Origin of the sequence: Domibacillus sp. DTU_2020_1001157_1_SI_ALB_TIR_016 (genome assembly GCF_032341995.1) — a bacterium.
GTDB lineage: Bacteria > Bacillota > Bacilli > Bacillales > Domibacillaceae > Domibacillus > Domibacillus indicus_A.
Window position 1 is genome coordinate 1153431 of the sequence record NZ_CP135438.1, and the last position, 115343, is coordinate 1268773.

The 115343-nt window shown below is 42.2% G+C and carries 95 protein-coding genes, 4 rRNA genes and 2 pseudogenes (1 of these 101 only partly in view); 73 read left to right on the plus strand and 28 right to left on the minus strand.

Translation table 11 applies throughout. The features are described from left to right. The first annotated feature begins 12 nt into the window (after positions 1-12). From RRU94_RS05450 to RRU94_RS05480, 7 genes are all read left to right on the plus strand, one after another. Positions 13-957 carry a carbohydrate ABC transporter permease gene (locus RRU94_RS05450; RefSeq protein WP_315690788.1) on the plus strand — a complete coding sequence of 315 codons (945 nt, stop codon included), beginning with the start codon at positions 13-15 and terminating at the stop codon, positions 955-957. After that, positions 957-1781, plus strand: coding sequence for a carbohydrate ABC transporter permease (locus RRU94_RS05455; protein WP_315690789.1), 825 nt, complete (start codon positions 957-959; stop codon positions 1779-1781). The genes RRU94_RS05450 and RRU94_RS05455 overlap by 1 nt, the downstream gene beginning before the upstream one ends. A gap of 20 nt (positions 1782-1801) precedes the next feature. Beyond that, positions 1802-3808, plus strand: a complete 2007-nt coding sequence (locus tag RRU94_RS05460) for a beta-galactosidase (RefSeq protein ID WP_315690790.1) — start codon at positions 1802-1804, stop codon at positions 3806-3808. A 15-nt stretch (positions 3809-3823) separates the two neighbouring features. After that, a complete protein-coding gene (locus RRU94_RS05465) occupies positions 3824-5146 on the plus strand; it encodes a glycoside hydrolase family 30 protein (protein ID WP_315690791.1) in 1323 nt (440 codons plus the stop codon). A 297-nt stretch (positions 5147-5443) separates the two neighbouring features. Further along, a complete protein-coding gene (locus RRU94_RS05470; protein ID WP_315690792.1) occupies positions 5444-7075 on the plus strand; it encodes a spore germination protein in 1632 nt (543 codons plus the stop codon). Then, positions 7065-8273, plus strand: coding sequence for a Ger(x)C family spore germination protein (locus RRU94_RS05475; protein WP_315690793.1), 1209 nt, complete (start codon positions 7065-7067; stop codon positions 8271-8273). Before RRU94_RS05470 ends, RRU94_RS05475 begins: the two co-directional genes overlap by 11 nt. Positions 8274-8311: 38 nt before the next feature. Continuing rightward, positions 8312-9412, plus strand: coding sequence for a GerAB/ArcD/ProY family transporter (locus RRU94_RS05480; RefSeq protein WP_315690794.1), 1101 nt, complete (start codon positions 8312-8314; stop codon positions 9410-9412). 14 nt (positions 9413-9426) lie between these two features. On the opposite strand, the gene RRU94_RS05485 is transcribed toward RRU94_RS05480, so the two are convergent. Beyond that, positions 9427-9642 (minus strand): YczF family membrane protein, encoded by a 216-nt coding sequence (locus RRU94_RS05485; RefSeq protein ID WP_315690795.1) that lies wholly within the window; start codon positions 9640-9642, stop codon positions 9427-9429. 374 nt (positions 9643-10016) lie between these two features. Between RRU94_RS05485 and RRU94_RS05490 the strand changes: the two genes are divergently transcribed. The 5 genes from RRU94_RS05490 to RRU94_RS05510 all read left to right on the plus strand — a co-directional run bounded on the left by RRU94_RS05490 (position 10017) and on the right by RRU94_RS05510 (position 17070). Next, positions 10017-12557, plus strand: coding sequence for a DEAD/DEAH box helicase (locus RRU94_RS05490; RefSeq protein ID WP_315690796.1), 2541 nt, complete (start codon positions 10017-10019; stop codon positions 12555-12557). Between the two features lie 423 nt (positions 12558-12980). Then, positions 12981-13991 carry a TRAP transporter substrate-binding protein gene (locus RRU94_RS05495; RefSeq protein WP_315690797.1) on the plus strand — a complete coding sequence of 337 codons (1011 nt, stop codon included), beginning with the start codon at positions 12981-12983 and terminating at the stop codon, positions 13989-13991. A gap of 115 nt (positions 13992-14106) precedes the next feature. Next, complete coding sequence (locus RRU94_RS05500) at positions 14107-14670, plus strand: TRAP transporter small permease (protein WP_315690798.1); 564 nt, start codon at positions 14107-14109, stop codon at positions 14668-14670. Continuing rightward, positions 14667-15944, plus strand: coding sequence for a TRAP transporter large permease subunit (locus tag RRU94_RS05505; protein ID WP_315690799.1), 1278 nt, complete (start codon positions 14667-14669; stop codon positions 15942-15944). Before RRU94_RS05500 ends, RRU94_RS05505 begins: the two co-directional genes overlap by 4 nt. A 103-nt stretch (positions 15945-16047) precedes the next feature. Further along, positions 16048-17070 carry a LacI family DNA-binding transcriptional regulator gene (locus RRU94_RS05510; protein WP_315690800.1) on the plus strand — a complete coding sequence of 341 codons (1023 nt, stop codon included), beginning with the start codon at positions 16048-16050 and terminating at the stop codon, positions 17068-17070. 222 nt (positions 17071-17292) lie between these two features. Here RRU94_RS05510 and RRU94_RS05515 read toward each other — a convergent pair whose 3' ends face one another. Further along, positions 17293-18582: an RNA-guided endonuclease TnpB family protein gene (locus RRU94_RS05515; protein ID WP_315690801.1), complete on the minus strand. Its 1290-nt coding sequence runs from the start codon at positions 18580-18582 to the stop codon at positions 17293-17295. Between the two features lie 774 nt (positions 18583-19356). Here RRU94_RS05515 and RRU94_RS05520 point away from each other — a divergent pair. The 3 genes from RRU94_RS05520 to RRU94_RS05530 all read left to right on the plus strand — a co-directional run bounded on the left by RRU94_RS05520 (position 19357) and on the right by RRU94_RS05530 (position 22931). Further along, positions 19357-20676 (plus strand): MFS transporter, encoded by a 1320-nt coding sequence (locus RRU94_RS05520; RefSeq protein ID WP_315690802.1) that lies wholly within the window; start codon positions 19357-19359, stop codon positions 20674-20676. 92 nt (positions 20677-20768) lie between these two features. Then, complete coding sequence (locus tag RRU94_RS05525; protein WP_315690803.1) at positions 20769-21977, plus strand: CaiB/BaiF CoA transferase family protein; 1209 nt, start codon at positions 20769-20771, stop codon at positions 21975-21977. A 3-nt stretch (positions 21978-21980) separates the two neighbouring features. Beyond that, positions 21981-22931 carry a hydroxymethylglutaryl-CoA lyase gene (locus RRU94_RS05530; RefSeq protein ID WP_315690804.1) on the plus strand — a complete coding sequence of 317 codons (951 nt, stop codon included), beginning with the start codon at positions 21981-21983 and terminating at the stop codon, positions 22929-22931. A gap of 137 nt (positions 22932-23068) precedes the next feature. Here RRU94_RS05530 and RRU94_RS05535 read toward each other — a convergent pair whose 3' ends face one another. Further along, positions 23069-24415 carry a hypothetical protein gene (locus RRU94_RS05535; RefSeq protein WP_315690805.1) on the minus strand — a complete coding sequence of 449 codons (1347 nt, stop codon included), beginning with the start codon at positions 24413-24415 and terminating at the stop codon, positions 23069-23071. Between the two features lie 246 nt (positions 24416-24661). Between RRU94_RS05535 and RRU94_RS05540 the strand changes: the two genes are divergently transcribed. The 11 genes from RRU94_RS05540 (at position 24662) to RRU94_RS05590 (ending at position 40057) form a co-directional block, all read left to right on the plus strand. Next, positions 24662-26131 (plus strand): aldehyde dehydrogenase family protein, encoded by a 1470-nt coding sequence (locus RRU94_RS05540; RefSeq protein ID WP_410492924.1) that lies wholly within the window; start codon positions 24662-24664, stop codon positions 26129-26131. A gap of 4 nt (positions 26132-26135) precedes the next feature. After that, a complete protein-coding gene (locus RRU94_RS05545; protein ID WP_315690806.1) occupies positions 26136-27182 on the plus strand; it encodes a zinc-dependent alcohol dehydrogenase in 1047 nt (348 codons plus the stop codon). After that, a complete protein-coding gene (locus RRU94_RS05550) occupies positions 27179-28939 on the plus strand; it encodes a thiamine pyrophosphate-binding protein (protein WP_315690807.1) in 1761 nt (586 codons plus the stop codon). Before RRU94_RS05545 ends, RRU94_RS05550 begins: the two co-directional genes overlap by 4 nt. A gap of 36 nt (positions 28940-28975) precedes the next feature. After that, positions 28976-29827, plus strand: coding sequence for a sugar phosphate isomerase/epimerase family protein (locus RRU94_RS05555; protein WP_315690808.1), 852 nt, complete (start codon positions 28976-28978; stop codon positions 29825-29827). 489 nt (positions 29828-30316) lie between these two features. Then, on the plus strand, positions 30317-32134 hold the full coding sequence (locus RRU94_RS05560) for a CE1 family esterase (RefSeq protein ID WP_315690809.1): 1818 nt from the start codon (positions 30317-30319) through the stop codon (positions 32132-32134). Between the two features lie 211 nt (positions 32135-32345). Continuing rightward, a complete protein-coding gene (locus RRU94_RS05565; RefSeq protein ID WP_315690810.1) occupies positions 32346-34451 on the plus strand; it encodes an S-layer homology domain-containing protein in 2106 nt (701 codons plus the stop codon). Positions 34452-34722: 271 nt separating this feature from the next. Continuing rightward, positions 34723-35286 (plus strand): DUF4334 domain-containing protein, encoded by a 564-nt coding sequence (locus RRU94_RS05570; RefSeq protein WP_315690811.1) that lies wholly within the window; start codon positions 34723-34725, stop codon positions 35284-35286. Positions 35287-35754: 468 nt separating this feature from the next. Next, the gene (locus tag RRU94_RS05575) at positions 35755-37140 is read left to right on the plus strand and encodes an alkaline phosphatase (protein WP_315690812.1); all 1386 of its coding nucleotides are present in this window, start codon (positions 35755-35757) and stop codon (positions 37138-37140) included. Positions 37141-37224: 84 nt separating this feature from the next. Continuing rightward, positions 37225-37893 carry a DUF4352 domain-containing protein gene (locus RRU94_RS05580; RefSeq protein WP_315690813.1) on the plus strand — a complete coding sequence of 223 codons (669 nt, stop codon included), beginning with the start codon at positions 37225-37227 and terminating at the stop codon, positions 37891-37893. Positions 37894-38265: 372 nt separating this feature from the next. Beyond that, complete coding sequence (locus RRU94_RS05585; protein ID WP_315690814.1) at positions 38266-39429, plus strand: iron-containing alcohol dehydrogenase; 1164 nt, start codon at positions 38266-38268, stop codon at positions 39427-39429. Between the two features lie 211 nt (positions 39430-39640). Further along, positions 39641-40057, plus strand: a complete 417-nt coding sequence (locus RRU94_RS05590) for a hypothetical protein (RefSeq protein ID WP_315690815.1) — start codon at positions 39641-39643, stop codon at positions 40055-40057. A 134-nt stretch (positions 40058-40191) separates the two neighbouring features. On the opposite strand, the gene fabI is transcribed toward RRU94_RS05590, so the two are convergent. Beyond that, a complete protein-coding gene (gene fabI / locus RRU94_RS05595; protein ID WP_315690816.1) occupies positions 40192-40971 on the minus strand; it encodes an enoyl-ACP reductase FabI in 780 nt (259 codons plus the stop codon). Between the two features lie 251 nt (positions 40972-41222). Then, a complete protein-coding gene (locus tag RRU94_RS05600; RefSeq protein ID WP_315690817.1) occupies positions 41223-42071 on the minus strand; it encodes a LysR family transcriptional regulator in 849 nt (282 codons plus the stop codon). A 34-nt stretch (positions 42072-42105) separates the two neighbouring features. Between RRU94_RS05600 and RRU94_RS05605 the strand changes: the two genes are divergently transcribed. The 7 genes from RRU94_RS05605 to RRU94_RS05635 all read left to right on the plus strand — a co-directional run bounded on the left by RRU94_RS05605 (position 42106) and on the right by RRU94_RS05635 (position 46850). Then, a complete protein-coding gene (locus RRU94_RS05605; protein ID WP_315690818.1) occupies positions 42106-42456 on the plus strand; it encodes a DMT family transporter in 351 nt (116 codons plus the stop codon). Then, positions 42456-42767 (plus strand): DMT family transporter, encoded by a 312-nt coding sequence (locus tag RRU94_RS05610; RefSeq protein ID WP_315690819.1) that lies wholly within the window; start codon positions 42456-42458, stop codon positions 42765-42767. The genes RRU94_RS05605 and RRU94_RS05610 overlap by 1 nt, the downstream gene beginning before the upstream one ends. A 184-nt stretch (positions 42768-42951) precedes the next feature. Next, on the plus strand, positions 42952-43293 hold the full coding sequence (locus RRU94_RS05615; RefSeq protein ID WP_315690820.1) for a hypothetical protein: 342 nt from the start codon (positions 42952-42954) through the stop codon (positions 43291-43293). A 220-nt stretch (positions 43294-43513) separates the two neighbouring features. Further along, complete coding sequence (locus tag RRU94_RS05620) at positions 43514-43939, plus strand: MaoC family dehydratase (protein WP_315690821.1); 426 nt, start codon at positions 43514-43516, stop codon at positions 43937-43939. Positions 43940-44291: 352 nt separating this feature from the next. Further along, on the plus strand, positions 44292-45734 hold the full coding sequence (locus RRU94_RS05625; RefSeq protein WP_315690822.1) for a MocR-like pyridoxine biosynthesis transcription factor PdxR: 1443 nt from the start codon (positions 44292-44294) through the stop codon (positions 45732-45734). 144 nt (positions 45735-45878) lie between these two features. Next, positions 45879-46328: a YfmQ family protein gene (locus tag RRU94_RS05630; RefSeq protein WP_315690823.1), complete on the plus strand. Its 450-nt coding sequence runs from the start codon at positions 45879-45881 to the stop codon at positions 46326-46328. Between the two features lie 198 nt (positions 46329-46526). Next, entirely contained in the window at positions 46527-46850 is a 324-nt protein-coding gene (locus RRU94_RS05635) for a 2Fe-2S iron-sulfur cluster-binding protein (protein ID WP_242235882.1), read from the plus strand. Positions 46851-47024: 174 nt separating this feature from the next. Here RRU94_RS05635 and RRU94_RS05640 read toward each other — a convergent pair whose 3' ends face one another. Beyond that, the gene (locus RRU94_RS05640; RefSeq protein WP_315690824.1) at positions 47025-47636 is read right to left on the minus strand and encodes a LysE family translocator; all 612 of its coding nucleotides are present in this window, start codon (positions 47634-47636) and stop codon (positions 47025-47027) included. Between the two features lie 118 nt (positions 47637-47754). Here RRU94_RS05640 and RRU94_RS05645 point away from each other — a divergent pair, with 118 nt between their 5' ends. Next, entirely contained in the window at positions 47755-48300 is a 546-nt protein-coding gene (locus RRU94_RS05645) for a helix-turn-helix domain-containing protein (protein WP_315690825.1), read from the plus strand. A 70-nt stretch (positions 48301-48370) separates the two neighbouring features. Here the strand turns inward: RRU94_RS05645 and RRU94_RS05650 are convergent, their stop codons facing one another. After that, positions 48371-49258 (minus strand): SDR family oxidoreductase, encoded by an 888-nt coding sequence (locus RRU94_RS05650; RefSeq protein WP_315690826.1) that lies wholly within the window; start codon positions 49256-49258, stop codon positions 48371-48373. A 397-nt stretch (positions 49259-49655) separates the two neighbouring features. Here RRU94_RS05650 and RRU94_RS05655 point away from each other — a divergent pair, with 397 nt between their 5' ends. The 3 genes from RRU94_RS05655 to RRU94_RS05665 all read left to right on the plus strand — a co-directional run bounded on the left by RRU94_RS05655 (position 49656) and on the right by RRU94_RS05665 (position 52238). Beyond that, on the plus strand, positions 49656-50339 hold the full coding sequence (locus tag RRU94_RS05655) for a GntR family transcriptional regulator (RefSeq protein WP_410492971.1): 684 nt from the start codon (positions 49656-49658) through the stop codon (positions 50337-50339). 111 nt (positions 50340-50450) lie between these two features. Next, entirely contained in the window at positions 50451-51476 is a 1026-nt protein-coding gene (locus RRU94_RS05660; RefSeq protein WP_315690828.1) for a zinc-dependent alcohol dehydrogenase, read from the plus strand. A gap of 12 nt (positions 51477-51488) precedes the next feature. Then, positions 51489-52238, plus strand: a complete 750-nt coding sequence (locus RRU94_RS05665; RefSeq protein ID WP_315690829.1) for an SDR family oxidoreductase — start codon at positions 51489-51491, stop codon at positions 52236-52238. Between the two features lie 142 nt (positions 52239-52380). Here the strand turns inward: RRU94_RS05665 and RRU94_RS05670 are convergent. From RRU94_RS05670 to RRU94_RS05675, 3 genes and pseudogenes are all read right to left on the minus strand, one after another. Continuing rightward, positions 52381-52793: pseudogene (locus RRU94_RS05670) on the minus strand (DMT family transporter). Next, the gene (locus RRU94_RS25655) at positions 52703-53215 is read right to left on the minus strand and encodes a DMT family transporter (protein ID WP_410492925.1); all 513 of its coding nucleotides are present in this window, start codon (positions 53213-53215) and stop codon (positions 52703-52705) included. Before RRU94_RS25655 ends, RRU94_RS05670 begins: the two are co-directional and overlap by 91 nt. 36 nt (positions 53216-53251) lie before the next feature. Beyond that, positions 53252-54034, minus strand: a complete 783-nt coding sequence (locus RRU94_RS05675) for a PhzF family phenazine biosynthesis protein (protein WP_315690831.1) — start codon at positions 54032-54034, stop codon at positions 53252-53254. Positions 54035-54334: 300 nt separating this feature from the next. Between RRU94_RS05675 and nikA the strand changes: the two genes are divergently transcribed. From nikA to sstT, 7 genes are all read left to right on the plus strand, one after another. Beyond that, the gene (nikA, locus tag RRU94_RS05680; RefSeq protein ID WP_315690832.1) at positions 54335-55933 is read left to right on the plus strand and encodes a nickel ABC transporter substrate-binding protein; all 1599 of its coding nucleotides are present in this window, start codon (positions 54335-54337) and stop codon (positions 55931-55933) included. A gap of 5 nt (positions 55934-55938) precedes the next feature. Beyond that, positions 55939-56880, plus strand: coding sequence for an ABC transporter permease (locus tag RRU94_RS05685; RefSeq protein ID WP_315690833.1), 942 nt, complete (start codon positions 55939-55941; stop codon positions 56878-56880). Next, complete coding sequence (locus RRU94_RS05690; RefSeq protein WP_315690834.1) at positions 56877-57686, plus strand: ABC transporter permease; 810 nt, start codon at positions 56877-56879, stop codon at positions 57684-57686. Before RRU94_RS05685 ends, RRU94_RS05690 begins: the two co-directional genes overlap by 4 nt. 15 nt (positions 57687-57701) lie before the next feature. Beyond that, complete coding sequence (locus RRU94_RS05695) at positions 57702-58565, plus strand: ABC transporter ATP-binding protein (protein ID WP_315690835.1); 864 nt, start codon at positions 57702-57704, stop codon at positions 58563-58565. A 2-nt stretch (positions 58566-58567) separates the two neighbouring features. Beyond that, entirely contained in the window at positions 58568-59386 is an 819-nt protein-coding gene (locus RRU94_RS05700) for an ABC transporter ATP-binding protein (RefSeq protein ID WP_315690836.1), read from the plus strand. Next, a complete protein-coding gene (gene cntE / locus RRU94_RS05705; RefSeq protein WP_315690837.1) occupies positions 59383-60573 on the plus strand; it encodes a staphylopine family metallophore export MFS transporter CntE in 1191 nt (396 codons plus the stop codon). The genes RRU94_RS05700 and cntE overlap by 4 nt, the downstream gene beginning before the upstream one ends. A gap of 312 nt (positions 60574-60885) precedes the next feature. Continuing rightward, positions 60886-62124 (plus strand): serine/threonine transporter SstT, encoded by a 1239-nt coding sequence (sstT, locus tag RRU94_RS05710; RefSeq protein ID WP_315690838.1) that lies wholly within the window; start codon positions 60886-60888, stop codon positions 62122-62124. Positions 62125-63010: 886 nt separating this feature from the next. Here the strand turns inward: sstT and RRU94_RS05715 are convergent. After that, positions 63011-63256 carry a hypothetical protein gene (locus RRU94_RS05715; RefSeq protein WP_315690839.1) on the minus strand — a complete coding sequence of 82 codons (246 nt, stop codon included), beginning with the start codon at positions 63254-63256 and terminating at the stop codon, positions 63011-63013. A gap of 409 nt (positions 63257-63665) precedes the next feature. Here RRU94_RS05715 and RRU94_RS05720 point away from each other — a divergent pair, with 409 nt between their 5' ends. Further along, positions 63666-65168, plus strand: a complete 1503-nt coding sequence (locus RRU94_RS05720; protein WP_315690840.1) for a malate:quinone oxidoreductase — start codon at positions 63666-63668, stop codon at positions 65166-65168. 573 nt (positions 65169-65741) lie between these two features. After that, on the plus strand, positions 65742-66821 hold the full coding sequence (locus RRU94_RS05725) for an RNA-guided endonuclease InsQ/TnpB family protein (protein WP_315690841.1): 1080 nt from the start codon (positions 65742-65744) through the stop codon (positions 66819-66821). 479 nt (positions 66822-67300) lie between these two features. Here the strand turns inward: RRU94_RS05725 and RRU94_RS05730 are convergent, their stop codons facing one another. Further along, entirely contained in the window at positions 67301-67666 is a 366-nt protein-coding gene (locus RRU94_RS05730; protein WP_315690842.1) for a hypothetical protein, read from the minus strand. 428 nt (positions 67667-68094) lie between these two features. Here RRU94_RS05730 and RRU94_RS05735 point away from each other — a divergent pair, with 428 nt between their 5' ends. The 4 genes from RRU94_RS05735 to RRU94_RS05750 all read left to right on the plus strand — a co-directional run bounded on the left by RRU94_RS05735 (position 68095) and on the right by RRU94_RS05750 (position 74233). Continuing rightward, on the plus strand, positions 68095-69504 hold the full coding sequence (locus RRU94_RS05735) for a glycoside hydrolase family 1 protein (protein ID WP_315690843.1): 1410 nt from the start codon (positions 68095-68097) through the stop codon (positions 69502-69504). An 86-nt stretch (positions 69505-69590) separates the two neighbouring features. Further along, positions 69591-70298 (plus strand): GntR family transcriptional regulator, encoded by a 708-nt coding sequence (locus tag RRU94_RS05740; RefSeq protein ID WP_315690844.1) that lies wholly within the window; start codon positions 69591-69593, stop codon positions 70296-70298. A 270-nt stretch (positions 70299-70568) separates the two neighbouring features. Then, positions 70569-70817, plus strand: a complete 249-nt coding sequence (locus RRU94_RS05745) for a hypothetical protein (RefSeq protein ID WP_315690845.1) — start codon at positions 70569-70571, stop codon at positions 70815-70817. Between the two features lie 896 nt (positions 70818-71713). Next, positions 71714-74233: a lipocalin-like domain-containing protein gene (locus RRU94_RS05750; RefSeq protein ID WP_410492972.1), complete on the plus strand. Its 2520-nt coding sequence runs from the start codon at positions 71714-71716 to the stop codon at positions 74231-74233. An 860-nt stretch (positions 74234-75093) separates the two neighbouring features. Here the strand turns inward: RRU94_RS05750 and RRU94_RS05755 are convergent. Then, the gene (locus RRU94_RS05755) at positions 75094-75234 is read right to left on the minus strand and encodes a hypothetical protein (RefSeq protein WP_315690847.1); all 141 of its coding nucleotides are present in this window, start codon (positions 75232-75234) and stop codon (positions 75094-75096) included. 565 nt (positions 75235-75799) lie between these two features. Then, complete coding sequence (locus RRU94_RS05760) at positions 75800-76510, minus strand: GntR family transcriptional regulator (RefSeq protein ID WP_315690848.1); 711 nt, start codon at positions 76508-76510, stop codon at positions 75800-75802. Positions 76511-76699: 189 nt separating this feature from the next. Between RRU94_RS05760 and RRU94_RS05765 the strand changes: the two genes are divergently transcribed. From RRU94_RS05765 to RRU94_RS05775, 3 genes are read left to right on the plus strand one after another with little or no spacing between them, the layout of a single operon-like run. Then, on the plus strand, positions 76700-78604 hold the full coding sequence (locus RRU94_RS05765) for a beta-glucoside-specific PTS transporter subunit IIABC (RefSeq protein WP_315690849.1): 1905 nt from the start codon (positions 76700-76702) through the stop codon (positions 78602-78604). Positions 78605-78616: 12 nt separating this feature from the next. Then, a complete protein-coding gene (bglA, locus tag RRU94_RS05770) occupies positions 78617-80080 on the plus strand; it encodes a 6-phospho-beta-glucosidase BglA (RefSeq protein ID WP_315690850.1) in 1464 nt (487 codons plus the stop codon). Positions 80081-80102: 22 nt separating this feature from the next. After that, a complete protein-coding gene (locus RRU94_RS05775) occupies positions 80103-80357 on the plus strand; it encodes a SemiSWEET transporter (protein ID WP_251271812.1) in 255 nt (84 codons plus the stop codon). Between the two features lie 84 nt (positions 80358-80441). Here RRU94_RS05775 and RRU94_RS05780 read toward each other — a convergent pair whose 3' ends face one another. Beyond that, a complete protein-coding gene (locus tag RRU94_RS05780; protein WP_315690851.1) occupies positions 80442-81659 on the minus strand; it encodes an MFS transporter in 1218 nt (405 codons plus the stop codon). 426 nt (positions 81660-82085) lie between these two features. On the opposite strand from RRU94_RS05780, the gene RRU94_RS05785 reads away from it, so the two are divergent. Continuing rightward, positions 82086-82328: a glutaredoxin family protein gene (locus RRU94_RS05785; RefSeq protein WP_315690852.1), complete on the plus strand. Its 243-nt coding sequence runs from the start codon at positions 82086-82088 to the stop codon at positions 82326-82328. Positions 82329-82474: 146 nt separating this feature from the next. On the opposite strand, the gene RRU94_RS05790 is transcribed toward RRU94_RS05785, so the two are convergent. Together RRU94_RS05790 and RRU94_RS05795 are read right to left on the minus strand one after the other, a co-directional pair. Then, entirely contained in the window at positions 82475-83374 is a 900-nt protein-coding gene (locus RRU94_RS05790) for an SDR family NAD(P)-dependent oxidoreductase (RefSeq protein ID WP_315690853.1), read from the minus strand. A gap of 144 nt (positions 83375-83518) precedes the next feature. Then, on the minus strand, positions 83519-84394 hold the full coding sequence (locus RRU94_RS05795; RefSeq protein ID WP_315690854.1) for a YitT family protein: 876 nt from the start codon (positions 84392-84394) through the stop codon (positions 83519-83521). Positions 84395-84727: 333 nt separating this feature from the next. On the opposite strand from RRU94_RS05795, the gene RRU94_RS05800 reads away from it, so the two are divergent. Together RRU94_RS05800 and yyaC are read left to right on the plus strand one after the other, a co-directional pair. Then, positions 84728-85249 (plus strand): YcxB family protein, encoded by a 522-nt coding sequence (locus RRU94_RS05800; RefSeq protein WP_315690855.1) that lies wholly within the window; start codon positions 84728-84730, stop codon positions 85247-85249. A 264-nt stretch (positions 85250-85513) separates the two neighbouring features. Beyond that, positions 85514-86086 (plus strand): spore protease YyaC, encoded by a 573-nt coding sequence (gene yyaC / locus RRU94_RS05805; protein ID WP_315690856.1) that lies wholly within the window; start codon positions 85514-85516, stop codon positions 86084-86086. A 38-nt stretch (positions 86087-86124) separates the two neighbouring features. On the opposite strand, the gene RRU94_RS05810 is transcribed toward yyaC, so the two are convergent. Beyond that, the gene (locus RRU94_RS05810; RefSeq protein ID WP_315691951.1) at positions 86125-87441 is read right to left on the minus strand and encodes a CitMHS family transporter; all 1317 of its coding nucleotides are present in this window, start codon (positions 87439-87441) and stop codon (positions 86125-86127) included. 175 nt (positions 87442-87616) lie between these two features. Further along, positions 87617-88480 (minus strand): LysR family transcriptional regulator, encoded by an 864-nt coding sequence (locus RRU94_RS05815; RefSeq protein ID WP_315690857.1) that lies wholly within the window; start codon positions 88478-88480, stop codon positions 87617-87619. A 124-nt stretch (positions 88481-88604) separates the two neighbouring features. Between RRU94_RS05815 and RRU94_RS05820 the strand changes: the two genes are divergently transcribed. The 3 genes from RRU94_RS05820 (at position 88605) to RRU94_RS05830 (ending at position 90340) form a co-directional block, all read left to right on the plus strand. Further along, positions 88605-89732, plus strand: coding sequence for a 2-methylaconitate cis-trans isomerase PrpF family protein (locus tag RRU94_RS05820; protein WP_410492926.1), 1128 nt, complete (start codon positions 88605-88607; stop codon positions 89730-89732). Positions 89733-89823: 91 nt separating this feature from the next. After that, positions 89824-89973, plus strand: a complete 150-nt coding sequence (locus RRU94_RS05825) for a hypothetical protein (RefSeq protein WP_315690859.1) — start codon at positions 89824-89826, stop codon at positions 89971-89973. A gap of 118 nt (positions 89974-90091) precedes the next feature. Then, positions 90092-90340 carry an HPr family phosphocarrier protein gene (locus RRU94_RS05830; protein ID WP_315690860.1) on the plus strand — a complete coding sequence of 83 codons (249 nt, stop codon included), beginning with the start codon at positions 90092-90094 and terminating at the stop codon, positions 90338-90340. A gap of 105 nt (positions 90341-90445) precedes the next feature. On the opposite strand, the gene RRU94_RS05835 is transcribed toward RRU94_RS05830, so the two are convergent. Together RRU94_RS05835 and RRU94_RS05840 are read right to left on the minus strand one after the other, a co-directional pair. Next, entirely contained in the window at positions 90446-91645 is a 1200-nt protein-coding gene (locus RRU94_RS05835) for an MFS transporter (protein WP_315690861.1), read from the minus strand. A 365-nt stretch (positions 91646-92010) separates the two neighbouring features. Continuing rightward, the gene (locus RRU94_RS05840) at positions 92011-92697 is read right to left on the minus strand and encodes a DUF421 domain-containing protein (RefSeq protein ID WP_315690862.1); all 687 of its coding nucleotides are present in this window, start codon (positions 92695-92697) and stop codon (positions 92011-92013) included. A gap of 392 nt (positions 92698-93089) precedes the next feature. On the opposite strand from RRU94_RS05840, the gene RRU94_RS05845 reads away from it, so the two are divergent. From RRU94_RS05845 to RRU94_RS05870, 6 genes are all read left to right on the plus strand, one after another. After that, entirely contained in the window at positions 93090-94031 is a 942-nt protein-coding gene (locus RRU94_RS05845) for a magnesium transporter CorA family protein (RefSeq protein ID WP_315690863.1), read from the plus strand. Positions 94032-94367: 336 nt separating this feature from the next. Then, positions 94368-95732 carry an MATE family efflux transporter gene (locus tag RRU94_RS05850; RefSeq protein WP_315690864.1) on the plus strand — a complete coding sequence of 455 codons (1365 nt, stop codon included), beginning with the start codon at positions 94368-94370 and terminating at the stop codon, positions 95730-95732. 680 nt (positions 95733-96412) lie between these two features. Continuing rightward, positions 96413-97965, plus strand: a 16S ribosomal RNA gene (locus tag RRU94_RS05855). 171 nt (positions 97966-98136) lie between these two features. After that, positions 98137-101068: ribosomal RNA gene (locus RRU94_RS05860) — 23S ribosomal RNA — on the plus strand. 74 nt (positions 101069-101142) lie between these two features. Then, a 5S ribosomal RNA gene (gene rrf / locus RRU94_RS05865) occupies positions 101143-101258 on the plus strand. Together the 16S, 23S and 5S rRNA genes form the textbook arrangement of a ribosomal RNA operon. A 348-nt stretch (positions 101259-101606) precedes the next feature. Then, positions 101607-101870 (plus strand): DUF1292 domain-containing protein, encoded by a 264-nt coding sequence (locus RRU94_RS05870; protein WP_251274785.1) that lies wholly within the window; start codon positions 101607-101609, stop codon positions 101868-101870. A gap of 342 nt (positions 101871-102212) precedes the next feature. Here the strand turns inward: RRU94_RS05870 and RRU94_RS05875 are convergent, their stop codons facing one another. Next, positions 102213-103550, minus strand: a complete 1338-nt coding sequence (locus RRU94_RS05875; protein ID WP_315690865.1) for an MCP four helix bundle domain-containing protein — start codon at positions 103548-103550, stop codon at positions 102213-102215. A gap of 104 nt (positions 103551-103654) precedes the next feature. On the opposite strand from RRU94_RS05875, the pseudogene RRU94_RS05880 reads away from it, so the two are divergent. The 3 genes and pseudogenes from RRU94_RS05880 to RRU94_RS05890 form a co-directional block, all read left to right on the plus strand. Continuing rightward, positions 103655-104091 (plus strand): annotated as a pseudogene (locus RRU94_RS05880) (orotidine 5'-phosphate decarboxylase / HUMPS family protein); the annotation flags it as partial. Continuing rightward, positions 104091-104447, plus strand: coding sequence for an SIS domain-containing protein (locus RRU94_RS05885; RefSeq protein ID WP_315690866.1), 357 nt, complete (start codon positions 104091-104093; stop codon positions 104445-104447). The pseudogene RRU94_RS05880 and the gene RRU94_RS05885, both read left to right, overlap by 1 nt. A 53-nt stretch (positions 104448-104500) precedes the next feature. Beyond that, positions 104501-105187, plus strand: a complete 687-nt coding sequence (locus RRU94_RS05890) for an LbetaH domain-containing protein (RefSeq protein WP_315690867.1) — start codon at positions 104501-104503, stop codon at positions 105185-105187. A gap of 580 nt (positions 105188-105767) precedes the next feature. Here the strand turns inward: RRU94_RS05890 and RRU94_RS05895 are convergent. Then, positions 105768-106592: a protein-glutamine gamma-glutamyltransferase gene (locus tag RRU94_RS05895; RefSeq protein WP_315690868.1), complete on the minus strand. Its 825-nt coding sequence runs from the start codon at positions 106590-106592 to the stop codon at positions 105768-105770. Positions 106593-107019: 427 nt separating this feature from the next. Next, the gene (locus tag RRU94_RS05900) at positions 107020-107940 is read right to left on the minus strand and encodes a S66 peptidase family protein (RefSeq protein ID WP_315690869.1); all 921 of its coding nucleotides are present in this window, start codon (positions 107938-107940) and stop codon (positions 107020-107022) included. Positions 107941-108313: 373 nt separating this feature from the next. On the opposite strand from RRU94_RS05900, the gene RRU94_RS05905 reads away from it, so the two are divergent. Further along, positions 108314-109096, plus strand: coding sequence for an SDR family NAD(P)-dependent oxidoreductase (locus RRU94_RS05905; RefSeq protein ID WP_315690870.1), 783 nt, complete (start codon positions 108314-108316; stop codon positions 109094-109096). Between the two features lie 274 nt (positions 109097-109370). On the opposite strand, the gene RRU94_RS05910 is transcribed toward RRU94_RS05905, so the two are convergent. Further along, positions 109371-110399 carry a zinc-binding alcohol dehydrogenase family protein gene (locus RRU94_RS05910; RefSeq protein ID WP_315690871.1) on the minus strand — a complete coding sequence of 343 codons (1029 nt, stop codon included), beginning with the start codon at positions 110397-110399 and terminating at the stop codon, positions 109371-109373. Between the two features lie 188 nt (positions 110400-110587). Here RRU94_RS05910 and RRU94_RS05915 point away from each other — a divergent pair, with 188 nt between their 5' ends. The 4 genes from RRU94_RS05915 to RRU94_RS05930 all read left to right on the plus strand — a co-directional run bounded on the left by RRU94_RS05915 (position 110588) and on the right by RRU94_RS05930 (position 113623). Continuing rightward, positions 110588-111421, plus strand: a complete 834-nt coding sequence (locus RRU94_RS05915; RefSeq protein WP_315690872.1) for an SPL family radical SAM protein — start codon at positions 110588-110590, stop codon at positions 111419-111421. Between the two features lie 153 nt (positions 111422-111574). Beyond that, positions 111575-111690 (plus strand): 5S ribosomal RNA (gene rrf / locus RRU94_RS05920). A gap of 567 nt (positions 111691-112257) precedes the next feature. Further along, positions 112258-113052, plus strand: a complete 795-nt coding sequence (locus RRU94_RS05925) for an SDR family NAD(P)-dependent oxidoreductase (protein ID WP_315690873.1) — start codon at positions 112258-112260, stop codon at positions 113050-113052. Positions 113053-113329: 277 nt separating this feature from the next. Beyond that, positions 113330-113623 (plus strand): MerR family transcriptional regulator, encoded by a 294-nt coding sequence (locus tag RRU94_RS05930; RefSeq protein WP_315690874.1) that lies wholly within the window; start codon positions 113330-113332, stop codon positions 113621-113623. A gap of 152 nt (positions 113624-113775) precedes the next feature. On the opposite strand, the gene hxlB is transcribed toward RRU94_RS05930, so the two are convergent. From hxlB to RRU94_RS05945, 3 genes are all read right to left on the minus strand, one after another. Then, positions 113776-114333 carry a 6-phospho-3-hexuloisomerase gene (gene hxlB, locus RRU94_RS05935; protein WP_315690875.1) on the minus strand — a complete coding sequence of 186 codons (558 nt, stop codon included), beginning with the start codon at positions 114331-114333 and terminating at the stop codon, positions 113776-113778. Between the two features lie 2 nt (positions 114334-114335). Continuing rightward, positions 114336-114977, minus strand: coding sequence for a 3-hexulose-6-phosphate synthase (gene hxlA / locus RRU94_RS05940; RefSeq protein WP_315690876.1), 642 nt, complete (start codon positions 114975-114977; stop codon positions 114336-114338). A gap of 148 nt (positions 114978-115125) precedes the next feature. Further along, positions 115126-115343: the 3' portion of a winged helix-turn-helix transcriptional regulator gene (locus RRU94_RS05945; protein ID WP_315690877.1), read on the minus strand. It continues 157 nt past the right edge of the window; 218 of the gene's 375 nt are visible here — the last part of the coding sequence; the start codon falls outside the window, past its right edge; it ends in the stop codon at positions 115126-115128.

Genomic DNA, 115343 nt, shown 5'->3' on the forward strand with positions numbered 1-115343 from the left:
GACTGAACGGGCATGACGGTTAAAGCCATCAATGACAAAAAAGAAAACTCAGTCAGCGCACACAGAAAAGAAAAAAGATTAAGAACGAAAAGCAGTCATTTAAGCCTGATTTTATTTGTTCTTCCTGCCTTTGTTTTTTACTTCGTTTTCTTATTTATTCCAATGGTTGGTGCGGGTGTTTACAGTTTCACAGATTGGAATGGCTTAAATCCTTCTTATAATTTTGTCTGGTTTGATAACTATATTGAAGCTTTTAAAGACGATGAAGCGTTTCGTCATTCTTTTTTCTTTACTCTGAAATACACCATTGTCGTTTTCTTTATTCAAAATATCATCGCACTGTTACTGGCATTGCTAATTGAGTCAAGAGTAAGATCAAAAGGGTTTTTCCGGACCATTTTCTTTATGCCAAATATGCTCAGCTTAATTATCAGTTCGTTTATGTTTTCTTTTATTTTTTCAAATGTATTTCCAGAGCTTTCTCAAAAAGCTGTTTTTTCCTTTCTTGATCAGGCCTGGATTGGAGATCCGGACGTTTCCTTTTATTCCATTGTGATCGTGTCGCTCTGGCAGGGAATTGGCTACATGATGATCATTTATATGGCAGCACTGCAGGGAGTACCGAAACAGCTGAAGGAAGCAGCGATGATTGATGGAGCCAACGTATTTCAGCGGCTGCGCCACGTTGTTCTGCCGATGATTATGCATGCGATTACGATTTGCTCGTTCTTGACGCTGAATGGTGCCTTTAAAGTGTTTGACGTTGTTTATGCGTTAACGCAAGGAGGACCGGGAACATCCACGCAGGTGATGGCGCTGAACATTTACCAGGAAGCTTTTTCAAACAACTTCCGTTTTGGCTATGCCAATTCAAAAGCAATGATTTTGTTCCTCGTTGTTCTTGTCATCACCATTATTCAAGTCAGTATTTCAAAACGCAAGGAGGTTGAAGCGTAATGAAAGAAAACAAAGCGGCTTCATGGTCAGTGAATACCGTATTGATTCTTTTCGCAGTCGTCTCGTTTTTTCCGATTTATATGTCTGTGATTAATTCTTTTAAATCACAGGCGGAAATTTTCACATCAGTTCTGGCCCTTCCTAAAGAATTCACTTTTGATAATTATATTGGTGTTTTTAAAGAGCTCAACCTGCTCGACAGTGCAGTGAATACCCTCATTGTAACGGTAATCGGCCTTGCCGGAATTGTGATCTGCGGCTCTCTTGCCGGCTATAAGCTGGCCCGCACATCAGGAAAGTTCAGCAATTTTATCTTTATGCTGTTTATTGCTTCTATGCTCGTTCCGTTTCATTCGATTATGATCACGCTCAGCCAAATCGCAAAAGGAGTGGGTGCGCAGGGGTCGTTAATCGGTCTTGGCTTAATCTACATCGGTCTTGGAGTAAATATGGCTGTGTTTCTTTACCACGGATTTGTTAAAGCCATTCCAAAAGAGCTGGAAGAGGCGGCTAAAATCGATGGCTGCAATGATTTTCAAATTTTCACGAAGATTATTTTTCCGCTTTTAAAACCGATTACAGCAACGATTCTCGTATTAAATGTTCTCTGGCTCTGGAATGACTTCCTGCTGCCGCTGATTATGCTGACAGATGTAAACAACTACACGTTAATGCTGTCAATCAATATGCTATTCGGCCAATACGCAGCAGACTGGCCGAAAATTCTAGCGTCGCTTGTGCTGACAGCACTTCCGGTGATTATCTTTTATGCCATCTTCCAGAAATACATCCTGGAAGGTATTGCAGATGGAGCCATTAAATAATGAAAAGTGAGGAAGCGTAGATGGAAAAGCTGCTTTACGGTGTTGCTTATTATGATGAATATATGCCCTATGAACGGCTCCAGACAGACATTCAAATGATGAAAGAAGCCGGCATTAACGTGGTACGTATTGCGGAATCTACCTGGAGCACACATGAACCGCAGAATGGTGTTTTCGACTTTACATCCGTGAACCGTGTCTTAGATGCGATGCTTCAAGCGGAAATCAGCGTGATTGTCGGGACACCGACTTATGCGGTACCAACGTGGATGGTAAAAGAGCATCCGGAGGTGCTGGCGGAAACAAAACAGGGACCCGGAAAATACGGGGCCCGCCAAATTATGGACATTACGAGTCCCATCTACTTATTTTATGCGGAACGGATCATCCGCAAGCTGATGGAGCAGGTAAGCGGCCATCCGGCTGTGATTGGCTATCAAATTGATAATGAAACAAAGCATTATGACACGAGCGGCCCGAATGTACAGCTGCAGTTTATCAAATATTTAAAAGAAAAATTCAAAACGACAGAAGCGCTCAACAAAGAATTTGGGCTGGCTTATTGGAGCAACAAAGTGAATGCATGGGAGGATATGCCGTCTGTTGTCGGAACCATTAATGGAAGCCTGGGCGGGGAATTCTCAAAATTTCAGCGGGGACTTGTCGACCAATTTTTGGCGTGGCAGGTCGACATCGTAAAAGAATATCGAAAGCCAAACCAGTTTATTACCCAGAATTTTGACTTTGAATGGCGGGGCTATTCGTTTGGGGTGCAGCCAAATGTAAACCACTTTACCGCTTCAGAGCCATTCGACATAACAGGCGTTGATATTTACCATCCTACACAGGATGATTTAACCGGTATTGAAATTTCATTCGGCGGGGACGTAGCCCGCTCTACCAAGCAGCAAAACTATTTGGTTTTAGAAACAGAAGCACAGGCTTTTTCTCATTGGACGCCGTACCCGAATCAGCTGCGCCTGCAGGCGTTCAGCCACCTTGCATCCGGTGCGAATATGGTTGCTTACTGGCACTGGCACTCTATCCATAACTCGTTTGAAACGTACTGGAAAGGGCTGCTCAGCCATGATCTGAAGCCGAACCCGGTGTACAACGAAGCGAAAACCATCGGAGCCGATTTCGAGCGCTTGTCTCCAAAACTGGTGAATTTGAAAAAGAATAATAAAGTTGCGATTCTTGTCAGCAATGAATCACTGACAGGCATGCAGTGGTTTCCGTTTCACCATGAAACAGAGCTGCGTTATAACGACATTGTCCGGCTGATGTACGACGCGTTATATAACTTAAATGTAGAATGCGATATTATCCACCCGGAAACCGGCCGTCTTGAAGACTATTCACTGATTCTTGTTCCATGTCTATATGTGGCGCCGGATGAACTGCTGGAACGGTTAAACACGTATGTAGAAAATGGCGGCCACGCCGTCTTTACGTTTAAATCCGGCTTTACAAATGAACATCTGCAGGTCCGCACCACCATGCAGCCTGGCTTAATTGAAAAAGCCTGCGGTGTTCAGTATCAAATGTTTGTGAAACCGAAAAACGTGAAGCTGGCTGATCATGCCTATGAAGTTGAACCGGAGCAAAATAACGTGCACACATGGATGGAGCTTTTAGTTCCTGTCACAGCGGAAACCTTAGCCCGCTATAACCACCCAGCTTGGGGCAGTTACGCGGCGATTACCGGAAACGAGTATGGAAAAGGTTATGCAACCTATATCGGGTGTATGGTCTCCACTGAAGTAATGTCCGGTATTTTACAACAGTCGTTAAAACGGGCAGGGCTCTGGGGAGTTGAACAGGCGTATTCATTCCCGCTCATTATCAAAAGCGGAACCAACCAAGACGGCAGGCAGATTAAATATGTATTTAACTATTCCTGGGAGCCTCAAACGCTGTCGTCTCCGTATGGGAATGCGGTGGAACTGCAATCAGGCCGTTCTGTTCACACAGGACAGGAGATATTGATAGAGCCATGGTCATTTCTATTATTGGAAATTGAATAAAGGAGCTAAGACGGCATGCAGAACATAAAGTGGATATCTACGACACGCGAACAATACTGGCAGGAAAAGCAGCCGGAGCAAGGTGTGGAAGCTGCGGTTAATTTAACAGTGACCGATGAAGCTAAACGTGTTATCGAAGGATTCGGCGGCTGCTTTAATGAACTAGGCTACCACGCCCTTGGGCAGCTGGAAGAAAGCGAGCAGCACAAAGTATACGATGCGCTTTTCTCACCGGAAGGCGACTGCCGCTTCACGATTTGCCGGCTTCCAATTGGTGCGAGTGACTATGCGCTTCAATGGTACAGCCACAATGAAACAGAAAACGACTTCGAGATGGAACACTTCAGCATTGAACGGGACAGCCGCTTTTTAATTCCTTATATTAAAGAAGCATTAAAGCGAAACCCGGATTTGCAGCTGTTTGCTTCCCCGTGGAGCCCGCCGACGTGGATGAAGTTTCCGAAAGCTTATAATTACGGCACTATCCGCTGGGAGCCTGAGATTTTAAAGGCATATGCGCTTTATTTTGTAAAATTTGTGCAGGCTTATGCCGAAGAAGGCATTACGATTCATCAAGTTCACGTCCAGAATGAAGTCGTAGCCGACCAGAAATTTCCGTCCTGTGTCTGGACCGGGGAACAGCTGCGTGAATTTATTCGGGATTATTTAGGCCCAGCTTTTAAAGAGCATGGCCTTCAAACGGAAATTTGGCTGGGAACAATTAATGGCATTGTAGAAGATTTATTTACGAAATCCGCTTCTGATTATGATGCCATTGCCGCCCCGACGTTAAGTGATCCGGAAGCGGCCCACTATGTTGCGGGAGTCGGCTACCAGTGGGCGGGCAAATACGCCCTCCAGCAAACTGTCCAAAGCTATCCGGAAAAGCGGTATATGCAGACCGAGAATGAGTGCGGGGATGGAAAAAACACATGGGAGTATGCCCAGTACGTATTTAACTTGTACCGGCATTACTTTGTAAACGGCGTGAATGCTTATGTTTATTGGAATATGGTATTAGAGCCGGAAGGGAAAAGTACGTGGGGGTGGAAGCAAAACGCGATGATCACGGCTCAGGTGACGGAACAAAAAGCCCTTTTTAATCCCGAATATTATGTGATGAAGCATTTTTCGCATTTTATCGAACCAGGTGCCCGCCGCCTTGAAACGACGGGTCCGTGGACAGGAACAACGGTTGCTTTTCAGAATCCTGATGGAACAAAAGTGGTTGTTCTTCAAAACCCGTTTAATGAAGAACGAGAAACACAGATCAGTATTGATGGTGCCGCATACACATTTTTGCTGGAAGCAGAATCTTTTCATACGATTTCCTGGTGAAACATGTTAATTATGTGAAAGGGAATCCAGTAATTTACGGTAAGCGTCATAGAAGCAGAAAGTCATGATGAACTGAGAAATAAAAAACTCGCAGCTTGTAAACAATCAGCCGGATTTGAAAACAATAAAATGTCAATGATTCATCCATGAAAGGGAAACACCACTCATCAGGTGTTTCCTTTTTTGTTTGTATCTCTATCTGGGAGGTTCCTTGGATTAAAAGCTGGCAAAATTGGCATACTGTTGATATATGTGAAAGCTCTCTCATATAAGGGCAAAGCAGGAGTGAAGTTAGAAATGAAAAAATTATGGAACAAGCTTGGAAAAAAAGAGAAAAAACCTATTGAATACACTGAAGAGACTGAATCGGATGCAAATCATCAGAAACTTGAAACCAATCTTGAAGCAAATATTAAAAACATTCAAGAGACTCTTGGCTACAGTGCTGATATCGTCGTCCGCACATTTAAAATAGGAAGCAGTTCTGGGCAGAATGCTGCCGTTATTTTTATCAATGGATTAGTGGATAAAGAACACGTGGGCAACTTCATTATCGATAAAGTCATGGATGATCACAGGGAATTAAACAGTTCGTCAGCCGGCACGTTATTTACAGGGATGAAAGAACAAATGATCACTGTGGCGGAAGTCGGGGAAACACAAGAGTGGAACAAAACCATCCAGGCTCTTGTGTCAGGGAAGACCATTCTCTTACTCGATGGATGGGACCAGGCGATGATCTGTCCTTTAAAAGGCGGGGCAACAAGAGCCATTTCGGAACCTTCTTCCGAGCAGTCGATTCGCGGACCACAGGAGAGTTTTATTGAATCCCTTCATACAAACGTTGCAATGGTTCGCCGGAGAATTAAAAGTGCTCATTTGCGGGTTGAATCGGTAAAGATCGGTGAAATTACCGAAACAGAAGTCACGATTATGTACGTTAAAGGGATTGCGAATGAAAAAATTTTAACCGAGCTCAAAGAGCGCCTTCGAAAAGTTGAAGTCGATGAATTGATCGGCTCTAATACCATTGAAGAGTGGATCCGGGATGGTCCAAGATCTGTATGGCCGACTATTTACAACACGCAGCGGCCGGATGTAGTGATGGGGGAGCTAATGGAAGGACGTATTGCAGTTTTTGTTGACGGAACGCCCAACACGTTAATTTTGCCGGCAACATTTATTGAGTTTTTTCAGTCGGCGGAAGATTATTATATGCATTGGAGCATAGCCAGTTTTTTAAGGATGCTGCGGCTAGTGGGTATTTCAAGTACGCTGCTTTTTCCTTCTTTTTATATTGCTTTCTTGTCTTTTCATCCAGACCTTATTCCCACACCTTTATTGATCAGCCTGGCAGCTCAGCGGCAGGAAGTTCCGTTTCCGCTTTTTATTGAAGTGCTGCTGCTGGAATTAACCTTTGAATTTCTGCGGGAAGCAGGACTGCGAATGCCGAAACAGGTGGGACAGGCCGTATCGATTGTAGGGGCTCTTGTGCTAGGGGAGGCGGCTGTATCAGCAGGAATTGTTTCAAGTGCCACGGTGATTATTGTAGCAGCAACAGCCATCGCCAGTTTTACAATGTCAAACCACTCCATGATAGATGCTGTACGGATCCTTCGCTTCGGCATGATTATCTTAGCCTCTTCTTTAGGGCTTTATGGAATTGGGCTTGGTCTCATTATTCTCATTGCACATACGAGCAGCCTGCGCTCATTTGGCGTTCCCTATTTAACACCATTCGCTCCGCTTATTTTTACTGATTTAAAAGATACACTTATTCGTGTGTCAAAACCGTTTATGTCTACGCGCCCAAGGCTAATCGCACAGAAAAAAGTATCTAAAGTGGGAAATACGGACACTCTTGGACCAGCACCAAGGGATCGTCAAACCCAGGAAAATCATTCGCAGAGGGATCCCAATGAATATTAAGCCACTTACCTTTGTTTTTATCCTTGTTTCTGCCGTGCTGCTGTCAGGCTGCTGGGGACGTATGGAAGTGCAACAATTAGATATTGTCAGTGCAATCGGCGTGGATAGAGGGAGCGATGACGAGAAAAACGCTTATCGTGTCACGGTCCAGGTAATAAATGAAGGACAAGTAGCCGGCACGGCGGCGAAAAGCGGGGCATCAGGAGAAATGCCTGTTGTTGCTTATTCAGCTGAAGGAAGCACGATTTTAGATGCCCTTCGCAAAATAGAGAAGAAGTCACCGCACGAGCTTTTTCTGGCACATATTCGATCGATGGTGATAGGGGAAGAGTTAGCAAGAACCGATGGGATTCAGGGACTGTTTGACAGTCTTGACCGTACGCCTTATTTCCGTGGAGAGTTTCCCGTTTTATTTGTTAAAGACAACACGGCAGAAGAAGCCCTCCATGTTACAACGCCTTTAGAGGAGCTGCCAGCAGACCGCATTATCAGCGGGGTGGAAACCCTTGAACGTCAGCAGGGGGATTACGATATGCTGAACGCAGATCAAGTCGTTAAACAAATTGAATGGGGCGGAGGCATGTTAGTCAGTCTTCAGGTTGTCGGCAGCCCGGAAGAGGGAAACAAAATGTCAAATATTGAGAGAATATCTCCGGAAACAAAGCTGGAAATGGGGGGATTAGGCATTTTTAAAGATGGCAAACTGCAGGGGTGGATGAATGATGAGCTTTCCCGGGGCGTGTCATGGATCAATAATGATTTGAAACAAACAATCGTCCATCTCGATTGTGAAGGGAAAAAAGGCGGTATCACTGTTAAAATAGATCGCTCCAGAACGAAAGTAAACGCCAAGATCCAAAATGATAAACGAGTCATTGAACTTTCGGTCAGAGCAGAAGGGTCGTTTGACGAAGTACAATGCCCCATTGATCTCACAAAACACAAAACATTTACTGATTTTGAAAAGCAGTTGGATCAGGAGATCGAGCGGGAAATCAACAAGACCGTAGCGTACGCAAAAAATAAAAAGAATGACGTCTTCCGATTTGGTGAAGCCATCAACCATAAAGATCCAAAAATGTGGAGAAAGATAAAAGAAAAATGGCAGGATGAAGGTTTTCCTGAAACAGAGGTTAGCGTAGAAGTTAAAACATCTATTCGTCGTTCAGGACTGCGAACAAATTCCTACTTAGAATAAGGAAAAGATCTTAGCAAAAGGAGGGGGAGCTTTTTTCAATGGAAAAAGCGAAAATAAGCAGCATTCAATTTTTTCTCTTACTCTTTATGTTCGAGCTGGGGACAGCTGTTGTCGTATCACAGGGAGCAGAAGCAAAAAAGGATTCCTGGCTCTCTATTTTGTTAGGATTAAGCACAGGGATAATTTTATTTCTTGTTTATTATAGGCTATTTCGCTATCACCCCTCCTTGCCGCTTACTGCCTATGCCAGAAAAATATTTGGCACATATATCGGATGGATTGTCGGATTAATGTATACCGTCTTTTTTTTGTATATTTCCGCCAGAAATGTGCGCGAATTCAGTGAAGTATTGATTACAGCAACAATGCCGGAGATTCCTTTGCTTGTGGTGATCATTTTATTTGTGCTGACTATGTGTTATGTGCTTTATCTTGGAATTGAAGTATTTGCAAGAACAGCTGAAATATTGGGGATTTTTTTGATTCTTGTGGGAATCATAGGAAATCTTTTTGTTTATTTAACCGGCACCGTGGACCTTAATAACTTAAAGCCTGTATTAGAATATGGCTGGAAGCCTGTACTGGAGACGACTTTTTATCCTCCGCTGGTTGTGGTTTTTCCATTTGGAGAAGCGTTCGTTTTTGCTATGCTGTTTCCATATTTAAATCGTGTAAAGGCAGTGAAAAAAGTCGGAATCGCTTCATTAATCGTCAGCGGCCTTATTTTAAGTTATATGGCTGCTTTAAATATCGCTGTTTTAGGAGTCAGCGAAGTGGAAAGATCTCCTTTTCCTTTACTGGCTACAGTAGGAAAGATCAACTTTTTGGAATTTATCCAGCGCTTAGATGCCCTTGTCGTGATGACGTTACTCATTACCGTTTTTTTAAAAGCGGGTATTTATTTATATGCTTCTGTCATAGGAATGGTTGATCTGTTTCGCTTAAAAAACCATCAGCAAATGATTTTGCCGGCAGGTCTTATTCTGGTTTTTCTTTCTGTAGCCATTGCAGAGGATTTTGCTGAACATTCAGAAGAAGGCTTTACAACCTTTATATCGTATTTCTCCGCTCCGCTCCTTATTATTTTGCCTTTTGTGATGCTGATCATTGCTTTTATCCGCCACCGTTTTACTAAATAACGGAACTAATGTTGCTATTTTTGCTGGTTCTTTTTGGTTATGATTTGATGTCCAATCGTTATAGATAAAAATAGAAGAACCACTAGGTATTCACTGACATCCATCACAAAAAACGGATGGAGTAAATGCATCCATGCTTCGGAAAAGGTAAAGCCCAATAGGATATCCAAAATGACACAGAATGCAGAAGCCGTAATAGTGATAAATAAAAAAACGCCTGTAACTTTCATTGTTTTCTCCCTAAACTGTTCTTTTTTTCTAAATGAAGGAATCAATTAGCCGCAGCGATTTGACTGCCCGCTTTCGATCACCACAGTCATTGGTTTTTTAAGTCGTATACATATACTATTTGTCCGTAAGCATTTTTTATTCCGTTCTTAAAAATCATAAAAACGTTGCCGTCCATACATAAGGTTTATCATGCCTGTAGAGCAAGGAATTTTCTTTACACACCCTTTCCATCTTAACGAAGCATTTTACCGCATTCTCACTGGTTCCTGTTATTTAAAGAAGCATGAACCAGGAGAAACAGGAAAAGCTAAAGAAGGAAAGGGCTGGTATGGTATGATGAACAAGAGAGAGACAGGAAAGGAAGCTGATTGTCGTGGCTGCGGAACTGCAGGGCATCGAGAAACATCATCAAAAAGCAATCGAAAGCACAAAAAAACAAATACACACCAATATTTTAGAATTCATAGAAAACAATGAAACCCCTACACTCGACGAATACCTTCAAAAACGGGCTTTGTTTTTGGGTAAAGTGTGGTCAGATATATGGAAGCAGCGGCTCGTTAGTTCATACAGCCGTTCTGAGAAAATGGAGTATCTCCGTTCGATGGGCATTGAGGTGGACGAGTTATCACTGAACCAGTTGAAGAAATCTTTTTACCAGGTGCTGGCTCATTTTGAACCGTTTGATGCGGCGGAGTGGGTACGGGACGAGTACGAGGAAACATGGGCATTGATTACCCAGAACATGCAAAGCAGCAAGAAAAAGCAAAAGCAAAAACAGATGAAACGAAGCTGGAACAAACAATTTCTTCTTCCGGCTGTAAGCCGCCTCTTAGAAGAAAAGTATTTGTACTTTTACTTATATGTCCGAAAGTATGCAGGGAAAAGGCTGGAGCAGCATTTAAACAGCGGTGTCCGCTTCACAGAAGATGAAAGCGGCACACTGCATAAAGCGGGAACCTTTCATCCGGAATACTATTCCATGGTTGCTTCTTTTTTAACAGAATTTACTGGAAGGACAGCACCCGGATATCCTGATTTTGATGACTGGACGCACGAAACCTATTGGGATGCTTATTATGAACTGATTTTATCTTATGTAACGAAAGACTTTAAACAGGTTATTTTTGCGGAGCTGCCGAAAGAACTTGGAACCCTGTATGAGCAGCAAACGGGAGAAGAGTGGTCATACGGTGTGTTTCAAAAAAGCAAAGACATTAACTTTCTTTTAGAAGATTGTGCAGAATCGTTTTTCCGGGAGTGGGAAGAAGATGTAGTGGATTCCGTTCTCGCTACACCGCAGACATCGGAAGAAATCAATGAAGCATGGAAGCAGTTTGAACAGAAAAGACGGGAAGAAAAAGAGCGGGCCGAGCGGGAAAAAGCAGAACGAAAAAATCGGATTGCCTACATTTTTGGCGAAGAGTATGAACCGGCCCGAAAGGTAAATACCCGCTATATTCTTCATTTTGGCGACACCAATACCGGAAAAACCTACACAGCGCTGGAGCGGCTTAAAGCGTGCCCATCGGGTCTTTACCTGGCACCGCTCCGCCTGTTGGCGCTCGAGGTATATGAAAAACTAAATAAAGACGGGATCCCATGTGATTTAAAAACGGGGGAAGAAGAAAAACGGACAGAAGGAGCTGCACATGCCTCCAGCACAGTTGAAATGTTTCAAGAAAACCGTCATTATGACATTGTCGTCATTGATGAAGCGCAAATGATTGCTGATAAAGAGAGGGGCTTCTCCTGGTTCCGCAGTATTACCAAAGCAAATGCCCGGGAAGTTCATATTATCGGCAGTCCCAATGTAAAAGAGCTGATTCTTGGCCTGCTGGGAGAAGAAGCGGATGTAGAAGTGCGGGAATACAAGCGTGAACTGCCATTATTAGTACGGAAAAAATCATTCCGCCTGAAGGACGTTCAAAAAGGAGATGCCCTGGTTGCGTTTTCGAGAAAACGGGTGCTTGAGATCGCGGGGAATCTGGAAGGAGACGGACACAAGGTCAGTGTCATTTACGGAAACATGCCGCCAGAATCCCGGCAGCGTCAAATGGAGAATTTTAATGCTGGCGCTACGCACATTTTAGTCGCTACAGATGCGATTGGCATGGGCTTGAACCTTCCGATCAAACGAATTATTTTAATGAGCAGCCAAAAATTTGATGGGAAAAGACGCCGGGAACTGACTACGCAGGAAGTAAAGCAAATTGCCGGCCGGGCCGGGCGCAAAGGATTATATGAACAAGGGGAAGTTGTGTTTATGGAAAATCCAAAGCGCATGAAACGGCTGCTCGAAGGAAAAGATGTGCCGATCCAGGTGTTCACGGTGGCGCCAACCCGCAGTGTATTGGAACGGTTCAAGCGTTATTATAAAGATTTAGGCCTTTTCTTCGAATTATGGAAAGAATTCCAAAATCCAAAAGGTACAAAAAAAGCCTCACTTGCCCAGGAAGAATATTTGTACAGCCTGGTGAGAGGAACAGCGATCGAGCAGCGGTTCAGCATGGAGGATTTATATAGCTACCTGCAAATTCCTTTTTCCGCTTATGAAGACATTTTAGCGGATCAATGGAAGCGGGTGCTCATGTCCTTAGTAAACCGGACTGACATGCCGGACCCGTTTGTTCAAAAAGAAACATTAGAAGAACTGGAGCTTTCCTATAAATCAGTAGAGCTGCATTTAATGTTTTTATACCGGTTAAATAAGCCGACTGAGGCGTATTACTGGGAACGGGTCAAAAAAGAAATTGCCGATGATATTCATTACTGGCTGAGCCACAACATCAAAGCGGTCGTGAAAAAATGCCGGCAATGCGGCAGAAAATTGGATTGGGATTACCCGTACAGCATCTGCCAGGCGTGTTATGAGCGGGGGCAGCCTTTTCAAAAATACAGAAATCGCCGCTGATTTTAGAAAAGTATTTGAAAAAGGCCGAGTTTCCGCTCGGCCTTTTTCTTTGCGTACAATTGTGAATAATAGGAAACGATCAGATAAGCAGCGAAAGGAAAGCAGAAATAAGCACAGAAAGTAAACGATAAAGATATAGTACAGCCTAAATTTAATTAGCTGAAATACAAATATATTGTGTATAGAAAAAGACAACCCACTAGTAAAAGAAATAATGGAAAATAATCTTGCAATTTTCAGAATACTAAGTTAAAATCAGAAAAAATAGCGCTTTCATAAAGGAGCTACCTTAAAAAGAAGCAAAGACTTTGTCTAGCGTTTAATTAGATCGATCTAAAATTTTTTGGTTTACTTTTAGATCGATCTAAAAAAAACTTCTCTTGAAAGCGCTGTCTTGACTGATTAAAATAAGGGGGTTTGGAAATGAAGAAATGCGTGATCTGGTTAGTTGCAGCAGTAATGATGATTTTAGCAGGATGTTCTGGCGCAAGCAGCAGTGGTAGTGGTGAATCAGCAGAAGTTAAAACAATGAAAATGGCAGTGGCTACATCAAAAGACCGCTCTTTAACAAAAGGCCTTGATAAGTTTAAAGAAATTGTGGAAAAAGAATCGAATGGATCTATTAAAGTTCAAGTGTTCCCAGACGGGCAGCTTGGGGGCGACCGGGCGGTATTTGAAGGTTTAAAAATGAATTCTATTCAAGGTACGACCATGTCATCAGGACCTATCGCTTCTTTTGTAAAAGAATTTGAAGTGCTTGATTTCCCATATTTGTTTAAAGATGAAGAAACAGCCTACAGAGTGCTTGATGGTGAAATCGGAACTGAGTTGTTAAAAAAGCTTGATAGCCAAGGAATCGTTGGATTGAATTACTGGGAAAATGGATTCAGGCAGTTAACGAATAATAAGCATGAAGTTAAATCCCTTGAAGATGTGAAAGGCCTTAAAATTAGAACACTGGAAAATGAACTTCATGTTGATTTATGGAAATCACTTGGCGCAAACCCATCTCCAATGCCTTATACAGAATTGTTTACGGCACTTGAACAGGGAGTCGTAGACGGACAGGAAAATCCTGCGGGTAATATCACAACAGGGAATTTTTATGAAGTACAAAAATATGTAACAAAAACAGATCATATTTACAATGCCAGCGTTTTTATGATCAGTGATAAATTTATGCAGACACTGTCTGATGAAGAAAAAGAAATTGTTACGAAGGCATCTGAGGAAGCAAGAGACTATCAGCGTGAACTGAATCAAAAAGAAAGCGAAGAAGCCTTTGCAGCTCTTGAAAAAGAAGGAATGAAAGTAACGGAGCTCTCTGAAGAAGCACGGAAAGGTTTTGAAGATAAAGCAAAAGAGATCTACAGCAAATACACAGAAAAAGTCGGCAAAGAGCTCGTTGACGAAATTATGAACGAAGTTAAATAAAGTATGTTAAAGAAAGCTAAGGAACGGTCCCTTAGCTTTCTTTCTCCAAAAAGCAGAAAATAAAGAAATGATTTTCTTTGTTTGAGTTTGTTTTACACAGGAAGGAGGAGAATGCATGAAAAAAATAGAGAGGTTTTTAGAGAACTCGTTAAACGTGGTTATGGCATCCGCCCTAGCGGTAATGGTTGTTCTTGTCTTTGGCAATGTGGTTCTTCGTTATCTTTTTAATTCAGGAATTACCTGGTCAGAAGAGATGTCGCGCTATCTCTTTATCTGGCTGACGTTTCTCGGAGCAATTGGCGCTTTTAAAAACAAAGATCATTTAGGTGTAGATATGCTGATTAAAAGGCTTCCTGCGAAGATGAAGAAAGTAGTTCTTATCATCAGTGAATTGCTTATGGTATTTGTCCTTATCCTTATCTTTGATGGAAGCTGGAAGATGACAATGCTTAATTTGGGCAGTACAGCGCCAGCTACTGGCATGCCGATGGCGATAGTATACGGTACAGGGATCATTGTAAGTTTTTCTATGGCTGTAATATGCATTTTTAATTTATACCGAATTTTCTTTAACAAAATGACGGAAGAAGAAATGACGAAAACCAGCGAATCGGAAGAGCTGATCGTATTGTACGATGAAGAAGATCATTTGTTTAGAAAGGAGGAGAAGCAAGGATGACGATCGGTGTATTTGTTGGCTCTCTGCTTGGAGCTATGGCCCTGGGCATGCCTATCGCATTTGCTCTTCTCGTTAGCAGTGTGATCCTAATGTATTTCCTCGGCATTTTTGATAGCCAGATTATTGCGCAAAACTTAATCAGCGGAGCAGACAGCTTCCCTCTTTTGGCGATTCCGTTTTTTATGCTGGCAGGAGAATTAATGAACCAGGGCGGCTTATCGCGCCGTATTGTTGAAATGGCCATGACGATGGTCGGCCACATCAAAGGCGGCCTCGGATATGTAGCGATTATCGCGGCACTATTGTTTGCGAGTATTTCCGGCTCTGCTGTAGCGGATACAGCCGCTTTGGGTGCAGTTTTAATCCCGATGATGAACAAAGCCGGTTATAATGTGAACCGTTCCAGCGGATTGATTGCAACGGGCGGAATTATTGCACCGGTCCTTCCGCCGAGTATCGGCTTTATTATCTTTGGCGTCGCGAGCGGCGTATCTATTACACAGCTCTTTATGGCAGGGATTGTGCCAGGCTTGTTGATGGCTCTCGGCCTGGTCATTACATGGTCGATTGTTGCCCGCAAGGATAATGTGGCCGTCCAGCCGCGTGCTTCTGCAAAAGAAATGCTTACTTCTCTTCGTCATGGTATCTGGGCTCTTTTCCTTCCAATTATTATTATTGTAGGATTAAAATTCGGGATCTTTACGCCGACAGAAGCAGCTGTTGTAGCGGCGGTTTACGCATTATTTGTAGGCATAGTCGTATACCGTGAATTGAAATTAAAGGATTTATACCATGTATTGGTGCAGTCGGCAAAAATGACGAGCGTGGTTATGTTTCTTGTTGCTGCCGCACTTGTTTCATCCTGGCTGATTACTGTGGCAAATCTGCCTGCTATGGTTATTGATATGCTGGGGCCTTTTTTGGACAAGCCGTTACTATTGTTAGTCATGATTAATTTGCTTGTTATTCTTGTCGGGACAGCTATGGATATGACTCCGACAATCTTGATCCTCACGCCAGTTTTAATGCCGCTTGTTGAAGCAGCTGGCATTGATCCTGTTTACTTTGGGGTTTTGTTTATTTTGAATAACGCCATTGGACTGCTGACACCGCCGGTTGGAACGGTATTAAATGTCATGTGCGGTGTCAGCAAAATCAGCCTCGAAGACTTGATGAAGGGCATATGGCCTTTCCTCCTGGTAGAAGTGATCATCTTAATTTTGCTCATTCTATTCCCTTCACTGGTTCTTGTACCGCTTGAATGGTTTTCATAATGGAAATGACTTTCACCCGCTTTTAAACTTGGCGGGTGATTTTTATTGGTTGGATTAAAAGTGTCCGATATAATAGTAGATATAGTAGAGAAACGGACAGGTGATGAGAATGAAAAAAAGCGGGCGGGTAACGCTGCAGCAGGTGGCGGACCATGCAGGAGTTTCACGAGCAACTGCCTCGTTAATTGTGCGGAACAGTCCGAGCATTTCAGAAGCAACCAGGAAAAAGGTGCTGGCTTCAATGGAGGAGCTCGGCTATGTTTATGATCGAATTGCCGCTAATCTGCGGTCGCAAAGCTCTTCAACGATTGGCGTCGTTGTGACAGACTTCGCCAACCCGTATTATTCAGAATTTTTAACAGGTGTGCATCACCAGCTTGAAAAAGAAGGGTATACCGTCTTTCTGGCAACGACGTTCGATTCAGATACAAAGCAGGACAACTTGCTGTCAACGATGTTAGAGCATAGGGTAGGCGGTGTTATCTTATGTCCTGTGTCTGATAACTCGCCGGCATCCATTGGCAAAATTCTTCAGTTAGATGTTCCGATCGTAACAGCTGTTCGTGAAATTCCTGATCTGCATTGCGATTATGTTGGAATTAATTATAAAAAAGGAGTAGAGATGGCCATTGATCATTTAATTGAAAACGGTCACACCCGAATTGCCTTTTTAGGAGGAATTTCTGATTCATCTGCCTGGAAAAAAAGATTTGAAGGCTACGCAGCGGCCCATAAAAAAGCGGGACTGGCTATTGATGAATCACTTATTTTTCAAAGCCCCGTCACGCGGGAAGGCGGCGCACGAACACTGGATACAAGCTTAAAGCACGAAGCCCCGCCAACAGCTGTTTTCTGCTTTAATGATCTTGTTGCCTTTGGTGTAATGCAGCGGATGAGAGAATTAAATCTTCAGCCTGGCAGGGATTTATCGGTTGTTGGCTTTGATAATGTATTAGAAGCGGAAACCTTTTATCCATCCCTTACAACTGTTGAAGCATTTCCGAAGCATATTGGTATGAACGCGGCAGATTTACTTCATAAACGGATCAAAGACCACGTGCGTGATCAAGAGCGAATCATACTAGAACCTGAGTTATTTGTGCGCGCATCTTCTGGAAAAAAATAAGTTCAACACTAAAAGAGAAATTTGGCAATGAAGGGCACCCCAGTTGTTTAACATATTCTAACAACAGGGGTGTTTTGATGAGTGAACCTCTCCACCTAAATCAAAGATTTTGATGGAGCATCCCTTATCTTGAATACGGTACAACATCAGCGGGTTAAGCTTCCTTCGGAAGCCCGAGTGCATGATGGAGACTAATGAACGAAGACAAGGTCTGGGATGTCCTTATTGCCAGCTCAGGAACTTTTGCCTGAAGTGACAACCATTTCGTTTCCGAAATGGTTTTTTGAAAAGCCCGAATGAAATAACGGGCCCGATATTATAAGAAGCGGACAAATCCGCATGATAGACTTTGCCTGTTGAAAACACGGCAAGGTCTTTTTTCCGGTTCCGTTCCACTTTTCCAGAGCCATCAAATGCCAAGGCGCTGGTGTTTCGCGGATTGATCCGGAATATACGCATGCCCTGGCAGTGCGCCATTTCTTCCACTTTGTTCTGGATGCCTATTTTTCGCCATCCGTGAAGCTTGAAACGAAGTTTCCTGGCTCCATAAAATCCTTTTGGGATTTTTATTTTGCCCAGATATTCGAATACGATGACGTCACAGCCATGCTTTGCTGCAAATTTTATAATTTCCTGGCTTGTGTGGCGGATAATATGCTGCTGATACCCATTGATCTGCCGCCAAAAATTAGGCGCCTGAATATGGCCGCTTGCCCGCTGGGCTTTCCGCAGTTTGTTCGTTAACGTCTGCCGCCGGTCTTTTTCTTTAGGCTGGTCAATAAATGTCCGGCCTAAGACAGTGCCTGTTGCATCGATAACTGAACAAACCGCAGAGTTCGTCAGTCCAAGGTCCACCGCACACACTTTTTGCTTTTGAATAGGTGTTTTTGTTAAAGTAATTTTACTTTCATAGCTGATGGAAAGAAAGAATTTCTTTCCCCGCTTAATCAGCTTAGGATTGTTCTCTTTCCACTCCCAAACACCGCGTTTGTAGTGGTCCTGCTCTTTAAATTCGATATCTGCCCATACCCAGTCATTCTGGTGGAATACCTTAATTTGTGCAGTCGTATCAGATGTTCTATTGAACATGTTTCCGCGATAAAAAACAGGAAATTCTTTATGTTCCGCCTGCAGCCGCGGAGGCTGTTTTTTAAACTTTTTCCCTTCGGAAAGAGCATACTTCTGCTCTTCTTCCCAGTTTTGATAGTTAGAGCGGAAGCTCCTTACTTTGCCAAAAGCAGAAGCAATGGCACTTCTGCGGAAATAGGAAGGAAACTTGTAAAAACGTTCGTTAAATTCTTTGTATTTTGGAAGAGGGTTTGATTTGGTTGCGTGAATCAGTTTTTCTACTGCCGGTACAATCGATTTGGTTGTCAGGCCGTCGGTATGATCAAACTCTTTGTCGATAACCCCGATGATGAAGGACAGAGCGTCATTGTAAAGATCCAGCGTAGCATTGAAGATTTCCGTCTGGTTTGTAATTTTGTGCAGCAGCGACTTCGCAACTTTCATCACCAAACCCTCCTTTCCATTTTTTAGTCCTTATAATAGGTTGATCGTATCAAAATGGAAATCAATTGTAAAACGAAAAGAGAATAAGTATGAGTGATGATAAGTAAGAAACGGTAATTGGTCCAATGAAAAAATATATAGAAGAATAAAGAATAGGCGAAGAATTAAGACCTTAGCGCCTAACCCCCACTAAATCGGAGATTTTGAAGGGGAATGCGGCGCTAATTTTTGTTCAAATTATAGGTTAAGAATAACTTGGTGTATTAAAACTTAAAAAGATCGTTGTAATCTTCAAACAATTAAGATAGAATACAATTAAAGCGCTTACTTAACTTGCTCTGTCTTTTTTAAAAACAGGGTAATGTCGCTCAATTATTAGATCGATCTAGTAACTTAATTAGATCGATCTAACAAAACTAACAAATGATTACTTTGTATTTCTCATGATAAGGAGGCTTCTAGAAAGAAATGAGTAAAGGTTTAAGTGACATATCATGTTTCTAAAAAGGATCTCGGTAGGTATTCCTACTGTAAGAAAGGGAGGAGGACGGTTTTTCTTTTAGGTTCTGTTTAAATTTACATACGACCGATTATTTACAGTTTTTCCGAGCCGGAGGCTGCTCTTTACACATTTTGGGGTTAGAATTTCATTTTCTGTAGCTGAAGGATTGTCAAAAGAAGAGAATCCTTGGCTGTACGAGCAGGTTATTGAAAAAATAATGGTTTTACAAGTAATCCAAAGTTGTAAGCGTTTAATTTTTTGGAGGTGTAACAATGAGTTATCCATTGAAACATAGTACATTGCCGGAACCTCTTCATAAGAAGAAACCGACCCGTGCCCGTTTCATCATGTTGACACTGCTGTTTTTTGGCACCGCTATTAATTATTTGGACCGCACCAACATGGCAGTAGCTGCTTCTGCTATTCAGGATGATCTTGGACTCGATGCGGCCATGCTCGGGCTCATTTTATCTGCCTTCGGCTGGACGTATGCTTTTATGCAAATACCGGGCGGCTGGCTGATTGACCGATTTGGACCAAGGCTGGTGTATGGGGTATCCCTAATTCTATTTTCGCTTTTTACACTTTTTCAAGGGTTCGCTAAAAATTTTGGGACGTTGTTTGGGCTGAGGCTCGGTCTTGGGTTTTCTGAATCACCGGCTTTTCCGGCCAACAGCCGGGTGGTAGCTGCCTGGTTCCCTCAGCGTGAACGAGCGCTTGCCACAGGTGTTTATACAGCAGGGGAATATGTTGGGCTTGCAGTAGCCACGCCATTTCTATTCTGGCTGCTGTCTTCATTTGGCTGGCAGTCTATTTTTTTAGTAACTGGGGTGATCGGTATTCTATTTGCGGCGGTTTGGTTTGCATTTTACCGGGAACCAAAAGACAGCAAGTATGTGAATGAGGAAGAACTAGCGTATATTCGGGACGGCGGCGGCCTGGCGGATCAGGTGCCAGAGAGGCAGAAAATTACCTGGTCAAAAGCACGGCACCTATTTAAATACCGACAATTTTGGGGCATTTACATAGGACAGTTTGCCGTTACATCGACTCTTTACTTTTTTCTGACCTGGTTTCCAAGCTATCTGGTACAGGAAAAAGGGATCACGCTATTAAAAGCAGGATTTGTAGGGTCGGTTCCATATATAGCGGCCGGAATTGGGGTTCTCGTTGGCGGCTACTGGTCGGACTGGATGGTAAAGAAAGGTGTATCTGTCAGCAAAGCACGTAAAACACCGGTTATTCTCGGCCTGCTTGGCGCTTGCACAATTATAGCAGCAAATTATACAACTTCTATTGGTTTGGTTATTGCGGTTATGTCGTTTGCTTTTTTTGCCCAGGGAATGTCCGCCATTACATGGACACTTGTTTCCGATATTGCCCCTAAAGAGCTCGTTGGATTAGCAGGTGGGGTCTTTAACCTCGCTGGTAACTTATCAGCGATAGTTACACCGATTGTCATTGGAATGATTGTCAGTCAAACAGGTTCCTTTAACGGCGCTATTGTTTTTGTTGGTGTAGTTGCATTAATTGGGGCCCTCACCTATATCTTTGTAGTTGGAGAAGTAAAGCGAATTGAAATTGAAGAGTAAGACTATAAAAAGGTTGTGCTGCAGATCCGGCATTTGATCAAAGTTGGCCTGCTGCACAGACGAGAAAATGTCATTAAAGGAGAGAGGTTAATATGTCACGGAAAAATTTCGGCCCATTAACGGGTGTACAGATTTTAGATATTTCTACGATGATCGCTGCGCCGTTTGGTGCTACACTGCTGGCAGATTTGGGAGCAGAAGTAACAAAAGTCGAACTGCCGAATAAAGGAGATACTCTTCGTACCGTCGGACCATGGAAAGATGGTGAACCGCTGCGCTGGCCGGGTCTTGCCCGCAATAAAAAGTCCATTACCCTTAATATTCATTCAGAAGAAGGAACGGCCATTTTCCTGAAATTAATTAAAGATATCGACATACTCATTGAAAACTTCCGGCCAGGAACGCTTGAAAAATGGGGTCTTGGATATGACGTTTTGAAAGCGGTTAACCCGAACCTGGTCATGGTGCGTGTTTCGGGTTATGGCCAGACCGGCCCGTATCGTGAAAAAGCTGGATTTGGAACACCAGGTACGGCGTTCAGCGGACATACGTATTTACAGGGCTATCCAGACCGCCCGCCGGTCAGTCCATCCTATTCTTTGCTTGACTACATTACCGGCATTTATGTGGCGTTTGCAGCTGTGAGTGCTCTTTACCACCGGGATACACATGAAGAAGCACAAGGCCAGGTTGTAGAAATGGGATTGTACGAATCGATTTTCCGTATGCTTGAGTTTTTAATCGCCGAGTATGATCAAAACGACAAAGTGCGTGGCAGAAGCCCAGGCCTTGCCGGTCATTCAAGCCCAGCCGGAACATACGAAACGAAAGATGGCAAATACGTCGTGCTCGTCTGCAGTACCGATTCTACTTTTGACCGCCTGGCAGCGGCAATGGAACGTACAGATATGCTGGAGGATGAGCGGTACTATACAAATGCGGTTCGTCTGCAGAATGATGAAGAAGTACAAGACATTGTGCGTGAATTTATTAAAGGGTTTACACAAAAAGAACTTCAGGAAAAGCTCGACAACTTTGGGGTACCGGTGAGTCCTATTTTAAGTATTGAAGATATTTTTAATGACCCGCACTACGCAGCCCGCCAAAACATTGTAGAAGTAGAGCATCCGCGTCTTGGCAAAGTAAAAGTTCCAAATGTTGTACCAAACTTTTCTGATACACCAGGTGCCATCCGCTACCGGGCACCGGAACTTGGTGAGCATAATGAAGAAATATTAGTCGGGAAATTAGGATTGTCTGAAGCCGAAATGGCTGACTTAAAAGCGAAAGGAGTTATTTAATTGATGACTGATTTACAGATCCCTTCTAAAGCCGTAATTTGTGAGGTAGCGCCGCGTGATGGATTTCAGGCAGAACACGACTGGATACCGACAGAGACTAAAATAGAGATTATTCGAAAACTGGCCCGCACAGGTATACAGTCAATGGAAATTACTTCATTTGTTCATCCAAAAGCCATTCCTCAATTGAAAGATGCAGAAGAAGTTGTCACACGCACACAGGATTTAACCAATATTAAATTCCGGGCACTCGTCCCAAATGCAAGAGGAGCGCAGCGTGCCATTGACGTGGGAATTAAAAAATTAAAACTCATGCTGTCTGCAACAGATTCTCATAGTCTTTCAAATGCAAATGCGACAGTAGAAGAAGCCCAGAATGCGTTAGAACCTATTATTGCATTAGCGGAGAAACATGGAGTCACAGTGGGAGGCTCCATTTCAGTGGCCTTTGGCTGCCCGTATGAAGGAATTGTTCCTGTCGATCGCCTGGCGGTTATATTAGATCGATATACTAAAATGGGAATTCATGAGGTATCGCTGGCCGATACAACAGGTATGGCTAATCCACGTCAAGTCTACAGTTATCTTGGCCGATTAACAGAACAGTTTCCTGCGATGACGTTTTCAATGCATCTTCATAATACGCGCGGCATGGCTTTTGCCAATGCGGTTGCCGCTTTGCAGCAGGGTGTAATTCATTTTGATAGTTCAATTGCGGGGTTAGGCGGCTGCCCGTATGCTCCTGGAGCATCAGGAAACATTGCCTCTGAGGATCTTGTACACGGATTTGAGGAAATGGGCATTGAAACAGGGATTGACTTAGCAAAAATGATTGATGCAGCAAAAGAAGTCCAGCAGCTGCTTGGAAAAACAGACAGCAGCAGTTATATGCTTCAAGCAGGTCCTTGTTCGATGCTTAGTCCAAAACCAGAAGGACAGGTAAAGCTGGGATAAGTCTTTTATCGGTTCTGCCTCTTCTAAACAAGACAGAAAAGCGATTCCATCCGGAATCGCTTTTTTAATGAATATAAAGAATTGGAAAAGCACGGTGTTCCTTTCATTCAGCTCCCAACACTCAACTTTTCTATGTGTCAAAGAAGCAGCCCTATTGTATAAGCAATGAAAATACTGACACTCATATAAAGTAACGCAAACGGGAGGTTCCACCGTACAATTTTAAATGGATTGATACGCAAAAGGTCCGACAGGATAGAAACCGATAAATTAAAAGGACTGTACATCACAGTTGCCAGGCTGCAGGTAATCAGCACAATGGTAAGTGAAATAGATGATGCATCGGGCAAGGAAGGCTTCAGCAGCTCTCCTAAAAGGGTAATGGAAACAAGCGGGTGAAAGCCGACAAGCGACGTCACGAAAAAGTACAGGCCAATCAAAACATAAAAAAACAGTGTTTGATGAGAAACGCTGTAAAACATATCTTGTAAAAAAGACAGCGTGTGAGATTCAGAAAGCATATTCACAAATAAACCTGCGCTTAAAAACATAAAAAAGTAATTGGAAAGGCCTCTTGTACGTTCTTTCCAGTGCGGTATGGTGATTTTAAGATACCGTCTTTGCTTTTTAATTAAACAAGCCCATAATAATGAAATAGGAATAATTACGATCACAACAGAAAGCAGGTAGCCAGTTTGAAAGTAATGCTGAAATATGGAAGCTAAGCAGACAAAAAGCAAAAGCATGCCGCCCATTTGAAGCAGCTTCCGTGTGACATTTGATTTTTTCTGCAAAGAATCCGCGATATGTAAGCCAAATGTACGATACTTAAAAAAAGAAATCGTGTAATCAGCGGCGGTAAAAAGAAGAACGAGCATTAACATAACCAGAACAATTTCAATGTATGTTTTTCCCGTGATATCGAGTGATGTAATCACCATAACCTCCATCGGGCTCCACGATAAACAAAGGGCATAGCCGCGAAGAAGACTTTGAGAAAGAAAAGCTTGTGCTTTTTCTCTTGGAAACTGTTTTAAGGTATGATGAAGCGTGTTTTTTAGCAACGGAATCGTGGCAACATTTAAAAACAAGCCAAGCACATGGGATACAAGAAAACTGCGCCGATATAACTTCTCAAATCCTTGGACATTCCGGCGAAGCAGAATGTTTAGATTCGTGTCATAATGTCCGGTTCGAATAATAGAATTTAAAAAAGGCAGTACAAGAAAAAGGGCCATTACACCGAGCATTGAATCAAAATATAAAAAAAAGTGATACCAGGGAAGATCCTGCATAATAAAAAGTACAGATCCAATGAGAAAAAACAGGAGCCCGGAGTAGAAATACAGCCCTTTTGCCCGAAATGCAGCTGTCAGCAGTGTTAAAAAGGCTGCAATTCCTACAATGTAATGGAGAAAAGCAGCATCAAAAAAAACAGACAAAATGTAAAGGATAATCAAGGATGTATAAAGGAGTAAAACCATACTATACCTTCTTTCTAGATCGATCTACTCTATAAACCTAACAAAATTATTCGTTTTCGTCCATGCATTAAAAATTTAATAAAAATTGTATAAAAAGTATTGCATAAAACGTTAAGCTGTTATAAGATGGTGTTAACGCTTACATGGAAGCGATGTTATTAGGTCGATTATTAGATCGATCTAAAAAAAGGCTTTCTATTAGATCGATCTAATAACATGAAAAATTTATAAAAGCAGGTGATCCGTATGGCAGAATTGAAAAACCAACAAACGGCCCTTATGACAGAACTTAAAAGAGCTCAGCCGTTTGTAAATGGTGAGTGGCTGGAAGGAAATCGGGAAGTCATAGAAGTAAAAAGCCCATATTCTGGAGAGGTTATTGGGCATCAAGTACTTGCAACAATGGAAGATACAGAACAAGCACTACAAGCTGCATTTGAAGCCAAAAAAGAAATTGCGGCCATCCCGGCACATAAACGGGCTCGTATTTTAAAGAAAGCCGCTTTTCTTCTAGAGGAGCGAAAAGCAGAGTTTGCAACATTAATTTCATTAGAACTTGGCAAACCACTGAAAAACACGCTGGATGAAGTATCCCGCTCTATTGAAACACTGGAGCTGTCAGGAGAAGAAGCCAAACGGCTGCATGGGCAGAGCATGCCGGGAGATGCTTCAGAACGTGGAGAACAAGCAATCGCTGTGACTTTTCGTGTTCCGGTAGGCGTAATTGCCGCGATTACTCCTTTTAATGCTCCATTAAACCTTGTTTGTCATAAAGTAGGCCCGGCGTTTGCTGCAGGAAACAGTACAATTTTAAAGCCGGCGCCTCAAACTTCTTTAATTGCAAGCGCTTTATTGAAACTTTTACATGAAGCCGGTCTTCCATTAAATGCAGTAAACATGATTCTCGGCGGAGTGGAAAGCGGGCAGGCCATTGTAAAAGATGATCGTGTGAACATTATTTCGTTTACGGGAGGTACGGTAGCCAGCCGCAATATTTGCTCAATTGCCGGAATGAAAAAAGTACTGTTAGAACTCGGTGGTAATGCGGCGACAATCATTCATGATGACGCTGATTTGAAGCGGGCAGCAGCCATGTGTGCGCGTACTGGGTTCAGTAACTCGGGGCAGAGCTGTATCTCTGTTCAGCGTATTTATGTGCATCAATCAGTCGTTCCCCAGTTTAAGGAGCTTTTGAAACACGAAGTAGAAAAGCTGAAAGTAGGCGATCCTCTTGACCCATCAACTGATGTGGGCACGTTAGTCAATGAGCAGGCAGCTGACCGTATCGTTAATTGGATCGATCTAGCTGTGAAAGATGGAGCTGAAGTTGTCTCAGGAGGCAAACAGAACGGTGCCAGTGTTCAGCCAACGATTTTGCTAAATCCTCCTAAAACAACGAATGTTGTCTGCCAGGAGGTATTTGGCCCAATCGTCAGCATTCTTCCCTATGAAAGAATCGAAGAAGCCATCTCAGAAGCGAACGATTCAGATTTCGGTCTTCAAGCAGGTATTTTCACAAATCAGCTCGACCTGGCTTATAAAGCGGCACATGAACTGGCTGTTGGGGGAGTTGTGATTAATGGAACTTCCAATTTCCGTCTGGATCACTGGCCGTACGGGGGCGTGAAAAACAGCGGTATCGGACGTGAGGGCCCGCGTTTCGCTGTTGAAGACATGACAGAATCAAAAATGATTGTGCTTCAGCTTCCGGTGTGAGCCTATGAGTATTTTAGAGCGTAAACTCAATGAACGTACAGCGGTGAATAAAATGCGCAGTCTCCATATATCAGGCCCTGGGGAGATTTCTTTACAAGAAAGCAGTGCCCCAGCACCGAAGCAGGATGAAGTAAAACTCAAATTAATTTACGGCGGCATCTGCGGATCGGATATTGGCGTGTACAAAGGAAAAATTGCTCATGCCTCTTATCCGCTTACCCCAGGGCATGAACTGCTCGGAATGGTGATTGAAACGGGAGAAAAAGTGGATATTCCAATCGGTACACGCGTTGTGGTACAGCCAAACTCCTATTGTGGTGAGTGTGAACAGTGCCAAAAGAGCAAAACCAATCTTTGTGCTTTTAAAAAATCTCTTGGCGTCAACACAGACGGCGGTTTTGCAGAAGAATTTACGGTGCCTGCTAAATATATTCTTCCTGTCCCGGATGAATTATCGGATGAGCGGGCTGTGTTAATTGAGCCTTTTGCGGTGGTCATTCACGCTTTTAAGCGGGCGAACATTACAAAAGGCGCCTCTGTCGCAGTCATTGGCTGTGGAACAGAAGGACAGCTTGCGATTGCGCTTGCTGCTCATCTCGGAGCGGACATTACAGCTATTGATATCAATAAAGAAAAATTAAAAAAGGTTTCTGTGTACGGTGATATTCAGACGTTTGTTCCAGCTGCTGTGCCAGAAAAGATGAAATTTGATGTTGTGATTGAGGCGGCAGGTGTCAGACAGGCAGTTGAGCAGGCTGTAGATATTGTAAAACCGGGCGGTGAAGTTGTTTTAATTGGCTTAACAGATGAAGCCACACTGCCGATCCTGAAAATCGTCCGCAATGAAATTTCTATTCATGGAAGCATCATTTACAACTTTCCGGCTGATTTCTCGGAAAGTGCAGAATACTTGAAGCTGCCGGAATTCACAATTGATCCTATTATTGCGGATATCATTCCGCTTAAAGAATATGAGCGTGCATACGAAGCGGCTGTGTCAGGGCAATACGCCAAAATTATTTTGAACTTTAAGGAGGGCTTTCATCAATGAAAGAACTGATTTCTCGTCAACTCGTTAAATATTTAGAAGACCGCGGTGTAGAACATATTTTTGGACTGTGCGGGCACACCAATATTGCTGTTTTAACAGAGCTAGAAAAAAGTTCAATTAAATTTGTTAACGTACGCCATGAACAAGTAGCTTCCCATGCCGCAGACGGATATGCACGCGCGAAAAAGCAGACATCTGTTGTATTAAGCCATGTGGGGCCGGGCATGACCAATGCCGCAACCGGGGTGGCGAATGCAGCAATGGATTGTATTCCAATGGTTGTCATTGCGGGCGATGTGCCAAGCCATTACTACGGTAAACACCCGCATCAGGAGATAAACCTTCATGCGGATGCGACACAGTATGAAATTTACCGTCCTTTTGTAAAACGCGCATGGCGTGTAGACAGCCCGCATCTGCTGCCGGAAATTTTAGAGAAAGCATTCCAGCTGGCTGAGACAGGCACGCCAGGACCGGTACTTGTATCTGTTCCAATGGATATTTTTTCAAAAGAAATTGACACAGAGCTGTTTGAAAAACAAAAACACCATACGAAGGCACTTCAAAAACCGTCTATCGATGAAGACACAGCAGAAACGATTATTAATGCTCTTCTTGATGCGAAAAACCCGGTTGTTTACGCGGGCGGCGGCGTGCTGCTTGCAGATGCAGCAGAAGAATTGGCTGAGTTTGTCAATCACTTTGATTTTCCGGTAGCGCATTCACTAATGGGCAAAGGGGCGGTAGCTGACGATAACCCACTTGTGCTTGGCATGACTGGCTTCTGGGGCACCGAGTTTATCAACAATAAATGTAAAGAAGCGGATTATATGTTAGCTCTTGGCACTCGTTTTGCCGAAGCGGACAGCAGCTCATGGGAAGACGAGTATACCTTTCATTTTCCGCCGACCAAACTAATTCAAATCGATATTGAAGCAAGCGAAATTGGCCGCAACTATCCAGTCGAGATGGGTGCAGTGGCAGATTTAAAACAAGCATTAACAGTGTTGAACCGAGTAGCAAAGAAAATAGCGCCAGAAGGCCGCCGAAATGAAGCGCTGAAGGCTGAGATCGCCGCGAATAAGCAAGCGTTTAAAGAGAGCAATGAAGAGTTTATTAAAGATAACAGCTTTCCAATGCAGCCTCAGCGGATTTTAGCAGAAGTGCGCGAAGTGCTGCCACGTGACGCCTTTATCACAACAGATGTTGGCTGGAATAAAAACGGCGTCGGCCAGCAGTTTGATATTTTAGAACCAGGCACCATTTTTACTCCGGGCGGTTTTGCGACGATGGGCTTTGGCGCTCCAGCTGCACTGGGTGTTAAAGTCGCTCATCCTGACCGTGTAGTTGTGTCTCTTGTGGGTGACGGCGGTTTTGGACAAAACCCAGCGCTTCTTGCCACAGCAGCAGAAGAAAATATACCGGTTATCTGGGTGATTATGAACAATTTTGCCTTTGGTACGATTGCCGGTCTTCAAAAAGCCCACTATGGTACCACACTGGGCACATTATTCGAAAAAGATGGCCAGCCGTATTCACCAGATTTTGCGGCAATTGCCCGCGCATATGGCATAGAAGGCGTGAAAATTGAAAAAGCAGAGGAGTTTAAGCCAGCTCTTGAGGCTGCGATTGCAGCCAACAAACCAGTTGTCATTGATGTGGCTATGCTGAATAATCCAGTGCCAACCGCAGGGCATTGGAACATCATGGATATTTACTCACCGGGCAAAACCGTTCACCACGTGGCGACAAACTAAGCTATATTTACAAAATGTACGATTGGAGGAAGAAAGATGGCTCCACAATTTTCTCTTGCCTACCTGACTGTACTTGGCTGTCTGCCGCCTGAGATGACGTATATTGCTTCAAGAACCGGTTACGATTTTGTCAGCTTTAGACCTATTCACATGGGAGTGCCTGGAGAGCCTGCAGTTTCTTTAACGGAAAGCAAATTGCTGTTAAGAGAAACGAAGAAAGCGATGGCTGAGACGGGAATGAAGCTCCTTGATATCGAACTTGCAAGAATTTGCGATGGAACAGAGCCGAAAAGCTATCTTCCTGCAATGGAAGTAGCAGCTGAGCTCGGCGGACGCCATGTACTTAGCAGCATTTGGACAGATGATAGATCTTTTGCAGTCGAACGCTTCGCAGAGTTGTGTGAACTTGCAGACTCGTTTGGGCTTACTGTCGAACTAGAATTTGTGCCGATTGCCAGCGTATCGACGCTGGCAGGAGCCGTAGATATATTAAAAGCGGCCAAACAAAAAAATGCCGGACTGATGATTGATGTTCATCATTTTCATCGCTCAAAAGAAAAAGTAGAGGATTTGGATCACCTGCCGCGGGATTGGTTCCGGTTTCTTCACTTATGTGATGCCCCGGCGGCTATCCCAAAATCCCAGGAAGAAATGACCCGCATTCTTCGAGAAGAACGTTCGTATGTAGGAGAAGGGGGAATTGAGGTGGCAGCTATTATAAACCGGCTGCCGGCCATGCCCTATTCGATCGAATTGCCTCATACCAAACGATTAAAAGAAATGGGATACGAAAAATTTGCGCAGCAGTGTTTAAAAGCAGCAAAATCCTATTTTTCAAAGCATCAATTGGCTGGATATCAAGTTGAAAAAACCAAAAAAATTAATTGATTTTCTAAAAGGTCAGGAAACTATATGTAAATAGCAAAAACTCCAGTCCTGAAATGCTGGCTTGTTTTACAAGCCAGCATTTCAGGCTTAAGTTAAGTAAGGAAAATATTAAAAAACGGATAGCGTTATGTAATAGACAGATGAAGTGAAGAGTAAGCCGTGAAAGAATACTCATCATTTGCAAAACGTGACTTAAGTGCTTTCAAGAAAAATTATTTAAAATTGAGCTTCTTTGATCTCGGTTTTCTTCTCTAAAGGAACAGAATGTGCACAAAAAGCAGCTGATTATTATTCGACGATAATTATGTAAGCGATTACAAAAGAGATATTTAACTTAGTAGATATTTTTATAAGTAATAAGCTTCTTAGAAAGTAACTTCTTTTATATATTAGTTAACCTTTTAAGGGGGGTGAGTTATATGTAAGGGGTTAAAGGCCGAATAACTATTCAAAAGTTTTTGTGTAATCATTATGAGGGAGGGGAACGGAATGAAAAAACAAACGTATATTGTATCTATTGCTGTGTCACTGATGACGTTGAGTAATATTATTCCAGTTTCAGCAGGAGTAAATGATATAAATTACTCAAAAGGGATAGATACACTACAAAAAGCGGATGACAATCAACAAATAAAAACAAAAGCAAGCCTGGAAGCTATCTCCTTAGATAATATGGAAAAACCTTCGATAGATATTACACTAGGCAACAAATTGCCACTGACAGGCTATTTCACTCGTAATGTTACTGTTGGGAACGAAACCCGTACGGTCAAAGTTTATATCGCTCCGGATACGACAGTGCGTGATTACTTCACGGTTCTCACTGTTCCAGAAGGTATGACTACAGAAGAGTTTCTTAAGAACAGCGGTTGGCTTGATATCGCTAATGAAAAATCGGAAGGGCTATTCATTTTGGAGCCCGGCGACAATGGCTGGGGTACGGTTGAAGAAGAACGTGCCTATATGGAGCAAGCCTTCAAATTGCTAAGGGATACTAAGTATTACAACACATTTGGGCTATTTTACTTGGCGGGTTATGGTGAAGGCGGTACTGCCCTCCAGGCTTGGGCCATGGAGAATCCTCTGTCTGTGATTAGCTCGGTCTTTGTTGAAACGAGAGATCTTGATGCGAATTTTATTGCAGGGACGGGCGCAAAGACATTTTCCGAAAATAATGGGATCTCTTATAGTGAGGTTCCTGTGCCAACTTGGTTTGTGAACAATGACCTGAATTCTGTGAAAAACCTGGTTGAGTATTGGAAGGCAGCTAATGACGTTACCGCAGTCAGCACTAAATCACCGAGCGGTCTAGTGGGCAGTACTGTCTTTATGCAGGACAAAGATTCCGAAAGTATCGTGACCTCCTATAGCGATGTCCTCTCTAAAGTGGCCGTTCTCGAAAAAGGAGACAGGGGCATTTACATGAAAGGGTTCACTAAGAAAATGTATGATTTTCTCTCCTACTATACACGTTATGATAATACAACTGTCAACGGCAACGTCCTTGGTGTAAGGCCTGACTACGAAGCAATGGGCGTCGAAGTGAAGAAAATGGTTCTAGACGGCTACACTCGAGAGTATTTAGTGTACACGCCTGACTCCGCGCCGAAAAAAGATATTCCTGTTGTCTTTGCCCTTGCAGGAAACACACAAACAGCCCGCGTATTTTTTGATGCCAGCCATTGGTGGGAAGCAGCCGATAAATATGGTTTTATGCTTGTTGTGCCAAGCGAACAGTACAGTTCGTCCACTGAGGTAACCTGGAACGTCAATTATGATCCTGCTAAACAAGACGACTTTGTATTTCTTGAAGAAGTCGTTAAACAAATTGATGAAGATTATAATATCGACCCGGGAAGACGTTATCTCACTGGTCAATCTTTAGGTTCGATGTTTTCCAACTATGCAACTACAGTGCTGCCAGAATACTTCGCTGCCATCGGTACAACTTCGGGACCATTGCTGCGGCCGGCCGAAGGGAAAATAGATAAAATGCCAGCTTACCTGCTATTTGGTGAGCACGACTTATGGAGTTGGGATCATACTGAGGATGGTCCAACAAAAAATACGGTAGAATACTGGCTTAGCAGAAACGGTCTAGGCACAATTGATGATGCCGTGGTAACGCAAAAGGATAGATATACCACTTACACTTGGTACGATGAAAACGATATTCCAATGTACAAATACACCCAGACCGAAGGCAGGGCTCATAACTTCATCGTATCTGAAGTATGGGAATTATGGGAAGAATGGTTCTCACACTGGAAAATGGATACAGAAGGAACACGTCATTACACTAATTAACTTAAGAAACCAGTAACAAGCCCTTAATTAAAGGATGTCATTTTTAGATACTCAGATGATCAGATTATTATTACGGGTCCTTGATGTAAAAGAAGATATTTACTTAGGAGAGAGGCTGCTATGAAACAAAGATCACTTTTTAACTGAAAGATGGAGCTCGGGATGGGCGCATAGAAAAATGTTTCTGAAAAGAAAACAGGAGGGGAAAGTGATGTTAAATAGGATGAAAAGTATTAAGGTTTTCCTAGCATTATTAATAGTCAGTATGCTGCTGCCAAGTTCTCCTTATGCATTTACTGAGAACGGTGACAAGATTACTCAAAGCAACAGTGGCATCACTAAGGCGGAATTTATCGGAAAGATTTCCGGCCATTTTGCCTGGCCTCACCCAAGTGATTACAATGATATTTGGAAAGCTCCCCTTAAACAATTCAACGACGTAAAAACGACAGACAAGTATGGCAAGGAAATAGAGGCCGCTTACGAGGAAGGCATTATAAACGCAGACAAATCAGGTAATTTTAATCCTCAAAGCGAGATTTCACGGCAGGATGCTGCCGTTACCTTTGTGAAAGCATTTAAAATACCAGAATCGACTAAGGCAGCACCGTTCTCTGACTATGAAGAGATAAGACCAGATGCTAAAGGAAGCATTAATGCATTAGTAGAGCTCGGCTATATGTCTGGAAAAACCCCTAATTCATTTAATCCTGATGAGCCCATCAAGAAATCAGAAGTAGATAAGATTTTCAAAAAAATAACCAGCACAATGGTCACACCTGTGCAGGCATTACCGAAGCAAAACTCTGTAGCCCCTCGGCGCTATATCAAGCTGTACACGCCTACCCCGGGTGCTACAATCTACTATACAACGGACGGCACGACACCGACCACTTCCAGTGAAGTGTATACAGTAGAATCAAAAGGCCATATTAATGAGATGTTGAGAGACAACCAATTACCTCAACGGACAGTAGTCTACAAGGCTATGGCGGTTAAGGATGGAATGGTAACGAGCCCGGTCCAGACCTTCACCTGGCATCTCTATCGTCCAGTGGTTGCTGATTTTCAGCACACTCTTATTAAGGAGAAGACCAGCACTAGCCCTGCAGTATATCAACTCTACAATGATTCAGAATCGGTTCGTCCAATGGCTTGGTACGTCGAAGGGCAGGAAAAGGGTATCTTGTTTGATGTCTTGCAGACTAAGGCCGATGTTAAAAACCTGAAAGAATATATCGATAAAAATATCGCCAAGAAACCTTATTCTGTAGTGGTTGGTCACGCACATGGGGATCATATGGCACAGGCGCCAAACTTCGTTGACGACCACGACCTCTATGTCAACGAACGAGGATGGGCTGCAATTGGAGTCCAAGTCTTAAATGATCCGGAAGATCAGGCCAAGGTGAAAAATATTGATGAGGGAGATATCATAGATCTGGGCGGCGTTAAACTCCACACATATGCATTGCCAGGACATGACCACAGCGATATTATCCTCCAGAATAAGAAAAATGGCCTTGTATTTGCGTCCGATATCTATGGCTGCACCCGGGCGGGTTCAGCAGATAACGTAAATGTATCAGGAGTTCGGACAGACCTTTTTCTATCGCTTACCCAGCAAACCTATTCTAATTTAAAGAAAGACGGCGGTAAGATTACTCAGATTTTTACGGGCCATGACGAGTTGCCACTTAACGCTACTCATCTTGGACTCTATGAAACAGCCTTGCAGCAGGTAATTGATAAAGGTGAAGCAGGCACCTCTCCAACCTTGCGTGGAAATAATGATGCTCCGAACAGCCGAACAACCATTATCGGTGACATGTGGAAGGATGGAACCAATTGGATTGCCATAAAGCTTCCTGGAATAAAAGGCGACAACACAGAATATCTGACATCAGCTCCAATTAACTACAATGGCAAGGATGGGTTCATGAAGTACTCTGTACTCTCAAACATTGAAATTGAAGGAGGAGAACTTGTCGGAAAGACGGTCCAATTTGCGCCTGACTCTAAGCCTTTTTCTTGGGCTGGAAGCACAATCTCTGTGAAAAACTCATTGCCGAACAAGTTTGATCCGTGGTCCTATAATTACACAATCAAAGTGCCTAAGACGAATAAAAACATCACACTTATTCCTACAACTATGTCTACAAAGGTCAAGTCGATCACGATAAATGGGAAAAAAGCAGAATATCGTTCAGAGAACCGTATTTCTGTGTCTGACGGCAAGGTAATTACCATTAAAATTGTGGCACCGGACAAAGTCACAACGAGTACGTATACTTTTACCGTGGAAATCAAACAGTGAATGGTGTCATAGCATGACTGTTGTGCATTTGAAAAATGTTTTTATCCAGATTAAATGCCGGCTGTGCTGCAGAAAAATAAGATTACTCGTACAGTATCTTGCAGGCGTGCTGTAGGTAATGATAGCCCTGGCAAAAACATAGAAACTACCGCTGAACCAAGAAAAGTATCCTAAAAGACTGAGTTTCCGCTCGGTCTTTTTCTTTGCGCAAAAAGGGTATAATGAAACGAACGGAGGAAAGAAAAGGGAGAAGAAGTGAGGAGGCTGATGAATGAATCCCCGCACAAAGCTGGAAAAGTTTCTTGCAGAAGGGCCCATATCGCAGACGGAAGCCTTTCAATTTTTTGACCAATTGGAAAGTATCGATCTTTCTTTTATGATCGGATTATGGAAGGGCAGGGAGTTTAGGACGAACCACCCGATGAATGGACTGCTTGAATCTGTGAACTGGTTTGGCAAGGAATTTATCGACTCCGAAACGGTCCATCCGCTCGTTTTTCAAAAAAATAATGGTGTATTGTATAAGATCAACCCGGGTTTTATCCCTTTGTCCCTGCCATTTGACAAAATTCCTAGATCTCTGGTTAAGCCATTGTTTTCAGCTGTATCACCTTTTATCGCAACCGAAAAAGACAAAGCGAGAATGCGTATGATGGAGTATAGAGGCGTCTTAAGTGCCACAATGATTTATGATCAGCATGGCATGTATGACATGTTTAGAAAAGTGGATGACCATACTGTGCTGGGTGTTATGGATCTGAAAGGCGGAAAAGAGGAATCCGGGTACTTTTTTGTGCTTGAAAGAGTAATGAAAGGTAAAGTTGGTCTAAGTTAATAAGAATTTGGGCACTCAGCTTCTGGAAAATAACAGTCGGACCATTATTGATTTCGTATAGGGTGCTAATGGCTAAACCCGTATACAAGGGACAGCCATATCATTGCTGGTTGTCCTCTTTTATGGTTGAAGAACATTTACATTATTATATAGATTTCTTTTTACCCGGTAACGTGAGCGTAAAGCGAATCAGATTAGCGTATATCGCAAGATTAATAATGCGTAAATTTATTTTTTATATACCTATTTCTTTTTAATAGGTGTAAATATAAATGAAGATCATGTTTTTTATGGAGATTAAACACTATTTTTGATGAATAAAGTATATAAAAATGAAATAAAAGGTAGTGAATAAACAATATTTACATTATATTAATATATTTTTACCTTTACTCAATAACGCCTTAATAATCTACCTTTATAGTATTGCTTGTAACAAAGATAAATACTATTTTGGAGGTTATTCCATTGTTTAAAAAGAAATTAAGCAAAAAGCTTATTCCAGTTTGTGTGTTGTCCACATTGGCATTGGGCAGCTTTGCTGGAACGCTTCCAGATAAAGATACACAAGCTGCAGAACAAAATAACAACGCCAAAATTAAAAACGTCATCTTCTTAATTGGAGACGGCATGGGTGTATCGTATACATCCGCTTACCGTTATTTAAAAGATGATCCGGCTACAAAAGGAATTGTTGAACAAACGGAATTTGACCCATATCTTGTTGGACAGCAAATGACGTACCCAGAAGACCCAGAGCAAAACGTAACTGACTCTGCTTCAGCCGCTACGGCTATGTCTGCGGGTGTAAAAACATATAATGCAGCCATCGGGGTAGACAATGACAAGTCTGAAGTAAAAACAGTTCTTGAAACAGCGAAAGAAAAAGGAAAAGCAACAGGACTTGTCGCGACTTCTGAAATTACTCACGCTACACCAGCATCATTCGGTGCCCACGATGAAAACCGTAAGAATATGAATGCGATCGCGGATGACTATTACAAAGAGCTTGTTAACGGCGAGCATAAAATCGATGTTCTGTTAGGCGGAGGCCAGTCAAACTTTGTACGTAAAGACGTTGATTTAACAAAAGCTTTCCAAAAAGACGGCTACAGCTATGTAACGAACAAAGAAGAGATGCTAAACAATAAGGACGAGCAGGTTCTTGGTTTATTTGCTCAAGGCGGTCTTCCAAAAATGATCGACCGTACAGAAGACATTCCTTCTCTTCAAGAAATGACTTCATCAGCTATTGACCGTTTAAACAAAGATAAAGATGGATTTTTCTTAATGGTAGAAGGAAGCCAGGTAGACTGGGCAGGACATGACAATGATATCGTTGGCGCGATGAGTGAGATGGCTGACTTTGAAAAAGCCGCAAAAGCCGCAATCGACTTTGCGAAAAAAGACAAGCATACCCTTGTTGTCGTTACAGCGGATCACTCTACAGGCGGATATTCAATCGGTGCTGACGGCGTATACAACTGGTTTGGCGAGCCGATTAAAGCAGCAAAACGCACACCTGACTTTATGGCAGATAAAATTGCAAAAGGTGCAAATGTGGAAGAAACGTTAAAAGCGAATATTGATCAAAACCTTTTAGCTCTAACGGCAGAAGAAATTCAATCGGTTGAAAAAGCAGCAGCTTCCAAAAACGTAACAGAAATCGATAATGCGATTGAAGAAATCTTTAATGAGCGTTCCCATACAGGCTGGACAACAGGCGGCCACACAGGGGAAGATGTTCCAGTTTATGCTTATGGACCTTACAAAGAGCGCTTTGCCGGACAAATTGAAAATACGGACCAGGCAAAAATCATTTTTGATCTTTTAGGCGAAACAGAAAATAAATAAAAGCACGCATTAGTAAAAGCCCCGCTGTTCTTATGACAGACAGCGGGCTCTTTTATGAAGCTGAAGATATAGGGGAGGATTCTTTTGAAAAAGTTATCGTATCTAGGGCTGGTTTTGATGCTTCTTGCAGGCTGTTCAGCAGGTGCGGAAACAGAAGACTCAGCTTCTAAAGAACAGGCAGAAACAAAAACAGCTGATCAGACAGAAACAGCAGATTTGGCCGTCAATGAAGATGTTTATGTTCCAAGTGCACAGATAACGGATGACATTAACTTAGTAAAGGTCGGCGAGACGGTAACGGATGCAAAAGGAGAATTGACACTCAAAGCATATAAAAAAGTAAATAAAACCGTACAAGTGGGCCCGGTTAATATGGTTATTAAAGATGTGAAAGTGGTCCATTTCGTTCCGGATTACAGCATGATTGACTTTTTCCATGGTTATACACACGACGAAGAATTTGATTTCGTTAAAGTCTCCGTTGAAGTAAGCAACACATCTAATGAGGCGGTGCAGTTTACACCGGTCGCTTTTATCCAGACAAGCAAAGGTGAGCATAAAACGTGGGAAGACGATATTTATCTTGAAGAGTTAACAGGAGACCTGCAAGAAAACGACATTAAAAAAGGCAACATGGGCTTTATTCTTGAAGATGGAAATGACATCACTTCTGTCGACATTTCAACAAGTGACGCCGTTCACGGTAATGGAGATGTTATTGAAAAAGCCAAAAAAATAACTGTCAACTTTTAAAGAATATAATTTGTAATATAAAGAACGACAGCGTAGAATGAGACAAATCAGAACACTTTCAAGTTGAAAAACGGGTATGTCATTACCTGGGAAACAACTTGGAGGTGTTTTTTTATATAGCAGTTTAAAAGATTGATGGGACAATAACAGAAAAGCGAACTCTACCAGTTTGGCCAGCCAGCGGGAAAGCAGTTTGTTTAATAAAAAAGACAAAAAGCCAATTGGATATATACCACTACTTGAAAAATGAAAAATAAAATCACCCTGCTGCGTGCAGAACGGGAAAAGGGTCCCTCTACTTTTTACCAATTTGATGATACGATAAAAATGCTTGTTTGAAGGAAATCATTCACATTAGGGGAGGATACGTAAATGCAGGATTTTGTATTTCAAAACGCTACAAAAGTTATTTTTGGAAAAGGGCAGGAACAAGCTGTAGGAACAGAAGCTGCTGCGTACGGCAAAAAACTGCTTTTGCACTACGGTGGGGGAAGCATTAAAGAAAGCGGTTTATACGATAGGGTTGTGCAGTCCGTGCGGGAGCAGGGAATCGAGATTATTGAACTAGGCGGCGTACAGCCCAATCCGAGAGTAAGCCTTGTACGGGAAGGTATTTCACTATGCAGGGAGCACAATATTGATTTTATTCTGGCCGTAGGCGGGGGAAGCGTCATTGATTCTGCAAAGGCGATTGCTGCTGGGGTGAAATATGAGGGAGATGTATGGGATTTCTTCACGGGGAAAAGTGCTGTTACAGACTGCCTGCCGCTTGGTGTCGTTCTTACCATTCCGGCTGCGGGAAGCGAAACAAGTAACGGTACGGTTATTACGGCGGAGGACGGCTGGTATAAAAGAGCGACGGGCCATCCTTCAATGAGACCGAGATTTGCCATTTTAAACCCTGAACTTACATATACGTTGCCGGCTTATCAAACTGCCTGCGGTATAACGGATATGATGGCCCACATACTGGAAAGATATTTTACGAATGAGAAGAATGTGGAACTGACAGACCGGCTTTGTGAAGCGACACTAAAAACCATTATTAACAATGCGCATACGGTTTTGGATGAGCCCGAGAATTATCATGCACGTGCAGAAATTATGTGGGCGGGAACGGTTGCTCACAACGACTGGTTAAGCACAGGGCGTGTAGGTGACTGGGGAAGCCACGACATCGAGCATGAAATCAGCGGTATTTACGACATTGCCCACGGTGCGGGGCTTGCGATCGTGTTCCCGGCATGGATGACGTATGTATACAAGCATGATCTCAACCGTTTTGCTCAATTTGCGCATCGAGTATGGGATGTAGAAATTGACTTGAATGATCTTGAAAAAACAGCGCTGAAAGGCATCGAAAAAACAAAGCAGTTTTTCCATTCGATCGGCATGCCTGTTTCATTGAGACAGGTAGACATTGGCGATGACCGCATTGATGAAATGGCGAAAAAAGGCACGGAGAGAGGGCCGCTTGGCAACTTTGTAAAATTGCATGAAGAGGATGTACAAAAAATCCTTCAGCTGGCCTGGTAATAAGCATGTTCGCGGTTGCTTACCGCCAGCAGTCCTTTTAAACATAAACTCTTAGCAGCTGCATACACTGAAAAGGGCTTAAAACAACGAAGGCGTTATAGCCGTTAATAATAGCACTGCATATATAAGCAAAACAGACGGTGATGGATTGCATTTTTGAAGTTCCGTGCTGAGTGTGATTAAACATGTCCGAATCGAATGAGGAGGCACAATGAAAACAGTACTTGGCACGCGGATGGCGGGGAATATCATACTTGCCATCAACACAGCTGCCCTCTTTATGCATATTTTAATCCTCTTAAACATTTTGCCGTATGATTTTGTTTGGGGAGGACGCTTAAAGAGCCAGGAAGATTTAATCATTTTTGAAGCTATATCGATCCTGGTACAAACGGTATTCATTTTGATCGTTGCTGTGAAATTAGGGTATTTTCTAAAAGGCAGATTCAAGAAAATTATAAATGTCGGTTTATGGACCATGTGTGGAATTATGGTGCTGAATTCAGCGGGCAATGCTGCTTCCAATTCTGATTTAGAAAAGCTGCTCATGACGCCGCTGACGGTCCTGCTTGCGTTGTTGGTATTCAGGCTGGCTATTGAAAAAGAAAGTGAAAAAACGAACGGATAAAAAAATCCACCAAGGCAGCTTATACCTTGGTGGATTTTTTCACTTTTTGGAATGCATGGGCTCCATATATGCAAGATTCACTCACCCTTAAAGGGTGAGCACCTATGGTGGTATGCAAAAATGAAGGGTAAAGGTTAACCGAGAATGTTATAGCCAGAGTCCACATAGACAATCTCGCCTGTAACGCCTCTTGAAAGGTGACTCAGCATCGCTAAAGTCATATCGCCTACTTCTTCTTGTGTGACGTTTCTTCTAAGCGGTGCCTTTTCTTCGATTTGATGAAGAATCTCGTTAAAAGATGGGATGCCTTTTGCCGCTAAAGTGCGAACAGCGCCAGCCGAAATAGCATTTACTCGAATATCACTTGCACCTAAATCTTCCGCTAAATATCTAACAGAAGCTTCAAGTGATGCTTTAGCGATACCCATTACATTGTAGCCTGGAACCACACGTTCAGCACCAAGGTAACTCATCGCGATAATAGAGCCGCCTTCTGTCATAAAAGGTTTTGCTGCTTTCGCTACTGCGATTAGGGAATAAGCGCTTGTATCCTGCGCGAACGCAAAGCCGTCGCGGGACGTGTCGATGAACGCGCCTTTAAGATCTTCTGCATGTGCAAAAGCGATGGAATGAACAACACCATGAATGATACCTGTTTTTTCTCCGATGCGGGAAAAAGCAGCTTGAATGCTTTCGTCACTGTTGATATCACATGGAACAATCAATTCCGCTTCGATGCTAGTAGCAGCTAAAGCCTTTTCTAGTTTCTGAAGTGAACGTTCTTTCCGGTATGTAAAAATAAGTTTTGCGCCTGCTCTGTGAAGGGATTTTGCTACTCCCCAAGCAATGCTACGCTCATTTGCTACGCCCATAATAACAATCGTTTTATCTTTTAATTTTAATAAATCGTCCATATTTGCCTCCTAAATGCAATCATAATCACTGTATTATATCATATTATCTCATATTATTACCTAGTGCCAAGAGAGGGTATTTTATATTTTAAAATCACTCTGGTTTTCAGTTAAACAGATGAATAAGGACCTTTAGAACTTTTCCATCGAATAATCAATTTTAAGAAGGCATGGCCATAAAGATATAACCTAGAGTTATACCCTTATATCCATTGGTCAATTTTTCTGATGGCTTAAAGCCGCTAAAATAACTACAAAGAATGTTCTTTCTGTAACTGCTGCCAGACTATATCAAAAACGTGTCGGCTATTTGCAAAAAGATATAGTTTTCTGATCAGCTCTTTGTTTTCTAATCGAATAAACTGCAGATTTTTGTAAGACAGATGTTCAATCATAAGCGCAGGAAGGTAGGTGATCCCATATCCTTTCATCACATAATCAATAATAGTGTGATAGGGCATACAAACAATTTTCACTGGGTCGATTTTCTTTTCTTTTATGAATGACTGAATATTACGATACAACTGGCTATCTTCTGGCGGCAAAACCTGAGGATAATTCAGGCAATCTTTTATATGTACAGCTCGTTTTTCGGTTAAAGGATGCCCTTTAGGCACTACAGCCTGAAATTCTTCCTCGTAAAGAAATTTTGAAAAAAGGCCTGGGTAGGAAGCGTATTCCTGCACAATAGCAGCATCGATTTTCCCTGATTCAAGCATGGGAAGAAATTCTCCGCATTCTTCCCGTGTGACCGTAAAATCTATTTTAATCTTCTGTTCTGCTTCTAACTCAGGAAGGTAATAGGTAGCCAGAAAAGGAGAGACGCCGAAGCGGATGTTTTTGATTACACTGTGTTCCTTCATTTTATTTTTCAGAGCAAGCAACAAGGGAGAAACATCCTCATACAGGTTCCTTCCTTTGTCTGTAAGCTTCATCCCTTGATGAGAGCGTTCAAACAGCTTATATCCAATTTCGTTCTCACATAACTTTATTTGTTTGCTTAAAGCAGGCTGCGTAACGTGAAGATGATGGGCTGCCTTGGTCAACGTGCCATATTCTGCCACAGCAACAAAGTATTCAATTGATTTAAGATTATTCAACTACATACACTTCCTTGAAATGGGGCTTTTATATATGGCTTATTATAGCTTATTACTCCTTTCTATCCTATTTGAAGTTATTGGGGTTACTTTTCTTAACCTCGCGGATGGATTCACTGTTTTTGTGCCAACGGTTTTGGCAATTTTATTTTATTGTTCATCTATTGCGATTTATATTTTCATCACGGCAAATCGCGAAGTAGGGATTGTGAATGCTGTTTTCGCAGGAACTGGAACAGCTTTAGTTACTCTTCTGGGAATTCTCTTGTTTCATGAGAGTATATCCGCGGTTAAGTTACTTGGCATTGGTTTAATTGTCGTAGGTGCCGTGGCTATCAATACGAAGCCTGGAACAAAATCATCACTGGAAGGGGAACGTTTATAATGGGGTATGTATTTTTAGGCCTAAGCATTTTATTGGGTGTTTCAGGCCAGTTATGTGTAAAGATGTCAAATGGCTTTAAAGTAATCAAGCCGACAATCGGTGCTTTTGGGCTGTTTATTACCTGCATTTATTTTGTGTCACTATCTACCCGATATTTAGAGGTAGGCGTTGTCTTTGCGGTTTGGGCTGGGCTGACGATTGTAAGTACCACATTACTTGGTATTTTCGTATTTGGAGAATCGCGGAGCAAAAGGAAGGTTTTTTCCATCTTATCAATCCTGGCTGGTGTTATTTTGCTGAAGCTGGTGTAAGATAGATATTGTGCGTACAGTCCAAGAGTTAAAAAGTAGACTCGTTTAAAGTGAACAGTGACAGGGTAATAAAGTTGTTAAAAAGGGTTTTGACGATTCGTTTAAGCCATTTAGGTTTTGCATTCACCGTAACGCAAAGAACACTAAATGTGTTAGTGAACACAGACATGGTAAGGAGATTAATATGTTTGCTGGTTTATATGATTTAATTTTTGCAGCAGGAATCACGATTTTAATTTCATGGAATCTTGTCCTATTTATGATTCAATTTTTTAAGGAATGTAACACAGGAGGGGCATTAGAAAGGATTAGCGCCTTTATTCTATTGCTATTTATGTACGCAAAACAGGGCGTACTGGCAGGTTTTGGCGTTGTAGCATTAGCTTTGAGCACAGCAGTCATCCAAGAAAATTCAATTGGCAGCTGGATCATTACCCTTGTTATCCTTGGATTCTCAGGGTTAATTTTATATCATTTCTATCCTCAATTTGTTGAACTTGATGAACCTAAGAAAAAGCGGAAGTAGATCTTACGGTTAGAAAGTGTTTTGTTTTAACCGACTTTATTGTGATACAGTGATGGAAAAGCCAGTTTTATAGGCTTTTCTTTTTTGTTTGGCTTTCTATCCCGATTTTTCTAAAATAAACAGGTAGTATATTAAAAGAAAGCTTAGAAGTTATTTTCCCTCGTTAAGTATGTAGCGCTGATATAAACGAGTATAACTATTACAAAAGAGAGGTGCAGAAATGAAGTTAGATGAGTTTACACTTGGACAGGTGTTCCAAACGAAATCATTCAAATTAACAAAAGAGGATATTATGAGGTTTGCAGGTGAATTTGATCCCCAATATATGCATGTGGACGAGGAAAAAGCAGATCAGGGAAGGTTTAATGGAATTATTGCTTCCGGTATACATACGCTGGCCATTTCATTTAAGCTTTGGGTTGAAGAAGGATTCTACGGTGAGGATGTTATTGCTGGAACACGGATGAATAACATTAAATTTGTAAAACCCGTTTATCCTGGAGATGAATTACATACCATTGTTGAAGTTATAGATAAGCAGGCAGCAAAAAAGGAAACGGGTATCCTTACCGTATTGTTATCTACCTATAACCATAAAGAAGAAAAAGTGTTCGAGGGTGACTTATCTGTCTTAATCAAGCGATAAAGGATTATGAAAAGTAAGTTGGATGATTCTATTTATGGATGACCATCTCAATTTATGGAATTTTGTAACTTTGTTTTTGGGTACATTCTTCAACTAAGGAGGGTGTTCAGTTCAACAAGGAACAGCTAAAGGACCTTACAAGGTCCTTTTTCTTTTGCTAAGCAATCAAGGTGATTATGTAACAGAGCCTGTTATTTACATACAAAAGGACATAAAGTGGAGGGGTGAAAAATGATAAAAGTGGATGGTTACATGGCTTGGAGTTTAAAATAACATTAGTGATAAAAAGGTTTTGATTGTTGCTTTTTTATGTAAATAATGAAAAAGGACATCAGGGAAGAAGGGAATGTATATGGACTGGAGACCGGACCGAACGGACAAAAAACCGATCTACAAGCAGATTGCAGATTACATAGAACAGGGAATTTCCGAAGGCACGTTTTCAGCTGACAGCCTGTTGCCCTCCGAGCGTACCTTGGCCAGTGAGCTGCAAGTGAATAGAAGTACCGTTGTGGCGGCTTATGAAGAATTACAGTCTTTGGGCGTGGTTGAACGAAAAAAGGGAAGCGGCACAAGAGTCAGTACAAACATCTGGGGGATCGCCCACAAGCGGGTCCCGAACTGGGGTCGCTATGTAGAGGACGGTTCTTTTTTACCGAATCTCCCTATGGTTCAGCGTATTCGCACAGAAACATACAAAAACGATTTGATTAATCTGGCCAGCGGTGAACTCACCGCGGCGCTATTTCCGAATACCGAATTTCAAGAGATTCTTTCCCGCCAGCTTTTTACTGGTTACCTTGGTTATGATCATCCGCAAGGAAACGAATCCTTAAGGGAAGCCATCTGTTCTCATGTTGAGGAATACAAAAGGATTAAGGCGGACCCAGCCTCTGTTTTGATTACTTCAGGTGCCCAGCAGGCTCTCCATTTGATTATCCAATGCCTGCTAAAGCCCGGAGATGCCGTGGCGATAGAAGATCCTTCTTATTGCTATTCTCTACCAATTTTTCAGTCTGCCGGCTTAAAGACGTTTCGTCTGCCTGTCGATGAACAAGGCATGAATCCTCAAGATTTAGTGGATGTTCATAAAAAGCATAAGATCCGGATGGTTTTCTTGAACCCAGACCACCAAAATCCGAGCGGGACAGTTCTGTCTCAGGCAAGACGACGGAAAGTGCTGGAGCTGTCAGCCGAATTTGGTATTCCGATTATTGAAGATGATCCGTACAGCTTAACGTCTTTTAGTGGAGAAGTACATCCGACACTGAAATCAATGGATGAGAACGGAAATGTGCTGTATGTAAGTTCATTATCCAAAATTGTCGCGTCAGGGCTGCGGATCGGCTGGGTGATTGGCCCAAGCACGGTTATTCAGCGGCTCGCTGATGCCAAACAGCAGGTTGATTTTGGCCACAGTATTTTTCCGCAATGGGTGGCGAAAGAATTTCTAGGGTCAGAGCAGTTTCACGATCATATTGCTATGCTGAGAGGGAAATTAGAAGCACAAAGAAATGAAATAACCTCAAGTCTAACAAATATTCTAGGAGACCAGGTTGAATTTTTCGTGCCGCAAGGCGGTATCCACCTATGGTGCAAACTAAAAGAAGAAGTTGATGAATATGGGCTGTTAAATGAGTCTATGAAAAGAGGCGTCGCTTTTGTGCCGGGCAGTATTATGGGTTCAAAAACAGGGTATGTCCGATTCACATTCGGGCGGGAAGAACCCGAAGCCATCCGGAAGGGAATTGGACGGTTTGCGGAAGCCTTAAAGGCAATTCAATCTCTGCCTTAAACATAAGCAAGTCCATTATTCCTTCAAATTGGATGGTCTAAAAAGAGATAAATTGGCTGGTTCTTTTTTCGAGAAATCTAGTATGATAGTAAACAGAGAATAAAAGACACCTTTATGTTTAAACTAAAAATGGAGATGATGAAGATGTCAACGACTGCTCTGCTTTTAACAGTGGTCTTCGGTCTGTTTAAAATATTAGTAACATGCCTTCCAACCGGCGCAGTAGAACGGCTTATCCGCAAGTATGAGATGCATGCCAAACTCAGTGAAGAAAACACGGCCATTACGTTTGATGGGACACGCTTAGAAGGCGAAGAAAAAGCACAGGTGATTCAACAATTTAATGAAGCGTCTGTTTTAAAAAAATATTATATTTTTCCGGGGAATGAATCTTTGTTTTTGCAACCGGAAAACGGCGGGATTCCGTTTGTAGTGGATACGAAAAGAGGACGCAAAGATGTCCGGTTATTTGTCTACCGCTATGAGGATCATGTTGATGTAGTGAAGCAATATAAAAATAAAGTAATTGCCTACAGTGTATTTTCCGATAGTCTTCAAAAGGGTTCCATGACTGCAGCTGGAGATCTTGTTTAAATATAATCTGCAGAACAAAGCACTTCTTTAATCAAGAAAATAAAACCTTTCAGTTGAAAACGGGTATCGTAGTATACCTAAAAAGCAGCTGAAAGGTGTTTTTATTTTTAAGAGACGCGTTTATTGGGGATAATGAACTTATGAGAACATAGACGAAGTGCAGACTTTTTTAAAACGCTGATTAAAGGAGGTAAAATGATGCCGAACATAACAGTAGTAGGAGAAGGTACATTTGAAGTGGAGGCAGGTAAAAAGCTGGTGCTGGCGTTAGAGGATAATGGAGTAGGGATTCTGCACCGATGTGGAGGCAAAGCAAGATGTACAACCTGCCGGGTAGAAATCTTGGAAGGTGATTTTGATGATTTAACCAACATCGAGAAAAAAGCGTTTGATGACAAAGGACTGGTGGAAGACAATATCCGCTTATCCTGCCAGGTCCGTGTGAATGGAGATATGACGGTCCGCCCTGTTATGACTGTGCAGAGTTCCGGCATGGATCCGGGCCCAAGACCCGCCGAGTAAACCGCATGGATACGCAGGAGAGAGTAGAAGAAAGAACCCTTGCTAACTCATTTTGACAAAGGCTCCATCAAAGTAGACCGCTTTTTTAAGTGGTCTTTTTTATTTCCGCTAAAGCGGTAGTTTTAATACGGAAGAGAACTGCTTTAGCTTAGCTGTTAGAACGCTGGATAAACTTTATCCGGCATCGGCTTTTGTGAATAACAGCTTGATGCCAAATCCAACTAATATGATTCCGGTTGCTTTCTCCGTCCAGCTTTGCACAGCAGGGGACAGCAGCCATGCGCGGATAAAGTGGAGGCAGAAAACATACACCACAAACCAGACAATAGACAGCAGGGCATACGTACAGCCCATCAGAAAAAGATCTATCATAGCACGATCCGAACTCGTAACAAATTGAGGCAAAAAGGTTAAAAAGAATACCGCTACTTTTGGATTAAGGAGATTGGAAAGCAGTCCTTCTCGGAAAGCGGATCTTTGTTTTGTAGGCCCTTGATTTTCTTGTGCAGGTTCTTTTTTCTTCGGTAGAAAAGCAGTGACCCCCAAATAAATTAAATACACAGCACCGACCCATTTAATCAGGTTAAAGGCGATAGCAGATTGTACTAAGAGAGCAGACAAGCCTAATGCCGCTGCAATTGTGTGGCCAAGAGAACCGGCTGTAATGCCCGCCGCCATTTGAAATCCAGCTTTTCGTCCACCAGTCATTGTACGCTTTGTAATCAGGGCGGTATCTACCCCTGGGCTCATTACTACAAACAGCGTCATTACGATAAAAGCAAGCATGTGGCCCCTCCATTAATTGTTCATTTTTATTAAATATGTTAATTTTAATTTAACATAATTAAAATAGTTTGTTCAATGAAAATTAAAAAATTAAATATAATTTAATAAGAGGTGCATCATGAACCGTTCTTCCATTGGTCAAAAAGTAGAAGAATTAAGAAAAAATTTGGGTCTTTCATTAAGGGAATTGGCGAGGCGAGCAGAGATTACGCCTTCAATGTTAAGCCAGATTGAAAAAGGCAGTGCCAATCCGTCCATTCAGACACTGAAGTCTCTGGCGAAAGTGTTAGATGTGCCGGTTTTTACATTTCTTATGGAAGAGATTAATACAAAAGAGCTGATTGTGAGGAAGGAAGGCCGCAAGCAAATGGTGATTGACGGACTTCATTATGAATTGGTTTCGCCTGACTTTACGAGTCAGCTTGCCACAGCCATAATGCGCTTGGCCCCCGGCAGCCATTCATCTGAAAAGCCGCTTTCTCATAAAGGAGAAGAAGTCGCGTTTGTATTAGAGGGACCAATCGGTTTAACGCTGTTAGGGGATGAATATGAGCTGCAGGCAGGCGACAGCGTTAAAATTCCAGCCCACACGGAGCACAGGTGGACAAACGCAGCCAGCCATGAAGTCAGTATTTTATTTTCAGTGACACCTCCGGCTTTTTAACGTAACACAAAAACAAAGCAGCACTTATTTGCCGCTTTGTTTTCGATTCGATCATGAAGAGACAGACTTCTTAAGCAGTGGGCATCCCGCCGGTTACGCTATAGATCTGGCCGGTAACGTAGCTGGCACTGTCAGAAGCTAAGAATACATACACGTCTGATAGTTCTACCGGCTGTCCGGCACGCTGCAGCGGGGTAGGCGGAGTTCCTTGACCGAAATTTGGAATGTTTGCGGTCGGCTGTCCTCCAGAAATTTGAAGAGGTGTCCAAATCGGTCCCGGTGCAACGGAGTTTACCCGGATGCCTTTTGAAGCCGCTTGTTTGGCGAAAGCTTTTGTAAAGTTCATAATTGTTCCTTTCGTCGCTGCATAGTCTAACAGCATCGGTGATGGGTTAAAGGCTTCAACAGAGGTGGTTGTAATAATCGATGCTCCTGCTGATAAATGAGGCATCGCTGCTTTTACGGTCCAGTACAAAGAAAATACATTTGTTTCGAACGTCGCTTTAATTTGTTCGGTCGAAAGATCCATAATGTCTTCTACAGCCTGCTGTTTACCAGCAACGAGCGCCAGGATATCTAATCCGCCAAGCTCGCTGTTGGCTTCTTCCACCATCTCCTGGCAAAATTCCTCGCTGCGCAGATCGCCCGGGATTAAAACTGCTTTCCGGCCTTCTTTTTCAATCAGCTCTTTGACTTCTTCTGCATCCGGCTGTTCCACAGGCAGATAGTTGATCGCAACGTCCGCACCTTCGCGGGCATAAGCAATCGCAGCCGCACGGCCAATGCCGGAATCACCGCCTGTAACAAGCGCTTTTTTGCCTGTTAATTTTCCGGAGCCTTTATAACTGGTTTCGCCGCAATCAGGCAGAGGGCTCATTTCTTTTTGAAGGCCGGGCGGCTCCTGATACTGTTCCGGAAATTCACCGTTAAAGTACTGTTCTAATGGATTTTTAGCCATTCGAAAAACTCCTTTTAAAAAGATTTCATATGTACAACCTATAGTGTCTATACTGGTGTATATTGCCTTTGTGAAAAATAGTAAACTTATTTCTCAAAATACATATTTGAGGAAACTAAATAATTGGCTTTCAAGACGGGGAAAAGAGTAATAGGAATGCTAGTGTTGCTCCCCGCACATTTAATGTTTCTTAACTGGTCAAAATAGATCATTCTTACACCTTTGATGAAGCGCTTACATTTTTTGTTTACAAATAAAGTAACGATGTGTACACTATAAGTAACTTGTCGACAAGTATACAAAAACTCTGGTTTTGAAGTATGGAGCTGTACATACTATAATTAACTACCGTTAAGACATTTACATACCTTTTATTTCATTAGGAGAGTTGATGAGTATGAATTACCCGGCTTCATGGCTTCAAAGCGCGTCTCTTGGAGAGAAAATGGCTTCTGATATCCGTCTGCAGATCATTGCTGGAACAATCAAGCCAGGAACGATACTTTCTGAAAACCAGATTGCTTTGGAATTTGGCACAAGCAGATCACCCGTTAGAGAAGCATTAAAAAAACTATCTAATGAGGGCCTTATTGAGCTGAAGCGTATGGGAGCGGTTGTTTTAGGACTGAAGCAAAAAGACATTGAAGAGCTGCGTGATGTACGTTTTCTGATCGAGAATTTTGCGGTAAAAAGGCTTTCTATGAGAGACAGCGAGGAATTGGTCAAAAAGCTCAATTATATTATCGATAAAATGGAGATGGCAGCGAAGCATAAGGATGCCGTTGACTTTGCCTATCAGGATTTAACTTTTCATGAAACGTTCATCGTGGAAGTCGACCATAACCGAATCGGGCATATGTGGCAGGGCATTAGAGATGTCGTATTAACCGCTCTGCTGGTTGCAACTGAAAAGCGTTTTACCTATTATTCAGAAGAAATCGGACACCTCATTAACAGGCATCGTTTCATTGTAGAAGCTCTTGCTTCAAAAAACCGTGAACATATTGAAAAAGCAATCCGTGCCCATTACGAAGATACAAGAAAAACGGTAAGCAAAATTTCTGATGAAACAACAGAATAATGAATCAGATAATTACGGATCTATTAAAAAATTTAAAATGAAGAAATGACATGAACAGCATTTTTGTTTAAGTTGTCGACAAGTATACAACACAAGGGGAGCGTGTTCTTTATGGAAACCATGAAAGCGGGACTATATATTTCTGAGAAAAATGTAAAAGTGGATACTTTAGAAAAACCCACATTAAAGCATGGAGAGGCACTTATAAAGGTTTCTTCGGCGGGTATCTGCGGAACGGACATGATGATTTATTTTGGGAAACATCCTCGAGCGAAAGCTCCTCTGGCAATGGGGCATGAATTTAGCGGGATAATTGAAGAGGTAAACGGTGAGTCGGCTTTCCATCCAGGAGACAGAGTTGTAATAGAACCAACGATGAGCTGCGGAAAGTGCGATGCTTGTTTATCAGGTAACACGCATGTTTGTAATACGCTTGGGCTTATTGGCATTGATTCTCATGGCGGATTTGCGGAATATGTCGCTGTTCCGCTGCATCGTTTGCATAAAATACCGGACACTTTATCTGATGCGCACGCGGCACTGGCAGAACCCGTAGCAGTAGGTATTCATACTGTGCGGCGGTCAAATGTAAAAGTAGGCGATACAGTCGCGGTACTGGGAGCTGGGCCGATTGGCTTGTTAATTGCTCTCACCGCAAAACTAGCAGGAGCCGATAAAATATTGATTTCTGATATCAGCCCGTATCGTTTAAGTAAAGCAGAAGAGCTTGGATTTATTGCCTTGGATGGCAGAAAAGTAAATGTAGTAGAGGAAGTAAGAGCAGCCACAAATGGAATGGGCGCAGATGTTGTGTTTGAAGTAGCAGGCAGCAATATAACGGCTGACCAGATGATTCATGTGTGCCGGACACAAGGCCAAATTGTAGTTGTAAGCGTCTACAAACAGCCGCCAACCATTGATCTTGCTGCTATGCATTTTCGGGAATTATCCTTAACAACGACTCGATGCTACAGCCATTCAGATTTTGCAACTGCAGTTAGCATGATGGCAAACGGGCAAATTGATGTGACTCCGTTTATTTCACATCACTTATCACTCGATGAAATTGAAAAAGGGTTTCAGCTTATGACCAACCCGGAAGAATCTTTGAAAATTTTAATTCAGCCGAATGCTTGAGGAGGAAAATAGATGTTTCGATTAGATGGGAAAGTAGCAGCGATTACAGGAGCAACAAGAGGAATTGGAAGGCAGATGGCTATTGCATTAGCCGAAGCAGGAGCGAAAATAGCGCTGCTTCAGCGCAATACAGCGGATGATTCTGTCCAAAAGGAAATTGAAGCACTAGGACAGCAATGTATGATTGTTTCATGTAACTTAGAAGATACTACACAAGTAAAAGAAGCGATACCTACAGTTGTCCGTGAATTAGGGCAGGTTGATATTCTCGTTAATAATGCAGGCATTCAGCGCCGTTCACCATCCGTTTCCTTTGCGGAAAGTGATTGGGACGATGTCATCAACGTGAATTTAAAATCTGTATGGGTTTTATGCCAGGAAGCGGGGAAATTCATGGTTCCGCAGAGAAAAGGGAAAATTATTAATATGGCGTCTTTATTATCATTTCAGGGAGGACTCACTGTACCAGCTTATGCCGCGGCAAAAGGCGGAGTAGCTCAACTGACGAAAGCGCTGTCGAATGAATGGGCGAAAGACAATGTGAATGTAAATGCCATTGTACCTGGATATATCGCCACAGATATGAATGAAGCGTTGCTGAAGGATGAAACACGAAACCGGCAAATTCTCGAACGCATTCCAGCAGGCCGCTGGGGGACGCCAGAAGATTTTATGGGAACCGTTGTTTTTTTGGCCTCGGATGCATCCAATTACATTCATGGACACCTGTTAGCCGTTGATGGCGGATGGTTGGGCAGATAGAAGAGAATAAGGCTGCATGAATGACCATCATGCGCTCCTTTATCTGGTTATGATACAAGTAATCTTTTAATTTAATGAATAAGAGCATGTTTTGAAAAGTCAAAACATGCTCTTTTATTGAATATAAAAGAAAAGGCCGTATTTACAAGCTGGCTAACAAAGCTCCCAGGGTGGTAATGATTCCGCCAGCCAAGGTCAGCCCTGATATTTGCTCCTGCAGCAGCAGAACTCCTAAGAAGACCGTCCAGACAGGAAGCAGGTTAATATAAGGGGCTGCACGTCCAGCCCCACGATTTTTACGCCTGCGTTCCAAGCGAAATATGCCACTACGGACGCAAAGGTACTCACATATACAATACAAAGCCACGCAGTGGGCGTCATATGAATCGCTCCTGTATCCACTGTTCCGATACAGCTGATGGCACTGAGCAGGGTGCCGTAAAAAGCGGCTCCTGCTGTCATGGTCAGCGGGTCGATCTGCTTTCCGTATTTTTTGCCGAGAACAGTATACATGCCCCAGGCCACACAAGATAAAAGGATGGCGGCTTCGCCCATGATAGATCCTTCAGAAAGAAGGGGGTGAAAAATAAGATGGCAATGGGAATGCCTGCTGAAATCATGCCTGCCTGTGATGCACTAATCGATTTTAATCCTATATAATTTAAAGTGGAAAAAGCAAAGATGCCTAAGAAGCCTAATATGAAAAATTCTTTCCATTTTGCGATGAGAGGAAGCTGTTTTTTGTTCAGTGCTAGTAATCCCCAAAGAATCAGGGTTGAGATAGCCCAGCGTATGGTATTCAATAATGTTGCGGGTAAAGCAGGCCCTAAGTAACGGCCGCATATGTAGTTGCCAGCCCATAGAAGGGTAGCGATGATCAAGAGTAAAATACCTTTTTTCATTCTGTTAATCCTTTCCTGCTTTGTTCTGGATGAGAAAAAATGGATGAAAAAGGGATGTGAAGGATCACAAATCATTTTCACCTATATTTTGTATTATATGTACAGGCCTGTTTATGGATTGATTTGCAGATCTGCAATGGAGTACAGAACCGCTTTGCCGGCGATTTTAACCCGGTCACCCTCTAGCTTGCAGTATAATGTGCCGCCCCGTTTGGAAAGCTGCCTTGCTGTCAGTTCATGTTTGCCCAGACGGTTTGCCCAGAAAGGAATGAAGTTGCAATGAGCAGAGCCGCATACAGGATCTTCATTGACATTTAACTTTGGAAAAAAGCTTCGGGATGCAAAATCATATTTTTCACTTTTTGCCGTAATGGAAACACCCACTCCGTCCGGCAGTTCTTTTAGTTGAGAAAAATTGGGCGCTGCGTTTTGAACGGCTTCCTCACTTTCCAGGACAAACATCAAATCGCGGCTTACATACGTTTCTACAGGCGTCACACCAAGCGCTTCTACCATTTGCTCTGTTAAAGGAAACTCTTCCGGCATTCTGCTTGGGAAGTCCAGCTCATATAAATCTCCTTTTTTCTTTACTGCCAGTTCGCCACTCATCGTCTGGAAGGTGAGCCGCTCTGCATCACGTTCATAATAATTCGCAACCACGTACGCTGTGGCAAGTGTTGCATGTCCGCACAAGTCAATTTCTTCAGCCGGGGTAAACCATCTTAAGCGATAGCTGTCTCCTTCTTTAACAGCAAAAGCGGTTTCTGAAAGGTTGTTTTCAGCTGCAATGTTTTGCATCAGATCATCAGAAAGCCAGTTTTCCATAATACAAACCCCAGCAGGATTCCCTTCAAACAACTTCTCTGCAAATGCATCTACCACGTAGTATTTCATTGCTTTAGCCTCCTTGTCTCTATTTCGATCGATCACATGTTTAACTGTAGCACTGCGAGTGTAAGGCTTCAATATAGCAATGGCAGGCAGGAGGTTAAACGTATTCTTTGGAAATGAAAACTATTAAAAAGTTTTTTATGTTACTTCTGTTTAGTTTCACTAGTTCTCACGTGCTTTCAGAATTGTAAATTAGTTCGCACTTCCAGGAAAAAAGACCTTTACAAATAAATGAAAACAATTTATGATATGCGTTGTAATTGATAATGATAATCATTGCTGAAGGGGAAGAGGAGAAGGGTCATGAAAAATTGGTTCACTTTAATACTTGTTTTATTAGTTGGTGTGCTTGCTGCATGCAGCAACACGGAAAAAGACCAGGGGAGCAGTAGCTCCGAAACAAAAGAATCCGATGTATTAACGATGTCCTGGGCAAAAGATATTGGCCCGGGGAATCCGCATGTATATGCAGAGAACGAGATGTTTGCGCAGGCAATGCTGTATGATCCGCTTGTTACATATGGTAAAAACGGCAAAATAGAGCCGGCACTTGCCACGTCCTGGGAAACTTCAGAAGATGGCAAAACGTATACGTTTAAGCTGCGTGAAAATGTTCTTTACTCAGATGGCACAGCCCTAACGGCTGAAAATGTTAAACGAAATTTTGATGCCGTACTTGAAAACAGTGCTGCTCACAGCTGGCTCGAAGCGGTAGCGATCATCGACCACGTTGAAGCAGTAGATGAATTAACCGTAAAAGTTCAGTTGAAAGAAGCATATTATCCATTCCTGCAAGAGCTGACATTAATTCGTCCGCTGCGTATGCTTGCAGACAGCGCTTTTCTAGAAGACGGAACAAAAAACGGAATCAAAGCGCCGGTTGGGACAGGCCCATGGGTTTTAACCGATTATAAAAAAGACAGTTACGCAGAATTCTCACGTAATGAAAACTACTGGGGAGAAAAGCCGAAACTTAAAAAAGTAATCGTCAAAGTAATTCCAGATTCACAGGCACGTACGATGGCGCTTCAAAACGGTGATATTGATTTGATCTTTGGCAGCGGCCAGCTTGCTCCGATTGAATATCAAACACTGGCACAGAGCGGGCAGTATGAAACAAAAATTTCAGATCCGTCTTCAACGCGTATTTTAGCGATTAATTCGACGTACGGTGCGACAAAAGATAAAAATGTAAGGCTGGCACTGCAGCATGCACTTGATCGAAAAACGATTATTGAACATGTATTAAACGGTCTTGAAAAAGAAGCACAGTCTTTATTTGCACCTGGTTATCCGTACAGTGATATTTCACTTGATCCTTATCAATACGATACGGATAAATCCATCGAACTGTTAGAAAAAGCCGGCTGGAAACTTGAGCCTGGCAATGAATTCCGCACGAAGAATGGCGAAACGTTAACATTGGTGATGCCTTACAACAGCAATGAGCAAGTGGATAAAGCCGTTGCGGAGTATATACAAGGCGCATGGCGTGAATTAGGGATTGATGTACAATTAATCGGCGAGGAATGGCAATTGATGATCGCCCGGGCAAAAAAAGGGGAATTCAATTTAATAGCCAACGATACATGGGGTGTTCCATATGATCCTCATATGTATATCCGTACGATGGCCGGAGAACAGCAAATCGGCTACTATGCACAAAAAGGAATCCCGACATCTGATCAGCTGACAGACAATATTTCAAAAGTTATCCGTTCAACAGATGAAGAAGAACGCCGCAAATTGTATGAAAACATTTTACAGACTATTCATGATGAAGCAATTTTTATGCCGATCTCTTACCGGACCAATTATTTAGCAGCCAATAAACGCGTCCAAAACTCGTCATTCTCTATGCAGCAATATGAAGTGCCGCTGAACACGTATGAGGTGAAATAACACATATGAGCGTTTTTTTGTTAAAGCGGGCGGGCAGCATGCTTGCTGCTATTTGGGGTGTGACACTGGTTTCTTTTTTCCTTATTCGCCTTATACCAGTCGATCCGGTAGAAGCCTATTTTGCAATTAATAACCTGCCTATAACAGAGGAAGCAATTGAAGAAATACGAGAAGAGCAAGGGTTGAATAAACCTTTGCTTTTTCAGTATGGAACGTGGCTTATGAATGCAGTGCACTTGGATTTTGGACAGTCTTTTCTCACAAAGACACCCGTAGCGGAGGAATTGCTGAGCCGCTTTTCAGTCACGCTGGGCCTTGCTGCAGCCGCTTTTTTTATCGTTATCGCAATTAGCGGCATTATTGGTATTTGGTCGGTAATAAAGCAGGGAGGTTTGGTTGACAGGTTCACACGTGCTCTTGTCTTTGCTACTGCATCTATGCCAAGCTTTTGGCTGGGCTTTGTTCTTGTTTATGTGGTGTCTTTAAAATGGGGAATACTGCCATTGATGGGCTGGGGAACAATGGAACAGTCTGTTTTGCCAGCATTCACATTGGCTCTTGGTTATATTCCTTATTATATTCGGCTGATCCGGACAAGCATGCTGGAAGAAATGGAAAAGCCGCATATCGCATTTGCAAGAGCGCGCGGAGTAAAAGAGTCTATTATTATTCGCAGACACGTACTTAAAGGAATACTGCCGGCACTTTTTACTTCACTGGCGATGACTTGCGGAGGGCTTTTGGGCGGTGCCGCGATTATTGAAGCGGTTTTTGCGATTCCAGGTGTGGGCCGTTATCTTGTGGAGTCTATGGCAGCGAGAGATTATGCTGTGCTGCAGGGTTTTATTTTAATAATTGGCATATTGTACGTCATATTTAATTTTCTGGCGGATTTGCTTTGCGCAATCGTAGATCCCCGGGCGCGTTTAAAGAGAGGCGACATATGATGAAAAAATCTGTTCCATTAATCATCAGCAGCACGATCGTTTTACTGCTTGTTACTGCAGCTGTTTTTGCACCGTGGCTGGCACCAAATGATCCGTATGCAACTAATATGGCAATGAAATTGCAAGGCATATCGGCCGCTTATCCGCTTGGTACCGATCATTTAGGCCGTTGTGTATTATCACGCCTTATTATGGGAGCGCGCGTTTCCCTGTTTACGGCACTGGGGGTGCTCGCTGTGACGCTTGTGCTGAGCATGGTTGTTGGTGTTGCAGCAGGATATTTAGGCGGGATAGCGGATCTTGCTCTTATGCGTGCCTGCGACATTTTAATGGCCATTCCGCATTTTATTTTTGCTCTTGTTATTGTAGGAGCACTAGGCGGCGGCGTCTGGAATATGTTTATCGCCATCATTATTGTTTCCTGGGTAGGGTATGCGCGTATTATTCGAAACATGGTGCGGAGCTTGAAAGAAAGTACGTACGTGCAATATGCAAAAATGACTGGCGTTCCCACTTTGAAAATCGTAAAGCGTCATATTTTGCCGTTTGTTTTTCCACAAATCCTTTTACTGCTGTTAATTGGGACAGGCAGTACAGTTTTACTGATTTCAGAATTGTCTTTTCTGGGGCTGGGGGTAACAGCACCGATGCCAGAGTGGGGCATGATGATCAGCGAAAGCAAAATGTATTTAAGCAGCAATCCGATGCTTATGTTTGTGCCGGGGGTTATGATCTCGCTGACGGTCCTTATCTTTGATTGGTTTGGTGATACACTACGTGATGCAATAGATCCTAAAATGAAGTAGAAAGAAGGGAGAAGCATGCTGGAATTACGGGATTTATCCGTTTTTATCCAAACAAATAATAGTGAAAAAGAAGTTGTCTCACATGTTAATTTGACTGTTCCCCAGGGGAAAATTGTTGGGATCGTTGGAGAAAGCGGCAGCGGAAAATCCATGCTCTGCAATGCGATTATGCAGCTGTTTCGCCAAAACCGGCGTTACACGGGTGATATTGTATATAAAGGCACCTCATTATTAGCAAAAAGTGAGCGGGAAATGCGTCATTTGCGTGGAAAAGAGATATCACTTATTATGCAAAATCCAATGGCCATGTTTAATCCTATCGTAAAAATTGGGGATCATTTTGTTGAAACATTACAGTCTCATGAACGCATATCTAAACATCACGCACGAAAGCGGGCAGCCGAACAGCTGGCCCGTTTTCAATTGCCGGAGCAGGAGCTGCTTGATCGTTATCCGCATGAACTGAGTGGCGGAATGCTCCAGCGGATCATGATTGCTCTTGCAGCTTGTATGCAGCCTCATTTATTAATTGCCGATGAGCCTACAACAGCACTTGATACGATGACACAGATGGATATTTTGGATGAACTGCTTCATTTTCATCAAAAAACAAAAACAAGCATGCTTATTGTTTCGCACGATTTAGGTGTTATTGCGAAAATGGCAGATTTCATAGCGGTGATGCGCCGGGGGGTCATGGTAGAATACGGGTCGGCAGAGTGGGTACTCGCACAGCCGGCTCACTCCTATACACAAGCATTACTGGCTGCAAGAGACGAACATGGAGACCTTGAAAAGTTAGCTGATTCTTGGGAAGGAACGACAATAGGGCCGCTGTATGAGTATAAACCTGGCTGCTGGGTTAGAGAAGAGGGATAAGAATGCTGGAAATAAAAAATGTTTCAAAAAGCTATCAAAAAAAGGGCTGGTTTGGGGTGAAAAAAGACATTCAAGCAGTTAAGCATGTAAATGTAAAGCTGAAAGAAGGCATTTGCCTTGCTCTTGTCGGGGAAAGCGGCTCAGGAAAAACGACACTTGGAAAACTGATTCTAGGCATCGAAGAACCAGATGCGGGAGAAATCCTGTTTAAAGCGCAAAATATACATAAAGCTGATGCAAGCGTAAAAAAGCAGCTGCGTAAAGAATTACAAATTGTATTTCAGGATTGTTATAGTGCAGTGAACCCGCGCATGAAAATAAAGGATATTATAGCTGAACCGATGCAAGTTCATTTATCGCTGTCAAAGGAAGCCTTACAGCAGAAGGTTGAAGAATTATTGGTACAGGTCGGCCTGCAAAGGGCAGACGCGGCAAAATATCCGCATGAGTTAAGCGGAGGGCAGCTGCAGCGTGTAACCATTGCCCGTGCCATTTCCACTGACCCGTCATTTATTGTATTGGATGAATCGATTAACAGCCTTGACCTATTGGTACAGGTCAGCATATTAAAGCTTTTAAAAAGCCTTCAAAAAACACAGAACCTTACCTATCTTTTTATTACTCATGACTTACATGCTGTAAAATTGTTTGCTGATGAAGTGGCAGTCATGGAACAAGGCGAAATTATAGAATATGTAACGGACATAAAAGAATTGTCTCATATGGTGCATCCAACAAGCCGGCGCTTGCTCGACGCTCGTTTATCCATTAAACTTGACGTCTCTATTCAAGATTCACGCCAAAAGGAGACTGTGTCGTGAAGTATCGGCCGTTATCAGCACAGATGGCAAAACTCTACGCACTCGCTGCATTTTTCTTTACGGCAAATTCGGTATTAACGATCGTTTTTCCTTTGCAAGCAGCAGAAAGAGGCTATGAGGAAGCAGAAATTGGGATCATGATGGGATTGTATATGCTTGTCTGTATGTTTTTACGTCCCTGGGCCGGGCAGATGATCGAAAAACACAGTTTATTTAAAATTATGCAATGGCTTTTGCTCGTTCACGCGGCTGCACTTTTGTTGTATGTATGGATTGGGCCGGACAGTTTGTATATTGTGCGTGTGCTGCAAGGAGGAACAACCGCGTTTTTCTCTATGTCCATGCAAATAGGCATTGCTGAATTATTAAAAGATCAGGACCGTGGGCAGGGAATGTCTCTTTATTCCTTATCTACCGTTCTGCCGGGGCTCTACGGACCAGCACTGGCATTACTTTTATGGACAAGCTTTGATCTTGTTTACTTATGGGTATTCATTCTTCTTTTAGCGATTTTTCCTTTATTGTTTTTTATAGGATCTCCGTTGCCTAAAACGAAGAAAAATGGCTCTTCTTTTACATTTCGTGAAATGGCTGCAGCAATCAAAGAAGCGCGCAGTCATCATGGTTTAATCCTGTCATCCGTTGTGATGCTTATCGGGGCTTGTGTTTTTGGAGCCATCACAACCTTTTTGCCGCTATACATGCTGACGACAGGAACAGGAAATCCAGCTCTTTATTTGTTCCTGCAAGCCATTGTGGTAGTGGCAAGCCGTTTCTTTTTCCGCAAGCATATTCCCTCGGATGGAAAGTGGCATCCAAAATTTATCGCCTTTATACTCATCAGCTCTATAATCGGTACAAGCCTGCTGGCGATCCTTCCGGTGGCAGGCATATTTGCATATAGTGCTGCTGTTTTTAACGGATTGGCAGCGGCCATGCTGTATCCGGCTTTAACGACTTATATTTCCTTTGCAGTGCCAAAGGAAACAAAGCATATTTTATTGGGTGTTTTTTTAGCCTCTTATGATTTAGGTTTTTCCCTTGGTGGACTTGTGATGGGGTTCGTTGTACAGATCGCCTCTTATTCATTCATGTTTGCTGCTTGCTCCGCGATTGCTTTATGTGCTCTTATGATAATTTGGATTCCATCGGAAAATAAACTAAAATTTGCAATGAAAAACGAATAAGAGAGCTTGTCCCAGTAAAATGTGTCTGGTAGAGATGGACATCCAGCCCTTCCATAAAAACATTATGTTATTTAGATAATAAAGAGCGATAGAAAAATTATTCGAATAATAATTTTTCTATCGCTCTATCGGTTTGAATGTTCCGATAATTACAACATTTTTTAATAATGTAAATAGTATTGTAATATATCTCAAATTAATTATAATACTATTTATGAGAAAGACAGTTGTCCTTTTGAGGTGGAATAATGAAAGAGCAGCTCGCTAGGAGTAATCTTATACATTTATCTTAAGATAATAGGAGGAACATCTATGAGAAGTGCACTGCAGAAGTGGAATCAGGTGAGCCTGGTTAAACAAATCCTGGTCGGTTTGATTATTGGTATTATCCTGGCTGTCACAATTCCAGAAGCAGCAAAACCAGTGGCTATTTTAGGCTCTTTATTTGTCGGCGCTTTAAAAGCCATCGCGCCTGTATTGGTGCTCGTCCTGGTTATGTCGGCCATTGCGCAGCATAAAAGCGGCCACCAGACGAATATGAAATCGATTATCGTGCTGTATCTTTTAGGAACGTTTTTAGCAGGTTTAATCGCTGTTATTGTAAGCTTTATTTTTCCTGTCGGCTTATCGCTTGCAGAGGGTGCTGAGGATGTCACACCGCCCAGCGGCGTAACCGAAGTGTTGAAAACATTACTGCTCAATGTTGTCGATAATCCGGTAAATGCTATTGCAAATGCGAACTATATCGGAATTTTATCGTGGGCCATTGTTCTTGGTTTGGCGTTAAGAAATGCCGCTGACACTACAAAAACGCTCATTTCGAATTTCTCAGATGCCGTATCAAAAATGGTTGCGTGGGTAATTAAGTTTGCTCCGCTGGGAATCATGGGTCTGGTTATTGAATCCATTACAACAAATGGTCTTGAGTCGCTGCTCAGCTACGGGAAACTGCTTGCTGTGTTGATTGGCTGTATGGTTTTCGTAGCGCTGGTTGTAAATCCAATCATTGTATATACAGTGATCCGCCAAAACCCTTATCCACTTGTATTTAAATGCTTAAAGGAAAGCGGCATTACTGCATTCTTTACACGCAGCTCCGCTTCTAATATTCCAGTTAATATGAGACTATGTGAAGATTTAGGCCTGGATAAAGACAGTTATTCCGTATCCATTCCGTTAGGGGCAACGATCAATATGGCAGGCGCTGCGGTAACAATTTCTGTATTGACACTTGCGGCGGTTCATACGTTGGGAATCCAAGTGGACCTTCCTACAGCAATCCTCCTTAGCATCGTTTCAGCTATATGTGCTTGTGGTGCTTCAGGGGTTGCCGGTGGATCCTTATTACTGATTCCGCTGGCATGCAGCTTGTTTGGAATTCCGGCTGATATTGCGATGCAAGTCGTTGGGGTAGGTTTTATCATCGGGGTCCTGCAAGACTCATTTGAAACGTCACTGAACTCGTCTACAGACGTTCTTTTCACAGCAGCAGCTGAATACAAAGAGTGGCGTAAAAAAGGCAAAAAAATAGTGATCCGTAAAGCAGGATAAGGAAAATTCCATAGTCTGCGATTGAACGACCTCTTCAACTGTTAGTTTGACAGTTGGAGAGGTCTTTTTTATAGAAAAAAGGATGGTCAGGAAATAGTTTTTTAACAACAACCCTGACACGCAGATTAAGCCAACTTATGAAGAGGAAAGGCTTTGAATACGCCAAATATAGACGTTAGACGGCTCTACTGAAAGCATTTTTATCATCTGGGTGGTCTGCTATATCAGTTAACTGGATCAAATAAAGAACTATTTTCTTTACAAGGAGCTGTCATATGTCTGAAGAAGTAAGGTGATCATTCTGTATTAAAGGCATAAAAAAGGCTGCGGGATGATTCCGCAGCAAAAGGGTGGGTTAGTGATATTACACTTAAAGACCATGTCTTAAATCATTTACCCGCTGTTGTAGAAGTGTAAACTAATATCAGTAAAAAAACGGCCTGTGCAGCCGTCTAATTAGGTATAAGCTGAATGAGGATTAAAAACGGAAAAGTCTTATGTATTTTATGCAGCTGCGGTAGAACCGTGAAAAAACAGCTGTCTGGAACGACAGATACTTTTCGAATAAGAAAACCAAAAAAGGCCGCGGAAAATCCGCGGCAAAAGCAATTAGTATGTAGAAATCAGGAAGTGGTAGGTTACCACAGTTAACGCTTTACCCACTCTGTTGAAAAGATAACCCGCTAAAAAGAAAAAATTTTATATTGTAGCCCCAGAACCATAATCAAAATCAGCCTGATTTGAACAAACCAAGGTATTAAACGACTGTGGTACATCATAAGTGTGCATTCCACCGGCTGGACACTCGCAAAACAGATGCCTGCGAAAAAATCAGAGGGATACCGGAACTTTCTGTTTCTGCCATACTGAAGCTTTAAAAAGACACTTATTCAGCAGCTTCGTTCACCTCATTATTTAACTTCTCATATATTGCTAACGAGCAAGAATCAATATCATGGTATTTTTCGATTTCCCCGCTGCTTATGTGTTTAACGATAAATGTTTTGAAATGATTACAATACGTTAGAGACAGGCCGTTAAAGTTATGGGTGATGTCACATTCTCGATATTGTAATAAGTTTTTCAGTAATGCTTTCAGTTTGTTAATCTCCTGGATTTTCTCTACACTCATTTTACAATTCCTCTTGATATAGGTGTATTTTTCATTATTATAGCACACGTACGTTCGTAATAATTGACTTTTTTATGTAATATTTTTCATAAAAAGCATAAAATTATTACATGGAGTTTAAATATAATGGATGAAATGTTTTGAACTTCCAAATGAAGTGAAAACCATTTCATAACTCTTCATTTATGGTTTTTGAAAAAAATAATTGGCTTATGATTTAAAAGAGTAGCTTTAAACTTATTAAATAGCTTATAATTATCAGAAAACAGTGGATATTTCCCTCTATAAATAATTATAATAGATAATGATATAGTTAGAATTAAAATAGAAAAGGTGTGTTTCTAAGTGGCGCCTTGCTTTTTGTAACATCTAGGGTTTTACAAATACAGGGGATAAGGAAGAGGTAAACATGAGCAACAGAGAAGCTAAAACAGACGTTATCTTAATTGGTGCTGGAGTCATGAGTGCAACTTTGGGAACAATTCTGAAAGAATTAGTACCTGACTGGAATATCAAAGTATTTGAGAAGCTTTCAAAAGCAGGAGAGGAAAGCTCTAACGAATGGAACAATGCGGGAACGGGGCATGCGGCACTGTGTGAGCTGAACTACACGGTCGAAAAACCGGACGGCTCTGTAGACATCAGCAAAGCCATTAACATTAATGAACAATTTCAAGTTTCCATGCAGTTTTGGTCTTACCTAGTAAAGAGCAGGCTGTTACATAATCCAGAGGACTTTATCATGCCATTGCCTCATATGAGCTTAGTGCAGGGGGAAGAAAATGTAACGTTTTTAAAGAAGCGTTTTAAAGCGCTGTCAAATAACCCGCTGTTCCAGGGGATGGAGTTTTCCGAGGATCCAAAAAAGCTGATGGAATGGATTCCGCTTATTATGCAGAACCGCGCAGCGGATGAACCGGTAGCGGCCACCAAAATCGACTCTGGAACAGATGTCAACTTTGGCGCTTTAACACGCATGCTGTTTGATCACTTAAAAAGTAAAAACGTCGATGTACACTACAATCATAGTGTAAATGATCTTAAACGTACGAGCGACGGCTCATGGGAATTGAAAGTGCGGAATCTCGACAGCGGTACGGTGGAATCTCATACGGCGAAATTCGTCTTTATTGGAGGCGGGGGAGGAAGCATACATTTACTGCAGAAATCCGGTATTCCGGAAGGGAAACATATTGGCGGATTCCCGGTAAGCGGAATCTTTATGGTATGCAAAAATCCGGATGTTGTCGCACAGCATCATGCAAAGGTATACGGCAAAGCGAAGGTGGGGGCTCCTCCAATGTCTGTGCCGCATCTTGACACACGATTTATCGACAATCAAAAGTCGCTGTTGTTCGGGCCGTTTGCCGGCTTTTCACCGAAGTTTTTAAAAACCGGTTCAATGCTTGATTTGGTCACTTCCGTAAAACCGGATAATCTCTTAACGATGTTATCAGCAGGCGTAAAAGAGATGGCATTAACGAAATATTTGATCCAGCAGGTTATGCTGTCAAAAGAAAAACGCATGGAAGAACTGCGCGAGTTTATCCCGAATGCTAAAAGCGAGGATTGGGATTTAGTCGTAGCGGGACAGCGGGTACAGGTGATCAAAGATACAGAGGCCGGTGGAAAAGGAACACTGCAATTTGGTACGGAAGTCGTAAGTGCCGCTGATGGCTCGATCGCTGCATTGCTTGGCGCTTCTCCGGGTGCTTCTACCGCCGTTCATGTCATGCTTGAAGTGCTGACAAAATGCTTCCCAGAACATATGAAAGAGTGGGAGCCGAAAATTAAAGAAATGATTCCTTCTTATGGCTTGTCACTAATGGAGAATCCAGAGCTGCTGCACGATATTCATACTTCAACAGCGCAGGTGCTTGGTCTAAGCGAAAAAGAAGCGGTCCATAGCTGATTCTTCGGGTATAGAAACAAAGGCATTAAAGGGATAATACAAGCTAGATTTTTCATTAAGGGTGTTCTTTGACTACCCTGGCTGCTTATACCAATTAGAGACCGGCTAGTCCGTCCAAGCAGCAGGTGCTTGCTTAACAAAGTTGTTCACACGTACACAAAGCTGTACGGGTATGGAGACCCTTCGCTCCACAGCACAACCGTAAAGTCAGATAAAGCATAATTGAAAATAGAACATCAAACCTTTAATCTGCTGTGGATTAAAGGTTCTTTTTTTATGATTTATAGTTTGAAAAGCAGCTGTAAGAGATCATCATTCATGTTAATGACACAAAAAAGCCACGGAGCTCAGCGGCAAAAGGGATGATTATGCCGCAGTGAGAAGTCAGGAGGTGATAGTTACAGACCTTACGAGCGGGAAAGCCCACTCCTTCAGGTGTGGGATGATAGCGAGGTCGAACCGGGCATGTCTTCAGACATGTCAAAGGTCCGATTTTTTTCTTTTAGTTTATTTCTCTTGTACTTAGAACGTTTGTTATTATGGATATAACCTATTTTTGGAAAGGAGGACAACATGGAGACTATTTCTTTAAAGCTGGAACTAATGAAGCCAACCCATGCAAAAGAACAGATATACTGCAAAATGACCGAATTAAACACCGGATTTTCCAATTGGCTTCTTCAGTATGATGAACTTTCAAAAGCCACTTCGAAGGTCTACAAACTTTTTTCTGCGAACAAATTACCTTCGGCCATTGTCAACCAAACCATCAGGGAAGTGAAGTCACAAAAGAAAAATCAAAAAGCAAAAGCCTTTCGCCGCTTTTGGTGTACCTTTAACAACCAAAATTTAAAAGTTGAAAAAGAAAAAGGCTTATACAAACTCTCTTTTCCTACATTAGAGAAACGGGTTGGTGTTCCAGTTGTGGCAGAGCTCTACCAGCAGCATTGGCTTGATAAAATACTGTCCGGCGAAGCAAAATTAGGTGCCGGCGAGCTTTATGAGAAAAAAGGGAAATGGTATATGTCTGTAGCGGTTTCCTTTGAACCGAAGGTTGTTTCCTCTTCTTCTAAAGTGATGGGTGTAGACGTGGGGCTGAATTATTTAGCTGTTGCTTCAATAGGGACAAATTCATTGTTTTTTAAAGGAAACGAGGCTGCTTTTATTCGAAGAACTTTTTCTTCAAGGAGAAAAACCTTAGGAAGAAATAAGCTTCTTTCTGTTATTAAAGCCTCTAAAGATAAAGAATCCCAATGGATGAAAAATCTAAACCATAAAATAAGCCGGCAAATCGTGAATTTTGCTGCAGAGAACGGTGTTCACTGCATTCGAATGGAAGATTTGACAGGCATTCGCCGTAAAGCCAAATCAAAAAAAGACGCAGGCAGAAATCTGCACTCCTGGGCACATTATCAGCTTCAGCAGTTTATTGAATATAAAGCCAAAATGGCAGGGATTCAAGTTGAATATGTGAATCCACATCATACCTCTCAAACATGTAAATGTGGCCATGTAGACAAAAAGAATCGAAAAAGACACACGTTTGCGTGTGTCAAATGTCAGTATAAACTTCATGCTGATGCGAATGCGGCCATTAATATTTCGAAAGCCATCAGCGGCTCTTCAAAAAAGAAAAACAAGCAAGCAGCTTAACCTAGTTCTGTGGTAACAGCAGGACCGCCTGTAAGGTACGTCTATGTCCGAAGGCATAGACAACGAAGCAGGATGGGCTGATGACACCGCCCCTAACTGAAGGCGAGTTTTAAGCAGAAATGAACTGGGAACGCGATCGCACTTCAGAATCTCACCCGTCTCACCGCAAGGTGAAGGGCTTGCGGCTTTAGCCGTGGGAGTGTCAAGACATATTGATGTTCTTCAGAATAAGCACCAAGAAAAAATGATTATGATTGCAAACGAGATATATGAAGGTAAAGGCCTTACTAAGGAATGTGGGAAGCGCAAAGTTTCCGCAAAGTATCAAAGCTAAAATTTGTTCGTGAAATAAACGTTTTTAAAAACGCAGAGAGTAACAGGGATTTTCGACTTCAGTGACCAACGGGAAGCTGTCCGTTAAAACTTCGTCCTCAAAAATGCCATCTTATGTGACTGGCTGTTTAAGAAAATGGCCAGCATTAGTCCTTGTATATAAATTTGCGCTCTATATAGTTTCCACCTTTTATAAAATCTATTTTATTGTAGCTGTTTGAGAAATATGGAAATTCCTTATTGCCGCATTTTTTTTGGTCTTTAATAATGCTGCCGTGGATTACCAGATAATCATAGCTATTAAAGGTTCTTTTTATCGAGAAGGGTATTTCGAAACCTTCTTGTTGATCTTCTAGTACTTTTATAGCCTGTTCCTCATTATCTAAAGCGTTTTCAAGGAGATCCGCTAGTTCTACTTCAACATCGTCAATAAAAGCATAAGGATCTCCTATATTCATGCCTTCGTGTGAAGCAATAGATTTAAATTTTTTTACATAATTCTTATCCATCATATTGGCAGGCTCCTCTCAGTGTTCTAATGGTTAGTCTTCGAATCCAGTAAGAACGAAACACAAAGCCTATTTATCACCTTTTATAAACAAAACATTTTAAAAAAAGTCCACTTATATAGTGGTCTTTTTATATTTATACCACCGTCTTAAAAAAACGTAACATTCTTTCATTTTGTTGATGCCCATTTTTCAGGAATAGTTGGCTGGTGAATATGTTGATTGAGCAGTATTGATACCATTAGGAAGGTGATTGAATGTAATTCCATCATTAAGGTCAACAATATAATCTAAGCTTAAGTTGTAACAGCATCTGAAATTAGGGTAGTCAAGTACTCAAAAAAAAGGATATAATCAAATTAAATTTGTACCTATAAATATAATATATAATTATGAATTAAATAAATAGGCATAAAAACGGAGGATTTAAGATGAAGTTTTCACACGATTTTTTATTTGGAGCAGCTTCGGCTTCTTATCAAGTAGAAGGAGCATGGAACGAAGATGGTAAAGGGGTAACTAACTGGGATGTCTTTTCAAAGATCCCAGGAAAAACATTTGAAGGCACAAACGGGGATGTAGCGATCGATCATTATCACCGTTATAAAGAAGATATTAAATTAATGGCCGAGATGGGGCTTGAATCGTACCGGTTTTCTGTTTCGTGGGCACGTATTTTGCCAACAGGAGACGGAGAAGTAAATGAAAAAGGCTTGGAGTTTTACAACAATATCATCAATGAATGCTTAAAATATGGAATTGTCCCGTTTGTAACGCTCTACCATTGGGACTTGCCTCTGACGCTTGAAGAAGACGGGGGATGGACAAATAAACGGACAGCAGAAGCTTTCGTCAAATACGCAGACATTTGTTTCCGGGCATTCGGTGATCGTGTTAAACATTGGATTACGTTTAATGAAACGGTAATGTTTTGTGGATTAGGTTATCTAAAAGGCGCGCATCCGCCTGGTATACAGAACGACGAGAAAAAGTACTTTCAGGCAACGCACTATGTGTTCTATGCCCATGCAAAAGCGGTAGAAGTGTATAAGCAGCTGAATCAATACGGTGAAATCGGGATTACACATGTATTCCTGCCAGCTTACAGCGTAGACGATCAGGAGGAAAATATCATCGCTGCCCGTCATGCGAATGAATATGAAACATTTTGGTACTATGATCCGATCTTAAAAGGCGGATATCCATCTTATGTAACAGAGCAATTAAAAGAAAAAGGCTGGACGCCAAACTGGACAGAAGATGAGCTGGATACATTAAGAAGAAATGCAGATAAAAATGACTTTATCGGTCTTAATTATTACCAGCCGATTCGTGTAGAAAAAAATCACGAAGCGGTTTCGTCTGTGGAGCATTCAAGAGAAACCTCCACGTTAGCTCCTGGCAACCCATCTTTTGATGGCTTTTACCGGACGGTGAAAATGGAAGACAAAACGTATACGAAATGGGGCTGGGAAATCTCGCCTCAAGGATTTTTAGATGGGCTTCATATGCTTAAAGACCGTTATGGTGATATTAAAATGTACGTAACGGAAAACGGACTTGGAGACGAAGATCCGATTATTGAGGGCGAAATCGTAGATGTTCCGCGTATTAAATATATTGAGGAGCATTTAAAAGTGATTAAGCGTGCCATCGGAGAAGGTATTCATTTAAAAGGGTATTACGCATGGTCTGTCATTGACCTGCTGAGCTGGCTGAACGGGTTTAAAAAGCAATACGGGTTTATTTACGTTGATCATAATGATGGTCTAAACCGCAAGAAGAAACTGTCGTTTCATTGGTACAAGCAAATCATTGAAACGAGAGGAGAAGAGCTATAAGAAAAATCAAAACCTCTTGATTTCAGTCAAGAGGTTTTGTGTATAATAAAGACAAATATGTATTGAACGAATGATAGGGAGATTATATGGCTGTAAAATATAAAGAAATAGCGGATCGTTTAGAGTCAGACATTCGAGAAGGAAAGTTTGGTCAAACGAAAAAACTGCCTACAGAAGATGAATTGATAAAACAGTTTGAAGTGAGCCGAAATACAATTCGAAAAGCCATTCTCCAGCTGGTGAATCGCGGCTATATCTATCAGGTGCAGGGCAGCGGGATGTTTTTAAGAGAGGAATCCGGAACAGATTATATTAATCTGGGGAGCCTTAGAGGGTTAACAAAAGATTTGGCTTCAAAAACCATTGAAACAAAAATTGTAGCTTTACAGGTAATAGAAGCAGATGAAGCAAAAGCACAGCAGCTTCGCTGCGAAGCAGGCACGAAACTTTACTATATTAAACGGCTGCGCGTGGTCGATGATGAACCCTTCTCCATTGAAATCAGTTACTTTAAAAAAGATATTGTGCCATACTTAAATGAAGAGATCGCTGCAAGGTCTATTTATAGTTACTTGATAGACGACTTAAAATTAAACATCGGCTTTGCGGACAAAGTCATCAACTGTGAAAAAAATGATGAAGTAAGTGCAGAATTACTTCAGGTGAATCCACAAGATCCAGCCCTGATTGTTGAAAATACAGTATGCTTAACGAACGGCACCATTTTTGAATGGTCCCAATCCATTTTTCATTATCAAAAAGCAAAAATTTTAAATCGAATTAACTTTAAATGAAATACAATTAAAACGGTTAAGACTTATGTTCTTAACCGGTTTTTTATCATTTCTGGAGAGAGTATCCCCGCTTCAACCGTTAAATAAGTGGGTGGAAGTCCAATTGGACCCTTAAAATTAATTTCGATTTGTACCTAATTTAAAATATTTTTGTTTATATAGTCTGCGGATGGGTAAAGAATAGGTTAAAGAGAAGTTTAGTAGCTTAGTAGCGTGACGTGTGTTGTGACAGAGGCAGCTGGTACCTATTTTGCACAACAGGAGGATGCTATGGAGAATAAGAAGAAAAAGTTTATCACCCCGACAGAAGCCATTAAAGCGGTAAATGAGGGAGCCATTGTTCGATATGAGAAAAAGGATGGCTATTCGGAAATTAAAAAAAAGAAAAAGAAATACGCATTTACCGACAATGCCAATGACAAACCGCCGCTTACTTATTATGGAGACATGCGAAACCTTAAAAAAACAGTGAATGGACCGGATTGCAGGGAGGCTCTTTACCTGATAGAAGTTAAATAACCAGAATATGTTTTATTTTTCAATGATAGCTTGAGTGAAAGGATACAATAACATATCCTTGTTAATAGCATTTTTTAAATAAGACAGCCGTTCATTTGGCTGTCTCTTTTGTGTTTCATTATAGACAATTAAACATGAATCCTAGTTCAAACTGTTTTGTATCAACTGTTTGAAATTACGATCGGATTCAATAAGAAAAATAAAGGATGCCAGAGCCTTTGACAGATCAGCGGTTATTAGTTCAAAGTCATTATCTATCATAACCCCCTATAGAAAAGGGGGTTTTACAATTAAAACAGTTTAGAAGAGCGAATTAGATATACATTTATTTTGGGAATGACGATCAAACTGTATTTAAAGAATGAAAACTTTTGCATAACGGGTATATTTAAAACCATCTATAATAAGACAAGTTGTTAAAAATGGTATGTTTATTTTTCTTAAGAAGGTAAACTTGTGCGATCAAGTTATGAAGTTTATTTTGGGAATTTTCCGACTTTTCGCTATTGTTTAATGACGGAAAACCTGATAAAATCTCATTATAAGCGGTTTATTATCGTAAGTATAACTTTTAAGGATTGGAGTGATCTATAAAGATAACCTTAAGTAAGTGGTTAAATTGGTACGTACATTTATGTAACCGCTTAATTTTTTATAAGCATATCTGAAAATATCCTTTTCTGCTCTGGTTTCGATACAGAGGAATATTCTGTTCGTTCGGAAAATTATGTACGATTCACTACTAAAACCTGATAGGTCAGGCTTATTCGCATCGTCAATATGTTTGGTGGAACGGGAGTGGAAGAAGTGGATTCATTTTCGTGTACGTTAACGAAGGAGGAGAAAGATTGAAGACGAAAGGGTATGTTAAAAGGTTCCTATCTGCTTTTCTTGTAATGCCATTGTTAATACCAGGCAGCGCTCTTGGCAGTGAACAGACAAGTAATGCTGAACCGATTGAGTTCAGAAATGCTTCTGTCCATGATCCATCTATCATTAAGGACCCTAAAACGGGAACTTATTATGTATTTGGTTCACACATTGACGGGGCTAAATCAACGGATTTAGTAAATTGGGATAAATTTACGAATGGATATACGACACCAAATAATAAAATATATGGCGATTTGTCAGCAAATCTTGCCGAGTCGTTTGAATGGGCTGGAGAAAATGATGCAGACAGCAAAGGCGGCTATGCAGTATGGGCTCCAGATATTTTTTGGAATAAACACTATGTAAATGAAGATGGTACAAAGGGTGCTTATATGATCTACTACAGTGTGTCTTCCACTTATATCCGCTCCGCAATCGGTATAGCAGTGTCAAAGAATATTGAAGGCCCGTTTAAATATATAGATACGATTATGTACTCAGGATTTACCGATAAGGAAGCTTATGACCGAAATAGTGAGGTAAATAAGCACTGGGAGAATACAAATATCGAAGATCTTGTTGAAGATGGCAGTATCGATGGAGTAAATCCAAATTGGTTTACTGAAAGTGGGGAGTACAATAATAAACTTTACACCAATGCCATTGATGCTAATATCCTCCAGTCTGAAAACAATAAGTTATATATGACGTACGGCTCCTGGTCTGGCGGGACCTTTATTTTAGAATTAGATAAGAAAACAGGGCTGCCGAAGTATCCAGGAAAAGATGGAAAAACAAAAGACGGGAGAATGGTTGACAGATATTTCGGCACAAAAATTGCTTCTGGCTATGGAAGATCTGCAGAGGGAACATATGGCGTTTATGACAAACAAACAGACTATTATTATCTCTATATCACGTATGGTGGTTTAGCGTCCGATGGCGGCTATCAAATGAGGCAGTTTAGATCAAAGAATCCTGCCGGCCCATATGTCGATGCAAAAGGAAATCCTGCCGTTTTTCCAGAATCATTTGATATTGGAGTTGGAAACTTCCCGGGCAATGACGACCATAAAGATATCGGTAACAAAATGATGGGTAACTTCTTGTTTAAAAGAGATCTTGGTGAGCCGGGAACAGGAAACGGTATCGGATATCTTTCTCCGGGTCATAACTCTTATTTAATTGACCAAGAGCTGGGCAAGGAATTTATCGTAACCCATGCTCGTTTCCCGGAGCAAGGGGAGATGCACGAGGTACGTGTACACCAAACGTTTAAAAATAAAGATGAGTGGCCGGTGCCGACACCATATCGTTATGCTGGTGAAACGATTAAAAAAGTTTCAGAAGCAGATGTAATAGGTGACTATAAGTACATTAATCACGGAAAAGAAATTACAGGCGAACTGACAGAGTCAACGTGGATAACATTCAACAAGGATCACACCATTTCAGGTGCTATAACAGGTACATGGGAACTTTATGGGAACTACCGGGCAAAAGTAACGATTGATAACGAAGGTACGTATGATGGTGTATTTATTCGCCAATATGACTCTGTTTCTCAAAGCTGGGTCATGACGTTTAGTGCCATGTCAGATGAAGGAATTGTCGTTTGGGGAAGTCATGTAGAAGCTTCCTCTGATCAAGAATTAGTAAAGGCTGTTAAACAAGAGTTAAGTACTAGTTTGCCATCAACGGTAATTAGCAGCTTTACACTTCCAAAAGTGGCAGCCAGAGGAGCCGAAATTATATGGGAATCTTCTAGTCCAGAAATCATTTCTACTGAAGGAGTGGTCACACGGCCAGGTTTCGGTTCTGAAGATGCGGTGGTAGACTTAACCGCTACGATTAAAATGGGGGATGCAATAGAAACCTTCACAATAAGTGTTACAGTAATCGCAAAAGCAGAAGGTAGTTTATCGGCTTTCTACGACTTTAATGATGGGCTTAAAGATCGTTCCGGAAATAAAGGAGAAGCAGCCGTGACAGGGGATCGTCTCAATAATACAGGAGGACAAATTACATTTGCCGAAGGTAGGGTGGGACAAGCCGCTAAGTTTAATGGAAGCTCTGGACTGCGTTTAGCTGAAGGCTTAATTACGGGCGACACGTACACTGTATCATTATGGGTGAAACCAGATCAAATCACTGAATTTACAACGGCGTTCTTTGGCGCAGAAACCCCTAATAATTGGATCAGTATTGTACCAAAAACCTCTTGGGGAAATACAATGGTTTGGTCACATAATGGCGACACCTGGTATGATGCCGTTACAGATAAGACCATCCCGGCAGGTGAGTGGACACATTTGGCTTTCACGGTCAATGAAAGAAACGCTGTTCTTTATATCAATGGTGAAGCAAAATATACAGGAGGAGGCTTTCCACATGTATTTACCTCCCTTGATGCCGTGTTTGGCTTAGGCGTAAACTACTGGGATACTCCTTTCAAAGGGTTAATGGACGAGGTGCGTGTTTATGATGGAGTAGCTCTTCCGGCAGAAGAAGTACAGTCTCTTTACGAAAATCCGAATGAATAATTGACAGCTAATGATGATTAAAAAATTATATAAGTGAGAATTAAAAGGTATATACAGGAGATATTACAAAATATTTACTTTCGTTTTTAAACAGCCAGTTGCCGGTGTGTGATCGGCGACTGGCTATTTACATTCTAATAACTTCATTTATGCAGAACATACATCAGTGGAGGAATGGGCATTTCTACAACTTATCCAAATTGTTTAAAGAAGTTATGAAGTATCTAAGCAGGGAAATCAATTTCGAAACAAAGTTTGATCGTTTTACATTTTGGAGTGACCTTGATGAATGCAATAAAAGCCTTTATCAAGAGGAATTTAGCGGCGTTAAAGAAGCATATGGAGACGAAAAACATGTCTTCGAACTGAAAATCATTTTAAATATAAATTCAGTTTTGTGAAGCCTGCCGGACGAAGACTCCTGCGGGAAGTACAGGGAGTCGGGAGACCCCGCAGGCACAGCCGGGGAGGCTCTCCCACTGCCTTAGGATGCGCGAAGGCCGGCAGGATTCCCTTATCGGCTCTTTTTTAAAAGCAAAAGACTACGTCAACACACTGAGACAGCCGTTTATTCGACTGTCTCTTTTATATTTAATTGGAGGCAATTAAACATGAACTATGGTTTGAAGCGCTGTTATGCCACCTGTTAGAAATAAAGAACGGTTTTAATGAGAAAACGAAGGACGCTAGATGCTTTAACAGGGCGAATGTAACTTTGTTAAACGAAAGGGAAGAGGCTGAAAAGGTTGAAATAAAAGACAGCCCCACTTTACAATTACGCTTTCTGTATAAACATGAACTAAGCACTAGCACAACATAAAAACCCCACGAAGGACGTTTGTTTTAAATCCTTGTTACGTTTATTCCGTATTCACCGGGTATGCTCCAATTTTAAGTTGATAAACGATTATTATAACCATAATGACTGAAACAGTGGCCATATAAATCACATGTACGGTTTCAGAAGCAAGCATAGCTTTGATTTTCTTCCATTTCTTCATTCGCTTCACTCCGATCCTTCTCATAGTCGTGACCGGTAATTGCGGCTAAATCTCTTTCGAGTGCATCCGTTTGTTTAAATACGTACACCTTATATTTATGATTGGGTTCATTCGGTTTTGACCATAAGAATTTATAAATTCTAGTGGCCAATTGTTGAAACAAGCTGTATTTACAAATATTGATTTTATCCATGAGTGATCAATCTATATAAATGACCTGCTGTCAGTAGTATATTAAACATGTTTCAAATTGTGCAAAATTCAAAAAAAGTTCCCAACAAGCCGTATCAAGAATTATCATACTGGCTTGACTTCATGTAAGATGAAGCATCCATTAATTTGCACTTGATTAGATGGGCAGCAACTTCATCCACCAATGTGATTTTAAAAAATGGTCTGGGTGACTTCTGTCTTTAAGCAAGCTGCTTCAACCAATAGGAGTTTCAATTTTTTTCGGAAACTCTAAATATACAATAGTCATACCAGACAGAGAAAGAATGCTTGGTCGAGATAGCTTACCCTATCGCAATGTAACCCAGCAGATTAAAAAAAGCGAACAGCCATTTTAAGAAAAATGACTGTTTGCCTGGATAAAGAACTGTGACTGCTGGTAGTTATAGGTCACTTTTGAGAAGTTAAAGGGCTGTCCGTTTGTTAAATGAAAAACACTTTCCACTAAAAGCTTAGGGTCTCCATTTTTTAAGCCCAAATACTCCGCTTCTTCCTCGTTTAGCTTATCTACATGCAAGTACACATCTGAAAAGCCGACCTTTAATCCCAATCCTTCTTTAATGTAGTTAAAGATTGATTCGGTCACAATTTCATTATTTAAATAAGTAATGATGGATTTATTATAGTAGGATTCTTCTAAACATAGCGTCTGCTCCTGAATATAGCGAACCCGTTTAACGTAATACACTTCCTCATCGAGTCCAATATTTAAATTATGGGCTGCTTCCTGGGTAGGTGTTCTAACTTCTAGTTCAACCACTTTAGATGTAATTTTGTAATCCTCTAAATCCTTTTTAAATCCCTGGTTAGAAAGCAGGCTAATATAGCCTTTTCTTTTATGCCTTCTGACAAAAATGCCGCTGCCCCGAACTTGAAAGACAACGCCTTTTCTTTCTAACAGATCTAATGATTTCGTAATCGTGCTTTTGCTCACTTCAAACTGTGCCATTAATGTTTCTAATACAGGCAGTTTATCTCCCTGTTGAAGCGCATGGTCTTCGATGTATTTTTCAATTTCTGCTGCGATTTGCTGGTATTTTAACATAATCCGTCCTCATTTATTTATTGGTGTTATTCACTTTATTTATAACAGCATTATAGCATAAACTGATGAACGACCCTTCTTTTAAATTATTTACAAATAAAACTTTTATTTGAGTATTGATAAATTATACCGGTACAATTATAATGAAAGCGTATAAAAAAACAAAACGTAATTAAAGGAGGGTTTCAAATGTCCGGGAAAGTGAGAGATTATTCTCAGCTTGCAAAAGATATTTTAGAAGCAGTTGGCGGAGAAGAAAATGTCATTGGAGCGACACGCTGTGCGACACGGCTAAGACTAGTGCTGAAGCGGTCCAATCCAAAAGCAAAAGATAAAGTAGCATCCATGCCAGGCGTGATCACCGTAGTAGAAAACGGCGGCCAGTTTCAGGTCGTGATTGGCCAGCATGTAGGGGAAGTGTACGAGAAGTTTGCTGGATTAGTAAACCTGCAAGCAACGGATGTACAAAATGAAAACAAAGGAACGGTTGTAAACCGTATTATTGCAACAATGTCTGCGGTATTTGCGCCATTTATCTATATTTTGGCTGCAGCGGGTATTTTGCAGGGTGCGCTTATCATTATTAATTTATTGTTTCCCGGCTTTGCTGAAACAGGGACTTATCAAGTATTTAGTTTTATTTCGTGGGCACCGTTTACGTTCCTGCCGATTTTTATCGCGATTACAGCAGCGAATCATTTTAAAACCAATTTGTATATCGCAGTTGCCTGCTGTGCGGCACTAGTCAGTCCAACCTGGGCAGAAATCGCAGCTCAAATTACAGAAGGAAACAGCATGAATTTCTTAGGGCTTGCGCTGTCTCCAACGACGTATACATCGTCTGTATTGCCGCCGCTCTTTTTAGTATGGATTTTGTCTTACCTTGAAAGATTTTTAAACAAGAACATGAACGAAGTTGTTAGACCATTGCTTGTTCCATTATTATCCTTGGTCATTATGGTTCCGCTCACAATTCTATTGATCGGCCCTGTTACAACAGCGGGTGCGACTGGAATTGCAAACGGATACAACTTCTTAGCTGAAAATGCACCGGCTGTAGCGGGAGCCATCATCGGCGGATTCTGGCAAGTGATCGTAATCTTCGGCGTTCACTGGGGCATTACGCCAATGGTACTGGCAAACTATGATTTATACGGCCGCGATTCGTTCCAGGCGTATCAAACGATCGCCGTTATTGCACAAGTCGGTGCAGTACTCGGTGTGATCTTAAAAGCAAAAAGCCAGGAAACACGCAAAGTCAGTGTGTCGGCTGGTGTAACCGGACTGTTTGGTATTACAGAGCCAGCCATTTACGGGGTCACATTACGATTTAAAAAGCCATTTATTTTCGGATGCGTTTCTGGTGCAATTGGCGCGGTTGCGGCAAGTTTCTTTAATCCATATTACTTTGCTTACGCAGGACTTCCAGGACCGCTTACCATTGTAAACGGAATCAATCCAGAGTACCCAATGTCTATCTGGGGGATTTTACTCGGTGCTGCGATTGCGATCATACTTCCTATCGTATTGATTCAAATCTTTGGATACGGTGAAGACACAGCCAAAAAAGCAGACAATAAACTTGCCGCAGAAGAGGGACAAAAAGAGGTTTCGGCACAATCAACTGACCTTGATAACAATGAAGAAGCAATATACGCTCCATTTAACGGCAAAGTGATCCCGCTTTCCGAAGTACCGGATGAAGTATTCAGCTCAGGTGCTATGGGGCAGGGGCTGGCGATTGAGCCGACAGACAACAAGCTGCATGCTCCATTTGACGGAACGGTTGTGATGGTGGCACCAACCAAGCATGCAATCGGTCTTCGTTCAGAATCAGGAGTTGAATTGCTTGTCCACATTGGCCTTGATACGGTTAACTTAAATGGAGAGCCGTTTGAATTGAAAGTAGCCGATGGCGATAAATTCAAAAAAGGTGATATCCTGATCCAATTTGATAAAGACTTCGTTCACAGCAAAGGGCTGACAACGATCACACCAATTATCATTACAAATTCAAGTGCTTATCAAGAAGTAATCGTTGAAAATGTCCAAACAAGTACATTAAGTGACAGACTGTTTACGGTCGTAAAATAAGGAGGAAAAACAATGACAAACATGCCAAAAGACTTTTTATGGGGCGGCGCACTAGCCGCCCACCAATTCGAAGGTGGATGGAATCAAGGCGGTAAAGGGCCAAGTGTCGTAGACGTAATGACAGCGGGCGCGCATGGAGTGCCAAGAAAAATTACCGACACGGTTGAAGAAAGCGAGTTTTACCCAAATCATGAAGCGATTGATTTCTACAATCGCTACAAAGAAGATGTTGCTCTGTTTGCGGAGATGGGATTGAAATGCCTGCGCACATCAATCGGCTGGAGCCGCATTTTCCCAAAAGGCGATGAAGCGGAGCCAAACGAAGAAGGGCTGCAATTTTATGATGATCTATTTGATGAACTGCTAAAGCATGGCATTGAACCGGTGATTACCCTGTCTCACTTTGAAATGCCGCTTCATCTGGCACGGGAATACGGCGGATTCAGAAGCCGAAAAGTCGTTGAGTTCTTTGCCAAGTTTGCTGAAGTATGCTTTAAGCGTTATAAAAACAAAGTGAAATACTGGATGACATTCAACGAAATCAACAATAAAATGGATGTCCGCAACCCGCTGTTTTTGTGGACAAACTCCGGCGTGATGGTTAAAGAAGGCGAAAATGCAAAAGAAGTCATGTATCAGGCTGGGCATCATGAGCTGGTTGCCAGTGCATTAGCGGTCGCAAAAGGGAAAGAAATTAACCCAGAGTTCCAAATTGGCGCGATGGTGTCTCACGTACCGATTTATCCCTACTCCTCTAATCCGGAAGATGTGATGCTGGCGGAAGAAGAAATGAGACAGCGTTATTTCTTCGCGGATGTACAAGTGCGCGGCTATTACCCAAGCTATGCGCTCAAAGAATTTGAAAGAGAAGGCTACAGCATTCCGTTTGAAGACGGAGATGAAGAAATCCTGCGCAATGGTAAAGTCGATTACTTAGGCTTCAGCTATTATATGTCGACAACGGTTAGAAGCGATGTAAAACAGGATAATGCAGGAGATATCGTAAATGGCGGACTGCCGAATGGCGTAGAAAATCCTTACATCAAATCAAGCGACTGGGGCTGGGCCATTGATCCAACGGGACTGCGCTACACATTGAACCGTTTCTATGACCGTTATCAAGTTCCGCTCTTTATCGTTGAAAATGGATTTGGTGCGATTGATACAGTAGAAGAAGATGGATCTATCCATGACACACAAAGAATCGATTACTTGAAATCACATATCGAAGCATTAGAAAAAGCCGTAACATACGATGGCGTTGACTTGATGGGCTACACACCATGGGGAATTATCGATATCGTATCTTTCACAACAGGTGAAATGAAGAAGCGCTACGGCATGATTTATGTGGATCGTGACAATGAAGGAAACGGTTCAATGAAGCGTTTCAAGAAAGATTCATTTGAATGGTACAAAAATGTCATTGCGACAAACGGCCAACAGTTAGAGCCTGTAAGCCAGGTGAAAAAATAATCGCCAGGAAAAGAGATGAACGATGAGTCTTTTCACAATCATTGGTATTTTAGGCGCCAGCCTGACCACTTTATCCTTTTTGCCTCAAACGATTAAAACGCTCAAAGAAAAAAATACAGAAGGCATTTCCCTGCTGATGTACAGCATGTTTGCAGCAGGACTGGCTCTTTGGGTCGTGTACGGGGTTTTCACGAATGACTTGCCGGTTATACTGGCCAACTCCATTACCTTATTTTTTGCCTTAATTATTCTGGGGCTGAAAGTGAAGTATAATTAAAAAAAGCTGGACTTTTGTCCAGCTTTTTTATTATGTTCTACGGCTCATTCATTCCTTAATTCCGGCCTGCTGAGTGGCGGCGTTTTAAGACATCTCATGAATTTCTTTTACGCGCTTATCGCTCGGAAGCAGCCACGTTAACAGGCCGAGCAGCGGTAAACAACTGCAAAACAGCATCACAAGCTGAAGACTGTAGACATCAGCTAACTTGCCAAAAACCACTGCGCCGATGGCTCCCATGCCAAAAGCGAGCCCCACAATTAACCCTGAAACAAGGCCAATCTTACCCGGAAGCAGTTCCTGCGCATACACAACGGTCACACTAAAGCTCGATTGAATGATAAAGCCGGCCAAAATAAGCAGCGGCGCAGTAAATACGATGGAAGCATGAGGCAATAATAGAGTGAATGGCACGGCGCCGAGCATAGAAAAAAGCAAAATATTTCGTTTTCCGAAACGATCGGCTAACGGACCTCCAAAAAATGTGCCAAACACGCCCATTACCATAAATAAAAATACATACAACTGCGCACTTTTGATTGATAAATCAAATTTTTCAATGGCGTAAAACTGAAAGTAGTTTAAAATGCCGGCACTATACCACGAGCGGGCGAATACTAGAAAGATCAGAAGGCTTATCGCAAACACAATTTCTTTGTTTATGGTAAGAGGATCAGACGCTTGCTTTTTGTTAACATGCTTTCGGACAGCCACTTCCCCTTTGTACCACTTGGACACGCCATATAAAATCAAAACACCAAGACCCGCCAACAGAACGAACCAAATTGTTCCGAACTGGCCAAGCCCGATAAAGATAAAGGCGGTAAACAGCGGTGCCATAGACTGGCCGGTATTGCCGCCTACTTGGTAAATGGATTGGGCCAGACCTCTTTTTGCTCCTGCAGCCATGTACGCTACACGGGAGCCTTCCGGGTGAAAAATAGCCGATCCAAATCCAATAAACAGCACCGAAGCCAGCACAAAATAAAAGTTTGGTGCCACGGCCAAACCGACCATGCCGATCATACTTAGACACATCGAGATGGGCAGCAGAAAGGGAGACGGCCGTTTATCTGCCAAGACGCCAAATACTGGCTGCATAAGGGATGAAGTCATATTCAGTGCAAAAGCGATCCAGCCGATCTGTGTATAGTTTAGATTCATCGACTTTTCAAGAATCGGGAACAGTGCCGGTACAACTGACTGCATACAATCATTTAAAAAATGCCCTAAACTAATGGCAAACAAGATACGGTACATGGTGACGGACTGTACTTGCTGTGGTTTCGCCGCTGTGTGCATATGTATTCCTTCCTTTCATACAAAAATGGCTCTGGGAGTAAGCCATGATTGAATATTGGCTGGCCTTTAGCAGAATGAAGGCTCTCCTGGCAAACTGTGAAGAGCACCTCTAAATTTTACCATAGGGGAAAGTGAGTAAGTAAAAGTATTAAAAATTCCCTGATTTTTATAGACATTGATGAGGCAGTTAAAAAAATATGTAAAGGCAAAAGCAGCTACGGAAGTAATTCAGCAGAATGTGAACAATTATGAAAAGGACCGGGCAAAATGATGAAGCGTTTTTAACATTAAAGGAACCCAGTCAAAACTGCATAGATCAATATATGATAAAATAAGAGCAACAAGAAAAAATCAGTAAAGATAGAGGGATAGAGAGAAAATGAAAAAACGAGCAAGCATAAATGTGCTAAAGGAAGCAGCCGGGCTATGATGAAACAAGTAATCGTCTATTCAATGGATGACTGTGTAGAGTGCGAATTTGTAAAACGTGTGCTGACTGAAGAAAAAGTGCCGTTTGAAGTAAGAGACATTCGGGCAAGTGAGAAGTACCAGCAGGAAGTGGAGGAATTCGGCTTTTTAGGCGTGCCGGTGACCGTATGGGAGAACCGCGCCATCAAAGGCTTTACACCGGAATTGCAGGAAATTATCGATCGTGCCAAAAATGGTTAACAAATAGATGGAAGACGAAAGCCCCCGACGGCATAAAGCAGGCGGGGTTTCGTCTTTATGTTTAAAAAAGGAAGAAGACGTTCTCTTTTCTCATTCACAAGAGCCTAAGATGATACATGTATGTTCACGCATAAACAAATCTTTTATTATTCTTTTTTCATCCGCTCTCGGAGGCCGGCTGAAACACCCGTACCGCTTTCCATCGGCTCATGCAGAGAGCCTGAGCTTGGAGGGGAAGGAGGAGCATCTTGAATTACCTTATTTAAATACTTGGCATTCAGGGTTTCAGTCAATCCCGGCATTAAGTTGCTCGAAATCGAAGATCCTTTTGTTTTCACGCCCACTTCGACGCTTTCCTGCGGGTTATCAAGCAAATCGACGATGGCATCTACTACATTTTCAGCATCATCCATCGGCTTCATTTGCGCCTCATGGCCAGAGTAATTTCCAGCATGGTCAAACCAAGGCGTATCGGTCGCCCATGGATGGACCATGCATATATGAATGTCTCTAAAGTTTTCAAGTTCCATTTCCTGATACAGACCCGCGCTCAGCCCGGCTACGGCGTATTTCGTCGCCGTGTAGGCAGTATAGTATGGAAAAGCGATTTTGCTGGCGACGGAGCCAAGGTTAATAAGCGTACCGGACTTTTGCCTTTTAAATTGGCGCAGCGCATAGTGGCTGCCATACATGGTGCCGAGTATATTTGTTTGGACAATCTGCTGCAGATCCCTGGTTGGAAGTTCCGTATAAGGGCCAATTAATCCGACACCGGCCATGTTAATCCACACATCAATACGGCCAAATTTCTCCATAGCCGTATCGAACAGATTCTTCACATCTTCTTCTTTTCCAATATCCATCTGAACAGCGGCTGTGTTTGGACCGCATTCTTCCACAAGTTCTTCAAGCAGCTGCGCACGGCGGGCACCTAGTACAAGATTTGCTCCTTCAGAAGCAAGCCGGCGTGCGGTGCCTTTTCCAAGTCCGCTCGAAGCGCCGGCTATGACAACCGTTAACCCATCGCGAGATTTATTATCTGCCATATTCCATTCCTCCCTATGTGTTCAGACATCAATAGTTTTCGTTACCCGTTTAGTATTCAAACTAACTTAACGATCAACCACGTTTTTGCCGTATCCTGCTTTATTCAAGCAGGAAAGAGGAGGGAAGGAAGCATGGCAGGTAAGTTAGATGGCATTGGAAGAAACAAGCTTCTTTGGAGGAGAAACCGGCTGGGTGAATCCTTCACCGAATACTTCCGTCGCCTCGCATAAAATAATAAAGGCATGCGGATCAATATCTTGAACCAAAGCTCTTAATGTCGCAATCTTTGATGGAGCCAGCACAGTCACCATCACGATTCTTTCGTTGTTGGTGTATCCTCCTGATCCGGAGAGTTTGGTTAATCCTCGATCCAGTTCCGTTAAAATAGATTCGCTGATCTGCTTTTCAAATTCCAGTGAAGAAATAATGTACGCCACTTTAGAGTTTTTCTGGTGAACCCGCACTGCATAATCCATCGTTAATCGGGTGACAAATGCGCCGACTAATGCGTACAATGCTTTTTCCGGAGAAAAAACGAGGCCTCCTGCAATCATAACCGCTGCATCCATCACCATAATGGATGTGCTGTGTTTGATTGCTTTTTTCTTATGCAGAATTTGCGCAATCAGGGTGAACCCGCCCGTGTTTCCTTCGGCCCGGAACACAACGGCCAAGCCAAGCCCTACCCCTAAACCGCCATAGATAGCGGCAAGCAGCGGATCATGTGTAAGCGGAGGGACTTCTTTTGTGACATAAACAAAAAAAGGAATTAAAAGGGAACCAATAATATTTTTAAAAATGGTATGGAGGCCTAGAAAACAGCTGCCGCCAACCAGCAGTACCAGTGTGGCTGCCCATAGAATGATAGCTGAAGAAATATGAAATACATCACCTAAAACAAGAGATGCACCGGTTAAGCCGCCAGAAGCAATCTGGTTCGGACTTTGCAGCAAGTTAAAACATACTGCAATGATAAAGGTACCTAATACTAAAAATGAATATTGCTTAACTTGATACAACGTAATTCGTCTCCTTTCACTTCGGTCATTATAGAGACAAATTCATTTTCATGCAATGAACTGCATAACCGCTTTGCTGTTTTGATCCTTTCAAGCTTTATTGCGTTAAACAAGTAATATATTAACTAGCCATTAAATATACAAAGCGGTTAGGAATAGGTTTATCACAGTCTGCTTAAAAGATTTTAGGAAAGTTGGCTTCACCGTGTTAATATAAATCGGTCATTGTTTTTATCATACTGGGAGAGGGAAATGAGCTAACTAGCATTTTATTTAAAAACATTAAATATAGCTTTCTAATAAATAGTTTAAAAGGATTAAAAGGAGAGAAGGATGGAACTGAAATACGATCTGACAAAAGAGGATTACCTGGGCTTCCAGATACATGTTGCCAAGCAATCGGAAACGGTAAAACGTGCTTTAATAATGCAGCGTCTGATGGGAACTGTTCTTTTTTTACTGTTTACTCTGGTTGTTTCCTGGGTGACAGAAGAGTGGCTGCTAGGGCTTTTTATTACGTTTGCGGTTGCTTCGGTCTTATGGGTCATTTTGTATCCTAAGTACTTTTACGGGCATATAAAGAGAAACGTAAACAAAATGTTGGATGAGAGCAGAAATGATAACATGTTCGGACTGCATACGCTTGTAATAGATAGAGAAGGTTTTACTGAGAAAAACCGTGCAGGCGAGAAAAAAACGAACTGGGCTGGTATCGAACGAGTAGACGAAGATGAAGCGTATTTTTTTCTTTTTACCATCATAATGGAGGCTTACATTGTTCCAAAACGAGCTTTTGAAAATAAGGACAGACAAAAAGAATTTAAGACATTAGTGGAAGGCGTGAATCTTGTCTAAGCAAGAAAAGAGCTTTTATAAAAGCTCTTTTTTTGTTCCTTTTTTAACTTTTAGCGAATTCTAAAGAGTATCAAATATATCTATTAATGTTTGTGTTCATCATCTCTGATATATATATATACTTGTATACGAAAATATATGTAGACTTGTATATGAGTATATGAAAAAACATAGTTCTTTTCTGTTTTTAAATGCATTTAGTGCCTGGTTTGAAGGTGCCTTCAGACTCGAAGCGTTTTATAATGGAAACAAAGGGGGAAGACGATGGGATTTTTCGGAGGCCAAAAGAACAAAGAAGTAAAGCAGAAAGTGCTATGCACTGTTTACGATAATACACGAACGATGGACCAGGAGATTGAAGCAATGTCTCATATCCTAAACAATCTTCTTATGCAGTCATTGAACGAAGGCAGAGAGATCATTTTCTTGTGTGTTGGTTCAGATCGGTCGATTGGCGATGCGCTGGGCCCCTTAGTAGGAACGATGTTAAAAGAAGAAGGTGTTTCTCACGTTATATACGGTACACTTGAAGACCCCGTTCATGCGTTTAATTTAGAAAGTACATTAAAAGCCGTAAAAAGGCGGTTTCGACAGCCGTTGATCATTAGTATAGATGCGGGACTCGGAGAAAAAGAACAGGTAGGGGCCGTTTTATTGAAAGAAGGGCCTCTTCTGCCGGGTCAGGCGCTAAAAAAAGTACTCCCGGCGGTAGGAGATTATCATCTGACCGGAGTTGTCAATTACCTCGATCCGCTGCCAGCCGCGCAGTTTTTAAATGATACCCGCCTGCATACGGTGATGAAGCTCGCTAAAACAATTGTACGTGTCATTACATAAAATAAGAGCCGCTCTGGATGAGCGGCTCTTATTTTATGTTAAAAAATGGATATAGCTCCGGTCAACACTGCAACAACAATGACAAAAAGAGAACAAAGAATGGACCATTTAATCGCATACCGCTGAAATTCTCCAAGGTCGGTTTTCACCATGCCAACTAGCAGAAGGGTAGAAGCCACAAGCGGGCTTAAAAAATGAACCGGCTGGCCGAGAACGGAAGCCCGTGCTACTTCAACAGGATCGATTCCATAAGCGGATGCGGCTTCTGCTAAAATAGGCAGCACACCGAAATAGTAAGCGTCATTTGACAGGACAAATGTAAATGGCATGCTGGTTAATGCCACAACAAGCGGGAAGAAAGATCCTAACGATTCAGGAATGATAGCTACAAGTGAATTGGCAATGGCATCGACCATTTTGGTTCCTTCAAAAATACCAGTGAAGATGCCTGCAGCAAACACGAGCGTTACTACTGTTAAAGCATTTCCGGCATGTGACAGCATCCGTTCTTTCTGCTGCTCTAAATTTGGATAATTGATCATAGAAGCAAGCACAAAACCAATTAAAAACAATACGGGTACCGGAAGAAGCCCCATCACTAAGATCACCATAACCGAAAGAACCAACAGCAGGTTTACCCACACTAATTTCGGGCGCTTAATATCTTCCTGCAGCGCATAGGCTGCTGCTGCTTCTGAAAGAGAAGCCTGATTCTGTGCAGCAAGATCAATTTCAATGACTCCAATACGTTCACGCTCCTTTTTGCCTAGAAGAAAAGCAATGCCGATCACACAAACCATGCCGCCAAACATCGTTGGAAGAAGTGGAATGAAAAAGTCTCCTGCATCAAGGCCTAACGATGTAATGGCTCTTGTGGCAGGACCGCCCCATGGTGTCATGCCGCTCATAATGCTTAAAGAAAGCAGGGAAATCGTCGCCAGAACAAACGGCTTCATCCCTAAACGTTTATAAAGCGGAAACATAGCGGAGATGGTAATCATATGAGTCGTTGTCCCATCACCATCGAGTGCAACCGTTAGTGCTAATACTGCGGTTCCAATTGCGATTTTAACCGGATCCCCTTTTACGATCTTTAGCATTTTCTGAATAAGAGGATCAAACAAACCCGCATCAATTAAAACACCGAAAAACAGGATAGCGAACAGGAGCAGGGCGGCTGAAGGCGCAACCGTTTTCAATCCCTCCATCATCATATCCCCAAGTTTGGAACCGAACCCGCCGATCACGGCAAAGAGGATAGGCACAATGGTAAGAGCCGCAACCGGAGTTAAACGTTTAGCCATAATCAAATACGTAAACACAACCACCATGGATATACCAAGTAGTGTAAGAATAAAAATCCCTCCTCGTAAAGTAATCGCTTACAAGTGTTAAAAGGCCGTGTAAGATATGCTCTGTATTCAGCGTAATACAAGGAAATAGATAAAGGAAATACATTATTTTTTTGTTTTTTGATAAAAATTATTTATAATCTAAAACGCAGGAAGTGTTCCTGCGTTTCGAATACGATTATATATTTTCTTTTTTGTTTAGAAAGTCGATAAAGGCTTTGACGGTAGAAAGCCTCAACGCATCCTGGCTGTACATAAGCCAGGTATTTCTTAAAACAGGCTCTCCGTTTTTAAAAGACAATCCATACGTGTGGAGGTTGTCTGAAGGCTGAAGGCAGATTTCCGGCAGGATCGAAACCCCAAGCCCCTGCTTGACCATTTCTTTACAGGTTTCCTGCCGATCGTTTTCCATCGTTACTCTAGGCGGATCCGGAAAGCGGTCATGCCACCAGCCATTCATTAAGTTTTTCAGGGAACTGTCCGTTTTATAATTGATAAAAGGAAGTTCAGGCAGGTCTTCCAAATCAACCTCTTCTTTTGAAATCAAACAAAGCCTCTCTTTATGCAGCAGTGTTTTGATGCCGTACCACTCATAGTTTCCGCGTAAAATGCCAAGCTGTACACTGGAGGAATTTAAAAGGTGCATAATGTCCGTGCTCCATCCCGTGTTTACACTGAACTGAACATTTGGATACTGGGCGGAGAACTTTTTTAAAATCTTCGGCAGCTTATACTGGGCAAAATTGCTGGAAACGCCAAGGCGAAGGGTGCCTCTTACTTCATTTTGCATATTCAGCATGTAATCTTTTGTTTTTTGCAGTTTTTTGATCATTTCTTCTGCGTAATCGGCTAAATAAATACCTTCGGATGTAAATTCAATGCCGCTTTTAATTTTAAAAAACAAGCTTGTGCCAAATTCTTTTTCTAGATTTTTTAAACGATAAGTGAGAGCGGGCTGTGAGATATATAAACGTTCAGCAGCCCGGCTGAAATTTTTCTCTTCATATAATACCCGAAGAGCCACCCAGTCTTTTTCATCCATTCCCTTCCGCCTCCATTTTTAGTTATAATTTTTTTTTTGCTTTTACCGAAAAAAATATGTATTTCATTTATCAGTATCTTTATCATACTATACACTTATCGAATGTGAAAAGGTGGTAATGACGATGAAAGTGCCTGTAGTGATCATGAGAGGCGGTACAAGCAAGGGTGTTTTTCTGAATCATCAGCACATGCCGACAAACCCGGCGCTTTGGGAAGAATTCCTGCTTGATGTGATGGGAAGCCCGGACCAGCGCCAGATTGATGGATTAGGCGGCGCTAACTCTTTAACAAGCAAAGCAGCTATTATTAAAAAATCAGATTCTCCAGCGTTTGATGTGGAGTATACATTTGCACAGGTCAGTATTGATCATCAAATGGTGGATTTCAAAGGCAACTGTGGAAACATTTCATCGGCTGTTGGACCGTATGCGATCGAGCAGGGCATGGTTCCAATAAAAGAGCCGGTTACAAAGGTTCGGATTTATAATACAAACACGAAAAAATTAATCATTGCTGAAGTAGAAGTAGAAAACGGACAGGTAAAAGCAGAAGGAAATTGTTTCATTCCTGGTGTGCCTGGTACAGGGTCTCCGATTTACTTATCGTTTACGCAGGCAGAAGGCGCCGTAACAGGAAAGCTGTTTCCAACAGGGAAGCGGGTGGATATGATCCGGACAGCGGACCGCCTGATTCCAGTTTCCATTGTTGATGTGGCCAATCCGCTTGTTTTTGTTAGAGCGAAAGACGTTGGACTAAACGGAACAGAGCTGCCTGCGGAGTACACCCCTGAAAAGCTAAAAGAGCTGGAAGAGATCCGTTCCATCGCAGCTGAGATGTGCGGGTTTGCAGATCGAAAAGAAGCGACTTTGAAGTCTCCAGCTGTCCCGAAAATGACGATCGTGGCTTCACCTGCGGATTATACAGACCGTACAGGGATGCAAAGACAGTCAGCGGACATGGATATTGTAATCCGGATGATGTCCATGCAAAAGCCGCATCAGGCGCTCGCCATTACGGGTGCGATTTGTACAACAGCCGCTGCCTTTCTTGAGGACACTATTCTGTCAGACTTGATAGATATTAAACAGGAAGTATTCCGGCTGGCTCATCCAGCTGGGATTATGGAAACGAAAGTAGATTTTGTTGCGGGCCATATCAGTGCGATCAAAGTAGTCCGCACAGCAAGAACGATTTTAGAAGGCAACGTGTTTACAAAAAAGAACTATGCACTTTCCCATCAGCTGGCGTAACTTTAGTTTAAAGCCTTTGTAAATGATAAAAAACAGTAAGTAGGAAGAAAGCTGGTTGATTCCTAACTAAACATTCAGGAGGAATACGTCAATGTGGGTGATTACGCTTTATTCTAAAGAAGCAATTAAAATGTTTGAATTTAATACGGAAGAAGAGGCAGTAGAAGCTTATAAAAACATGACCGGCCACGCATTTTTATCACATGTTATTTATTACAATGATCCATGCTTTGCGTCGTAAAACGGGAAGGGTTCCAGGGTATAAGGGGCAGTGCTTTGTCTGTGGACTCAGAAAGAATTTGAGTGGAGCAACGACTAGCTGCACACTTGATTAAATAAAGACAGGAGCATCCGTGCATATGAACTTAGACAAATCTCTGGCAAAAGCGGTAGTTGAAATTAACCAAACTGCCAATACATTTCGGTCAAGTATTGTGATTTGTACAGATGATAAGCATATAGATGCCAAAAGTATCCTTGGCTTAACTTACAGTGTGCTGAGTTCTAAAACCTTCAATTTGGAAATACATGGACCGGATGAAGAAAAAGCCAAAATAGCCATGATGCGTGTGTTTATGAGAAATGGTCTTCCTGCTGAAATTTTATAGGAGAGTAAGCAATACAAAGAAAAAGGTACTTTCTTCAAAAACAAAAAAGCAAAAAACAACCATCCGGGTCTCCTGCTAGAAGATGCGGATGGTTGTTTTGCGTAATCAAGATTCTACTGGCTGCCTGCTGGGCATATAAAGAGATTTATCCTCTACTTTGTGCGTTACGATCGCAATCACTGTACCGAATAAGATCATTCCGGCCGCAATCAGTGTAATCCACGTATAGCTTAGGCCGCTGTTTAAGAAAATCGTCCCAAGTGTGGCGCCAATGCAGTTAGCGAGGTTAAACACGAAGGCCGCAATGGTTCCTGAAAGGGAAGGGGCTTCCCGGCCGGCGATAATGATTTTTGAATTTAAAAGCGGTGTTGTACCGAACGTTCCTGCGCCAAACAAAAAGCACATGGCGAAAGCAAGCACGTAATACGGAATCAGGAATGTAAACAGCGCTAAAACGGCCGCTAAAATCACGAGCGCTAAAATAAGCCGCTCCGTTAAACGGACTGCTGGAATTCTGCCGGAAACAAAGTTGCCGATTACGGCACCTAATCCAAAGAAAAAGAACCCAATCGTAATGCTGTTAACGCCAAATCCGGATAGTTCTCTTAGCATTGGTTCCAGGAACGTATAGGCTGTAAACACACCAGAAAAGCCAAATACAATAATAGCGAGAACAAGCAGTACATTTTTGTTATTAAAAATTTTCAGCTCTTCCTTCAGTTTTGGCACGACCACATGCTTCTGGTTCGGTGTGGTGAGCATAATGCCAAGCAGTGACACTACACCAAGCAGCGTAATAAACCAGAACACATAGCGCCATTCAAAAATGCCGCCGATATATGAGCCGGCCGGAACACCGAGCATAATCGCAATGGTCAGACCGCCTTGTACCGCTGCAATCGCACTCGGCTGTTTTTCCGGTTCGGAAATGTAAAAAGCCACCGACATGCAAAGACCGAAAAACGGTGCGTGCATCGAGGCAGATAGAAGCCGGGAGGCGAGCAGTACCTCAAATGTTGGGGCAGTAGCCGCAATGATATTGCTGATTACAAAGATGGCCATCATGCCTATCAATAAAGGTTTTGGGGTCATTTTAATGGTCATGATTCTGACAAGAGGCCCAAAGATGGCCACGCTGATCGCATACACACTTAACAGCAGCCCGGTCGTGGCTACTTCTACGTGTAAATCTTTTGCAAATTGAGTGAGCAGTCCGGTGACTACATATTCCGTCATGCCGATCGCAAAAGTTCCGATCATAAAAACCAATAAAACCACCGTTCTAGAATGCTGTAAACGGGTCATCGATTCACCCTTTCTTTTAGCTTGAAAAAACTATACTAAATCATTTTTAAAAAAGCTTCTACACGATTTGCATAAAGAAGCAAAAAGCGGTGCTTTTAAGAAAAATTGATAATGGAAGTTAAATTTTTATCGAGCAGAACGTCTTCCTGCAACATTTTTTATTCAATCAAGTATATACTTTTATTTCCCTGCATAGAGGGAAAAGCTTAAACAAAGAGAAAGCGGCTGTCTAGAAACAGACAGCCGCTTATTTTTATCCTGTTAAGCCATCGACTAACACTCGCCAGACGTGAAGGAAAAGGTCTTAAAAGCGAACTTCCATATCCTCTAAACGTATGTTAAAAAAGTGTTTTGTTTGTCCAATACTACCTAGAGCGGGAATAGGTTTGAATATAAAAGCCATTTGTTTCTGACCATTCTCCATAAAAGATATCTTTAATTCTGTCATAGTTTTCTTTCTTTAATTCACGAAGAAGCCATTCTTTTGTTTTACCGATCGATTGAAGTTCTTTCACTTTAATTTCTCCTTCTTCAATCACTAACGTAGAAGGAGCATCGTCTTCAGGGATAAGGCCAAGGATATCGGGAGTGACACTGTCGGATTTTGTATGTAATTTTACACTGATGTCTCCGCCAGGCTCCAGATAAAGATCACGTACTTCTCGCAGTGTGAAAACGCCTTGTTTTCGAAGCATGGTTCGCAGCTGTTCTAAATCCAGATGATTCTTTTTGAGTTGCTTATGATCGAGCTTACCATTCCGGATAATAAGAGAAGGTTTCCCTTTGAGCAGTTCTTTCACGCCATCTTTTTTCTGCCCTAATACTTCGATGGCATAGATCGACACTCCCCATACAGCAACTGCAAAAAGAATCTGCCATATGGACACCTGCTCATCATAAATACCCTCTTCTAAAATACCGCCAAGGACAAGGGCATATACAAAATCAAGAGGTGTCACCTGAGACATCTCTTTTTTTCCGAGGAGCCGGGTTACGACAATTAAGCCAATCAGCCCGATAACAATTTTAAGAGCTATTTCTACATAGATCATCTTATCACCTCACCCTTTTTTTCTTACTCTCCCGTTTAACAGGCACTTAAACCTCTAATTGTCAAAAAATTATTGGTGGATGGGTTAATCTTTAAAAATCTTGTTTAGTCAAAGGGAAAGAATGATTCATAAACCCTCGTTTTTTGACAAAGGATTAAGGGTATTTTAAAAGATACGAGGGGAAAACCAAATAAGAATGGCATTCTTTACTTTAACAACTTCTCATGGACCTGTAATATCTTTGCCGCATAATGTTCAGCTTTTAAAAACGATTAAGCTGGTTTAACAAGGCAGGAAATTTTCACATAAAAGGTGACAGTCATCAGCATGAAAGCGAGGAGGCGAAAGAAATAAAACGAACAGAAATTTTTCTCTAGGAGGCACAAATTAAAATGAAACACACATTTCATTCTTCACAGTGGAAATGGTACGAATTAAATCTGGATGATGGAAATATAGAAGAAAAGGTTCCTAATATGGACACTATATGTAAGGAATGGCTGAAAAATCTCTCGAAAGATCAAACAAACGCTATCGATATGGATACGGGCACAGAAGGCAAAGAAGCTTTCTGGGGATCTCTCGTGTATATGCAGAGCGCCAAGGAAGAAGAGGATAAATCGGTTTTTCACTTTTATTTAACGAGGGAACAGCTGATCACGGCTCATATTGATTTTCTTAAGCTGGACCATGTGAACGTTAAAGCAATGAGGGAAAAAATGCATGAAGCTCAAAATCCCATTGAAGGGTTTCTTATTTTGGTCAGCCATATTACTTCTCATTTTTTAAAGAAAATAGATGCTTTTGAATTAGAGCTTCATGATTTATTTTGGAAAATAAAAAAACGGAATAATATCAAAATACTGGACCGGGTTGCCCGTGCGGATCAAGAGCTGCTCATCTGGAAAAATCTCATTGTTCCGGCCGTGGAAATCCGTATGGCTTTAAAAGAAGCGTTTGGAGAAGATGTGACAGAAGGGAAACAATATAGACTGGCCAAAAATCGGCTTGAACGGGCGATGTTTCTCGTAAGGGCGTACGAAGAAGAAATTGATTCTCTGCTTGACTTTGAAAATCTTGTTTCTGCTCACCGGGGCAACGAAATTACAAAAACATTGACCGTTATTACGACCTTGTTTGCTCCGGCCACAGTACTTGGAGCGGTGTGGGGAATGAATTTTAAACATATGCCTGAGCTTGAATGGAAGCTGGGCTACCTGCTCGCAGGCGGCTTGATGATTATCAGTACGCTGGCGATCTATTTTTACTTAAGAAGAAAGGGCTGGATGGGCGACATTTTAAGTACGAAAAGCAAAAAATCCTTTTTCCAATAATGCCTGCTATTATAGAAAGTATAAAACCTTCTCATCCTTCGAGTATGCTTCTCTTCACGTAAAAAACTCATCAAGATTCAGCTTGCAGGCACGATCTTTATAAAGAGGACAAAGTCTGCAAGCTTTTTGTATAATAGAGTTAGACCATTCTTGTAAACATTTTTGGGCTGCCTAATAACTGAATTCCCATTTTCCTCATCTCTAATGACTAGAGCTTTTTTTGAAATCGCTTTAAATATAAAAAGCAGTGCAAAATTGAGAAACGGAAGTAAGCAGCAATCACATTGCTAGATACTCATTGAAATTATCAAATGTTTGAACAGGAGAGCTGCTTTCATGAATTACAAAAAAATATTGGTTCTTGCACTTCCATCAATTGCTTCTTTCGCGGCCATGACCGCGACCGGTACGATCAATTTAATTATGGTTGGAAACCTGGGTGCCTTAGCCATCGCGATTGTTGGTGTCTCTAATATTATTATGTACAATGTATGGGCATTGTTTTCCGGGATTGGCCATACTGTGAATTATCTTGTAGCCCAGCACTATGGGTCCAATAACATGAAGCGAGGCGTCAAGCAGACAGCAATTGCTCTTTATTTATGTGTGATCGCCAACATACTCGTTATTCTCACTGGTTTGTTTGCCTCAGAAGCCATTTTATCCTTAATGGGTTCTTCAAAGGATCTGATCAGGGAAGGAACCGGCTATTTAACGATCCGTTTTCTGGCGATGACCGCAACAGTGTTTACTTTTGTGCTGCACGGCTTTTTCCGGGGGATCGGCGATACAAAAACACCCATGATTACATCCCTCATTGGGAACGGCATCATGGTGTTTTTTACGTACGCGTTAACTTATGGAAATGCAGGGTTTCCTGAAATAGGCTTGATCGGGGCTGCGTGGGCTGTATTAATCGGAGAATGTACAATTTTTCTTCTTTCTGCCTACGTTTATTTTATTGTCCTGCATAAACGCTATCGAACACGCTCAAAAGCGAAGCTGGACCGTACGGATTCTATGTTAATTGCCTCGGAAAGCGGAAAATTAGGGGCAGAGGAATTTTCAAAAAGTATGGCGATGTTTGTTTTTACGATTTTTGTGACACAGCTGGGAACTAATGCGCTGGCATCTAATGAAGTAGCTTTAAGTGTCATGAGCTTTGGGTTCATGCCGGCTTTTGCTTTTGGTACGACGGCCACCATTTTAGTCGGCCAGGATATTGGGCGCGGAAACCCATTATCGGCAAGGAGGATGGGGACAGAGACGGCTATTATCGGCAGTATATTTATTTTGGTTCTGGGGCTTTTTGAATTTATATTTGCGGATTCCATTATTGGGATGTATACAAACGACCCGGATGTACACAGGCTCGCCGTGCAGTTGATTCAAATTTCTGCTTTCCTCCAGTTATTTGATGCGTGGTTTAACTTTTACGCAGGCGGCCTGCGGGGTATCGGCGACACAACGTTTTTGCTGAAAATTTCGCTCGTCTTGTCCTGGCTGTTTTTTGTGCCGCTGGCGTATATATGTACAAACCTTCTTCACTGGGAAAGTATCGGTGCCTGGCTGGCGCTTTATGGATTCACTACAGTTATCGGCATTGCCGTTTTGATCCGCTTTTATCGGGTGGACTGGCTGGCCGTTGAAATGAAGTCAGGACACATGCAGGAGCATTCAGCGGGCCATGCAAAAGAATAATGAAGAAAAAGGTTTTTCATCACGCATGAAAATTGGTATATAAATGAGCGAAGTTGTTTGGAATATCATCAATCATAAAAGGATGGGAGGCGCTGCTTCTTCTTAAAGAAGAAATAGCGCCTTTTTCTGTTTATGTACAATGAAAGAAGTGCATCATCTTTATAAGGTTCCTGTCCATCATTTTTAAGTACTGCATGCTGAATTAGAATGCCACCAATCCGCAAGGTTATCCTGGATGCTTACAGGTGTAAAAATCCAGTTCAAGAAGCAAAAAAAATAAAAATAGCGTTGATATAAAAAAAATACTATGGTATATTTTTAATCGTCGCTTACGAAGCGGCAAAGCAGAAGAAAGATAATTACTATTTTAAGATAATTATTTTCAAGGAACGGTATTGACTTTTCGTTTGGATGTTGTTATATTTGATCTCTGTTGCAAGAGAACGCAGCGAAAAAAGATGAGTTTACTTAGTTAAATGATGATTTATTGAAATAATATCTTCGATAAAAAGTTGTTGACTTAAAACATTCTGCATGATATGATTATTTAGCTGTCGGAAACGACAATAAAGAAAATTGATCTTTGAAAACTGAACAAAATAAACGTCAACGTTTTAAAAATTAAACTTCTATAGAAGATGCCCGTCATCTTTATAGAAACAAACGAGCAAGTCAAACACTTTTTGGAGAGTTTGATCCTGGCTCAGGACGAACGCTGGCGGCGTGCCTAATACATGCAAGTCGAGCGGACTTGACAGAGCTTGCTCTGTTCAAGTTAGCGGCGGACGGGTGAGTAACACGTGGGTAACCTGCCTGTAAGACTGGGATAACTCCGGGAAACCGGGGCTAATACCGGATAATATCAAGAGCTGCATGGCTCTTGATTGAAAGGCGGCTTCGGCTGTCACTTACAGATGGACCCGCGGCGCATTAGCTAGTTGGTGAGGTAACGGCTCACCAAGGCGACGATGCGTAGCCGACCTGAGAGGGTGATCGGCCACACTGGGACTGAGACACGGCCCAGACTCCTACGGGAGGCAGCAGTAGGGAATCTTCCGCAATGGACGAAAGTCTGACGGAGCAACGCCGCGTGAGTGAAGAAGGTTTTCGGATCGTAAAACTCTGTTGTCAGGGAAGAACAAGTACGGGAGTAACTGCCCGTACCTTGACGGTACCTGGCCAGAAAGCCACGGCTAACTACGTGCCAGCAGCCGCGGTAATACGTAGGTGGCAAGCGTTGTCCGGAATTATTGGGCGTAAAGCGCGCGCAGGCGGCCTTTTAAGTCTGATGTGAAAGCCCACGGCTCAACCGTGGAGGGTCATTGGAAACTGGAAGGCTTGAGTGCAGAAGAGAAGAGCGGAATTCCACGTGTAGCGGTGAAATGCGTAGAGATGTGGAGGAACACCAGTGGCGAAGGCGGCTCTTTGGTCTGTAACTGACGCTGAGGCGCGAAAGCGTGGGGAGCGAACAGGATTAGATACCCTGGTAGTCCACGCCGTAAACGATGAGTGCTAAGTGTTGGGGGGTTTCCGCCCCTCAGTGCTGCAGCTAACGCATTAAGCACTCCGCCTGGGGAGTACGGCCGCAAGGCTGAAACTCAAAGGAATTGACGGGGGCCCGCACAAGCGGTGGAGCATGTGGTTTAATTCGAAGCAACGCGAAGAACCTTACCAGGTCTTGACATCCCGCTGACCTCCCTGGAGACAGGGCTTTCCCTTCGGGGACAGCGGTGACAGGTGGTGCATGGTTGTCGTCAGCTCGTGTCGTGAGATGTTGGGTTAAGTCCCGCAACGAGCGCAACCCTTGATCTTAGTTGCCAGCATTCAGTTGGGCACTCTAAGGTGACTGCCGGTGACAAACCGGAGGAAGGTGGGGATGACGTCAAATCATCATGCCCCTTATGACCTGGGCTACACACGTGCTACAATGGATGGTACAAAGGGCTGCAAGACCGCGAGGTTTAGCCAATCCCATAAAACCATTCTCAGTTCGGATTGCAGGCTGCAACTCGCCTGCATGAAGCTGGAATCGCTAGTAATCGCGGATCAGCATGCCGCGGTGAATACGTTCCCGGGCCTTGTACACACCGCCCGTCACACCACGAGAGTTTGCAACACCCGAAGTCGGTGGGGTAACCCTTACGGGAGCCAGCCGCCGAAGGTGGGGCAGATGATTGGGGTGAAGTCGTAACAAGGTAGCCGTATCGGAAGGTGCGGCTGGATCACCTCCTTTCTAAGGATATTTACGGAAGTGAGAACTTGGTTCTCACACACGTTGACGCGTTATTTTGTTCAGTTTTGAGGGATGAATTCCTTCTATATTAGATAGTAAACATGATTGTTCTTTGAAAACTGGATAATATCGTAAAGTAACACCAAGCAATACCGAGTAATCGCCATTTTAGGTTAAGTTAGAAAGGGCGCACGGTGGATGCCTTGGCACTAGGAGCCGAAGAAGGACGGGACTAACACCGATATGCTCCGGGGAGCTGTAAGTAAGCTTTGATCCGGAGATTTCCGAATGGGGAAACCCGCCATCCGTAATGGGATGGCACCCCTGTCTGAATACATAGGGCAGGAGGAGGCATACCCGGGGAACTGAAACATCTAAGTACCCGGAGGAAGAGAAAGCAAACGCGATTCCCTGAGTAGCGGCGAGCGAAACGGGACATAGCCCAAACCAAGAAGCTTGCTTCTTGGGGTTGTAGGACACTCTATACGGAGTTACAAAGGAAGAGGATAGGTGAAGCGATCTGGAAAGATCCGCGGTACAAGGTAACAGCCCTGTAGCTGAAATTCTCTTCTCTCTTGAGTGTATCCTGAGTACGGCGGAACACGAGGAATTCCGTCGGAATCCGGGAGGACCATCTCCCAAGGCTAAATACTCCCTAGTGACCGATAGTGAACCAGTACCGTGAGGGAAAGGTGAAAAGCACCCCGGAAGGGGAGTGAAAGAGATCCTGAAACCGTGTGCCTACAAGTAGTTAGAGCCCTTTAACGGGTGATAGCGTGCCTTTTGTAGAATGAACCGGCGAGTTACGATTTCATGCAAGGTTAAGCTGATAAGGCGGAGCCGCAGCGAAAGCGAGTCTGAACAGGGCGTTTGAGTATGAGGTCGTAGACCCGAAACCAGGTGATCTACCCATGTCCAGGATGAAGGTGAGGTAACACTCACTGGAGGTCCGAACCCACGCACGTTGAAAAGTGCGGGGATGAGGTGTGGGTAGCGGTGAAATTCCAATCGAACCTGGAGATAGCTGGTTCTCTCCGAAATAGCTTTAGGGCTAGCCTCAAACGAAGAGTACTGGAGGTAGAGCACTGTTTGGACTAGGGGCCCATCCCGGGTTACCGAATTCAGACAAACTCCGAATGCCAGATACTTATGTTTGGGAGTCAGACTGCGAGTGATAAGATCCGTAGTCAAGAGGGAAACAGCCCAGACCACCAGCTAAGGTCCCCAAGTATACGTTAAGTGGAAAAGGATGTGGAGTTGCCCAGACAACCAGGATGTTGGCTTAGAAGCAGCCACCATTTAAAGAGTGCGTAATAGCTCACTGGTCGAGTGACTCTGCGCCGAAAATGTACCGGGGCTAAACGTATCACCGAAGCTGTGGATTGACACCGTTGGTGTCAGTGGTAGGAGAGCGTTCCAGAGGCTGTGAAGTCAGACCGGAAGGACTGGTGGAGCGTCTGGAAGTGAGAATGCCGGTATGAGTAGCGAAAGAAGGGTGAGAATCCCTTCCACCGAATGCCTAAGGTTTCCTGAGGAAGGCTCGTCCTCTCAGGGTTAGTCGGGACCTAAGCCGAGGCCGAAAGGCGTAGGCGATGGATAACAGGTTGATATTCCTGTACCACCAAGCATCGTTTGAGTGATGGGGGGACGCAGGAGGATAGGAGATCACGCAGCTGGATACGCGTGTTTAAGCAGTCAGGCTGGAAATGAGGCAAATCCCGTTTCCATTAAGGCTGAGCTGTGATGACGAGGGAATTTTAGTACCGAAGTCTTCGATTCCACACTGCCAAGAAAAGCCTCTAGCGAGATGTAAGGTGCCCGTACCGCAAACCGACACAGGTAGGCGAGGAGAGAATCCTAAGGTGAGCGAGTGAACTCTCGTTAAGGAACTCGGCAAAATGACCCCGTAACTTCGGGAGAAGGGGTGCTCTGGTAGGGTGCAAGCCCGAGAGAGCCGCAGTGAATAGGCCCAGGCGACTGTTTAGCAAAAACACAGGTCTCTGCAAAGCCGCAAGGCGACGTATAGGGGCTGACGCCTGCCCGGTGCTGGAAGGTTAAGAGGAGGGCTTAGCGCAAGCGAAGGTCTGAATTGAAGCCCCAGTAAACGGCGGCCGTAACTATAACGGTCCTAAGGTAGCGAAATTCCTTGTCGGGTAAGTTCCGACCCGCACGAAAGGCGCAACGATCTGGGCACTGTCTCAACGAGAGACTCGGTGAAATTATAGTACCTGTGAAGATGCAGGTTACCCGCGACAGGACGGAAAGACCCCGTGGAGCTTTACTGCAGCCTGATATTGAATTTTGGCACAGTCTGCACAGGATAGGCAGGAGCCTTGGAAGCCGGAGCGCCAGCTTCGGTGGAGGCGCTGGTGGGATACTGCCCTGACTGTGTTGAAATTCTAACCCGCACCCGTAATCCGGGTGGGAGACAGTGTCAGGCGGGCAGTTTGACTGGGGCGGTCGCCTCCTAAAATGTAACGGAGGCGCCCAAAGGTTCCCTCAGAATGGTTGGAAATCATTCGCAGAGTGTAAAGGCACAAGGGAGCTTGACTGCGAGACCTACAAGTCGAGCAGGGACGAAAGTCGGGCTTAGTGATCCGGTGGTTCCGCATGGAAGGGCCATCGCTCAACGGATAAAAGCTACCCCGGGGATAACAGGCTTATCTCCCCCAAGAGTCCACATCGACGGGGAGGTTTGGCACCTCGATGTCGGCTCATCGCATCCTGGGGCTGTAGTCGGTCCCAAGGGTTGGGCTGTTCGCCCATTAAAGCGGTACGCGAGCTGGGTTCAGAACGTCGTGAGACAGTTCGGTCCCTATCCGTCGCGGGCGCAGGAAATTTGAGAGGAGCTGTCCTTAGTACGAGAGGACCGGGATGGACACACCGCTGGTGTACCAGTTGTCTCGCCAGAGGCATCGCTGGGTAGCTATGTGTGGACGGGATAAGTGCTGAAAGCATCTAAGCATGAAGCCCCCCTCAAGATGAGATTTCCCATTACGCAAGTAAGTAAGATCCCTTGAAGATGACGAGGTAGATAGGTTCGAGGTGGAAGTGCGGTGACGCATGGAGCTGACGAATACTAATCGATCGAGGACTTAATCAAGATCCAAATGGCACGGTATGCCGTTACTTTACAGAGATTATCCAGTTTTGAAGGAACAATTTTGTTCCATATAGTCTGGTGGCAATAGCGAAGAGGTCACACCCGTTCCCATCCCGAACACGGCCGTTAAGCTCTTCAGCGCCGATGGTAGTTGGGGGTTTCCCCCTGTGAGAGCAGGACGCCGCCAGGCAAAAGCAGAGAGGACAGCGAAAGCTGTCCTTTTTTGTGTAGGAATCATATTCCATGAAAAAAACTTGTTTTTTTGCGAAATGTGAAAGAACAGGCAATATTGCCGTAAACGCTCCTCCTTGTAAAAATAAAACATTGACTGAAGAATATTCAGACAATGTTTTATTTTTTTATGGTCATTTTTTTCTTGAGCCAAAAGCAGCTATAGCTTATGTCTCGTAAGAATAACTATTCAGGTGCCCCCTTCAAGAGCTGAGAATTTTTAAAGGAAGGTTTTTTCTTTTAAATGATCAGATATTGGGCAAAATATTTTAGGAAATGGTTATAGCAGAACAGGGAGGGAACTAACATGGAAAAAATTGAAACCGGGGAAATCATTACTATGATTGATGATAATGGCAGAACACAAGATATGGAAGTGCTGAAGACCTTAGCTCTTGATGGAAAAGAATATGCAGTTGTAGGGTATGTGGAAGAGCTTCAGCAAAAAACGGATGAAGAGATCGATGTTTTCTTTTTAAGGGTGGATAATGATGAGCAGCTATCCTTGATAGAAAATGATGAGGAATTGGATAAGGTATCTGCTGCATTTAATGAAGCTAAGGAAGAGTAAGCAAACGATCTTTGTTACTTACTGTGACCATCGAACCAGGAAATACTTTCGTAAAGATGTTTTCGGTTCCAAGAATACGCTGCTTTCGCCATCCCGGCGGTTGGTAAGCCGGGTGGCGGAAGCTAAGATAAATCACTCATATTCTTGGCTGCATGTTGATCTCTGTCGTCCGGATGTCCGCGCAGGACAGAGTATAAACGTTCTGTGAGCAGTGTTTTTATTTAACCATATAAAATGCTCCATAATTAGGGGAGCGGGATGAACAGAGGTCATTTTTTTGCCATATTATTCACGCAAATATTTATGATGGCGTCTCCTGGGTGTTCTTCAATCAGATTTTCTTCAGACGGCAGGTGGATAAATGGGAAGTATGAGGGAGAAGCATGTTCCTTGTTTCTGCTCACTCTCCACAACAACCTTTCCACCCATCCCTTTAATGATACTGAATGTCACCATCATTCCAAGTCCAGTACCCTTTTCTTTTGTTGTAAAATAGGGTTCCCCAAGACGCTGGATTTGTTTTTGTGTCATACCTATTCCTTGATCCCGTATATCAATTTGAACATGATCGTCGCTATAACGTAAATGAACATCTAATTTTCCGCCATGTGGCATTGATTCGATTCCATTTTTTAATAAATTGATGATCCCTTGTTCAAATTTTTTTCTTTCTCCTGAAACGGTAAATTGTTTCGCATTGGTTAAAGATAAGCTTATTTGCACACCATTCATGGTAGCTAAGGGAGAGATAATATTAATACATTGCTGAATCTCTTTTAGGACATTGATTTCTTCATTTTTTTCTGACATCGGTTTCGCAAATGTCAAGTAATCATTAATGATTTCTGCCGCCCGGTCTAGTTCCTCAATAGCAATATTTATATAATAATTTCTTGCCTCTGCAGAGTCCTCCTCTGCTATCAGCTGCATAAATCCCTTGCTTGAGGTAAGTGGATTACGCACCTCATGTGAAATACTTGCGGCAAGGTGACTCACCACCTCTAATTTTTCTGCCTTAATTAACTTGTTTAACATTTCAAAATTTGTTCGGATAATTTTCCACAAAAACACGGACACGATTATACCTAGGAGAAGAGCCACGGTGATAGAAATAATAGTAAATGACCTTGTAATTAAGAAGTAGTTCTTCGCTTCTTGAGCCGAATACTTCGCCCCTTTTTCATTAAGTGTTACGAGGGAGGTTATATCTTTCTTCATAATGTTAAAAGGTTCTTTTCCGTTTTTTAAATTGGACAGTGCTGCTTTACTTTTGCCTGCTGCACTTAATTCCATTGTTTTCTCACTAATCTGCAGAAAATCTGTCCAGTTTGATTTTAGTTGATTAAATTGTTTTCGATCTTCTTTTAAATAAATAGTGTCTTCATATTCTTCCATCATGTTGTTGATTTTTTCTATCGATATTTGATACTTATTTTCTATATCATTCAGTTCCTCACTACTTTGGGTATTAGTATGCAGTAAAGTCAGCGTTAACATACGTTCTGTATGGTAATTAATATTGTTGATGATAGCCAGTCCCGGCATCCAGCTTTCTGTAATTAAATCTGTTTTTCTATACATCTGATTCATCTTTACAACAGAAGCGGTTCCTATCAAGCATAGCAGCAAAAGTATAGCGCTAAGCCCAAAGATTAATTTTTTCTGAGTTGTCCATTCCACAGGCTGTTCTCCCTCCGCTTTAAATCATTTATCATAATTAAAGTTATTATGAATAAATTTCAGAAAAATGAAAATAGTTTTAGAAGAATTTATTTAAGTTTAATATAAGCGAAGGCCTTCATGCTGTAAAAGCTATGCATGAAGCATTCCCGGACTTAGAGGTTCTTGCAGACCTTAAAATTACGGATGCAGCAGGCGCTGACATTGTTACCATTCTAGGCGCTGCAGAAGATGCATCCATCAAAGGGCAGTAGAAGAAGTGAAAAAACAGGGTAAGCAGATTGTTGTGGATATGATTGTGATCAAAGACATCAAAACTCGTGCACAGGAGCTTGACGCTCTTGGCGTTGACGGTATTTGTGTTCATGCTGAATACGATCTTCAGGCAGTCGGCAAAAATTCATTTGAAGACCTTTATACCCCTAAAGGCGTCGTGAAAAACGCCAAAACAGCGATTGCCGGCGGTATTACAAACAAAGACGATAAAAAAGCTGCAGCGGCCCAGATGCAAAAACTGATCGAAGAAGCGGTTAGCGCCTAATGACAAAACAGCTGGAGCGCATTTTACAAGAGATTCAAGCAACAGCTGGCCTGATTCGTGAGGATGATGCCGCCCAGCTTGTGAATCGTATTCTTGAAGCGAAAAAGATTTTTGGGGCCTGCGCGGGACGCTCCGGATTCACGGCGAAATTATTTGCGATGCGCATGATACACGCGGATTTAGAACCTTATGTCGTTGGCGAAACTTACGCAAATACCGAAGAAGGTGATTTATTAATTGTCGGTTCCGGGTCTGGTGAAACCAAAAGCCTTGTGGCAATGGCGGAGGAAGCCAAGTCGATTGGTGCGAATGTAGCAGCTGTTACGATATTCTTGCGCTCAATATGTGTACCTTGATGAATTTATTCTACATAGGATATTTAAACATTAAATTTTAAGGGGATGAATACTTGAGTGAAAACAGCGGGTCAATACCATTTTCTCATTACAGCACTTCTTGTTTTCAGCCATTTATCAGCTCTAACCCGGTAACTTCTTTTAACCCTGTTCAACGTTTTCCCACAATTGACCGGACGGCTTTTATTAGTCCATTTTCAAGTGTTATCGGGGACGTTACGATTAAAAATCAAGTGTATATTGCGTCTAATGTAAGCATACGTGCAGACGAAGGAACGCCGTTTTATATTGGTTCTAAAACGAATCTTCAGGATGGTGTTATTTTGCATGGCTTATTAAACAAGCAATTTATTGTGGGCGGGAAAGGCTATTCTATATTCATTGGAAATGAGGTTACTGTAGCTCACAAAGCGCTTATTCATGGCCCTTGTTTTATCGGAAGCAATGTATTTGTTGGGTTTAACTCCCTTGTCTATAATGCCATTGTAGAAAAAGGGGCATTTATTTCTTACAACGCTGTAGTCACCAATGGTGTACGTATAGATCAAAATAAATTCGTGCCGCCGGGCGCCCATATCGATACTCAGGAAAAAGCGGATACACTTTCAGTGGTGCCAAAAGACAGTAAGGACTTTGCAGCGGAAGTACAGCGTGTAAATCAAGAATTTCCTTCCTCATATCATCTTTTGTTCGGAAAGTATCGTTGTTCATGTGGGCTTGCGTATGACGACCACGCGTAACGAAAAACCTTAACAACGAAATTTAGGTTTAAAAAAAGCCTTTTAGATAAAGGCTTTTTTGCTTGCAAGCTGTATTCCAGTTCATGTACTTTTTCTTTTAAAAAAGACTATAAGAACTTTATTAAATTACATACACAGAACGTCATAACTGCTCGCGCAGACGAAAGTGCATAATGGTTCATTAAGAAATAACATACTTAGGCTTCAGGTATTAAGAAACCACATTTATATTAGCTGTTGTAAGCATCCAGAAAATCCGAGAAGGAGAGAAGCATGTTGAGCTTTTAAAGAACAGTGCTCTATTTGTAATAAAGGAAAGGCTTTGATCGGAAAAATGTAAAGAAGCCTCTCAAATCTAATTGGATAAATAAACACCACGAATATAGCTGGTTGAAAAATATAGACTACATTACTCCAGTAGCCTGAAGTTGAAATTACGAGACACGATTTATAAATGGTGTCTGCTTTTATAGGACCGAGAACACTTCATTTCATAATTCTTAAATAGGGAGCGTGATGATTAATAAATTAATTTTTTGAAGAGGAGTTCGATCGTCGAATTTTATCTTAAGGCTGGCGATCACAAGTAGGCAACATATTGATCAAATGAAACTGAATTCTGGTTATGTTGGATGATAGGTTGATATTTATAAACCGAATACACGGGCCGTACCACTGAAAGTGTCGCTAGATGTTTAAAAGACGGTCTTACAACAACATTTGTCAGATAAGAAGATTGATCTGCTCCCGATATTCTCCTTTGATTTAAAGCCTGAATCATTCGTTCAGCTGTCTTGATTCCTAATCCATGCCCAAAATACGTATCATCTTCCAGCACAACAGCATTTTCTCCTCTCCACTGAGGGGTTTGCGGATCAAAGTCCGGATTTTTAAAATATACGATATCACCAGGTAAAGAGCGGCTTGTATAAAGGGGCTTTATTCCGAGGTCAGGATCAGCATGCCAGCTGTATAAGTAAATGGTTTGAAACAAACGATTAAACAATGAGTCGCCGATCATATTTAGAAGTGCGTGATAAAAGACAATAACCATCGCGGTTGCACATTCGAACGCATATTGTGAGCTGTTTATATAAATATCTTTAATCGCATCTGACGACTTTACACCATGCTTCAGCTGAAATCCGCCGGTGCTCGTCAGTTTCCAGTATTGAGGATTACAGCGGGAGTTAGCAAATACTGCAAACCGTACACTACTTTCATTCATTGCTCTTGCACTGATGATGATATTTTTTCGTAACTCAAGCTCAAACGATAATTCACCAATGAATGAATACGAATAAACCGCTGTATCATTCTTCATCCGTTGAAGAATGGTGCTTTCAATACTTCCAGATGGCCACGTGGTACTTTGTTGAAAGGGCATCCCTGATAACCGAATCATAATATACCTCTTTCCGAGTTCGAATATTCACTTGCATTCTTACCTAGCATATTCAAGCATTGTTTTAACGTGTGGCTTTCATCATTTAATTCGCACATCTATATGATCTGTTTAATAAAACACTTGTATTAAGCCAGCAGATCGGACACAAATGTATCTTATTTTCCTCTATTGCCTTTTCAATTTGCAATCTTTCTAAGCCTAAAATTTCCTAAATGTGCAAAAAAAGAGTAAGGGAGGAAATCAAGGCGCATTTATACAATAACATTGGAGAACATATCCCTGGAGATAGACCATCCACCCCCAGGGATATGTTCTTTAAACAGAATAAGCTTATTGAGCAAAAAAATGATTCGGCACTTTTGAGTTATTCATCAGTATCCTTTTTCTGCTGTTGATATATGAAAACCACCGAAAAAAGAATGAATCAGCTTACAACAGCTTCCAACAATGTAATCGTATTATTGGAGGTATTTAAATTTACTCTAGCACCTATTGGGATGGCTGCTTTGTAAAATCCATGCCCAGAAGCAAGGTTGGTCATGAGCGGTTTTCCAAGCGGTACAATAAATTCACTAATCAAATCGTTATAAGACTTGCCATAGGCATTCGGACAATCGGTACATTCTCCCATAATAATTCCGAGACAATCCTCAAATTTCCCAGCCATCCTCATGTGATCGATGTAGCGGTAAACCGTATTAATGGGTTCATGTGTTTCTTCGAGCAAAATAATCTTCCCGGTTGTATTGATTTCATATGGTGTACCCAATGTACTGACAATGGATGTTAAGTTTCCTCCAACAATTGGGCCGCTGACGTTCCCCTGTACTCTGCCAGTAAGCGGCATTCCTGGAGGATTCAAAATCGGACGAGGTGAAACAGTCGAAGAGGTGATGGTAAAAAACTGTTCAAAATTGTAAGCCGGCGTCTGTGGTCTAAAGTCAATGAGGAGTAAGCTGTGGAATGTAATAAGGTCGGTAAACTGATATAAAATATTCAATAAAACAGTAATATCGCTGTAGCCGCTCACGATTTTTGGGTTTTGAGCGATCACTGTATAATCAAGGAACGGTAATATACTTTCCACACCGACACCGCCCCTTACAGGCAAAATCATCTGTACCTGTGTGTTGGTAAACATGGACATCAAGTCTTCAGCGCGCTGCTGGGCCGTTCCTGCCAGGAATCCGTTTTGTGCATATACATACTTCCCTAAAACAACCTGAAGCCCCATTCCTTGCAGAAAAGCAATGCTGGCATCAATAATACTCGAAGCAACCGGGCTGCCCAGCGCAACGATGCCGACTGTATCTCCCCGCTGTAGAATTCTTGGTTTAACGGGCATATTGTCGCCTCCCTTTGTTTGCTGCCTTTATAAGTTATGAAAGGAGAAAGCGGAATATTTGATTATTCAGGATGAGGGATGTAACGAAAGACTATTAGGAAAAGTGAATAAGGCATAAACAGCAGGAAATTTTTTAAGTAAGATGAATGGAAAGAACACTGAGTAAAGGATTGAAAAAAATAAAAGTGAGAACTGTATCATGAGATGAGTAGAGTTTATTTTGCATTTTCCATCGGCCTATTGAGATGCTTTCTTTTTTGTTTCAAGGGCTCTGAAACGATTATTTTAACCAAAAGGTGCATAATAAAATAGTCAGCTGTGCATCGCAAGAATATAAAAAATGTGAGATACATGATGCTAATGAGGTGAAAGAATGGGAAAAGCATTAAAGGATGTCCATATCGTGGTTACGGGTGCTTCGAGCGGTTTAGGATATGCCATGGCAGAAGCGCTTCTTGATGAAGGGGCAACAGTTGCGCTGGCATCCCGCCCAGGTTCAAAATTAACCCAAGCTGTAAACGAACTTAAAGATAAGGGATATATGGCTGTTTTTGAGCTGCCATTGGATGTAAGATCAGAGGAATCAGTTGAAGAAGCTGTGAAATGGATAAAAACGGAATGGGGCAGAATTGATGTTCTTATAAATAATGCCGGCATTGGGATGAGAACGGTAAATCCAAAGTTTCTGACAGAACCGCAGCCTTTCTTTAACGTAACTCCAGAAGGATTTAGGGATTTAATGGATACTAATGTGACCGGCTATTTTCTAACTTCCCGGGGATTTGCACCTCTTATGGCGGAGCGGGGAAGAGGAAAAATCATTAACATTTCGATGAATTACGAAACAATGAAACGAAAAGGATTTGTTCCCTATGGTCCATCTCGTGCGGCTACCGAGTCTATGTCCTATATTATGGCAGAAGACCTGCGGGATTTTGGTGTATCAGTCAATATGCTTCTTCCCGGCGGCGCTACGCTGACGGGTATGATACCGAATGAGGTGAGAAAGGAATTAGAAGGGAATTTCGAACTCCTGAAACCAGAGATCATGGCAAAAGCAATCGTTTTTCTTGCCTCAGAGCAATCTGAAGGTATAACAGGTGAACGCATTGTTGCAGCCGAATTCGAAAAATGGTTAAAACAAAGAAGTAATTAACCTGTCGCTATATCAGCATTAACAAGTGTTTCCAGGCTGACTGTTTATCAAAAATAAAGTAAATGATTAACCAGTAAAAATTAAATTCATTTGGTTTATTGTACAGGGAATTACTCGAGGCAAACGGTGTCATAAATAACGGCAAATTTCTTGTTGTAAAACGGAAGCCGACTGCAGTCAGCAGTCGGACTTTTCGTTTGTTTCCCATTAAGAGTAATCATATAGGTTGATCGAGCCTTGACATACTTTTATTTGTCCTTTTCCCGAACAGATATTAAGCAAAGCCTTCTAAGACAATCTTGCCAATCGCCTTATTGCTCTCCAGAAGTTTATGGGCTTGGCGAAGGTTTTCTGCTGAAATAGGTCCAAGCACTTCAGTGAGCGTGGTTTTTAATTTTTGCTGGTCCACTGCCTCAGCGACCCGATTAAGCAAATGGTGCTGTTCAATCATATCCTCTGTTTCAAAAAGCGAGCGTGTAAACATAAATTCCCAAACGAAGGTGACGCTTTTTTGCTTGAGCATGGTAAGGTCAAGTGGAGAAGTCGGATCATCAATGGCGCATACAACTCCTTGAGGAGACACAACCTCGCTGATGCCGGCCCAATGTTTTTCTAAAGCATTCAGGCAGAAAATGTACGGAACGCTTGGAAATCCAATGGCTTGAAGCTGCGGCAGAAGCGGATCGTGGTGATTAATCGTATAATCGGCGCCCATTGATTGAACCCATTCGACTGTTTCCGGCCGCGAAGCAGTACCGATTACAGTAAGACCTGCTTGTTTTGCAAGCTGAATGGCAATGGATCCAACACCACCGGCGGCCCCAATAATCAACAAAGATTTTCCTTTGTTGACACTTGGATCTTGTGAAAGTAACATTCGGGTAAATAATGCTTCCCAGGCTGTAATAGAAGTTAGAGGAAGGGCCGCCGCTTCTGCGAAAGTCAAGGAAGCGGGCTTTCGCCCAACGATGCGCTCATCGACGAGATGATATTCGCTGTTGCCGCCTTGTCGTGCAATACTGCCAGCATAAAACACTTCATCTCCCGGTCGGAACAAGGAGCAGTCTGGCCCTACTTCATCAACAATTCCTGCCACGTCCCAGCCTAAGATTTTAGGAGCTTCTTCAACTTTGTCTTTAGGAGCCCGAACCTTCGTGTCAACCGGATTGACCGATATGGCGGTGACTTTAACCAAAATGTCACGGCCCGTTGCTTTTGGCTTCTCAATCACTACATCTTCCAGACTTTCTGGATTTTCAATGGGAAGGTATCTCATTAGTCCTACTGCCTTCATTTTATCCATAATCAAACACATCCTTTCCTTACAAGTATACCTTTTGCGAAGAATGACTTAAAATATAAAACATTGCTGCTATTTGGTAAGTTGAATTTTCATGTAATGATTAAATTAAAGCCTAAAACCAAAAACAAGATAAAATCTTTTATATAATTTTAAAAATATGTGACAGGCTGTAAAGGAAGGAGATGCATATGGGGATTGAAGTAAATGAAATCCTTGCTAAAAAAATCCTCACTGAGGCAAAAGGTTATTTGGATGTTGGATTTACCCACTCTTTAAATCCGTATAGCGGCTGCGCATTTTCCTGCAGGTACTGCTATGTAAGGGAAATGCCCATTCAGAAATTCAAGGAAATTCCTTGGGGAGAATGGCTGGACATCAAAGCAAATGCCGCAGAAAATTATCGAAATGAAATCAGAAAACTTCGTGAGAAAAACAAACCTGTGAATATTTTTATGTCTTCTGTGACAGATCCTTACCAGCCAATTGAACGTAAAGCAAAGATCACACGCAGTATATTAGAAGAAATGATTGAAAACCCACCTGATTTTCTCCAAATCCAAACAAGAAGCCCGCTGATCACACGGGATATTGATCTACTAAAGAAATTAAATGAAATATGCGAAGTCCTTGTCTCCATAACAATTGAAACGGACAGGGAAGATATGAAGACAATATTTTCTTCATATGCACCCGGCATTAAATTAAGGATAATAGCTTTAAAAGAAATTCACAATGCAGGAATATCCACTCAAGCTTCAATTTCTCCTGTTTTGCCATTCACCCCTGACTTTCCGGAAGTATTAATTGGAATTGTGGATCATATTTGGATTGATACATTAAGTATCGGAGACGGCTCCATGGGAAAGCGTTCAGAGAGGTTAGGGATGCCGGAATTATTTCAACAGCATGAACTGTCAAAGTGGTACCGAAAAGATTTACACTTAATGGTGGGGAAATATTTTAACAAGTATTTTCCTACTGAAATGATACGAATTTCTAAAAAAGAAGCTTTTCCAAAATAAAAGTCACTGTTCGTTAAGGTGTATATGGTTTCGTAATGCGGGCTTATTGGGCTTTGTGCATAAAATATTTGTCTGATTTTTTTAGAATACCGATTTATACTGACAAAGGGACTTATGTTTAAAGTAAAGGCTTTTCTACTTGCTTCATTATAGTCTGGTGGCAATAGCGAAGAGGTCACACCCGTTCCCATCCCGAACACGGCTGTTAAGCTCTTCAGCGCCGATGGTAGTTGGGGGTTTCCCCCTGTGAGAGCAGGACGCCGCCAGGCAAAAGCAGAGAGAACAGCGAAAGCTGTTCTCTTTTTTATTGTCTTGTAAACTATGTTTTTGGCCGTTTCTATCTGCCTTCATTTTGAATAATTTAATAGTAAGGACTATTTTATGAAAAAGGAGAAATGGAAAGATGTGTTCAAATTGTTGTTGCCAGTGTGGAGGCCATCGTGGCCGAAATAAGGACACGAGAGTCTTGCTTACACTTGAGGAAATAGAGCGACTGAATGAGGAACGCTTAAATGGAATTAGATATGTAGACAGGATTTCTCAATGTGGCAGTTGTATAGTGATTCGTTTTTGTAAGGGATTAGATGCAATACGATAAAGTGAAAGACAAAGAAAGAAACTTCTCTTAGCTGACTAAGGTGGTTTCTTTTTATTCATTTATTCTTTAGAGTGAGATAGCTGGTCAATACATATTGAGATAAAACCCTGTATGTTTGTTATGTTCACCTAAAACCGACAACTGGGTCAATCGATTTTTGAGATAGCTGTATCGGGCATATTTTTCTCAAATGAGGGAACAGTTTCTTTAGACTAATAGTGGAAAAGGAGACAAGATCATGGCTATTTTTTCAGAGACAGCATTGGATGGCATGCATGTATTAATAACCGGTGCATCTGGTGACATCGGTTCCCAAACAGCTAAAATAGCAGCTTCAATGGGCGCTAAAATCTCACTTACAGGAAGAAATGAAGAAAAGCTTGAACAGCTTGCAAATGAGTTGAAGTCTAATGGCATGGCTGTGCACTTCGTTAAAGCAGACCTCTCCAATCAGGAAGAGAGGGAACATCTGATCAGATCATGCGAGAAAGAAGTTGGTTTCGTTTCAGGCTTGGTCAATTGTGCGGGTATAGCGGGAGGAGAGGCACTCGAGGAACTAGGGGAAGAATTTGTCGCCAACATGCTACATGTCAATGTAACATCAGCAATGATGCTGACAAAGCTCGTTTACCCGAAAATGAAAGAAAAAGGATTTGGACGAATTGTCAATGTATCTTCCTTGTCCGGTATTCGCGGCACTCATGGAAACAGTGCTTATGCAGCCAGCAAATTCGCACTTCGCGGGTTCACGCAGTCTCTTGCAGTTGAAGCGGCACCACATCGTATAACGGTGAATGCCGTGTGTCCAGGCTATGTGGATACCAAAATGGGCCGCAGCGCTATTAAAAGAAGGGCAGAAGAAAAAGGACAAACCTTTGAACAGAAATATGAAGAAGTGTTAAAAGGCCTTCCATCCGGAAGAATTACGACACCCATTGAAGTCGCAAATACGATCGGTTTTCTGCTGACAGATGCAGCCCCCAATTTAACGGGTGAATCAATTCTGCTGTCGGGCGGGAGTGTGATGAAATAAGAAATCTGGATTTGTATACAGACCGTTTGATGTGTTAGTCAGACGGTCTCTTTTTTATTGAACCATATTTAAGTTTCCTTAAATTTGTTTGTTAGAAATTTTAACACAAAATCCCATTTTATCTCGTGAAATGAGAAAATAATATTTAACCAATGTATTAGTTGTGTGAATATAAGATTATCATTGGCAAGGTTCCAAATAGCGTTTTTCTGGTCATCGAATGAAGGAATTGCTTTATTCACTGAACAAAGACAACAATCTTAGGGGGAAGAGGCTTATGTCGTTTAAAAATCAAGCATACAAAGAGATAAAAGCAATCAGTATTGGTGTAGTAAGTGAATTAACAGCCCTATCCTATAGAAAGATCCGTTATTATGAAGAGCAAAAGTTAATCTCGCCTCAAAAATCAAAAGCAAATACCCGAAAATATTCGTTTTCAGATATCGAAAAATTAATCGAAATCTCCAGTAAAATTAAAGAAGGCTATTTAACGAAGGAAATCAGAAAAGAGATGGAGCAAGCTGAAAGAAAGGCAGAAGCTGCATACGGCCTTGTAGATGGACTACAATAATGAAATCGCTTTCTAAATGAGGGCATTCTTGAAGAGTAAACATGTTCTGTAAACTGCTTCAGCAATCCGAATCAAACGATGGGCGGCGGCTGTTGCTCGCTGAAGCTTTTTCGATAAAAATACCCGGCCTTGAGACCGGGTATTTTTGATTTCTATTCAAGATTGGCATGTCTGCCATACATGGTTTCTGAATTCATTCCTTTTCGCTCCATAAGCCGCAGGATAACAGAATCATATGTCAGCAAAAGGCTTTGTTCAAAAAGGGAACCCATCGGCTGAATCGATTTATTGCCGGTGTCTTCGCCTGATTTGGTCTGTGCTGGAATTTCTACCACAACATCCGCAAGGCGGCCAATTGTGGAATTTGGAGCGATGGTAATGGCCGCTACAACTGCACCAATGGACTTTGCTTTTTCTGCCATCGCCACAAGACTTTTTGTTTCACCAGAGCCCGAGCCGACAATAAAGATATCGCCGTCCTCCAGGTTCGGTGTGACCGTTTCCCCTACTACATACGGATCGAGTCCCATATGCATCATACGCATGGCAAACGATTTCGCCATAAATCCAGAGCGTCCAGCACCAGCGACAAGCACTTTCTTGGCTTCCAGAATGCCATTGACCAGCTGTTCTGTTTGATCACCATTCATTAACACAGCCGTGCGCTGAAGTTCATTTAAGATTTCTGCAGTATACTGAGTTGTCTGCATAATTACACAGTAACCGCTTCTTTAATCATGTTTTGCATTTGAGCAGCTGCAGATTTTTTATCCTCCTGGCTTGTAATCCCGCCGCCGACGATAATCAAATCCGGCTGCGCAGCAATCACTTCGGAAAGAGTATCCATTTTAATCCCGCCAGCAATGGCTGTTTTGGCATTTTTTACGACACTTTTAATCGTACGCAGGTCTTCAAATGAATTTTGCCCAACTGCCTGCAGGTCATAGCCTGTGTGAACACAGATATAGTCAACACCCATTTCATCCAGTTCACGCACCCGTGCTTGTTTATCTTTTACCGCAATCATATCAACCAAAATCTGCTTGCCTTGTTTTTTGGCTTCTTCTACGGCTCCTTTAATGGATGCATCTTCTGCAGCGCCCAAAATGGTTACGATATCCGCGCCTGAAGCTGCGGCCTGGGATACTTCATAGCCTGCTGCGTCCATAATTTTCAAGTCGGCCAGCACCGTCAAATTAGGAAAGGCATCTTTGACTTCTTTTACTGCGCGCAGACCTTCATTGATGACAACTGGTGTTCCAATCTCTACAACGTCTACGTGTTCCTGTACTTCTTTGATTAGTTCGATCGCCTGCGGAATGTTTACAAGATCTAATGCCAATTGTAATTTCATAATGTGTTTCTCTCCCTTATTTAAAATTTTGTATAAGCTCAGTCTAAAGACAAAATTTTTATAAGGGAAGTACGCACTTTAAATTCAGATAGTCACAAAATGTATACTGTCTTTGTCGATAAGTGTGTTTTAAGCACTTTATCGTAACTTAGTCCAAAGAAGATGCTGGCTTATTTTGATCTTCCAGCTTTTTCTGGATAAATGATTTATAATCCCTGCCCCAGCTGTACATGGATTCAAGAATCGGCATTAAACTTTCTCCTTTATCGGTTAAAGAATATTCCACCTTAGGCGGCACCACAGGATATACCTCACGATGAACAATATAGTCGGACTCTAACTCCCTTAATTGATTCACCAGCATAC

Bases quoted from the DNA above. Each gene is read 5' to 3' on its own strand.
- RRU94_RS05450 (WP_315690788.1), top strand. From the start codon at position 13: ATGACGGTTAAAGCCATCAATGACAAAAAAGAAAACTCAGTCAGCGCA.
- RRU94_RS05455 (WP_315690789.1), top strand. From the start codon at position 957: ATGAAAGAAAACAAAGCGGCTTCATGGTCAGTGAATACCGTATTGATT.
- RRU94_RS05460 (WP_315690790.1), top strand. From the start codon at position 1,802: ATGGAAAAGCTGCTTTACGGTGTTGCTTATTATGATGAATATATGCCC.
- RRU94_RS05465 (WP_315690791.1), top strand. From the start codon at position 3,824: ATGCAGAACATAAAGTGGATATCTACGACACGCGAACAATACTGGCAG.
- RRU94_RS05470 (WP_315690792.1), top strand. From the start codon at position 5,444: ATGAAAAAATTATGGAACAAGCTTGGAAAAAAAGAGAAAAAACCTATT.
- RRU94_RS05475 (WP_315690793.1), top strand. From the start codon at position 7,065: ATGAATATTAAGCCACTTACCTTTGTTTTTATCCTTGTTTCTGCCGTG.
- RRU94_RS05480 (WP_315690794.1), top strand. From the start codon at position 8,312: ATGGAAAAAGCGAAAATAAGCAGCATTCAATTTTTTCTCTTACTCTTT.
- RRU94_RS05485 (WP_315690795.1), bottom strand. From the start codon at position 9,642: ATGAAAGTTACAGGCGTTTTTTTATTTATCACTATTACGGCTTCTGCA.
- RRU94_RS05495 (WP_315690797.1), top strand. From the start codon at position 12,981: ATGAAGAAATGCGTGATCTGGTTAGTTGCAGCAGTAATGATGATTTTA.
- RRU94_RS05500 (WP_315690798.1), top strand. From the start codon at position 14,107: ATGAAAAAAATAGAGAGGTTTTTAGAGAACTCGTTAAACGTGGTTATG.
- RRU94_RS05505 (WP_315690799.1), top strand. From the start codon at position 14,667: ATGACGATCGGTGTATTTGTTGGCTCTCTGCTTGGAGCTATGGCCCTG.
- RRU94_RS05510 (WP_315690800.1), top strand. From the start codon at position 16,048: ATGAGAATGAAAAAAAGCGGGCGGGTAACGCTGCAGCAGGTGGCGGAC.
- RRU94_RS05515 (WP_315690801.1), bottom strand. From the start codon at position 18,582: ATGAAAGTTGCGAAGTCGCTGCTGCACAAAATTACAAACCAGACGGAA.
- RRU94_RS05520 (WP_315690802.1), top strand. From the start codon at position 19,357: ATGAGTTATCCATTGAAACATAGTACATTGCCGGAACCTCTTCATAAG.
- RRU94_RS05525 (WP_315690803.1), top strand. From the start codon at position 20,769: ATGTCACGGAAAAATTTCGGCCCATTAACGGGTGTACAGATTTTAGAT.
- RRU94_RS05530 (WP_315690804.1), top strand. From the start codon at position 21,981: ATGACTGATTTACAGATCCCTTCTAAAGCCGTAATTTGTGAGGTAGCG.
- RRU94_RS05535 (WP_315690805.1), bottom strand. From the start codon at position 24,415: ATGGTTTTACTCCTTTATACATCCTTGATTATCCTTTACATTTTGTCT.
- RRU94_RS05540 (WP_410492924.1), top strand. From the start codon at position 24,662: ATGGCAGAATTGAAAAACCAACAAACGGCCCTTATGACAGAACTTAAA.
- RRU94_RS05545 (WP_315690806.1), top strand. From the start codon at position 26,136: ATGAGTATTTTAGAGCGTAAACTCAATGAACGTACAGCGGTGAATAAA.
- RRU94_RS05550 (WP_315690807.1), top strand. From the start codon at position 27,179: ATGAAAGAACTGATTTCTCGTCAACTCGTTAAATATTTAGAAGACCGC.
- RRU94_RS05555 (WP_315690808.1), top strand. From the start codon at position 28,976: ATGGCTCCACAATTTTCTCTTGCCTACCTGACTGTACTTGGCTGTCTG.
- RRU94_RS05560 (WP_315690809.1), top strand. From the start codon at position 30,317: ATGAAAAAACAAACGTATATTGTATCTATTGCTGTGTCACTGATGACG.
- RRU94_RS05565 (WP_315690810.1), top strand. From the start codon at position 32,346: ATGTTAAATAGGATGAAAAGTATTAAGGTTTTCCTAGCATTATTAATA.
- RRU94_RS05570 (WP_315690811.1), top strand. From the start codon at position 34,723: ATGAATCCCCGCACAAAGCTGGAAAAGTTTCTTGCAGAAGGGCCCATA.
- RRU94_RS05585 (WP_315690814.1), top strand. From the start codon at position 38,266: ATGCAGGATTTTGTATTTCAAAACGCTACAAAAGTTATTTTTGGAAAA.
- RRU94_RS05590 (WP_315690815.1), top strand. From the start codon at position 39,641: ATGAAAACAGTACTTGGCACGCGGATGGCGGGGAATATCATACTTGCC.
- fabI (WP_315690816.1), bottom strand. From the start codon at position 40,971: ATGGACGATTTATTAAAATTAAAAGATAAAACGATTGTTATTATGGGC.
- RRU94_RS05605 (WP_315690818.1), top strand. From the start codon at position 42,106: ATGGCTTATTATAGCTTATTACTCCTTTCTATCCTATTTGAAGTTATT.
- RRU94_RS05610 (WP_315690819.1), top strand. From the start codon at position 42,456: ATGGGGTATGTATTTTTAGGCCTAAGCATTTTATTGGGTGTTTCAGGC.
- RRU94_RS05615 (WP_315690820.1), top strand. From the start codon at position 42,952: ATGTTTGCTGGTTTATATGATTTAATTTTTGCAGCAGGAATCACGATT.
- RRU94_RS05620 (WP_315690821.1), top strand. From the start codon at position 43,514: ATGAAGTTAGATGAGTTTACACTTGGACAGGTGTTCCAAACGAAATCA.
- RRU94_RS05625 (WP_315690822.1), top strand. From the start codon at position 44,292: ATGGACTGGAGACCGGACCGAACGGACAAAAAACCGATCTACAAGCAG.
- RRU94_RS05630 (WP_315690823.1), top strand. From the start codon at position 45,879: ATGTCAACGACTGCTCTGCTTTTAACAGTGGTCTTCGGTCTGTTTAAA.
- RRU94_RS05635 (WP_242235882.1), top strand. From the start codon at position 46,527: ATGCCGAACATAACAGTAGTAGGAGAAGGTACATTTGAAGTGGAGGCA.
- RRU94_RS05640 (WP_315690824.1), bottom strand. From the start codon at position 47,636: ATGCTTGCTTTTATCGTAATGACGCTGTTTGTAGTAATGAGCCCAGGG.
- RRU94_RS05645 (WP_315690825.1), top strand. From the start codon at position 47,755: ATGAACCGTTCTTCCATTGGTCAAAAAGTAGAAGAATTAAGAAAAAAT.
- RRU94_RS05650 (WP_315690826.1), bottom strand. From the start codon at position 49,258: ATGGCTAAAAATCCATTAGAACAGTACTTTAACGGTGAATTTCCGGAA.
- RRU94_RS05655 (WP_410492971.1), top strand. From the start codon at position 49,656: ATGAATTACCCGGCTTCATGGCTTCAAAGCGCGTCTCTTGGAGAGAAA.
- RRU94_RS05660 (WP_315690828.1), top strand. From the start codon at position 50,451: ATGGAAACCATGAAAGCGGGACTATATATTTCTGAGAAAAATGTAAAA.
- RRU94_RS05665 (WP_315690829.1), top strand. From the start codon at position 51,489: ATGTTTCGATTAGATGGGAAAGTAGCAGCGATTACAGGAGCAACAAGA.
- RRU94_RS25655 (WP_410492925.1), bottom strand. From the start codon at position 53,215: ATGATTTGTGATCCTTCACATCCCTTTTTCATCCATTTTTTCTCATCC.
- RRU94_RS05675 (WP_315690831.1), bottom strand. From the start codon at position 54,034: ATGAAATACTACGTGGTAGATGCATTTGCAGAGAAGTTGTTTGAAGGG.
- nikA (WP_315690832.1), top strand. From the start codon at position 54,335: ATGAAAAATTGGTTCACTTTAATACTTGTTTTATTAGTTGGTGTGCTT.
- RRU94_RS05685 (WP_315690833.1), top strand. From the start codon at position 55,939: ATGAGCGTTTTTTTGTTAAAGCGGGCGGGCAGCATGCTTGCTGCTATT.
- RRU94_RS05690 (WP_315690834.1), top strand. From the start codon at position 56,877: ATGATGAAAAAATCTGTTCCATTAATCATCAGCAGCACGATCGTTTTA.
- RRU94_RS05695 (WP_315690835.1), top strand. From the start codon at position 57,702: ATGCTGGAATTACGGGATTTATCCGTTTTTATCCAAACAAATAATAGT.
- RRU94_RS05700 (WP_315690836.1), top strand. From the start codon at position 58,568: ATGCTGGAAATAAAAAATGTTTCAAAAAGCTATCAAAAAAAGGGCTGG.
- sstT (WP_315690838.1), top strand. From the start codon at position 60,886: ATGAGAAGTGCACTGCAGAAGTGGAATCAGGTGAGCCTGGTTAAACAA.
- RRU94_RS05715 (WP_315690839.1), bottom strand. From the start codon at position 63,256: ATGAGTGTAGAGAAAATCCAGGAGATTAACAAACTGAAAGCATTACTG.
- RRU94_RS05720 (WP_315690840.1), top strand. From the start codon at position 63,666: ATGAGCAACAGAGAAGCTAAAACAGACGTTATCTTAATTGGTGCTGGA.
- RRU94_RS05725 (WP_315690841.1), top strand. From the start codon at position 65,742: ATGGAGACTATTTCTTTAAAGCTGGAACTAATGAAGCCAACCCATGCA.
- RRU94_RS05730 (WP_315690842.1), bottom strand. From the start codon at position 67,666: ATGATGGATAAGAATTATGTAAAAAAATTTAAATCTATTGCTTCACAC.
- RRU94_RS05735 (WP_315690843.1), top strand. From the start codon at position 68,095: ATGAAGTTTTCACACGATTTTTTATTTGGAGCAGCTTCGGCTTCTTAT.
- RRU94_RS05740 (WP_315690844.1), top strand. From the start codon at position 69,591: ATGGCTGTAAAATATAAAGAAATAGCGGATCGTTTAGAGTCAGACATT.
- RRU94_RS05745 (WP_315690845.1), top strand. From the start codon at position 70,569: ATGGAGAATAAGAAGAAAAAGTTTATCACCCCGACAGAAGCCATTAAA.
- RRU94_RS05750 (WP_410492972.1), top strand. From the start codon at position 71,714: ATGCCATTGTTAATACCAGGCAGCGCTCTTGGCAGTGAACAGACAAGT.
- RRU94_RS05755 (WP_315690847.1), bottom strand. From the start codon at position 75,234: ATGAAGAAATGGAAGAAAATCAAAGCTATGCTTGCTTCTGAAACCGTA.
- RRU94_RS05760 (WP_315690848.1), bottom strand. From the start codon at position 76,510: ATGTTAAAATACCAGCAAATCGCAGCAGAAATTGAAAAATACATCGAA.
- RRU94_RS05765 (WP_315690849.1), top strand. From the start codon at position 76,700: ATGTCCGGGAAAGTGAGAGATTATTCTCAGCTTGCAAAAGATATTTTA.
- bglA (WP_315690850.1), top strand. From the start codon at position 78,617: ATGACAAACATGCCAAAAGACTTTTTATGGGGCGGCGCACTAGCCGCC.
- RRU94_RS05775 (WP_251271812.1), top strand. From the start codon at position 80,103: ATGAGTCTTTTCACAATCATTGGTATTTTAGGCGCCAGCCTGACCACT.
- RRU94_RS05780 (WP_315690851.1), bottom strand. From the start codon at position 81,659: ATGCACACAGCGGCGAAACCACAGCAAGTACAGTCCGTCACCATGTAC.
- RRU94_RS05785 (WP_315690852.1), top strand. From the start codon at position 82,086: ATGATGAAACAAGTAATCGTCTATTCAATGGATGACTGTGTAGAGTGC.
- RRU94_RS05790 (WP_315690853.1), bottom strand. From the start codon at position 83,374: ATGGCAGATAATAAATCTCGCGATGGGTTAACGGTTGTCATAGCCGGC.
- RRU94_RS05800 (WP_315690855.1), top strand. From the start codon at position 84,728: ATGGAACTGAAATACGATCTGACAAAAGAGGATTACCTGGGCTTCCAG.
- yyaC (WP_315690856.1), top strand. From the start codon at position 85,514: ATGGGATTTTTCGGAGGCCAAAAGAACAAAGAAGTAAAGCAGAAAGTG.
- RRU94_RS05815 (WP_315690857.1), bottom strand. From the start codon at position 88,480: ATGGATGAAAAAGACTGGGTGGCTCTTCGGGTATTATATGAAGAGAAA.
- RRU94_RS05820 (WP_410492926.1), top strand. From the start codon at position 88,605: ATGAAAGTGCCTGTAGTGATCATGAGAGGCGGTACAAGCAAGGGTGTT.
- RRU94_RS05825 (WP_315690859.1), top strand. From the start codon at position 89,824: ATGTGGGTGATTACGCTTTATTCTAAAGAAGCAATTAAAATGTTTGAA.
- RRU94_RS05830 (WP_315690860.1), top strand. From the start codon at position 90,092: ATGAACTTAGACAAATCTCTGGCAAAAGCGGTAGTTGAAATTAACCAA.
- RRU94_RS05835 (WP_315690861.1), bottom strand. From the start codon at position 91,645: ATGACCCGTTTACAGCATTCTAGAACGGTGGTTTTATTGGTTTTTATG.
- RRU94_RS05840 (WP_315690862.1), bottom strand. From the start codon at position 92,697: ATGATCTATGTAGAAATAGCTCTTAAAATTGTTATCGGGCTGATTGGC.
- RRU94_RS05845 (WP_315690863.1), top strand. From the start codon at position 93,090: ATGAAACACACATTTCATTCTTCACAGTGGAAATGGTACGAATTAAAT.
- RRU94_RS05850 (WP_315690864.1), top strand. From the start codon at position 94,368: ATGAATTACAAAAAAATATTGGTTCTTGCACTTCCATCAATTGCTTCT.
- RRU94_RS05870 (WP_251274785.1), top strand. From the start codon at position 101,607: ATGGAAAAAATTGAAACCGGGGAAATCATTACTATGATTGATGATAAT.
- RRU94_RS05885 (WP_315690866.1), top strand. From the start codon at position 104,091: ATGACAAAACAGCTGGAGCGCATTTTACAAGAGATTCAAGCAACAGCT.
- RRU94_RS05895 (WP_315690868.1), bottom strand. From the start codon at position 106,592: ATGATTCGGTTATCAGGGATGCCCTTTCAACAAAGTACCACGTGGCCA.
- RRU94_RS05900 (WP_315690869.1), bottom strand. From the start codon at position 107,940: ATGCCCGTTAAACCAAGAATTCTACAGCGGGGAGATACAGTCGGCATC.
- RRU94_RS05905 (WP_315690870.1), top strand. From the start codon at position 108,314: ATGGGAAAAGCATTAAAGGATGTCCATATCGTGGTTACGGGTGCTTCG.
- RRU94_RS05910 (WP_315690871.1), bottom strand. From the start codon at position 110,399: ATGGATAAAATGAAGGCAGTAGGACTAATGAGATACCTTCCCATTGAA.
- RRU94_RS05915 (WP_315690872.1), top strand. From the start codon at position 110,588: ATGGGGATTGAAGTAAATGAAATCCTTGCTAAAAAAATCCTCACTGAG.
- RRU94_RS05925 (WP_315690873.1), top strand. From the start codon at position 112,258: ATGGCTATTTTTTCAGAGACAGCATTGGATGGCATGCATGTATTAATA.
- RRU94_RS05930 (WP_315690874.1), top strand. From the start codon at position 113,330: ATGTCGTTTAAAAATCAAGCATACAAAGAGATAAAAGCAATCAGTATT.
- hxlB (WP_315690875.1), bottom strand. From the start codon at position 114,333: ATGCAGACAACTCAGTATACTGCAGAAATCTTAAATGAACTTCAGCGC.
- hxlA (WP_315690876.1), bottom strand. From the start codon at position 114,977: ATGAAATTACAATTGGCATTAGATCTTGTAAACATTCCGCAGGCGATC.